The organism is Sphingomonas sp. BT-65 (assembly GCF_026107375.2).
Classification (GTDB): Bacteria; Pseudomonadota; Alphaproteobacteria; order Sphingomonadales; family Sphingomonadaceae; genus Sphingomonas.
The window spans coordinates 164,933-280,275 of the sequence record NZ_JAPCIA010000003.1 but is presented as its reverse complement, the minus strand read 5'-3'; the positions used below and the strand labels follow the sequence as shown (position 1 = coordinate 280,275).

Genomic DNA, 115,343 nt, shown 5'->3' with positions numbered 1-115,343 from the left:
GTCTCCTCGGCGGGCGGCGGCGCGTCCTGCGTATCCTGTGCCAGTGTCGGAGTCGCGGCCATCGCCAGAGTCGATACGCCAATCACCAGTCGCGAAATCGAGCGAGTCGTGCCCCGCATCCTCGTCCTCCCCTTTACGGCGCAGTGAATCTGCACTCGTTGAGAACGTTCACCTGAACCCTTTGTACAACGTTGTCAAGCATGCCCATTCCTCGCGGAGTTTCCACGAACGGCGGAAAACCGCTGTTGTGAACGTTCTCAAATTATGCTGTCTGTGCGCCACCAAGAAGGGCGGTCGCACCGCCGTCAGGAGAGGGAACAGGATGAGCCGGACCGTTGCCGCGCTGCTTGCAGCGACTGCGATCGCTACCATTGGCGCAAATGCGGGATTCGCGCAGGAAGCACCGGCTGCCGTCACCGACGCGCGTGCCCGAGCCGAATCGATCGTCACCCGCATGACGCTCGACGAGAAGATCGCGCTGGTCCACGGCCTCTTCCCCCCGCTCACCAAGGTGAAGCCCGCGAATGAACTGATTCCCTCGGCCGGCCATATCGAGGGCAACAACCGACTCGGCGTGCCGCTGGTGCGCGAAAGCGACGCTTCGCTCGGCGTCGCCAACCAGGTCGAACAGCGCAAGGGCGACGTCGCCACCGCCCTCCCCTCCAGTCTCGCCACCGCCGCGACCTTCGATCCCGAGATCGCCCGCGCCGGCGGCGCGATGATCGGCAGCGAGGCGCGCGCCAAGCGTTTCAACGTGCTGCTAGCGGGCGGCGTCAACCTGACGCGCGATCCGTGGGGCGGGCGCAACTTCGAGTATCTCGGCGAGGATCCGCTGCTCGCGGGCGAACTCGCCGGCGCGCATATCGCGGGCGTCCAGTCCAACCGCATCGTCTCGACGATCAAGCATTTCGCGCTCAATGCGCAGGAGACCGGCCGCATGGTGCTCGATGCGCGCATCGGCGAGGCCGCGCTGCGCGAGAGCGACCTGCTCGCCTTCCAGATCGCGATCGAGAAGGGCAAGCCCGCCTCGGTCATGTGCGCCTATAACAAGGTCAATGGCGACTGGGCGTGCGAGAACGACTTCCTGCTCAACCAGGTGCTCAAGCGCGATTGGGGTTATCGCGGCTGGGTGATGAGCGACTGGGGCGGCGTCCATTCGACCGAAAAGGCCGCGAAGGCGGGTCTCGACCAGCAATCGGGCCAGGAGCTCGACCGCGCGATGTATTTCGACGCGCCGCTCAAGGCCGCGGTCGAGAAGGGTGAGGTGCCGATGGCGCGGCTCGACGACATGGTCGTCCGCTATCTCACCGGCCTGATCGAGAGCGGCGCCTATGACACGCCGATGCCCGCCAAGGCGCAGACCCCCGACTATGCCCGCAACGCGCTCGTCGCGCAGCGCGCGGCCGAGGCAGGGATCGTGCTGCTCAAGAACCAGGGCGACCTCCTCCCCCTCGCCCGCACCGCGAAGAAGATCGTGGTGATTGGGGGCGGCGCCGACCTCGGCGTGCTCTCGGGCGGCGGATCGAGCCAGGTGCGCTCGGTCGGCGGCGCGCCGATCGAGATCGCGCTGTCGACTGGTGGTTCCGCATCGTTTGCGCGCATCACCTATCACGCCTCCTCGCCGCTCGCCGCGCTGCGCAAGGCGCTGCCGGGCGCGCAGGTGAGCTTCGTCGACGGCCGCAACCTCAACGCCACGGTCGATGCGGCAAAGGCAGCCGATCTCGCCATCGTCTTCGCGACGCAATGGACGACCGAGGCCGATGACGTGCCCGACCTCAGACTCCAGCATCACCAGGACGCGCTGGTCGCAGCGGTCGCCGCCGCGCAGCCGAAGACCATCGCCGCGCTCACCACGGGCGGCCCGGTGACGATGCCGTGGCTCGATCGCGTCCCCGCGGTGGTACAGGCCTGGTATCCCGGCCAGCGCGGCGGCGAGGCGATCGCCAATATCCTCACCGGCAAGGTCAATCCCTCGGGCCGTCTGCCAATCACCTTCCCGGCGCATGAGGGGCAGGCGCCGCGCCCGCAGCCGGTCGGCCTCGACACCTTCACCTCGCTCCAGGCGGCGGCCGCAGCCAACCCCGCGAATTCGGGCGCCTACGAGCTCAAGAGCTTCCCGGTGGAGTATGTCGAAGGCAGCGACGTCGGCTATCGCTGGTACGAGAAGAAGGGCCAAAAGCCGCTGTTCCCCTTCGGCCACGGGCTCAGCTACACGAGCTTCGCCTATCGCAACGCAAGCGCCAGCGGTGGCGCCCGGCTCACCGTCTCGTTCGACGTCACCAATACCGGCGCGCGCGCCGGTGCGGACGTGCCGCAAATCTATGTGACGCGCGAAGGCTCGGACAATCCGATGCGCCTCGCCGCCTTCCGCCGGATCGAGCTCAAGCCGGGAGAGACGCGCCGCGTCACACTCATCGCCGAGCCGCGCATTCTCGCCGATTACGACACAACTCTGCCTGGCTGGCGCATCCGCGGCGGCAGCTACCGCATCGCCATCGCGCGCGATGCGACCGACCGTTCGCTGCTGCTCACGACGAGCCTCGACCCGGCGACGATGAAGCCCTAGCGTCGAGCGCTACCCCGACGGCGCCTGTGGCCAACGCAGGCGCGACGACCGGGATGCGGGGGACGGTGTTGGGAAGCGAGTTTCAGACCGGGTATCCGGCGCGGCGGTCACTGCGCTTCATCCTGCTCGTCGCACTCGCCAATGCCGGCGGCGTGATCGGCTTCCTGCCGCTGCTCACTCTGCTCTTGCCGGTCAAGGTCGCCGGGATCGCGGGCGATGATCGCATCGCCGTGTTCACCGCCACCGTCATCGCCGGCGCGCTCGCGGCGAGCGCGTCGAACATCCTGTTCGGCTGGCTCAGCGATCGCTCGGTGGCGCGCGGACACGGGCGGCGCGGATGGATCATGTTCGGCCTGGCTGGCCTCGCGGCATCCTTCGCCGCCGTCACCCTGGCCGTCACGCCCGTGCAGATCATCCTCGCCGTCGCGCTGTTTCAGACCGCGGTGAATGCCGTGCTGGCACCGATGTTCGCGGTGATGGCGGACGAGGTGCCCGACGCTCAAAAAGGGTTGGCTGGCGGCCTCATCGCGCTCGGCGCGCCGCTCGCGTCGGCGGTGGCGGCGCTGATGGTCGCGATCGGCATCAGCAGCGAGTCCGCCCGGCTCGCTTTCGTCCTCGCCGCGGTGCTGCTCTGCGTCCTCCCGTTGCTGCTCGCGCCATCACGGATCGCGCCCGCCGCCGCCCCGCCACACGAAGCGCCGCTGCTGGGCCGCGATCTCGCCATCGCCTGGGCGTCCCGGCTGCTGGTGCAGGTCGCGGGCAACGTGCTGTGGCTCTACCTCGTCTATTATTTCGCGAGCATCGACCCGGCCACCCCCGCCTCCAAGCATGTCGGGGCCCTTGGGCAGCTGATGACGGTCGCCTATCTCGTGCCGCTTCCCATCGCGGTGCTGGCGGGGCGCTGGTCCGACCGGATCGGGCGCCGCAAGCCCTTCCTGATCGCCTTTGCCGCGCTCGCCGCGCTGGGTCTGACGGGGCTGGCCTTCGTGCGGGACTGGAATCTGGCGGCGCTTGCCTTCGCGCTTTATGCGCTGGGCTCGGCCGCGTTCCTCTCGCTCCATTCGGGCTTCGCGATGCAGCTACTGCCCGATCCGCGCCACCGCGGCCGCGATCTCGGGCTGATCAACCTCACCAACACGCTGCCCGCGCTGGCCGGTCCCGCGCTCACCTGGGCGCTGGCGACCCCGCATGATTTCGGCCCGGTGATGCTGGCGCTCGCCGGCCTCACTCTGCTGGGCGGGCTGCTGGTGCTGGCGATCCGGCATCGGCGCTAGGCGCCGCCGCCCAATAGCGCACATAATCGACATGCATGCGCTGCGGAAGCGCGGCATCGTCGATCCCGTGCTTCCCGCCCCAGTCGCCGCCGACCGCCAGGTTGAGGATCAACTCATAGGGCCGCACGAACGGCCATGCCGCCAAGCCGCCGGGCTGATCGTCCTTGACCTGCATATGCCCGCGCCCGTCGATGCCGATCGTGATCACGCCGGGCCGCCAGTCGAGCTGGTAGCGGTGATAGGCGGTGCATGCCGTCGGCACCTTTACCTGCGCCCCGCGCTGCGTGCCCTTGGCGTGGTTGTATGCGCCGGTGTGGAGCGTCGCGTGGATCACGTGCGCGTCCCAGCCGACCATCTCCATGATGTCGATCTCGCCCCCGTCGGGCCATTTCTCCCCAGTTGGCAACATCCAGATCGCCGGCCACATCCCGCGCCCGCACGGCAGCTTCGCGCGGATCTCATAGAAACCATAGCCATAGCGCTCGCGCGTCACGAGCTTGGCCGAGGTGTACTCCTGCCCGCCCCAGTCCGCGGCCTTGCCCTTGAGCGACTCGCGCCGCGCCTCGATCACCAGCGCGCCATCCTCGATCCGCGCATTCTCGGGCCGCCCGTCGGCATAATATTGGCGCTCGTTATTGTACCAGCCCTCGCGGTTCCGGTGCGTGTCGAACAGCCATTTGCCGGTGTCGATCTTCGGGCCGTCGAACTCGTCGGCAAAACTCGGTTTCGTAGCCGGCACCGTCATCGGCACATCGGCCTTGACGTTGGTCGCCCCCAGGGTCGCCGTCTGCATCGCGGCCACGATCGCAAACCACATCGGTCCTCTCCCATGATGATGGGAACGTTCTCATCCTGCACCCGCCGCGCGTCAACCGCTGCCCGCTTGCCGATGTCGTTTTCACGCTTCACCGACGCTGGCTTCACGCCTCCCGGTCGCCCCCTGCCCTAGGCCTGTCGTCGCCAATCCACAGAAAGGATTTTCGACATGGCCGAAGCCTGTGAAGCCGCAAGGCAATCGCTCCACGATCTCGTCAAGACGCTGGGCGGGGAGCTCTCCAGCTCGATCAAGGAAATCAGCGACCGCTACGAACCCGAGTTCGACCGCATCCGCGACGACGCGCCCGACGCCGGCGGGGTCGATGCTGCGCTGGGCATCGAGATCGATGTCGAATGGGAGACGATCGGCATCGCGCTCGACCTCCCCGAGGTGACGATGAAGACCCAGGAATGGTCGCTCGACCTTCCGCAAGTCACCATGAAGGACAAGCGGATCGTGTTCCACACACCGTCGATCCGCATGGTGCGCAAGAAGATCGGACAACGCCCCGAGGTCCATGGTTGGACCATCAAGTGGAAGAATATCCATATCGAGGTGCCCGAACCCTTCATGCAGAAGCATGAGATCGTGATGGGCATCCCCGATGTGCGGATGGACCGCACTTCGTTCAAGCTCGACGTGCCCGAATTCGCGATGCGCACGCAGGAGCTCAAGTTCGACGTGCCCCAGATCACCGTCAAGCGCATCAGCATCGAAGCGGAGGAGCTGAGGGAGAAAGCCGAAGCCAAAGCCGAGGCGATGCGCGACGAGATCGCGGCCAAGCGCGCCGAGCTGTTCGGCGGCGCGCGCGAACAGATCGTCGCAGCGTCCAGCACCTTCTTCACCTGCCTGCGCACGCAGATCCAGATGAAGCGCGACGAGACGGCCGCGGCGTTCGAGCCCGGCCTGGCCATGGTCCGGCAGGCGCTGAGCAAGCTCGAGGACGTCAAGGCCGGTGGCGAGGCGGACGCGATGCGCCAGCGCTTGGCCGATCTGACAGCCAAGCGCGACGCGGCGACGGTTCAATTCGACGAAGCGGTGCGCCGGATCGTCGAGCAGGAAAAGGCGACGGTCGACGCGCTGCTCAATGGACTGCGCGACGTCGCCTGAACGAGGCAGCCGGGCGCGAATAGCGACCCCGCGCCCGGCTCACCCAATCGAGAGAGGAAATGCGATGCGCTACAAGGTCACCGCGCACGGGCTCTTTCTGCGCAAGGAACCACGCAAGGAGCCCGGCAACGAGCGGGGCGTGCTGCCCGAGGGGTGCGAGGTCGAAGTGCTCGATCGCAGCGGCAGCTGGTGCCGCGTGCGCGGCAAGCTCGACGGCGTCGCGTTCGAGGGCTGGGCCTCGGCCCAATATCTGGCGCCCGCCAGCGATGTGAGCTTCGCCACCGCGTCGAAACTAGCGCCGGTGCACTGGCGCGAACACAATCCGAACTCGACTCGCAACAGCCCGGCCTCGGCAAGTCCGATCGGCGAACCGGGCATGCCGCGCAACACCCAACCCTCGGCCGCGCAACTCAATAAGGTGATCGCCTGGCTCGCGGTCGAGCAGAGCCGTCGCTATCAGCCCGGCGGCGGGCGCACCTATTGCAACATCTACGCCCATGACGTCGCCTATGCGGCGGACGTCTATCTGCCGCGTGTATGGTGGACCGACAAGGCGATCGCCGAGCTCAAGGCCGGGCGGCAAGTGGCGGCGCAATACGACGTCACGATCCGCGAGATGAACGCCAATGCGATCCACAATTGGCTGATCGACTATGGCGCGCACTTCGGCTGGAAGCGGACCTTTTCGCTGACCGACCTGCAGGAGTGCGCCAAGCGCGGCGGGATCGCCACGATCTGCGCGCGGCGCAAGGATCTCGCGCGTTCGGGGCATATCGTGATCATCGCGCCGGAAACCGCGGACGTGAAGGCGCGCCGCGACGCGAACGGCCGTGTCACCATGCCGGTGCAGTCGCAGGCCGGCAGCGTCAACTTCGAGCGCCGCGTGCCCGCTTCCGCCTGGTGGGCGGACACGCGCTTCAGCAGCTTCGTCCTGTTCACCAACGGCTGATCCGTCGGAAAGGAGACACATCATGGCAACCTTCGCCACGAATATGACCCGCGCCCTCGAGGAACGCCTGCCCGATCTTGCCGCAGCCGGCGACGCCGGTGCGGTGAAGACCATCGTCAACGAAGCCGAGCTCGAAGCTCGCCGCCGCACCAACGTCCCCGACACGTTCGTCTATCAGGCCACGGTCATCCTGCTCGGAATCAGCGTCCTCTCGGTGATCGTCGCCCAAATGTGGCTGGCGCTGGAAAAGACCCAGGCGGATATCCCCGACGGGCTGATCGCAATCGGCTCAGCCGCGATCGGCGCGCTCGCCGGCCTCCTCGCGCCGACCCCGGCGCGATAGCGAGTCACCCTCCGACATCCTCCCAGCCGCCGCCCAGCGCCTTGTAGAGCGTAGCGAGATGATTCCCTCGCGCGCTGCCCGCACGCGACGGCCTGCCGCCCGCCGGCGCCGAGATCATTCCCCTGCCCCGCCGCGCCGACCGGCGGATGGGACGGCGTAGCTTTCTCGCCGGCAGCGGCGCGATCGCGGCGGGGCTCGCGGGCGTCCTTGTCCTGCGCGATCCGCCCCTCGGGCTCTGGCCCTCCTTTGCCGAACTGCTCGCGGACTATCGTACAGGACCCGGTCAGCGTCAGAAGCTCGTCCCGATGGCGGGCATCGAACTCGAGCTCAACACTCGATCCAGCCTCTCGCTCGACGGCGGCGGCATCTTGCCGTGGTGCAGATCCAGCAGCTGATGAACCTTTCCGTCACGCGACTGCCGGGAGGCATCGTCGCGCTCGCCTGATGGCCAATAATGGCCGCTGACAGAGGATCTACCGTTCTCGCTCTGCGCCCCGCCTAGGCATTTCGAAGCCCTTTGACCGCATGATCGGCCGCCCGAACGGTGAGCGCCATGAAGGTGAGCGAAGGGTTCACGCAGGACACGGACGCCATCTGCGCGCCGTCGGTCACGTACAGGTTCGAGGCGTCGTGCGCCTGGCTCCAACCGTTGAGCACCGATGCACGTGGGTCGGTGCCCATGCGCGCGCCGCCCATTTCGTGGATGGCGTCGCCAGGCACATGCTCGCCTGCCCAGCTGGTGACGTTGCTCAGGCCCGCAGCCTTGAGCATGACCTCGCCTTGCGCTCGGGCGTCCGCCATCATCCGCAGCTCGTTTTCGCGGAAACGGACGTCGAAGCGCATCAGCGGAACGCCGAAGCGGTCGACCTTGTCCGCGTGCAGGGAGACATTGTTGTCGCGATAGGGGAGGCATTCGCCGAACGCGCCGATGTGGAACTTCCAGGGCGCGTATTTGCGCATGCCCTGCTTCATCGACGCGCCGAAACCGACCGGTGCCGCGGGGGGACGGTGGGCGCCGCCCTGATAACCATAGCCGCGCTTGAAGCCGACGTCCTCGTTGTCCCCGACGTTGCGGAAACGCGGGATGTAGATGCCGCCCGGCCGGCGGCCATATTCGATATATTCGGTCATCCCCGGGATTTCGCCCTCGATCCCGACGCGGAAGATGTGATCCATCACATATTTGCCGAGCGTCCCGCTCGAATCGAAATGACTGCGCCCGCTGCCCGCCGGGCGCGAGTTCATCAGGATCTGGGTCGAGGCCATCGCCGAGGCGCACAGGAAGACCAGGTCGGCGTTGACCACCTCTGCCTGGCGGGTCTTCGCATCGATGAAGCGCACCCCAGTCACGCGCTTCTTCACCGGATCATATTCAAGATTGGTGACGACCGCGTCGGCCCGCAGCGTCAGCCGCCCGGTCGCGCGTGCCGCCGGCAGCGTCACCGCCTGGGTCGAGAAATAGGCGCCGAACGCACAGCCATTGCCGCATTGGGCGCGGAACTGGCATTTCGTGCGGTTCTGCTCGGGCTTGTCTTCGGTGATGTTGGACAGGCGCGCGTTGATGAGTTTGCGGCCGGGGAATTGGGCTTCGAGCCGCTGCTTGACCCATTTTTCGGCGATGTTCATCGGCACTGGCGGCTGAAACTCGCTGTCGGGAAGCTCGGACAGATTCTCCCGCGAGCCGGAGACGCCGATATATTTCTCGACATAGCTGTACCACGGCGCGAGATCGTCATAGCGGATCGGCCAGTCGCCATCGATGCCGTCGCGCTTGTTCGCCTCGAAGTCCGCGGGGCTCCAGCGGAAGCTCCAGCGCCCCCAGATCAGCGATTTGCCGCCGACCGCACCGGGCCGGATCCAGTAGAATTTGCTGCCCTCGTCAAAGGCATAGGGGTTCAGCCGGTCGTCATTGTAAAAGCGCCGGTTGCTGGGCGCGACATAGCCGTGCTTGGCGATGAAATAGTCGCTCTCGATCAGCGGCTTGGGCATCATGTTGCGCGCCGGAACCTCATAGGCCAGCTTGCCGTCATAGGTGTAGTCCTCACCATGCTCGACCATCACGCCGCGATCGAGCATGAGGACGCGCAGGCCTTTCTCGGTAAGCTCTTTCGCAGCGAAGCCGCCGCTCACCCCGGACCCGATGACGATCGCATCAAACCTGTTGGTCGAAGCCATAACCTTACTCTCCTGTCCGGTCAGAACCGCAGCGCGCGCAGCGTCTGGAAACTCGTCGTGATATCGGGAAGATAGGGCGCTGGCGCCTGGTCATTCTCGACATAGAAATGGCGAACGCCGGCACTGCCCTTCCGCTTGAACAGCGCGGCGAAATCGATGGTGCCCGCCCCTACCGCGACCATGCCGCCATCGGCGCGCATGTCCTTGACGTGATAGCCGTAGAGCCGGCTCGACAACCGGTCGATCAGCGCGCCCGCATCCTCACCGGCCTTCACCGCCCAGAAGATATCCAGCTCGATCTTCACGAGCGAGGGATCGGTTTCCTTGAGCAGCTGGTCGAACAGGCTGACCCCGTCCGGCTTCTCGGTGAACTCGAAATCATGGTTGTGGTAGGCGAAGCCGAGTCCGGCCTTCTTTAGCTCCCCCGCGAAGCGGCTGATGTTTGGCAGCGCCGTCCGCCAAGCCGGGCCGGTGCGATGCTCCGCCGTCATGTACGGCAGGACGATCGTGTCGGCACCGAGCGCCTTGGCAAGGGTGACTTGCCGGTCGAACTGGTTGAGCAGCGCGTCATAGCCGACATGGATCGACGGCGCCTTGAGGCCCAGCCGGTCGAGCGTCCCGCGCAGCATGACGGGATCCATCGCGTCATAGCCGCCCCCGCCGAACTCGACCTCGCGATAGCCGATGGCGGCAACCTGCTCGAGCGTCTTCACCGGGTCCTTCGCGAAGATCTCGCGCAGGGTATAGAGCTGCAGGCCGATCGCCCGGCGTTGCGCGGCGGCCGCCGGGAAACAGGCAAGGGCGGCGGCGCCCGCAGCGCCTGCGAGCATCGTTCTGCGGCCGATCATGAGGAATACACCTTATTGACCTGCGAATAGAGAAATTCGCCGTTATACTCGCCCGGCACCGGGAGATATTCGCGCTCCTGCGTCATCCCGATCTCGGACGTGTAGTAGCCGGCGATGACGAGCTGCCGGAACGGCTCGAAGAAGCCGCTGGCTTCAGGCAATTGCTTGTTCATCGCCAGCGTCAGCAGCGCGTCCTGCTGCTCCGCGCTCGCCTTGGCCGCCGGCACGCCATAGTCGCGCATGCTGCGCGCCTCGATCGCGTCGAGCCCCGCAATGATCGGCACGCGATCGCCGGGCGAGGCCCAGTCGGCCAGCATCTTCTCGATGAAATCCGGCACCCCGGCGGCGATCGCGCCGGGCGTGTCGGTCGTCGGGATGACGCGGTCGCTCAGCGCGGTCATCGCCGCGCGCTGGGCGGGCGTGAACACTCGCACGCTGGGCGGCCCTTCCGATATGATGGGGATATCCCCACCCGGCCCAGCGCCGGCCGCGCGGGCGAGTGGCGCGAAGAGCGACGCGCCGAACATGCTCGCCACGCCCGCCAGGGCGGTTCTACGGTTGATCATTTGGCTTCTCCGGGAAGATCTTGCGGGATTGCGGCCTCGGGCAACGGACGCACCCAGATGTTGCGGAACGAGACCGGCGATCCGTGGTCCTGCAGTTGCAGCGGCGCCGCATCAGGGTGCGGCTGATAGGCGGCAACCTTGCGCCAGACCGTGGTGCCGAGCAGCGCCTGACGGTTCTGCACCAGCACGCCGTTGAGGAAGACCGTGACATGGGCCGGGCGCAGCAGCTTGCCGTCCGCCGCAAAGCGAGGCCGTTCGAATATGATGTCGTAGCTTTGCCACTCGCCGGGCTTGCGCGCGGCAATCACCAGCGGCGGTTTCCACCCATAGACGGCGCCAACCGTGCCGTCGGCATAGGTCGGATTCTGATAGGCGTCGAGGATCTGGACCTCATAGCGCTGCATGAACCAGATGCCGCTGTTGCCGCGATCCTGCGATGCATCCTTCGGCGGATTGGGCGAGCGGAATTCGAGGTGGAGCTGGACGTCCCCAAAGCTCTGGCGCGAGACGAGATTGTTGTCGCCCCCGCCCGGCGGACGGGTGGGAACCGTGATCGCGCCGTCGGCGACGGTCCATGGCACCAGCTGAGCCTGCCACGCGTCCGCGGACAGGACGATCGCGTCAGAAGGGGCACCGCCCGGCGCCGCTGCCGGCGTCACCACCGCAGGCGCCGGCCGGTCCGCGTCATGTACGCGCCACTTGCCGTCGGGCAGCATCGGCGTGTCCTTGAATCCCGGCTTCTCCTGCGCGGATGCGCTCGCGATCGCGATCCATCCGGCGATTACGCAACCGGCCATGCGCATGCGCGTCATGCCTCTCCTCCTTGTCGATCGATGATACGATAGGCGGCGATCAGGCGGTCCTCGCCAGCGCGGCCCGCGACCGAATTGCCGTGCTCCATGCCGATCACGCCAGTATAGCCCTTGGCGCGGAGCCAGCGGACGATCGTCGCATAATTGACCTCGCCGGTGCCTGGCTCCTTGCGGCCGGGATTGTCGCCGAACTGGAGATAGGCGATCTCGCTCCAGCAGGTCTCGAGCGCCGGGATCAAATTCCCCGACTGGATCTGCTCGTGATAGAGATCGGCAAGTATCTTCACCGCCGGGCTGTTGACGCCGCGCGCCACGGCATAGCCCTGCGCGATCGTCTGCATATATACTCCGGGGTGGTTGGTGCGCGTGTTCAGCGGCTCCATCACCATCGTCAGCTTGTGCGGCGCCATAATGTCGCCTGCGCGGCGCATGACGTCGATGACGCGCGCGGTCTGGATGTCGACCGGGACGCGCGGATCGAGGAACCCCGTCACCACCGTCATCTGCGTCGCGTTCAGCCGTTTGGAGACGTCGACCGCCTTGCGGATGTCGGCGAGGAAGGCCTCGCGCTCGGCATCGTCATTGCCGCCGAGCAGCGGCCGCGATTGCGACCAATTCGGCATGCTGGCGACGAACACGCCCATCCGCATGCCGCGCTGGGCAAGGGCCTTTGCCATCTGTTCCTGCTCGTCGACCGGGCGGGCGCCCGCCTCATTGTCTTCCCAGGCCCGGAAGCCCTGATCGGCAGCGAAGGCAATCTGCTCGATCCGACCGCCCCGGCTCGCGAAGCTGCCCTCGTGCGGCGCATAGGCGAGCGAGAAACGCGCGGCGTTGGACGTGGAACCCTGCGCGCGCGCCAGTCCGACGAGCGGCAGAGCCATGCTTCCCGCGAGCAAGCTTCGGCGTGCGATCGGCGGCATCACTTCGCGCTCTCGGCTTTCAGATAGGCGATGATCGCGGCGCGCTTGGCGGGATCGGGCGTGCCGATCGGCATTCGCGTGCCGGGGACCTTCTTGGAAGGATTGGCGAGGAACGCGTCCAGCGTCTTTTCATCCCATTTCAGCTTCGAGCTCTTGAGCGCCGCGGAGTAGCTGACGCCGGGCACCGATGCGGCGGGCCTTCCAATGATCCCATAGAGATTGGGACCGAGCCCGTTCTTGCCGCCCTTGTTGGTGGTATGACAGGCGCGGCACGCGGCAAAGGCCGGCGGTGATGCGGCCGGCTTGGTCTGGGCAAAGCTTGGCGCGAGCGCCGCGCCCAATCCTGTTAGCGCTACCGCTCCCGTTGCCAGACCCGCTACAAACTTCATCTCGTCTCTCCCAATCTCGTATCTCGTCCGGCGGATGGCCGCGTCATCCGCTCTCGATCGCGGTCCATTTTGCGTCCGATGCCGCATTGGCGGCAACCGTCTCGACGAAACGCATCGTGCGCAGCCCGTCGGCGAGACCGGGGAACCAGTCTTGCGTACCAGGCGCGATCTCCGATGCAAGTCCGCCGTGCCGAGCCGCAGCCGCGAACGCGCGGTAGATGTTGGCAAATGCCTCGAGATAGCCTTCCGGATGCCCCGCCGGGGTCCGGGTCAACGCAACGGTGTGCGGGTCGAGGCCGGGGCCGCCCGTCCGCACGATTTCCGCCGGCCGGTCGAGCCAGCGCAGGATCAGCGTGTTCGGCTCCATCTGCGACCATTCGAGCCCGCCAAGCTCGCCATAGACCCGCAGCTTGAGGCCATTCTCTTCGCCGGCCGCGACCTGGCTGGCCTTGAGCACGCCGCGTGCGCCGCCGCCGAAGCGCAGCAGCGCGCTCACATCGTCGTCCAGCAGCCGCCCCGGCACATGCGTCGTCAGCTCCGCGCACACCGCGTCCGTCCGCAGGCCGGAGACATGCTCGGCAAGCTGGAATGCATGGGTACCGATGTCGCCCAGGCATCCGCCGATCCCCGCCCGCGCGGGATCGGTGCGCCATTCGGCCTGCTTGTGCCCGTCCTGGTCGATCGGCCGGCTGAGCCAGCCCTGCAGATACTCCGCCTGCACCAGCCGGATCGCACCGAGATCACCGCGCGCGACGCGAATGCGCGCCTCCTCCACCAGCGGGTAGCCGGCATAAGTGAAGGCCAGCCCGAACAGCCGCCCGCTCGCCTTCGCCGACCGTGCGATGGCCTCGGCCTCCGCCACGCTCATCGCCATCGGCTTTTCGCACAGCACGTGAAAGCCCGCGTCGAGCGCGGCGATCGCCACCGGGGCATGGAGGTGGTTGGGCGTGACGATCGCGATCGCGTCGACCCGCGCCTCCGGCGGCAATGCGCGCTCGTGTTCCACCAATTGCTCGAACGTATCGTACACGCGCTGCGGATCGAGCCCGAGCGCCTCGCCGGTCCGCACATTGCGGCCGGCATCGGTGCTGAAGGCGCCGGCGGTCATCCGCCACTCCCCATCGATTGCAGCGGCAATGCGATGGACGGCGCCGATGAACGCGCCCTCGCCGCCCCCCACCATGCCAAGTCGAAGAGGCTGTCGCACCATTCTAGAGCCCCAGCAGCGCGCGGATCGCGTCCCGGTCGATCCCGCTGGCTGCGAAATCGTCGAAGGACCGCTCGGTCAGACGGATGATGTGGTCGCGGATGAACGGCGCGCCCTCGCGGGCGCCATCCTCCGGGTGCTTGAGCGCACACTCCCATTCGAGCACGGCCCAGCCGCCATAGCCATATTGCGCCAGCTTGCTGAAGATGCCGACGAAATCGACCTGCCCGTCGCCGAGCGAGCGGAAGCGGCCGGCACGATCCACCCAGTTCTCATAGCCGCCATAGACGCCGGTGCGTCCGGTCGGGTTGAACTCGGCGTCCTTCACATGGAAGCACGAAATGCGGTCATGATAGCGGTCGATGAAGTCGAGATAGTCGAGCTGCTGCAACACGTAATGCGACGGGTCGAACAAGATGCGCGCCCGCGGGTGATTGTTGACCGCGGCGAGGAAACGCTCCCAGGTCGCGCCGTCGTGGATATCCTCGCCCGGATGGATCTCGAAGGCGCAATCGACGCCCGCTTCCTCGAACACGTCGAGGATCGGAACCCAGCGCCGGGCGAGTTCGGCAAAGGCTTCCTCGACCAGCCCGGCCGGCCGCTGCGGCCAGGGATAGACATAGGGCCAGGCGAGCGCCCCGGAGAAGGTCGCATGCGCCTTGAGCCCGAGATTGGCGCTCGCCTTGGCGGCGAGCTTGACCTGCTCGACGGCCCAGACCTGGCGCTCCGCCGGCTTGCCGTGCAGCTCGGGCGGGGCGAACCCGTCGAAGAGCTGGTCATAGGCGGGATGCACCGCCACCAGCTGGCCTTGCAGATGAGTCGACAACTCGGTCGGCTCGACGCCATAGCCGACGAGCCGGCCACGCAGGTCGTCGCAATACGCCTTGCTCTCCGCAGCCAGCTTCAGGTCGATCAGGCGCGGATCGCACGGGATCTGGACACCAATATAGCCGAGGCCGGCGGCCCATTTGGCGAGCCCGTCGAGCGTATCGAATGGCGCGGTGTCACCCATGAACTGGGCGAGGAAGATCGCGGGGCCCTTCATCGCGCTCATGCGGCGGTTTCCTTCTTGCTGTCATCGCGGAACAGGAGCTGGAACAGCACGGTGATGACCGCGGCCGCGATCGCCGGATACCACCACATCTGCTGCCAGTCGGCAATCGTCGGCGCCGCGGGCAACTGCGCGTAGAGCAGGCCCCCGATCTGCGAGCCGAGCAGCATGCCCACGCCATAGGTGAACAGGGTCAGCATCCCCTGCGCCTGGGCGTTCACACCCTTGGGCGTGGCGATGGTGCCGGTGTAGATCGCGCCGGCGACGAAGAAGAAGTCGTAACAAACCCCGTGCAGCGCCACGCCGAGATAGATCGCCCACAGCGATCCACCACCGTCGCCGATCGCGAACAGCGCATAGCGCAGCGCCCACGCCGCCATGCCCACCAGCAGCAGCGGCTTCACGCCGAACCGGCGATACAGCCACGGCATCGAGAACATGAACGCCAGTTCGGACATCTGCCCAATCGACATCGTGCCGCCAACGTTGGTGATGCCCGCCGCACCGATATAGGCCGAGGCATAGGCGTAATACATGGCGAGCGGGATCGAGATCAGCGTCGCGCAGACCACGAAGATCAGGTAGGAGCGCTGCCGCATCAGGCCGAACGCCTCGACGCACAGCACCTGGCGCACCAGTGACTCCTCGCGCGGCGCATCGGGCGCAACGGCGGGAAGTGTCAGGCAATAGATGCCGAGCGCGATCGACACGATTGCCGCCACGCGGAAGATCTCGGGGCTGGCCGACAGCGCCGCCCAGCCGATGATCAGGCCGGCGACGATCCAGCCGAGCGTGCCGAAGGCCCGAACGAAGGGGAAGCGGTCATCACGCTCGCCCAGGCTCTTCAGCGCGATCGTATTCGCGAGGCCGACGGTCGGCATGTAGAGGATCATGTAGCCGAGCAGCACCCAGACGAAGGTGCTGCCCGTCTCCGGCGTCAGCAGCGCCGGCAGTGCCAGCAGGATCGCGCCGCCGGCCAGATGGAGGATCACCATCAGCGCCTTGGGGCTGAGATAGCGGGTCGCGGCCATGCCGAGCAGGAAGGACCCGGCAATCGAGGCGATCGGACCGACCGAAAAGGCGTTGGCGATGAGATTGCCGATCCCGACGGTCTGCATGACCAGTCCGAGCGTGACCGCCCATGCGCCCCACACGAAGAACTGCATGAACATGAGGGCGCTGAGCCGCCCCATCAGCATTCCCGATACCCGATGCGAGGCAGCATCCAGCGCTTCGTTGGCGGTGGCCATGCGATCCCCTTCCCTCACCCGTTTCGTTCTTTTCGCGACTCAGGCTAAGCAAGTCGAACGCCGGTGTAAAGGATTACATCGAATTTTGTCGACAGGCTGCGCGGCAAGCGACATGAAGCCACGATGCCAACGATTATCGACGTCGCCGCGGTCGCGGGCGTCTCCACTGCCACGGTTTCGCGCGTATTGAGTCAGCCCGAGCGGGTGGCGGAAGCGACGCGCCAGCGCGTCCTCGAGGTCGTTCAATCGCTGGGCTATTCCCCGAACGTCGCGGCGCGGACGCTGCGCACCTTGCGCGCCGCCAAGATCCTCCTGACGGTGCCCGACATCTCCAACCCGTTCTTCGCCAGCGTGATCCGCGGCGCAGAGGAAGCGGCACGCGACGCGGGCTATGCGGTCGTGGTCGGCGACACCCGGCACGACCCGCAGGTCGAGGATCAATATGCGGAGATGCTGTCGCGCCGCGAGGTGGATGGGCTCATCTTTCTCGGCCACCGGTTGCCGGAAAATCTCGGTCCGCTCCTCTCCCGGCCGGGCCTTGCGGCGCCGGTCGTCAACGGCTGCGAATACAGCCCGGAACTCGGCGTCCCGAGCGTGCATATCGACAATGCCGCGGCCAGCGGGGATGCCGTCGAGCACCTGATCGCACTCGGCCATCGCGATATCGGCATCATCACGGGGCCTTTGGTCAGCCCGATCAGCCACGACCGTCTTTCCGGCGCGATGGAGATCGCCACGCGCCACGGTCTGCAGGATCGTCTGCAGGTACGGACCGGCGACTATTCGGCGAAGCTGGCGTGCGAGCAGGCCGGCGACCTGCTCGCGCACAACGTCAGCGCGATCTTCTGCTTCAGTGACGAGATGGCGATGGGCGCGATCAGCGCGATCGGCGCGGCCGGACTTACCTGCCCCGGACATGTCTCGGTGGTCGGTTTCGACGATCTGCCTACGGCCCGTTTCTTTCAGCCCGCGCTCACCACCATTGCCCAGCCCAAGGGGATGATCGGCCGCCGGACCGTCGAGCTGCTCGTCGAGATCTTGCGCGATCCGGAAAGCCCGGTCCGGCAGATCACCTTGCCGCACGAGTTGGTTGTCCGCGACAGCACCCGGGCGGTCCGTCTCAGTTAGTCCTGGCCGCCGCGGCGATCTTCTCGAGACGTGCCTGGATTTCGCTCTCAGGCAACCAGCGTCCGCGCACCATCACTCCAGCGCGCCGCTCGACATTGGCCAGCTGTTCGAGCGGGTTCGCGGTCAGCAGGATCAGGTCGGCGCGCTGCCCCGGCGCGATCGTGCCGAAGCGCGCGTCCGGGCCGAAATAGCGTGCCGCCTCGCGCGTTCCGGTCGCGAGGACCTGATAGGGCGAGAGTCCCGCCGCCTGCATCATCCGCATCTCGTGATGGATCGAAAAGCCCGGCACGTTGAAGAATTGCGGTGCGTCCGAGCCGAGCGCGATCGGCGCCCCCGCGGCATGAAGCTCGCGCAGCAGACGGCGCCGTAGCTCCACCAGCCAGCGCGCCGCATCCGGCTGGAAATCGGGGCGCGCGGCGAACTCGCGCTTCGCCTTTGCCCAGCCATCCAGCAAGCGTTTGGGCATGTAGCGCATTTCCGGCCAGGCGATCATCGCCTCGGGCGTCTCGGACGAAGCCAGATGCTCGACCAGGCTCAATGTCGGCACATTCCAGGTGCCGGCGGTGATCGTGCGCCGCACGGCATCGGGGATACGGCGCGCATCGGCGAACTGCACCCAGCCGCTGCCGAAGAAACCGCTCGGCCGCCCCGCAGTATCGGTGCCTTCCGGAACCAGAAACTCGACATAGCGATCGAGGTGATCGATCGAGGTCTGCCGGCTGGCGAGCGCGTCGGTGAGCCGGACTTCTTCGGGAATATGGCCGCCGAACGGCATTTTGATCGCATTCGCGGCGTCGGCCATCGCGAGATACGCGTCGCGTGGCACGCTGCCGATCTTGATGAGGTCATATCCCGCCGCGCGATAATCCCGCACCGCTTGGCGCGCCTTGTCGGGCGTGCCGGCGGCCGCTGCGCTCAGCCAGGGACTCGCCGTATAGAGTGTCGGGCCAAGCAGCTCCCCCGCCGCGATGCGGTCGCGCAAAGCAAGATGCGACGCATTCCCGGCCATGTTGCGCACGGTCGTGACGCCATTCGCAAGGTAGAGGAACAGCATGTCGTCGCGATAGGCCGGTTCCTCCGGACCGGGCACATGCCCGTGCATCTCCGCCAGACCGGGCATCAGCCAGCGCCCCTTGCCTTCGATCCGGCGCGCGCCTGCCGGGATGCTCGCGGTGGACGCCGGCGCCATCGACACGATCCGCCCGCCCCGCACCACCACGGTCTGGTTTGCGAGCACGCGCTCGCGATCCATCGGCACCACATTGACGCCGACAAAGGCGATCGACTGGCCCGTTTCCTTCGCATCCGATGCCGTGCCTCGCAGCGCAACGAACGCGGCCGCGATCAGCAGCATGAGCGCAAAAAGGACGAGTGGGACGCGCGCATTGAGAGAGGCGAAGCGTGGCATGGGAACGCTCTCCTTCCGGTCGCGGATCGTTCGCGATCCGCGACCGGAAGCTAACATCCGCAGGACAGTTTGTCAGGTTCGCCGCTCGAGCAATCGCCAGCTCGGATGATCCTGAAACCCGCACTTCGTTCAGGCGATGGGCTGGTGGCCGCTATCGGCGGGTAATCAGTCCGATCGTCACAACGGCGTCACATCTCTTGCGCACCGGGCATTGCGAGCCGGATGGGGAAGCAATCAAGCTGAAAACGGCAATTCGCCGATCATCGGCGCTGTAAGGCGCGATGCATCGTGGAGGGGTTCGGGTGCGCGGCAACTTGCCGCAGCACGCGTGCCGAATCCGTCAGAAATGCCCATCCGGCTTGGGGAGATAACAGGCGCGCTGAGGCCGGCCGGTCGCTGAGCGCCACACGACGAGCACTCACGAGAGTTGCCGCAGCCCGCTCCCTCCAGAGGTCAGGGCCCGCAGCCGCTCGCCATCAAGAAACACCGGACGCCAATGTCCGCAAAATCAAAAAAGGGTTAGACATGCACGACAAATTCAGTCGGTTCGGGCGCGCGACGCATCTCCTCGCCGGAGTGGCGGTCGCAGCCCTGACGATCGTCCCGGCCATCGCACAGACCGACGCTCCGACCACGGCCAGCGAAGCCGATGCCGGCGAAGAGATCGTGGTTTCGGGCTATCGCCGCAGCCTGGAAGAGGCGATCGACATGAAACGCGAAACTGTCGGCTTCTCGGATTCGATCGTCGCCACCGACATTGCCGACTTCCCCGAGCAGAACCTGTCCGAAGCGCTCCAGCGTGTGCCCGGCGTGACGATCGAGCGGGAACGGGGCCTCGGCACGCGCGTCAACGTCCGCGGCCTGCCGAGCGAGTTCACCTTCGTCTCAATCAACAAGCTCGCCACCGCGTCGGGATCGGGCGGCCGCGATGTCGAGTTCGACATCTTCGCCTCCGAACTGATCCAGTCGGTCACCGTGCAGAAGTCGCCGACCGCGGCGGACGAGGAAGGCGGCATCGCCGGCTCGGTCTCGATCCGCACCGCGCGTCCGTTCGACAATCCCGGCCTGCGTCTCGTCGGCAGCGCGGAGGGCGCGTACAACTCGATCTCCGAAAAGATCGACCCGAACTTCTCGTTCCTCGCCAGCAACACCTTCGGCGATTTCGGCGTGCTGGTCTCGGTCGCCAAGCAGCAGCGCACCAACCGCACCGATTCGAATTCGGGCATCAACTTCCGCCCGATCGCGCGCTGGACCGATCGCGCCGGAAGCACCTATCGCAGCCAGGCGATCGCCGTGCTTCAGCGCGATGCCGGCGTCACCTTCACCGACGCGATGAAGAACAAGATCGTGTTCCTCGATAAGGTCGGCGACCGCGTCTATCAGAACGACCAGGACCGGCTCGGCCTGTCGGGCTCGATCCAGTACAAGCCAAGCGACAGCTTCAGCCTCGCCTTCGACGCCTTCATCGGCTCCTACGACACGGTCGAGGACGAATATGACGCCGCGGGCTATTCGGCATCGAGCAACTCGACGCTCGAGACCATCCACGAGGCGGACAAGACGACGCTGTCCGACGCCGGCATCATCGTGCTGCGCGACGTTTCCTACACCAACACTCAGCATGAATTCCTGAGCAAGGAATATATCAACGAGACCGACTATCGCCAGTTCGGCGGCGAGATGAACTGGGAAACCGGCAACTGGAAGATCAATGCGCTGGGCGGTTATTCTGGCGCCAGGAAGATCCTCGACTATGCCAATCTCAAGCACGTCGCCTATGCGCCGTCGCGTACCCGCTATACCGAGCATGGCGGCGAGACGATCCCGAGCGCCAATCCGCGCACGATCGACATGTACAATGCGCCGAACGCCTATCTGTTCGAGGCCTACGAGACCACGCGCGAGCAGATCAAGGACGACAAATATGCCGCCCAGCTCGATGTGAGCTACGGCTTCGATTCGTCGGTGCTCAAGCGCTTCAGCTTCGGCGGCCGCTACACCAACAAGACCAATGAGCGCCAATATGGCGAAGAGAAGATCCAGGGTCCGACGCGCGGCAGCATCGCCTATGTCAACACCCGCACGCTCGGCGCGAGCCCGCTGACCAATGTGATCGATATCGTCGGTGGCAAGGACTACCAGGCGCGCAACCTCAGCTGGGCACAGATCTCGAACGAATATGCCCGCGACTTCTTCCGTCCCGACGGGTTCGTGACGCCGTTCGGCAATGCCAACTATTATAAGGTCCAGGAAGAGACGCTGGCCGGCTATGCGATGGTCGATTTCGAGTTCGATATCGTGGTGCCGGTGTTCGTCAATCTGGGCGGCCGCTACCTGCGCACCACCATCCGTTCGGAGGGCTTTCACCAGGTCCAGAATCCGAATGGCACGACCGGTCTCACCCCGGAGCCGGTGGCGAGCGAGGGCCGCTACGAAAAGTTCCTGCCGTCGTTCAACGCGCACGCCGAGCTGACCGACACCCTGTATCTGCGCGCGGCCGCGTCGCAGACGCTGATCCGCCCGGCGCTGACCGACCTCGCCTACAAGCGCACCGCGAGCTACAGCAGCTTCCGGTACACCGACGGCAATCCTGGCCTGAAGCCCACCTATGCCGATCAATGGGAAGTCGGCGTCGAGAAGTATCTTGGCGGCGGCGGCATCCTGGCCGCGTCCTATTTCTGGAAGAAGATCAAGGGTGTGGTGCAGAGCCGTCTGACCGGCGAAGTGCCCAATGTGACGGTGTACAATGCCAACGGCACGGTCAACGGCGTGTACGACTTCGACGTCTATCAGCCGGTCAATGCCGAAGGTTCGTACGACGTGAGCGGCATCGAGCTCAACGCGGTGATCCCGTTCGGCATGTTCGCGGACTGGGCGGACGGTTTCGGCGTCAACGCCAACGTCACCTTCCTCGACAGCTCGCTGACCGGGCAGTCCGATCTCGGCGTGCCGACCTCGCCGATCGGACTGGCCGACAACACGTACAACGCCACCGTGTTCTACGATAAGGGCCCGCTGTCGCTGCGCGTGTCGTACAATCGCAAGGGCGCCTATGTGGAGCGGATCGAACGGAACATGTATCCGGTCTATCGCGACGCCTACGGCCAGTTTGACATTGCGGCCAGTTATCAGGTCACTCGCAACTTCCGCGTCGAGCTTCAGGGCATCAATGTGGGGAATGCGAAGACCACGGGCTATACGATGGATCCGTCCTTCCCGACCATGTACGAATTTTCGGGAAGCCGCATCAGCCTGGGCGTCCGGGCGCAGTTCTGACCCTTCTGGACCGGCGTGCCCGTGCGGCATGCCGGTCCACCTATTCGGAGGCCGTATGTTCTGGCTGCTCGCCCCGCTCGCCGTCGCCACTGCCGATGCCCCGATCCGCATCAACGACCTGGTGATGATCGGCACGCACAATAGCTATAAACTGGCGATGCCGGCCGAGCGCATGGAGATGCTGCGCAAGGCGTCAGCGGACAGCGCCAACGCGCTCGATTACACACACCGCCCGATCGTCGAGCAGCTCGACGCAGGCGCGCGGCAGCTCGAACTCGACATCTGGTACGATCCCAAGGGCGGGCTCTATGCCGACGGATCGACCGATCCCGCGATGCAGCGGCCGGGCTTCAAGGTCCAGCACATGGCCGGGTTCGACAACCGCTCGAACTGCGTCACGCTGGTCCAGTGCCTGACGATCATCCGCGCCTGGTCCGACGCGCATCCAGGGCACGTCCCGATCCTGCTGATGTTCAACACCAACGACAATGGCCGCTTCATCAAGGGCGAACCCTATAGCGAGGCCGCCTATGACGCGCTCGATGCCGAGGTCCGCTCGGTGCTTGCGCCGTCGAAACTGATCGTGCCCGACGATGTCCAGGGGAACTATCCGACGCTCCGCGAGGCGGTGCTCGCCAACAACTGGCCGACACTCGAAGGTTCGCGCGGCAAGTTCCTCTTCGCGCTGGATGAAACGCCAGCCAAGGTCGCACTCTATCGCGGCGCGCGCAAATCGCTCGAAGGGCGCGTGTTCTTCGTCAACACCGACGAGCAATCGCCGGCCGCTGCCTATCTGACGCTCAACGAGCCGGTGCGCGATGCCGATCGCATCGCCCGAGCGGTCAAGGCCAACTTCCTCGTCCGCACCCGCGCCGACGCCAATACCCGCGAAGCCCGGACCAACGACACCGGTCCGCGCGACGCGGCGTTCAAGAGCGGCGCGCAGTATATCTCGACCGACTATCTCTGGCCCGATCCGCGTTTCGCCGGTGGCTATCGCGTGACGATGCCTGGCGGCGCCGTGGCGCTGTGCAACCCGGTTCGCCGGCCGCAAGGATGCGGCGGCGCCATCACCGAACCGACCAACTGACCCTTCGGAGTATCATCGATGATCTCGCGCATCGCCCTGACCGCCCTGCTTGCCCTCACCAGCCAGTCCGCGTTCGCGCAGGAAGCCGGGCCCGATCTGGCGCGTGGCGCGCGCGGCGATGTGCGTGAGCCCGGTGGTGCGCGGCGGCTCGCCGGGGACATGCGCGAGACCTATCGCAAGCTGAGCGCCGAGGCGGAGGTGCGCAACGTCATCCTGCTGATCGGCGACGGTATGGGCGATTCGGAAATCACCGTCGCGCGCAATTATGCGGAAGGGGCTGGCGGCTATTTCAAGGGCATCGACGCGCTGCCCTTCACGGGCCAGTATACCCATTATTCGCTCGACCGGGAGACCGGCAAACCCGATTACGTGACGGACAGCGCCGCGTCGGCGACCGCATGGGCGTCAGGCGTCAAAAGCTATAACGGCGCGATCGGCGTCGACATCCGAGGCAAGCCGCACGCTACGCTGCTCGAGCGCGCCCGGGCGGCGGGGCTTGCCACCGGCAATGTCTCGACCGCCGAGATCCAGGACGCGACTCCCGCCGCGCTGATCGCCCATGTCGCCTTTCGCAGCTGCTATGCCCCTGCAGCGACCAGCAAGACCTGCCCGCAGAACGCGCTGGAGAATGGCGGCGCCGGATCGATCACCGAGCAGTTGCTCGACACGCGCGCCGACCTGGTGCTCGGCGGGGGCGCGGCAAGCTTCGCCGAGACCGCAAAGGCAGGCAAGTGGAAGGGCAAGACGCTGTTCCAGCAAGCGCAGGCGCGCGGGTATCGCGTCGTACGCAACGCTGCGGAGCTTGAGGCGGTGAGCCGCGCCGACGACAAGCAGCCGCTGATCGGCCTGTTCGCCGAAGGCAATATGCCGGTGCGCTGGACCGGACCCCGCGCCAGCCATCACGGCAATATCGACCAGCCCGCGATCACCTGCCAGCCCAATGCCGACCGCACCGCGGCCACGCCGACGCTGGCAGCGATGACCCGCAAGGCGATCGCGTTGCTGAAGGACAAGCCCAGGGGCTTCTTCCTCCAGGTCGAAGGCGCTTCGATCGACAAGCAGGACCATGCCGCCAATCCCTGCGGCCAGATCGGCGAGACGGTGGACCTCGACGAAGCGGTCCAGGTCGCGCTGGAGTTCGCCGAGGCCGACGGGCACACGCTGGTCATCGTCACCGCCGATCACGCACATACCAGCCAGATCGTCGGCAACGGCACCCGCGCACCCGGCCTGAGTGCCGCGCTGAACACGCGCGAAGGCGACGTGATGACGGTGACGTACGGCACGGCGGAAGAAGGATCGCAGGCCCATACGGGCACGCAATTGCGCATCGCCGCCTATGGTCCGCACGCTGTCAATGTCAGCGGCCTGCTCGATCAGACCGACCTGCACTACATCATCCGGGGCGCGCTCAAACTCGATTGAGCATCGCTGAGACATTTTGCGACACATGCGCGGTTGCATGCGACGAATCTCCAGATTTATAAGATATATAGATATATCGATCTGGGGGAGCCTTATGACCGCGCGCCGTACCCTCATGAAGACCATCGGCCTTGCGCTGGCGGGCTCGATGCTTTCGAGCATAAGCGGGATCGCCGACGCTGCGGCGGGTATGCGCCCGCAATCGGCGCAAGGGGGGCGTGCGCCCAACGTCGTCGTGATCCTGGTCGACGACATGGGGTTCTCCGACTTCGGCTGCTATGGCGGCGAGATCCCTACTCCCAATATCGACGCGCTCGCGAGCGGCGGACTGCGGTTCACCCAATTCTACAACAACGCGCGATGCAGCCCGACGCGCGCGGCGTTGCTAACGGGGCTCAACCCGCACCAGGCCGGGATGGGCTATCTGTCGGGCAAGATCGAGCCGGAGTCGCGCGGCACGTTCGGCCGGCTTCACGAGCGCAGCGTCACGATCGCGCAACTGCTGCAAGGTGCGGGATATATGACCGCCTTCACCGGCAAGTGGCATCTGGGCAACAAGCCCGGGACGACGCCTGAAACGCGCGGGTTCGACCGGTCGCTGTCGGCGGGGGCCGGCGGCATCTATTTTTCCGATCAGCGGTTCGGCAAGGCGGGGCGCGGCTCGCGCTTCCTGCTGCGCGACGGCAAGCGGGTCGAACTGAACGATCCGTCGCTCGGCAAGAACTGGTACGGCACCGATCTGTGGACCGACTGGGGCATCCGCTACATCGATGAGGCGCGCGAGAAGAAGAAGCCCTTCTTCCTCTACCTGGCGCATGTCGCGCCGCATTTCCCGCTGATGGCGCCGCAGGCCGATATCGAGAAGTTCGTCGGCAAATATCGCGCCGGGTGGGACAAGCTGCGCGCCGAGCGCTTCAAGCGGCAGCAGGCAATGGGGCTGATCGGCCCCAATACGGGCCTTGGCGAACTGTCGGACGATGGCGACGAATGGGATTCGCTCTCCGAAGCGGACAAGATCCGTTTCGACCGGATCATGGCGGTCTATGCGGCGGCGATCACGCGCATCGACGCCGCGGTCGGCCGGCTCACCGCGCACCTCAAGGCGACCGGTGAGCTCGACAACACGCTGATCTTGGTCATGTCCGACAATGGCGGCAACGCCGAATCCGGGCCGCGCGGCCGTACCGGTCAGGCGCCATGGGGCGGTCCGGCCAGCGACACCTGGACGGGCATGAACTGGGCCGGACTGCAGAACACGCCGTTCCGCACCTTCAAGCATTTCACGCATGAAGGCGGCATCGCCACCCCGCTGGTCGCGCACTGGCCCGCGGGGATTGCGGCCAATCGCCGCGGCCAGCTCGAGCGCACGCCCGGGCAGGTGATCGACATCATGCCGACGGTGCTGGAGCTGACCGGGGCGAGCTATCCCAAGACGTTCGGCGGGAACGCGATCCTGCCGATGGAAGGCACCAGCCTGGCCCCCTTGCTGAAAGGTCAATCGATCGCGCGCGGCAAGCCGCTCTTCTGGGCGCACGAGGGCAATCGCGCCGTGCGCGACGGGCGGTGGAAAGCAGTCAAGCGGCTCGGCTATCCGTGGCAGCTGTTCGATATGGACGCCGACCGTACCGAGCGCACGGATCTGGCCCAGGCGCAGGCGCCGCGGCTGGCCGCGATGGCCGCGACCTGGGACAAATGGGCCGAGCGCACCTTTGTCGACGAATGGACCGACGACGTCCGCCGCACCGACTGGGGCGCTCCGCTCAGGACGGCAGCGACCGAAGGTCCAAACCGGCCCGCTGGCAGAAAGCGGAGACGCAACCGCTAGGACGGGTGATGCCAGCGGCGATGGAGCAGAGGAGAGCAGCGTGACCCGGAAATGGCTAGGCGCGGCAATTTGGCTGATCGTCGCCTTCGGATGGAGTCACGCGGCCAGCGCGCAGGCGGGTGATCTTTCCGTTCTGGACCGGCCGCGCCACGCACTGCCCGGCGACGTGCGGCTGGTCCGTACCGGCGACGAAGTAACCCTCGACTGGCCATCGGGAGAGGGTGAGCGCGGCCAGCTGACGCTGTCGCTCGACCGCCACAAGGCCCTGATCCGCGGCATCGCCATCGCCGGCAGGACCGTGATCGCCGACATCGATCCGGCAGGCGTGGTCACCGTCGGCACGCGCGACCTCAAGCAAGGCTGGACCGTCTTCTTCGACAATCCGCGCGAGCGCGCGTTCGACAGCTTCCCGCTTACCCTGTCGCGCGACACCATCCGCATTCGCGCCGCGGGAGACTATACGACGGTAACCGTGACCGGCGCGACCGCCGGGCCGTTCTCCGGCAGCTATCAGTTCACCCTCTACCCTGGATCGCGCCTGATCCGCGCGGCGATGGCGATGTCGACACCGCGCCCGGCGACCGCCTACACGTTCGACGCGGGACTGACCGTCCCGGCATCCGCGCCGGCGCCATGGCGCGCGATCGCCTATACCGATACCGCCGACGCGATCGTGCGCCGCACCGGCGCCGCCATGCGCGGCCCGGCGGTTTCGCCCAAGGTGCGCGCGCGCATGATCGTGGCGGAGGGGAAATCGGGCGGCGCGCTCGGCATCGTGCCGCCGCCGCATCAATTCTACTACCCGCTCGACTATGCGAACAACGACAATTCGGCCTGGTACGGCAGCGATTATCGCAACCTCACCGGCCGCACCGGCTTCGGCGTGCGCCAGACGCTGGAGGGGGACGGGCGCTGGGTGCCATGGGTCAACGCGCCGCCCGGATCGGTGCAGGACATGGGCGTCTTCCTGCTGCCCGACGGCGGCGATGCGGGCAGCGCGACACGCGCCGCGCTCGCCTATACGCGGGGCGACCGGTTCAAGGCGCTCGACGGCTATCGTACCTTCACCAGCCATTATCATGTCGAGCACACCGAAGCGTATTTGAATGCGGCGCGGTTCCAGCAGGCGACGGGCGTGCCCGATGGCCTGGAATCGCCAGCCTTCGTCAAGCGCTTCAAGGACATGAACGTCGAGATCGTGCATCTCGCCGAGCTGCATCTGCCGCGCAAGGCGCTCGACCGGGCGGGCGACCGGCTGACTCTGCTCCGGACGATGCATGCGGAAACCGCGCGGCTTTCCGACGACCGGCTGCTGCTGCTGCCCGGCGAGGAACCCAACGTCCATCTCGGCGGGCACTGGATCAGCTTCTTCCCCCGGCCCGTCTACTGGACGCTCGACCGCAAGCAAGGCCAGCCGTTCGTCGAGAATGATCCCCAGCTGGGCAAGGTCTATCATGTCGGCTCGCCCGAGGATGTGCTCAAGCTGATGGAGGCCGAGCGCGGGCTGATGTGGACCGCGCATCCGCGGATCAAGGGCTCGTTCGGCTTTCCGGACAAGCATCGGGACACGCCCTTCTTCCGCAGCGACCGCTTCCTCGGCGGCGCGTGGAAGGCGATGCCGGCGGACTATGCCGAGCCGCGGCTAGGCCGGCGCGTGCTCGACACGCTCGACGACATGAACAATTGGGCAGCGGCGGCATCCGAACGCAAATTCGCACCGGGCGAAGTGGACGTGTTCCAGCTCACGGACGAGAGCGAGTTCTATGCCCATATGAACGTCAACTATCTCCGGCTCGACGGCCCGCTGCCCCGTTATGCCGATGGCTGGGCGCCGGTGCTCGATGCGCTGCGGGGCGGCCGGTTCTTCACCACCACCGGCGAAGTGCTGATCCCGGACTTTACGATCGACGGCGCGGCGAGCGGCGGCGAGGCGACGTTCGGCAGGAACACGCTGGTGCGCGCCCGCGTCGAATGGACCTTCCCGCCCGCCTTCGCCGAGATCGTCAGCGGCGACGGCGCACGAATCCATCGCGAGCGCATCGAACTGAACGGCGCGCCATTCGGCAGCCGCGCGATCGAGCGGCGGGTGGACCTGCGTGGCCGTAAATGGGCGCGCATCGAAGTGTGGGACATTGCCGGAAACGGCGCCTACACCCCGCCCGTTTTCCTGAAATCGAGATGAACGACGCCCAACCGGGGCGACACGCCGGATTTCGACAATCGGATCGCGTTGCGCAGCTTCAAATAGCTACCGCGCGACCGCAGGCCCCGGCTTCGGCAGGCTGCCGATCCACCGCGCAAGCTTGCCCGAGAGCTGATTCACGACCTGGGGCTGGTCGGCCTTGCGGTTGCGCGTCTCGCCCGAATCATCGACGACATTGTAGAGTTCGACGCCCGCCCCATCGGCGTTCATCAGCAGCTTCCACGGGCCCGAGCGGACCGAATAGAGCGGGCCGAAGCTGTTCTCCGCGTTCGGGCGCGCGATATGCGTGTAGAGGTCGGGCCGGCTCGCGATCGGCTCGCCGCGCCAGGCCGAGGCGACGTCCACGCCGTCCACCCCGCGCGGCTGGCGCGCACCGGCGATCTTCGCCAGCGTCGGGAACAGGTCCACCGCCTGCACCACGCTCGTCGCATCGCGGCTGCCCGCGCGGACCGCGCCGGGCCAGCGGACGATCAGCGGCTGGCGGACGCCGCCCTCGTACAGGCTCGCCTTGCGGCCGCGATAGGGGCCGGAGGAGCCCGGCGTCTCGGCGCCGACCGTCGGGCCATTGTCCGAGGTGAACACGATCAGCGTGTCGTCGAGCTCGCCGGCCTTGCGCAGGCCCTCGACCAGCCGCCCGATCTCGGCATCCATCGCGACCAGCACCGCGAGGAAGCGATCCTCGCGCGCGTTCTTGCCCTTCCCCTTGACCGCCGCGATCTGTTCCGCGCTCGGCTCCCAGGGGGTGTGCACGTCGTCCAGCCACAACTGCGCGAACCACGGACCCGCCTTGCTGCGCCACACGAAGTCGAGCGTTTTGTCGACATAGCGTCCGGTCACCTGTGCGCGCGGCAGCCACTCGATCGGCCCCTTGCCCAGCGCCGCGCTCTGCTGCGCGAGTTTTCCGCCAAGGTCGCTCGGCAGCACACGCGGGCCAAGCCCCTCAAACTGGGTGTAGCTCTCGTCGAAGCCATAGGCCGCGGGCAGCGGCGCATCGCCGACGTCGCGGCCGCCGCCCAGATGCCATTTGCCGAAATGGCCGGTCGCATAGCCGGCCTGCTTCAGCGCGCGTGCCAGGTTGGGCAGCTTGGGATCGAGCCAGTCGGCCTGGCCGAAATTGGCGTTGCGCTTGCGATCGGAAATATAGGTGACGAAGCGGTTCCGCGCCGGAAACTGGCCGGTCAGGAAGCCCGCGCGCGAGGGCGAGCAGATCGGCGCCGCGTCATAGAATTGAGTCATCAGCATGCCGTCGCGCGCCAGCGCGTCGATGTTCGGGGTCTGCACCAGCTTGTTGCCGCTGATCGACAGGTCGCCAAACCCCATGTCGTCGGCCAGCACGAACAGGATGTTGGGCTGGCGCGCGACCCGCTGCGCAGGCGCCGGCACCGGCTGCGGCGCGGCGAGTCCCGGCCCGGCGATCGAAGAGCCGGTGCCGATCCCGGCGACGAGCCCCGCCGCGGTCAGCCCCAGCGCAATCCTCCGCGAAATGCGTAGCGGGTCATGGCGCGCATCCTTTCCGTCCAGCCTCAGTTGCCGGGGCGTTCGACGCGCGGCACGCCGATCGACGCGGGATCACCGATATCGATCGGGACGAGACCGAACTGCATGCGCCACGGCGCGGTCGGGTCGTTGCCGAACATCGTGTACCAATAGCGGCCCTGCTTGTCCTTGAACGCGGTGCCGTGGCCGCCATGCGGCGCGCCCATGCGGCGCTGCGTGTAGGGCCCGAACAGCGACTTCGAGGTGCCGTACATCATGTCATAGGTGCCGTGCGTGCGCAGCGGTCCGTGCCATTCGGCGCCGGTCAGGAAATAGACGCCGTTCACCTTGATCAGGCCGTTGCCCTCATAGCCGACATGGTCGCCATCGACGTCGCCAAGCTGGCGCACCGGCCCCTCGAACCCGCCGCGCCTGGCATTGAGCTTGGCGATGCTCCCGCCGCCCCACAGGAAATAGAGCCCGTCGTCATCCTCGAACGGGAAACCGTCGATGCCGTTCACGAAGAAGCTCTTGGTGACGTTCTCATAGGGGCCGCCGGCCCTGCCGCTGGTCGAACGGTAGAGCCAGGTCTTGCCCCCGACCCCGCGCTCCATCACCGAAAAGGCGAGGTAATAGGTCTTGTCGCGTGCCGACCACATGATCTCGGGCGCCCATAATTCGGCGATGTTCGTGCCGAAATCGTAGCCCAGCCCTTCCCAGCGCCAGATGAAGCCGACCTCGTCCCACTTCTCCAGATCCGCCGAGCGCCACAATTTCACCCCGCCCTCGGGCCGGTGATAGCCATAGCCGTCGAGCGTCCCGACCAGATAGTAATAGCCGTCGCCGCCGAGCGTGACCGAGGGGTCGCGCATCGATTCGGTGACGACCAGCGCCTTGCGCCCGGCGACCGCGCTGTCCTCGGTGATCACCGATGCTGCCTGGCGCAGCCGCCCGTCGGGTGCGCGCTCGAGCGGGACGAGACCGACCTGCTCGCAGAACAGTGCGAAACCATCATCGCATTTGGGGTTGTAACCCGCTGCCAGCTTGCCGTCGTCGAGCCGCACCAGCGATCCGCGCCCGGCATGCGGCACGGCCAGCGCGCGCATGCTGAAGGGGCCATAAGGCGTCGGCGCCTCCGCGACGAACAGATCCTCGGTCGCAGTACGCATCCGCCCGGTCACCTCGCTCGCGGCGAGGATGTACTTGCCGCCGTCGCGCGCCAGCGTGGCGCCGCGCGTGCCGACGCGGGTCCGCACCGGCCAGTCCTTGCCCACCGGCGGATGCTTGGCGAACAGCTTCTGGTCGGGCTTGAGGAAGCGCGGTGCCTCGGCCAGCTTCTGGAACTCGTCCTCCAGCCGAGCGATCATCCCGCCGCTCCAGACCAGATAGCCCTTGCCATCCGCATCGACGAACAGCGAGACGTCCGCCGCATCCTCGACCAAGCAGGGCGAGGCCGCAAACGCGCCGCCGGGGGCCGCTGCGCTGCCGGTCGCGATCCGCGCGCAACCAGTCTTGTCGGAAAAGGCGAGAAAGAGCCGCTCGCCCGCCACCGTCACCGACGGCGCGAGATAGCGTTCGGACACGTCGCCCGCCGCGATCCCATTGCCGGAAATCTTCGCCGGACCGACCCGAGTCCATTTCTTCGCATCCGGCGACGTCCACAGCTCGACCCCGTGGCGCGGACCGTTGCGCAACGTGGTCCCGGTCAGGACCCAGCCTCCACCGGGCAGCCGCGCGACCGATGCGTCGCCGATCGGACGCTCGGAGAAGATCGCCGCCACCGGCTTTGCGTCCGCCGCAGGCATCACCGTCGCATTCTTGTCCATCGACGGGTGGTCGGCAAAGATATCGTCGGCCACCGCCTTCTTGAGCGGCTGCACCTGCGCCGCCGCGGGGACAGCGCCGAGTGCCGCCAGCGCGATCAGGATCTGGGTCTTCATGGCCATCAGTTCTTCTGCAGCCGCTTGAAATCATCGATCCAGGCATAGTTGAACGCCGCGCTGCCATCCGGATTCTTGCGGATCGTCGCGCCCGCGAAGACGCTGTTGAACAGCCACGGCGTCTTCTCCGGCCCCCATTTCGCGGACATCGAGCTGCCCTGCTTGAAGCCATAGGTCGCCACCGCCAGCCGGCCGGTGTCGCGGAAGATCTTCATCTGGTTGGCCAGGTAATGTTTCCGGCCCTCGAACCACGGACTCATGCGCAGGAAATCGTCCCATTGTTCCTTGGGAAACGGGATCTCCAGCGCCGCTTTCACGATCTGCCAGTTCTGCGCGGTACGCGGCGCCTGATATTTGTCAGCGAAGGCCGGGTTCACCGGCTGCGTCATCTGCGCCTTCCACCACCAGATCAGCGAGAATTCGGTGACGAGGAACTTCTGCTCGGGGCGCATGCGCGGCAGGATATAGCCGACGAACGCCTTGGACTGCTCGATCGCACGGATGTGCGGGTGGATGGTCACGCCGTCCAGCTCGGGCGTTTCCTTGACGAACGCCATCCAGCGGTCGGTCGTGGCATTGCGCCACACCGGGTTCTCCAGCTGGTTCATCGCGCCCATGTAGAGCCGCGTCTTGCAGTTCGGGCCGCAATGCTTCGCGCGATAGGCGATCACACGCTTCGCCAGCTTCTCGTAGAAGGCGTTGAAATTGGGATTCCAGTCCTGCTTGCGGCTCTCGATGAAAGGCTCGTTGCCGATCATCAGGATGTCGACCTTGCCCATCACTAGCGGCAGCACCGCGTCGGTCCGCGCGAGCTGGCGCTCCATCTCGGCGCTGTCGGCCTTGGGAAAGGGCACGCGGTTATAGGGATATTTGAGCGTCAGGATCGTCTGGTAGCCACGCTCGCCGACCTCGAGGATCTTCTTCACCGCGCCATGCTCCGCGGCGGGGCCGCGGTCGAGCTGCGGCATCGGCAGGAAGATGCGGACCCATTTAGTCCCGGCCTTCTCAAGGTCTCGATAGTCGACATCCTCGAAATGCTCGTTGTAGTTCGCGCCGAGCGCGCCTTGCGCGAGCGCCGAACCGCTCGTGCAGATCATCGCGGCAGCCGCCGCCAGAAATATGCGCATCGTCTCTCCCCTGTGAGATCGTTGGTCTAGTTGCGCCCCTGCGCCGCGCGTTGCGCCTTCAGCGCGACCGGGACGGGCTTGGGCTGCGCGTCGAGATAGGCTTCGAGTTCGGCACGCACCTTGGGCAGCGCATCGGCCATGTTGCGCGTCTCGCCCGGATCGGCCTGCATGTCGTAGAGCTCATAGGCGCGCGCGCCGCTCGCCTCCTGCGTCCAGCGGACGAGCCGGTAGCGTTCGGTGCGGATCGCCTGGCCGATGCGGCCCGGGCGGTTGAAGGCGTGATAGGCATAGGGCCGCACCCGCTTCGCCGGATCGTGCAGCACCGGCGTCAGGTCCGCGCCGTCGATCGGCTGAGTCCTCGCCGGCAGCGTGATCCCCGCGAGCTTCACCAGCGTTGGATAGACGTCCACCGTCTCGGCGATTTGCCCCGGCGCGCTTCCCGGGCGCCCTGTGCCGGGCCCGGCGAAGATCAGCGGCAGATGCACCGCCTGCTCGAAATTGGTGTGCTTGGTCCAGATGCCGTGGTCGCCGAGATGGAAGCCGTGATCGCCCCACAGCACCACGATCGTGTTGTCCGCCAGGCCCTCGCGCTCCAGCGCGTCGAGCACCTTGCCGATCTGCGCGTCGACATAGCTGACGCCGGCGTAATAGCCGTGGATCAGCTTGCGCTTGAGCGCCTCGGGATAGTCCTTGCCGGCCACCTTCTCGGGCACCGGCTCATAGGCGATGATCTCGCCGCCGACCTTGCCGGCAAAGACCGGCGCGCCCTCGGGCAGCTGCTCGAACTTCGGCATCGGCAGCTTCGCGGGATCGTACAGGTCCCAATAGCGCTTGGGCACCGAGAAGGGCAGATGCGGCCGCGCGAAGCCGACCGCGAGGAAGAAGGGCGACGCCGACGATTTGAGTTCGGCCAGCCGTTTGGCGGCGCGGTTCGCGGTGCGCCCGTCGGCATAGGCGTCGTCGGCGACGTCGGGGCTTTCCCACGCTGCGCCGCGCGTCAGCGTCGAGGCGTATTTGAAGATATCCTGGTCGGCCGGCACCGGGATCTCGTTGAACAGCGCCTCTTCGCGCGTCGATTTGCCGGCGTTCGCGGGATCGACATATTCGATCACATAGTCCTTGATCGGCGGCGCCGACCAGCTCGCGTCATCGCCCTGCGTGCCATGGCCGACATGGTACACCTTGCCCATGCTCTCCGCCTGATAGCCGGCGCGCATGAACGCCTGCGGCAGGGTCACCGCGTCGGGCATGTAGTCGCGCAGGTTCTGGCCGAAATTATAGATGCCGGTCGAGGTCGAGCGCCGGCTGGTCATCAGGTTGATACGGCTCGGCGCGCACACCGCCTGATTGGCATAGGCATGCTCGAACCGCGTGCCGCGCGCCACCAGCCGGTCGATATTGGGACTGATCGCGGTGCGGTCGCCGAACGAGCGCAGCGTCGGCTTGAGGTCGTCGACCAGGATCAGCAGGACGTTGGGGCGCTGGGCGGTGGGCACGGATGCCGATTTGGGCGCCGCCGCCTGGCGCGGCGCATCGATACCGCCGGTCTGCGCGCATCCGGCCACCGCCGTTGCGGCCATCAGGGCCAGCGCCCGCTTGGCGATCCGGGACAAACGCATCGAAACAATCCCCCCCACTTCTTTTCCTATAAATCTTATAATTATCGTGAGCGAAGGCAAGCGCTAGTTGCGCACCGCCCGGCATTTGTACATTAGGGCCGGCTGCGGCCGTCGCGTTCGATCTTGTCGAGCCGGGCGGCCATCGCCTTGGTCCGGTCGGGCAGCCTGGCCGCGAGATCGCTGCGCTCGCCGGGGTCATTCGCCAGGTCGTAGAGCTGATGCCGCAGCACGGTGCCGATCGGGTTGCCGTGGAATTCGTGCGGCGCCACGCTGCCGCGGATGAATTTCCAGTCTCCGGCGCGAAGCGCGAGAATGCGCGCGCCGCTGCTCGCGACCGTCGTGCCGCTCGTGACCATCAGCTTGGTGTCCTGCACGACATGGTCGCGCCCGCGCTCGCTCTGCCCGAGCAGCGCGGGCAACAGGTCGAAGCTGTCCACCGCCTGATCGGCCGGCAACGACTGTCCGACCAGCGCCGCAAGCGTGGCGATCAGATCGACATGGCTGATCACCGCGCGCGACACATGCCCCGCGCGGACCTGCCCCGGCCAGCTGACGATCATCGGTACGCGCGTGCCGCCCTCGAAGATGCTGTACTTGCCGCTGCGATACGGCCCCGACATGCGGTGATCGCCGGCCAGCTCGACCGCCCGGTCCGCATAGCCATCGAACAGGATCGGGCCGTTGTCGCTGCTGAACACGACCAGCGTATCGTCCGCGATGCCCAGCTCCTCGAGCCGGCGCATCAGCTCGCCCACCGTCCAGTCGAGCTGGAGGATGGTGTCGCCGCGCGGCCCCATGCCGGACTTGCCCGCGAAGCGCGGATGCGGCGCGCGCGGCACATGCGGCTCGTTCATCGCGAAATAGAGGAAGAACGGACCGTCCTTGCGCGCCGTCACGTACTCGACCGCCTTGCCGAGCAGCAAATCGGTCAGCTCCTCGTCCTTCCAGCGCGCCGCATTGCCCCCGGCCATATAGCCGATGCGGCTGATGCCGTTGACGATCGTGTTCGAATGTTCGGGATCGGCGCCGAACTTGAGTTGGTCCGGATGCTCGGCGCCGATCGGCTCGTCGCCGACCTTGGCCTTGTAGTCGACCTTGATCGGGTCGGCCGGATCGAGGTTCATGACGCGGCGATTCTCGATCAGCACCGTCGGCACGCGATCGAGCGTCGCGGGCATGAAGAAGCCATAGTCGAAGCCGATATCGAGCGGGCCCGGCGCGATCTCGCCGTTCCAGTCGACCTTGCCGTCGCCGAGGCCCAGATGCCATTTGCCGACCACGCCCGTCGCATAGCCCGCCTGCTTGAGCATCGCGGACAGCGTGAACCGGCCGGGCCGGATGATCGCAGGCGCGTCGCCCGGCAGGATCTGCGTGCCCGAGGCGCGCCACGCATAATCGCCGGTCAGCAAGGCGTAGCGCGAGGGCGTGCAGGTCGCCGAGGGCGAATGCGCGTTGACGAAGCGCGTGCCGCGCGCCGCCAAGCGGTCGAGATGCGGCGTACGGATCGTTTTGGATCCGTAGCAGCTGAGATCGCCGTAACCGAGATCGTCGGCATAGATCACGATGACATTGGGCTTGCGCGAGGGCGCGGCGGCCAGCGCGGGCGCCGCGAGTATGGCGGTACCCGCGAGAAGAACGAAGCGCCGCGTCATCCCACCCGTCACAACCGCCCCCTCATCATTGATATGATAATAAATACAAGTCATACACTCCATGCACCGGCGCACGATGTTCCGCAATCGATTTTGGAGAGGATTGGCATGCACGCTGAAGGCCGCTCGGGTTCCAACATCAGGCGCACCGCCGCTCGCATCGCCGCCGCATTCGCCCTGCTCGCGCTCTCCACACCGCCAGCCGTTGCCCGTGACCCGCAGGCCGCGGACGCGACCTTCACCAATCCGATCCTGCAATCAGGCCCCGACCCCTGGGTGATCGCGCATGACGGCATCTATTATTACACCCACACGCTCGGGAACCGCATCGCGCTGTGGCGCACCGCCGACATCACGAACCTCGCTGATGCCGAGCATCGCGTGGTGTGGACGCCCCCTGCCTCCGGGCCCAATGCCCATTCGATCTGGGCGCCCGAGCTGCACCGCATCGACGGCAAATGGTATCTCTACTATTCAGCGACCGCCGCGGGCTTCAAGGACGATGCCCATCGCGCGATCTTCGTGCTGGAGAATGACATGGCCAACCCGCTCGAAGGCGAATGGGTTGACCGCGGCCGGGTCAACACCGCACGCGCCGGGATTGACGGCACCGTCTTCGAGCGGGACGGCACATGGTATTTCGCCTACTCCCCCTATATCGGCAAGGTCAGCGGCCTCGCCATCGCCCGCATGGCGAACCCGTGGACCCTGACTGGCCCCGAGCGCGTGATCGCCCGGCCCGACAAGCCGTGGGAAGACCGCGGCGGCCGCAAGATTCTCGAAGGCCCCCAATTCCTCGAGAGCGCAACCGGCCGCCTCTTCATGAGCTATTCGGCGGGCGCCTGCTGGTCGGACGATTACGCGCTCGGCCTGCTCGCGGCGAAACGCGGGGGCGACCTGCTCGATCCGGCGACCTGGACCAAGCATCCGCAGCCCGTGCTGCGCAGCGGCAACGGCGTCTTCGCGACCGGCCATAACGGCTTCTTCACCTCGCCCGACCGGCGCGAGCAGTGGATCGTCTATCACGCCAACCCGCGTGCCGGCATGGGCTGCACCGCCAGGCGCGCGCCGCACATGCAGCGGATCGAGTGGACCGCCGCGGGCGAGCCGCGCATCGGGCCGCCGGCGCCGATGACGCAACGACTGCGCAAGCCCTCCGGAACCCGCCCGTGAACCCTGACGTCATGCTGGAGACGGCGACGATCCGCCGCATTTTCTGGCGGCTGATGCCGTTCCTCTGCCTGCTCTACATGGTCGCCTATATCGACCGGCAGAACGTCTCTTTCGCCAAGCTGCAAATGGTCGGCGACCTCGGCATGAGCGAGGCGGCCTATGGGCTCGGCGCCGGGCTGTTCTTCATCGGCTATTGCCTGTTCGAAATACCGAGCAACCTGATCCTCGCGCGCGTCGGCGTGCGGCTGTGGTTCGCGCGCATCATCGGCGCCTGGGGCCTGGTGACGATCGCGCTCGGCTTCGCCTGGTCGCTGGAGAGCTTCTACGTCCTGCGCTTCCTGCTCGGCGTGGCCGAGGCCGGGTTCTTTCCCGGCGTGCTCTATGCGCTGACCCTGTGGTTCCCGCAGCGGCACCGCGCCCGGGCGATCGGCATCTTCCTGATCGCCAGCGCGTTCGCCAACGCGGTCGGCGCGGCGATCGGCGGGCTGCTGCTCGAGCTCGACGGGCTTGGCGGCCTGCGCGGCTGGCAATGGGTGTTCATCGTCACCGGCATCCCCGCGGTCGCCCTCGTTCCCGCCGTGCTGCGCTGGCTGCCCGACGGGCCGGCGGCCGCGCGCTGGCTCCCCGATGCCGGGAAGCAATGGCTGGCGCGCGAGCTCGCCAGCGAGCAGCGGCCCGACCTGCACGCCAATCCGCTGCGCGCACTGCGCGATCCGCGCGTGCTCGCGCTCTGCGCCGCATTCGCCGGGTTCCCGCTGGCCGCTTACGGGTTGAGCTACTGGCTGCCTACGATCGTGCGCGGCTTCGGGGTGAGCAACGGCGCGAACGGGCTGCTCAACGTCATTCCGTGGATCTGCGTCGCCGCTGCCTTGTGGTGGCTGCCGCGCCGGGCCGCAGGGAAACCGGGACAACGCTGGTATATTGCGATCCCCGCGCTCGTGGCCGCCGCCGCCCTGGTCGCGGCCACGCTGTTGCCCGGGGCGCCGCTCAAGTTCGCCGCCCTGTGCATCGCCGCGGCGGCGATCTTCGCCGGGCAGCCGATCTTCTGGACGCTTCCGTCGCGGGTATTGACCGGCGCCGGGGCGGCGGCCGGCTTCGCGGCGATCAACTCGGTCGGCAATCTCGGCGGCTTCGTCGCCCAGACGATCGTGCCGCGGATCGGCGAGGCCACCGGCAGCGCGCTCGCACCGATGCTGTTCCTCGCGCTGTGCATCACCGCATCGGCGCTCGGCGTGCTGGCGATCGACCGCCTGCTGCCCCGCACCGATGCCGCGTAGCCGGCTGCGCTCTATTCCTTCAGGCCGTCGATCGGTCCTTCGGTGCGGTGCGGCGTGTGCTTGTGCGGCCGGTCATCCTTCTGCGACTCGCGCCAGCCCGCCAGCTTGAGGCGCAGCTCGCTGATCACCGAACGATATTTGGGATCGGCGGCGAGGTTACGCGTCTCGCCGGGATCGGACTCGAGGTCATAGAGCTCTTCGGCCGGCCGGTGATAATATTGGTCGACGATCTTGCGCGCCTTCGGGTCGGTCTGCGCCGCGCGCCGCCACGCCGGGAAATAGCCGCCCGCATCCTTGCGCGGCTGCAGGTCGATATGCGTGGTGAAGACATATTCGGGGTGGAGGTTCGCGATATATTTCCACTTCGCCGTGCGCACGCTGCGCATCGGATAGACGTTCATCTTCAGGTCGCTGTTGTGCGTCGTGTAGATTTCAGAACGCCCCTTGAACGATGCCGCATCGGGTCCGAACGCGCCCGCGAACGAGCGCCCGTCAATCTCCATCGGCGCCTCGCCGCCGCCGACCTCGACCAGCGTGGGCAGGATGTCCACCCAGCTCACCATCGTACCGGTCTTCGTGCCCGGCCGCACCTTGCCCGCCCAGCGCACCACCATCGGCACGCGCGTGCCGGTGTCGTAGAGGTTCCACTTGCCGAACGGCCATTGCGCGCCGTGATCCGCGGAGAACAGCACGAAGCTGTTCTTGCCGAGCTTGCGGTCGACCAGGTCGAGCGTCTCGCCCAGTTCCTTGTCCATCCGTGAGACCGCCGCATAGTAACGCGTGCGCGCGTCGCGGGTGATCGGCAGGTCGACCGACTTGGCCGGGAGGGTCACCTTGTCGGGCGCATAGCCTTCGCTGGTCTCGGGCCACGGGACGTGCGGCCAGTTGCTGCCGACGAAGATCGCCAGCGGCCGCTTGTCGGTGCGACCCTTCAGCCATTTGAGTGCCGAGGTCACCGCGTCGGGATCGTGGAACGTGTCGTGCTCGAACCGGTCGAAGCCGTACATGCCGGTGGTCTGGTAGTGCGCGACCTTGCCGAACGCGACGACCTGATAGCCGAGCGAGCGCAGATATGCGGGCAGCTTGGGCACGCCCGTGGTCGGAATCTCGTGATTGCCCTCGGCGCCGTTGCGCGAGGGCATGTAGCCGGTGAGCAGCGCCGCGCGGCTCGGCGCGCAGCTCGGCGATGCGACGAAGGCGCGATCGAAGCTCAGCCCCTCTGCCGCCAGCTTGTCGAGATTGGGCGTGCGGACATTGCGGTCGCCCGCCGCGCCGAAATCCTGATAGCCCATGTCGTCGGCTAGAAAGACGACGATGTTCGGCCGCGCCTGGGCCTCGGCCTGCTGCGCCGAGGCGACCGACAGCGCCCCCGCTGAGGCGGCAGCGATCACCGCCGCCCTGAATACCCGCTTCATCGTCATCTCGCCTTCCCCGCTCGCTAGCAGCCGGTGCTCGTCAGAACTTGATCCGCGCGCCGACCGTATAGACCGTCTCGTCCCCCTGCAGCCCCAGCACCACTCGCTCGTCACCCCAATAGGTCGAGGTCTTGTTGCGCAGGATGTTGGTGCCGCCGATATCGATGCGCAGCGCCTCGGTCACGTCATAGCCGATACTGAAGTCCAGACGCCCGGCGGGCCGGACATAGGACAGGAATACCGGCACATAGGCTTCGTTCACCCGATCCGGATCGAACGGCCGCAGTGCCACGCCGCCAGTATTGTCGGCGTTGAGATATTTGGAGCGATAGGTCCAGATCAGGCGGCCGCTGAGACCGCCTTTGTCATAGAGCAGACCGGCCGTGTAATTGTATTTCGATACGCCCACCAGCGGAGTGCCGGCCAGCGTATCGTCGCCCCCAATCTCCGAATCCGCGAGGGTGAACGCGCCCTGGACGCCGAACCCGGACAGCGCGCCCGGCAGGAAATCGAAGAAATATTGCGCGCTGGCCTCGATTCCCTTGAGAGTCACCGAGCCGACGTTGCGCGGGGTGGAGATCAGATAGTCGAGCCCGTCGATCGTCTCCTGGGCGTTGGAAGTGACGACGCGATCCTTGATCGAGCGGTAGTAGCCGGTCACCGCGATATAGCCGCTGCCGAAATAATATTCTGCGGTCAGGTCGATGCTGTCGGACTTTTGCGGCCGCAGATCGGGGTTCCCGCGCGTGCCGGTGTTGAGCAGGAACACGTTGCCCACCAGCGTCAGCGACTCCGCCGGGTTGAGCGACGCGAAATCGGGCCGCCGCATCGAGCGTGAATAGGTGAGACGCGTCTGGAAGCCGCCCGGGATCTTGAGCCGCGCGGTCGCGGCGGGCAGGAAGTCGGTATCCGAAGTCTCGGCCGCCACCGGGCTTATGGTGCCGCCGGTCCGCTGGAAGCCCGCGATCGAGCGCTCGGTCTTGACGACCCGCGCGCCGACCACGCCGTCGAGCGTGAGCGATCCCAGCGGAATCTCGTAGCTGCCCTCGACATAGGCGGCATAGGTCGTCTCGTCGGCGTTGAATTCCTTGGTCGGGTCGTAATCGGGCTGCCGCAGCGGAAGGTTGAACAGCGCGCGCAGCTCGTTGCGGCCCTGCTCCGACCGCAGATATTCGGGATTGACGCCGAGGAACGGCACGCCGCCGTTGAGTCGCGGTGCCACCCCGATCACGCCGAGAAAGTCGGGCGACAGCGGCAGGCTCGAGATCAGCCGCGCATTGGCCTCGGTGGGGGTGCCGATATTGCCGAACCCGATCGACTGCACCGTGTTGGTCTGCCGCACTTCCTGGAAGCGCGCCTCGCGCTTGGCGTAGCGCAGGCCAGCCTTCACCTTGGGCAGGATGCCACCGACCTCATACTCGCCGTCGAGCCGTGCCTGGAACAGCTCGCCCTGCCCCAGCGTGAAATTCTGGTTGATCGAGTTGCGCAGCGACAGGTTGGTCGCGCGCAGCGGAATCGACGGATCGACCGTGAAGGACGGGCCATTGTCGTCGTCCAGCACGACGAAGATCGTCGGGATGCGCTGGCCGACTTCGGCGTTGAAATTCTCGTTGAAGGAGCGCGAGGTCTGGTAGGCGACGTCGAGCACCAGCTTGGCCCGATCCTGCTCGAAGTTGAGGCCGCCGGCGATCATCTTGTTGCGCTGGGTGATCTGCTCGGACGAGGAGTTCTGGTTGATCACGACATTGTCGAAGCGCGCGCTTTTGAGCTCGCACACGCGCTGAACGGTGAAAGGCTGGAGTGAGACCGTGCCGTCGGCATTGTTGATCAGCTGGGGATTGGTGCCGCCCGCATTGACCCGTGCATCGAAGCAATAGTCGCTGGCCGTGATCTCCGAGATCCGCGAATTGTTGGTGAAGGGCTGCGGATTGAACCCGGCAAAACCGGTGGTGCTGCGGAAATAGGTGTAGAGGCCGTCGGCATAGACCTGAAGCGACGGCGTCGCCTGCCATTGCACCGCCGCGTTGACCTGCGCGCGATCGATCTCGCCGACATCGGGCATGTTGCGCAGCACCTGCGGCACGAGCAGCCCGGGCGCGTTGAGCGGCGCGCCACCGCCATAGCGGCGCTCGCTCAGGTTGGTGACGCTGCGGATGTTCTTGGCATGCGAATAGGTCGCGTTGACCAGTGCGCCGATCTCGCCGATCGGGCTATCCGTCTTGCCTGCGGCGAGCACGCCGAACTGCGGATTGCTCGTATCGCCGATGGTCGCGTAGTTCTGGCGCGCCGTCAGCACCAGCGTCGGCTTGCGAAAGTTGAAGGGACGGTTGAGGCGCAGGTCGAGCGCGCCGGCGACGCCGCCCTCGATCTGGTCTGCGGTCTGCGACTTGAAGGCATCGATTCGCGCCAGCGCTTCGGCCGGCACGTCCTGGAGGTCGAAGCCGCGCCCCGTCGTGGTGATGACCTCCCGCCCGTTCACCGTGGTCAGGATGTCCGTGAGGCCGCGAATGCGCACGCTCGTCAATTCGTTGTTGCGGTCGTTCTGCACCTGGATGCCGGGCACGCGCTGCAGCGCGGCGGCCACGGTGGGATCGGGCAGCTTGCCGATATCGGTGGCGACGATCGAGTCGACCACCTGCACGGCATTGCGCTTCACCTCGGCGGCGCGCTCGAGCGACTGGCGCACGCCGGTGATAACGATCGCCTCGCCATCCCCCTCGGCGGGCTGAGCCTGCGTTGATGCGGCATTGTCTTGAGCAGCCGCATCCTGCGCGGTTGCGGGCGTAGCGGTGACGAGCGCGGCAAGCGATGCCGTCAGCAGAAATTCCAGTCGCATGTGTTCCTCCCCCTTTGATCCGAACGAATCCGGGGCCGTTTGCGCGGCACCTCTCTGGGTTCGTTTGGGCTATCAAAGGTGTAATAAGAGATCAATCATATAAATCGAATAAAGCTGTGCTCTTGCCGCTTGGCTGAAGCTTGGACTCGACCCGACCTCACCGCCCTGCGGCCCGCCCGACATCCATTGTTTCAGCGGGATTAAGCGACAAAGGTTTCCACTCCCACTGTTTAGATATGATTTAAATTCGGCGTCTCGTAAAAGGATAAATCAGATAATTTACTTCCAACTTCGCACTGAGTCCGTTAGGCTGCCGTTCGGGGCGCTCGCTCGAAGGCGCCCGATGCCCAGGGAAGCGAAGCAATGCGATCTCGCGAAACTTGCCCGCCGCCACATCCCGGCGCGCTCCCCGGCAGCCCAAGCTCAACTCTGGATCAGGACAATCCCGCATGAAGAATCTGCTGCTGCTCGCAGGCGCCGCCGCCCTGGCCGTCTGCGCCGCCCTCCCCGCTGATGCGCGGGAGATGTGGTCGAAGGAACAGGCGAATGGCTGGTACGCCAAGCAGCCCTGGATGGTCGGCGCCAACTACAACAACCGCAGCGCAATCAACCAGTTCGAGATGTGGCAGGCCGACACCTTCAACCCCAAGGAGATCGACGAGGAACTCGGCTGGGCCTCGGCGATGGGCATGAACGTGATGCGCGTCTACCTCCACAACCTGCTGTGGGAGGAGGATGCCGCCGGCCTCAAGCAGCGGATGGAGACGTTCCTGCAGATCGCGGACAAGCACAAGATCCGCATCATGTTCGTGCTGTTCGACAGCTGCTGGGATCCCGATCCGGTGTCGGGGCGTCAGCGCCCGCCGATTCCGGGCGTCCACAATTCGGGCTGGATGCAGGCGCCGGGCGCCGCGCGCCTCGCCGACAAGAGCCAGTACAACAAGCTCGAAGCCTATGTGAAGGACGTGGTCGGCCACTTCGCCAACGACAAGCGCATCGTCGTGTGGGACGTGTGGAACGAGCCCAACAACCAGGGCGGCGGCGGCGGCGCCTACAAGGCGACGCCGAACAAGGTCGCGCTGGTCGCTAGCCTGCTCGGCCCGGTGTTCGAATGGGCGCGCAGCGCCGACCCATCCCAGCCGCTGACCAGCGGCCTGTGGATCGGCAATCATTGGGATCAGGCGGACAAGCTCGACGCGGTCGAGAAGATCCAGGTCGCACAGTCCGACGTGATGAGCTTCCACGACTATAACTGGCCGGAGAAGTTCGAGGAGCGGGCCAAGCAGATGCTGGGCTATGGCCGCCCGGTGCTCGCCACCGAATATATGGCGCGCGGCAACGGCTCGACTTTCGACGGCTCGCTCCCGCTCGGCAAGAAATACAAGATCGCGATGATCAACTGGGGCTTCGTCGACGGCAAGTCGCAGACCCGTCTGCCGTGGGACAGCTGGAAGAAGCCCTACACGATGGACGAGCCGACGATCTGGTTCCACGAAGTGCTGCGCGCCAACGGCAAGCCCTATCGCCAGGCCGAAGTCGACCTGATCAAGAAGCTCACCACCGAAGCCAACGGCCCGCGCCGCTGACCGCTTGCCGCCGCGGCCCGCATCCCGGGTCGCGGCGGCCAATCATCCCGACAGGACGCCCATGCGCGACACCGCCCGATCGACGATCGCCCCGCACTGTACCGTATCGCGCCGCCAGCTGGCGCACGGCGACCGGCACCGAACCGAAGCTGCGGAAGCCGCACGCTTGCAGCGCCAATTCGAGCACATCTGCGCACGCGAATTGCGCGGCGACACCGACTGAGCGCCGGCCGGCGCCCGGTTCAGAACTCGAACGCTTCGGTCGTCCGCCGATCCGCCACCAGGAACGCGTCCGCGACGAGCTGGATCGGCCGCAAGTCGACATCGCTGCGGCCGTCACGCACCAGCTTGGCAAAGCCGGCATAGAGGCGCGGATACTCCTCGTTCGGCCCGCTGATCGGTTCCCGGCCGGGCAGTTCGAGCTTGCACCCACCGTCGGTCAGACGAAGCAGCCCGCCATCGGTCTCCACCTCGATATGCCAGGTCTGCAGACCGGTCTGGAGGAAGTCGAACTGCGCATCGACCTCGGCGTCCCCGCTGCGGAACCTGATCGCCGACGCGATCGGACAGGCGCGATTGGCCGGCACGTCCATCGTCGCGCTCAGCACCGTCAGCGGCTGCGGCAGGATGCGCGTCGCGATCGACAGCGCGTTGATCCCCGGATCGAACACGCCGAAACCGCCGGGCGCCAGGATCCAGTCCTGCCCCGGATGCCATTGGCGGATATTCTCCATCCAGCGGATGCGCACCGCCCCGATTCGCTTGTCCGCCAGCCAGTCGCGCGCGGCATCCACCTCGGCCGCTTCGCGCGAATGCCAGGTCGCGAACAACGTCACGCCCTGTTCCCGCGCCAGAGCGGCGAGCGCTTCCGCTTCCGACACGGTTGCCGTGGGCGGCTTCTCGAGCATCAGGTGCTTGCCGGCGCGGATCGCGGTGACCGCCTGCTCGAAACGTCCCTCGGGTGGCGTGCACAGCGATACCGCCGTAATCTCCGGTTCGCCCGCCAGCATCTCGGCGATCGACGAATAGCCGCGCACGCCATCGACGCGGCCATGCCGACTCGCCGTAGCGGCAAGCTCGAAATCCGGCAACGCGGCTAGCGCCGGCAGATGCTGATCGCGCGCGATCTTTCCGATTCCGACGAGCCCAATCCTGATCCTGTCCACACGCTACCTCTTTTATACGATATATATGCTTCCTATCCTCGTTGAACCACGATATCAACGCGCTTGGTAGCGGCAAGCGCCGACGGCTCGAATGGTCGGCCGGAAGCGAAGAGGTGACGACGTTGGGGCACGGCAAGAACGAACCGCGTAATTTGCGCTCGCGCGCATGGTTCGACAATCCGGACAATCCGGACATGACAGCGCTGTATGTCGAGCGTTACCTGAATTACGGCATCAGCCTGGAAGAGTTGCAGTCCAATCGCCCGATCATCGGCATCGCGCAGACCGGCAGCGATCTCGTGCCGTGCAACCGCCACCATCTCGAACTGGCCAAGCGCGTGCGCGAGGGCATTCGCGAGGCGGGCGGCATCGCGATCGAATTTCCGGTGCATCCCATCCAGGAGACCGGCAAGCGCCCCACCGCAGGGCTCGACCGCAACCTCTCCTATTTGAGCCTGGTCGAATCGATCTACGGCTACCCGATGGACGGCGTTGTGCTGACGATCGGCTGCGACAAGACGACGCCGGCCTGTCTGATGGCCGCCGCCACGGTGAACATCCCGGCGATCGCGCTGTCGGTCGGCCCAATGCTCAATGGCTGGTTCAAGGGGGAGCGCACTGGATCCGGCACGATCGTTTGGAAGGCGCGCGAGATGCTCGCGGCGGGCGAGATCGACTATAAGGGCTTCGTCGAGCTGGTGGCGTCCTCCGCCCCCTCGACTGGCTGGTGCAACACGATGGGCACCGCGACGACGATGAATTCGCTGTGCGAAGCGCTCGGCATGTCGCTGCCCGGCTCGGCCGCGATCCCCGCGCCCTATCGCGACCGGCAGGAAAACGCCTATCGCACCGGCCTGCAGATCGTCGAGATGGTCAATGCCGATCGCAAGCCGTCGGACATCATGACGCGGGAAGCCTTCCTCAACGCGATCCGCGTCAATTCGGCGATCGGCGGATCGACCAACGCGCCGATCCATCTCAATGCGATCGCCCGCCATATCGGCGTCGAGCTGACCCTGGAGGATTGGGAGTCGCACGGCGCCGAGGTGCCGCTGATCGTCAACCTCCAGCCCGCCGGCAGTTATCTTGGCGAGGATTTCTACCGCGCCGGCGGCGTGCCCGCGGTGATGGGCCAACTCTACCGCGCCGGCCTCATCGACGGCGACGCGCCGAGCGCCAATGGGCGGACCCTGGCCGAGAATATTGGCGCCGCCGACACGCTCGACGCCGACGTGATCCGTCCACTCGCCGATCCGCTGAAGCCCGCCGCCGGCCTCACCGTACTGTCGGGCAACCTGTTCGATCATGCGGTGATGAAGCTCAGCGTGATCTCGCCCGAATTCCGCGCGCGCTATCTCTCCAATCCGGACGATCCGGAGGCGTTCGAGGGCACCGCGATCGTGTTCGACGGGCCGGAGGATTATCATGCGCGGATCGACGATCCCGCGCTCGGCGCGGACGACCGCTCGATCCTGATCATGCGCGGTGCCGGGCCGATCGGCTATCCGGGCGGCGCGGAGGTGGTGAACATGCGTCCGCCCGCGACCCTGATCCGCGCCGGCGTCAACGCCCTGCCCTGCCTTGGCGACGGGCGCCAGTCGGGGACGAGCGGCAGCCCGTCGATCCTCAACGCCGCGCCCGAGGCGGCGGTCGGCGGCGGCCTCGCGCTGGTGCGGACCGGCGACCGCATCCGCATCGATCTCGGCAAGCGCACCGCCGACATGCTCGTCGATATGGAGGAACTCGATCGCCGCCGCGCCGCGCTCGCCGACACGCCGGACTATGTGCCGCCGTCGCAGACGCCGTGGCAGGAAATCCATCGCAACGTCACCGGCCAGTTCGAGGGCGGCGCGGTGATCGAGCTCGCGGTCAAATATCAGCGGATCGCGCAGACCCGCGGCCTGCCGCGCGACAGCCATTGATGACGGACGCGCATCATCGATCCCGGCTGCCGCGGCCGGGCGCTGGAAAGGTATCGCGGATAACAGGAGAGATGTTCGACATGGCACGCAAAAGCGCACTTCTTCTCGCCGCCGCGGCGACGGCTTGCCTCGCGGCGGGCAGCGCCGAGGCCGCGACGGCCAAGCGCGGCACCTTCGGCAAGCTGGCCGATGGGCGCGACGTCGCTTCGGTCACGCTCACCAACGGACGCGGCGTCTCGGTGACGCTGATCGCCTATGGTGCTACGATCCAGTCGGTGGTGCTGCCCGACCGCAACGGCAAGAAGGCCGATGTCGCGCTCGGCTATGACAATATCGGTCTCTACGAGACGAAGCCGCAATATTTCGGCGGGATCGTCGGCCGGTTCGGCAACCGCCTTGCCGAAGGCCGCTTCAAGATCGACGGCAAGACCTATCAGACTCCCGTCAACAACGGGAAGAATGCCCTGCACGGCGGAACCCAGGGTTTCGACAAGGTGCTGTGGGATGTCGTCTCGGTGAAGAGCGGCCCGACCGCGTCGGTGACCTTCCGTTATGTCAGCCGCGACGGCGAGATGGGCTATCCCGGCACGCTGACCGTCGACGCGATCCACTCGCTCGACGAGAAGAACCAGCTGACGATCGAATATGTCGCGACCACCGACAAGTCGACCGTCGTCAACCTGACCAACCACGCCTATTGGAATCTGTCGGGCGAGGGCGCGTCGAACGGTGCGATGGGGCATCTGCTGACCATCCCCGCCCAGACCTATCTGCCTACCGATGACGGCGCGATCCCGACCGGCGAGTTCCGTTCGGTGGCGGGTACCGTGTTCGACTTCCGCACGCCCCGCGCGGTCGGCGATCGCGTGCGCGACGCGCGCGACCAGCAGATCGTGTTCGGCCGCGGTTACGATCACAACTGGGTGGTCGGCCGCAAGGTGATCCCCGGCCAGCAGCTGATGGCGAAGGTCCATGACCCGGCGTCCGGCCGGGGGTTCGAGCTTTGGTCGAACCAGCCGGGCATCCAGTTCTATTCGGGCAATTTCTTCGACGCGACCAGCTACGGCAAGTCGAGGAAAATCTACCGGATGGGCGACGCTATCGTGCTCGAGCCGCAGAATTTCCCCGACGCTCCCAACCAGAAGGGCTTCCCGAGCGCGCGGCTGGATCCGGGCCAGACCTATCGCAACGTCATGACCTATCGTTTCAGCTCGGGCGCCACGCCCGGCCGCAAGCGCTGATCCGGTCATGACGGTCAAGCGGACCGTCTTCGCACTCACCGCCGCCGCGCTGCTCGCCGGCGCGGCGGCGGCGCCCGAGCAGGCGCGGTCGTTCGCCGGTGCCGATCCCGATATCGAGGCGGCCGGCGGGCGCTACTGGATCTATCCGACCAACAGCGGCGATGGGGGTGCAACACGTCTCTACGCCTGGACCAGCGATGATCTGAAAAGCTGGCAGCGCGGCCCCGAATTGCTGCGCCTCGACGCGATCCGCTGGATCGGCGACGATGGCGCGCCAAGCCATTCGCTGTGGGCGCCCGACATGGTCGCGGCCAATGGGCGCCACTATCTCTTCTATTCGGTCGGGCCGCAGAACCCGACGCCGAGCCGGATCGGCGTCGCCGTCTGCGCGGGGCCAGGCGGTCCCTGCGTCGACAGCGGCGAGCCGCTCGTGACCGGGGGCGACGGCTTCGAGGCGATCGACCCGGCCGTGTTCATCGATCGCCGCAGCGGCAAACGCTATCTCTATGCCGGCGGCAGCGCGGGCGCGACGCTGCGGCTATGGCTGCTCAAGCCGGACATGGTGACGATCGACCGCGAGATCCCGGTCAAGACGCCGCCGCAGTTCACTGAAGGCGCTTTCATGCATGAGCGCGACGGCGTTTATTATCTGTCCTACTCGCACGGCTCCTGGCGCCACGCATCCTATTCGGTCCATTATGCGACCGCCCCCTCGCCCACCGGCCCCTGGCGCTACCACGGCGCGATCCTGACGAGCGACGCGCGCTTCAAGGGACCCGGGCATCACGCGTTCCTGCACGATGCCAACGGCCGCTGGTACATCGCCTATCATCGCTGGGAGGGGCAGAGCGGCAACGGGCCCTATCGCGGGCAGCGCAGGACCGTCGTGCAGCCGATCACCTACGGGCGCGACCACAGGATCGCGCCGGTCACGATGGGCTGAAGCGGGTCAGCCCGGCAGCGCCTTGCCCTCGGCCTTGTCGATCAGTTCGAGCACGTCGCCGATCAGATCGCGCATCGCGATCCGCGCCCTGTCCGGATCACGCGCTACGATCGCGTCGCGCACCGCGGCGTGGTCCGTCACGCTTGCGGTGCGGCCCTTGATCCGGTTGGTGAAGCGGATCGACGTGCGCAGCGCGGTGGTCACGACATCGCGGAACTGCGCATAGAACGGATTGCCCGATCCGCGCAGGATCGCGACGTGAAAGGCGATATCGGCCTCGAGCGTATCGTCGAGCCCACGCTCGGCCGCCTTCATGCGTTCCAGGCCCTCGCTGATTCGTTGCACGTCGTTCTCGTCCGCGAACCGCGCGGCAAGCGCCGCCGCCTCGGGCTCGATCGCGACGCGCAACTGGTTGAACTGCTTCAGCAGCTCGACCGAGAATTGCCGTTCGAGCAGCCAGCGCAGCACGTCGGTGTCGAAGAGATTCCATGACGTGGTCGGCTGCACCACCGTGCCCTGGCGCGGACGCGCGCTGAGCAGGCCCTTGGCGGTGAGCATCTTGACCGCCTCGCGCGTGACCGAACGGCTGACGCCATGCTGCTTGGCCAGTTCCGCCTCGGTCGGGAACGCCTCCTGCTCGAACCGCCCGGTGACGATCGCGCGGCCGAGATTGTCGAGCAGACCATAGGTCAGGTTGCGGCCGAGTTCGGGCCGCTCCTCGCCACGCGTCAGCGATGATAGCTCCGTAGCCAAAAGAACCCGCCTTCCCCGTCGTCGTCCGCGATTGGACGATGGATATGTTTACGCCGAACGAGGCGCTAGACAAGCCCAATTAATCAGATAAATGTACCACGATGCCGCAGCAACTGGCTGCGCAAGGAGGGGATATCGCGTGACGAGTCTATCGCAAATCGATCTGATCGTGGTGATCGTCTACGCCATCGGCATTTTCGGCCTGGCGCAATGGGTCAGCCGCGAGAAGGCCGGGCACGCCAAGGACACCTCCGACTACTTCCTCGCGTCGAAATCGCTTCCCTGGTGGGCGATCGGCGCGTCGCTCATCGCCGCGAACATCTCGGCCGAGCAGATCGTCGGCATGTCGGGCTCGGGCTATGCGATCGGCCTCGCCATTGCCTCTTATGAATGGATGGCGGCGCTCACGCTGCTGATTGTCGGCAAATATTTCCTGCCGATCTTCCTCAAGAACGAAATCTACACGATGCCGCAGTTCCTGGAGCAGCGGTTCGGGCCGACCATCCGCACCGTGATGGCGGTGTTCTGGCTGGCGCTCTACATCTTCGTCAACCTGACCTCGATCCTGTGGCTCGGCTCGATCGCGGTGACTCAAGTCGCCGGCATCAACCAGGACGTCGCGCTGTTCGGGCTCGGCGCTTTCGCGCTGATCTATCAGCTGCGTGGCGGGCTCAAGGCAGTCGCGCTGACCGACATCGTCCAGGTAACCCTGCTGGTGCTCGGCGGACTCGTCATCTCCTACCTGACGCTGAGCAAGATCGGCGGCGATGCGGGCGTGATCGGCGGCTTCTCGCGCCTCACCACCGAATTGCCCGAGAAGTTCGACATGATCCTCTCGCCCGACAATCCCTTCTACAAGGACCTGCCGGGCCTGTCGGTGCTGATCGGCGGCATGTGGATCGCCAATCTCAGCTATTGGGGCTTCAACCAGTACATCATCCAGCGCGCGCTCGCCGCGAAGAGCCTGTCCGAGGCGCAGAAGGGCGTGGTGTTCGCCGCCTTCCTCAAGCTGCTGATGCCGGTGATCATCGTGCTGCCGGGCATCGCCGCGGTGATCCTGGCGCCCGATCTCGCCAAGCCCGACCAGGCCTATCCGACGATGATGGGGCTGTTGCCGGTCGGCCTGCTCGGCCTTGTCTTCGCGGCGCTGGTCGCGGCGATCATCGCCTCGACCGCATCGAAGATCAATTCGATCGCAACGATCTTCACGCTCGATCTCTACGCCAAGGCGATGGGCGTGCAGAGCCGCGCGCAAGACGCCGGCGGCAACGCCGATCTCACCACGGCGCATGAAAAGCAGCTGGTGCTGGTCGGCCGCATCACCGCCGTCGTCGCGACCCTGCTCGCGATCTTCACCGCGCGCCCGCTGCTCGGCAGCCTCGACCAGGCATTCCAGTATATCCAGGAATTCTCGGGCTTCGTGACCCCAGGCATCACCGTCATCTTCCTGCTCGGCCTGTTCTGGCCGCGCGCGACCGAGGCGGGCGCGCTGACCGGCGCGGTCGCATCGGTGCTGCTGAGCTTCCTGTTCTGGTTCCCTGCCGACCAGGGCGGCATCGCCGCGCTCAACGCCGTGCCGTTCATGAACCGCATGCTGATCGTGTTCTTCATCAGCCTCGCCCTCGCGGTGGTCGTCTCGCTCGCCCGCCCGGCGCGCGCCGACAGCAACCGCATCACGATGCAAGGCGTGTCGTTCGGCACGACCACCGGCTTCAACGTCGCCGGCGTGATCGTCATCCTGATCCTGATCGCGCTCTACGCGACATGGTGGTGAGGCAAGGCCAGCCCTTCCTCGCGGTCGACTGGGGTACCACCAACCGCCGAGTGTACAGGCTCGAGAACGGCGTGGTCGTGCGCACCGAGCGCGACGACCGCGGCGTCACCGCCGTCTCCGACTTCGCCGGCGAGGCGGTGGCGATCCGCGAGCGGTTCGGCGATCTGCCGATGCTGCTCGCCGGAATGGTCGGATCGAATATCGGCTGGCAGACGGCGCCCTACGTCCCGGCCCCCGCCGGGATCGCCGAGCTGGCAGCGAATCTGCTGCGCATCGACGAACGCACCGCGATCGTTCCCGGTGTCTCCACCCTGGCGAACGGCCGTCCCGATGTGATGCGCGGCGAGGAAGTGCAGCTGCTCGGCGCGGTCGCCGCCGGGCTGGTCCCGCCCGACGCGCTGCTCGCCCAGCCCGGCACGCATTGCAAATGGGCCGAGATGCAGGGCGGCCGCGTCGCCGGATTCACCACCGCGATGACCGGCGAACTCTTTGCCTTGCTGCGCGGTCACGGCCTGCTCGCCGCGCAGCTTCATGGCGAGGTGACCGCCAACGCTGCGTTCCGTGACGGCGTCGAAGAGGGCAAGCGCCGTGACCTCGCCGCATCGCTATTCGGCATCCGCGCCGCCAAGATGCTCGGCACACGCGACGATGCCGACGCCGCCGCCTTCGCCAGCGGCCTGCTGATCGGCAGCGACGTCGCCGCACGGCTCGCGGAGTCGCTCCACGCCGAAATCTTCATCCTGTCGGGTCCGGAACTCGGCAACCTCTACATCGCCGCGATCGAGACGAACGGCCGCGCCGCGCGCCTGATCGACAGTCACGCCGCCTTCGTCGCCGGCATCCTCGCAATCGGGAACGCATGTTCATGAGCCACCTCGCCGCCTTCGACGCCGCCTTCGCAAAATGCCCGCTGATCGCGATCCTGCGCGGCGTGAAGCCGGACGAGGTCGAGGCGATCGGCGATGCACTGGTCGATGCCGGCTTCACGCTGATCGAGGTGCCGCTGAACTCGCCGAATCCGCTGGAGAGCATCGGACGGCTGACGAAACGGCTGCGCGATCGCGCGATGGTCGGCGCGGGAACCGTGCTGCGCGAAGCCGATGTCGCCGCCGTGGCGGACATGGACGGCACGCTGATCATCTCGCCCAACGCCAACTCCCGCGTCATCGCCGCCAGCGCCGCGCGCGGCCTCGTCTCGCTACCCGGGATCGCCACGCCGACCGAGGCGTTCGCCGCACTCGACGCCGGCGCGACCGCGCTCAAGCTCTTCCCCGCCGAGGCCGCGTCGCCTGTCGTGCTCAAGGCGATGCGCGCGGTGCTGCCGCCGGCGGTCCGCGTGCTGCCCGTCGGCGGGATCGCGCCCGACAACATGCAGCCCTGGCGCGATGCCGGCGCCGCGGGCTTCGGGTTGGGTTCCGCGCTCTACAAGCCGGGCTTCAGCGCGGAGCAGGTCGCCGAACGCGCCATGGCGTTCGTCAGCGCCCTGCAAGTCTAGCGTGACTCTGCTAGACCCGGCCGCATGAATACAGCGCTTGCAGCATCCGACATGTCGCCCGGGGCTATGGTGCAGATTCCCGGCGGCACCTTCACCATGGGATCGGAGCAATTCTATCCCGAGGAACGCCCGCTGCGCCGGGTCAAGGTCGACCCGTTCCGCATCGACGCGACGCCGGTGACCAACGCGCAGTTTGCGGCGTTCATCGCCGCCACCGGCTATCGCACGCTGGCCGAGATCGCGCCGGATCCGCGGCTGTACCCCGGGCTCGATCCGGCGCTCGCCATGGCCGGATCATCGGTCTTCACCAAGCCCACCATGCCCGTCCCGCTCGACGATCACACCAATTGGTGGGCGTTCGTGCCCGGTGCCGACTGGCGGCACCCGACCGGACCGGACAGCACGATCGACGGTCTGATGGACCACCCCGTGGTCCATGTCGCGTTCGAGGACGCGGAGGCCTATGCGAAATGGGCCGGCAAGGCGCTGCCGACCGAGGCGGAGTGGGAATTTGCCGCGCGCGGCGGGCTGGAGGGCAGCGAATATGCCTGGGGGGACGAGCTGGCGCCGGGCGGCGCGATCCTCGCCAACCATTGGCACGGCCTGTTTCCCTTCGCCTCGACCAAGGCGGACGGCAATTATCGCACCACCGCGGTCGGCGCCTTCCCGCCCAATGGCTACGGGCTGTCCGACATGATCGGCAATGTGTGGGAATGGACTCGCGACTGGTATGGCACCGGCACGCCGGCCAAGCCCAAGGGCAGCTGCTGCGTCGCCGCCAACCCGCGCGGCGCGACGCTGCGCGAAAGCCTCGACCCGGCAGCGCTCGAAGTGCCGATCGGACGCAAGGTGCTCAAGGGTGGGTCACATCTTTGCGCGGTCAATTATTGCCAGCGCTATCGACCGGCGGCGCGGCACCCGCAGCCGGTCGACACCGCGACGAGTCATATCGGCTTCCGCTGCATCGTCCGGGGCGGGTGACGCGTCCGAAGGCGCGCACAACGAGCAACAACAGGATCGCGCCGCAGCTGTGATGCGTCGTCCACGCATCGCGCGCGTCCCCTCCCGGGACCGCCCTCTCTCCGCCATCGCTTGATTCATCTGATAATTCTTATATATCTCTCAAGCGATAAATGGGGGAGGAAAATCATAATGCGAAATCGAGCGATCCTGGCGTGCACGACGCCCGCGCTGGGACTGATTGCGATGCCGTCGGTCGCCTTGGCGCAGGACGCGCCCGTAACCGTCGAGAGTGCGCCAGAAGATCCCGCCGTCCAGGAGGAGATCGTCGTCACGGCCATCCAGCGCAGCCTGGAAACCTCGCAAGCAATCAAGCAGGATTCCGATCAGATCGTCGACTCGATCGTCGCGGAGGACATCGGCAAGCTGCCCGACGTGACGGCGACTGAATCGCTCGCCCGCATCACCGGCGTGCAAGTGGAATTCGCGAACGGCACCGCGGCGGGAACGCGCGTTCGCGGGCTTCCCGACATCACAACCACCTATAACGGTCGTCAGCTCTTCACCGGCCAGGGCCGCGCCGTCGCGCTCCAGGATTTCCCGTCGAGCAGCATCGCCCGGCTGGACGTCTACAAGTCGGGCAGCGCCAACCTGCTCGAGCCCGGCATCGCCGGCCTGATTGACGTCCGCGCGCGCAAGCCGCTCGACTTCAAGGGCGATCGCATCGCCGGCGGCGTCAGCGGCGTGCACTGGCGCCAGTCGCAAAAGCTGGGCGTCGACGCCAATCTGCTGGTCAGCAAGCGCTGGGACACTGGCATTGGCGACATCGGCTTCCTCATCGAGGGCTCCTACACCGACATCAAGTTCATCGATTCCGCGCGCAACGTCGCCCAATCGATCCTCCGCCGCACCGATGTTCCAGGCTATGTCGGGACGGCGCTCCGCTACCCGTCGTTCGTCAACGTCAACTACAATTCGGCGGACCGGTTCCGGCCCTCGGTCGCAACCGCGCTGCAATGGCGCCCGAGCACCGAACTCGAGCTTTATGCCGATTTTCTGTTCCAGGGATATCGCAGCACGGGTAACGGCCGCAACTTCCAGGTCAATTCCGGGCAGGCGTCGACGCTGACGGACATCACGCTGATTCCGGGGACCAACCAGATCGACACGGCCACCGCCCGCGCGGGCGGCTTCGTGACCGGCGGTCAGAATGTCGTCGAGGGCAAGACCGACACCTATCAGGGCGGCGGCGGCTTCATCTGGAAGCGCGACGGGCTGCGCATCACCGGCGATATCGCGCTCACGGATTCGACCTTCACGCGCGACACGCTGGTGTTCAACTACAGCACCACGGCCCCCCAGCCCACGCGCGTCTATGATTTCGTCACCGACGAGGGGCCGGGCGGCGGCTCGGTCGTCGTGTCGGACATCAACCTCAACGATCCGGCGCGCTACCGCATGACCGGGCTCGGCGAGAATGGCGATCGCAGCCATGGCCGCGACGTCCAGGCCCGGCTCGATCTCGACTATCGCTTCGGTCAGCGCGGCCTCACGAACCTGCAGACAGGTGTCCGGTTCAACACCCGCGATTTCGACTTCGAAAACTACTCGGTCAGCGGTAACGCACCGGCCGGTCAGCTCTACACGCTGCTTCCGCTCCAATATTCTAGCGTTGCGCCCGGCTTCCGCGGTGACACCGTGCCGCTGACTCGCGTCTTCCTGACGCCGACGGTCGACAGCCTCACGGACAATGTCGTGGCGCTGCGCACCTTGGTCGGCTTCGCCAACCCTGGCGAACGCACGCCTTCGCAGCGGGTCTATTTCGGGAACGAGAAAGCCTATGCCGGCTATCTCCAGGGCCGCTACGCCATCGACTTGGGCGGCATGCTGATCGACGGTCTTGTCGGCGTCCGCGCGGTGCGGACCGAGAACCAGATCAATGGCTTCAATCGGGTAACAACCGGCGGCGTCACCACCGTGACCCCTGTGACGCAAACCAACAGCTATACCGATGTCCTGCCCAATTTCAGCGCCCGCCTGCACCTGACGCCAAAGCTGCAGCTGCGCCTGGCCTATACCGAGACGCGTACGCGTCCCGGCTTCGGCGATCTCAATCCATCGCTGACGATCGGCGCACCCTCGACGACCTGCAGCACCGATCCGAACGATCCCGAGTGCGTGCGGGTATCCTCGGGCGGCAATGCCGATCTCGAACCGATCCGGTCGCAGAATTACGACGCGTCGCTCGAATGGTATTTCTCGCGTAGCGGATCGCTGACCTTCGGTGCGTTCAACCGCGACGTCACGGGCTTCATCTCCGACTTCACCCAGGATGTCGAGGATGCCGAATTCGGCCGCCTGCGCGTGACCCGCCCGTTCAATGGCGGCGCAGGGCGCCTGCAGGGTTTCGAAGCCGCCTTCCGTACCTTCCTGCACTTCCCGGGGATTCCGGGCTGGGCGCGCAACTTCGGCGTGCTGGCGAACTACACCTATATCGATCACGAGTCCGAACTGCCCGAGGCGCTGGCGGCGACCTTGCCGGGCAAGCAACGGATTGCCGGCGTATCGAGCCACATCGCCAACGCATCGATCTTCTACGACAGCCGCTGGTTTTCCACCCGCCTCTCGTACAACTACCGGTCGGAGTTCGTGGTCGAGTATAACCGCGTGGCCGATCCGGCGCTCGGCACCAACGTGCTGGGTCCGACGCTGCCAGTGGTCGAAGACGGCCGCGGCACGATCGATCTCAACGGGACGATCGATCCGACCGAGAACATCACGCTCTCGTTCAGCGTCAACAACCTGCTCGGCTCGGCGGCGACCAATCATCGCCAGTTCAATGCCGAAGGTCAGATCTATCCCTGGCAGACACGCTTCCTCGAGACCATCTACCGCCTCGGCGTGCGTTTCCGCTTCTGACACGAGGTTCGGGAGCGGGCTGACTCCGCTTCCCCGTCATTCCGGGCCCGCGATCATCGCATGATCGCGGGCCCGACGGATTCGAATGGCCGATGCGCGGCCGTCGTTTCGATTTCGAGACGCGCAAGAACGGCTAAGGTGTGAGGTGCGGTGTCGCTGCCGAGCGTGAATAGGGGCGCGCGACCGGCGCCTTGCCCCAAGCGGCGTCAGGTTTTGCCTGCATGGTAAAGCGCAGCGTGCCGCCGCTGCGGATCTCGGCGTCCGATATCCAACTACGGGCCAGCGGCCTGCCGTTCAGCTCGACCTTGCCGACATAGGGGTTGGCATCGGAAAGGCCCGCCGTCTCGATCGTGAAGCGCTTTCCGCCGGGCAGCTTGAGCACCGCGCGATCGACGAACGGCCGGCCGATCACATATTGGTTCGATCCCGGCGCGACCGGGTAGAAGCCAAGCCCGGTGAAGACGAGCCACGCCGACATCTGCCCCAGATCGTCATTGCCCGAAAGGCCATCGGGGGTCGGCTTGTACTGGCTGTCGACGATCTGCTTCAGCCGCTCCTGTGTGCGCCACGGCGCGCCGGCATAAACGTAGAGATAGGCGACGTGATGGCTCGGCTCGTTGCCGTGGATATATTGGCCAATGAGCCCGGCGATATCCTCGGCATGGCTGTAATCGAGTTTCGAGATGTCATAGTCGAACATCGCGTCGAGCTTGGCGATCGCCTTCGCATCGCCGCCGAGGATGCGGAAGAGCGCAGCCTGATCCTGCGGCACGAACCAGCTATATTGCCAGGCATTGCCCTCGGTATAGTCCGAGCCATAGTTGATCGCGGTGGGGTCGAACGGCGTGCGGAAGCTGCCGTCCGCCTTGCGCGCACGCAGCCAGCCGGTCTTGGCGTCGAAGCTGTTCCGCCAGTAACCGGCGCGCTTGTAGAAGCGGGCGGCGACGTCCTTGCGCCCCATCTTCTCGGCCATCCGCGCGATGGTCCAGTCGTCATAGGCGTATTCGACGGTTTTCGACGCCGCTTCGGGCTCGCGGTCGATCGCGACATAGCCGAGCTTCATATAGTCGCCGAGCCCACCATAGGGGGCATATTCGGCGCTCGCGACCATTGCCTCCAACGCCTCTTCGGCATCGAAATCGCCCACGCCCTTGAGATAAGCATCCGCGATCACCGGAACCGCATGATAGCCGATCATCGTCCAGGTCTCGCGGCCGTGGAATTGCCACACGGGCAGGATGCCATGCGGGCTGTGCCTGCGGCTCGCAAGAAGCGATTTGACGATATCGGTGTTGGTCTTGTCCGGCTGAACGAGCGTCAGCAACGGGTGCTGCGCACGGAACGTATCCCATAGCGAAAAGGTCGAGCGGAAGGTGAAGTCCTTCGCGGTGTGCACCTGATCGTCGGGCCCGCGATAGCGCCCGTCGACATCGCTCCATACGCTCGGCGCGAGCAGGCTGTGGTAGAGCGCGGTGTAGAGGTTCCTGCGCATCGGGGCGGGCGCCTCGATTTCGAGCGCGCCGAGCGCCTTGCGCCATTCACCCTCGGTACGCGCGCGAACGCTGTCGAAGTCAGCGCTTTCGGCATCGAGATTGGCGATCGCCCCCGCCTCGTCGACGCCCGACAGCGCGAGACGAACTTCGAGCGGGCCGCCCAACGCACCGAAATCGAGCCGCGCCTCGAGCGCCTTGCCGAGCTTTTCGGCGAGCGCATCGCTGCCGCGGCCGGGCGCCTGGAAACCCTTATAGGCGACCTTGTCATCGCGATCGAGAAAGGCATGGCTCTTGAGCGGCGCCGAGAAGCGCATCGCGAAGAAGAGCTTGCGCCCCGGTGCCCAGCCGCGCGTCTCGCGAAAGCCGGTGAGCGTGCCGTCGGGGCGCAGGTGCAACCCCGACCACAGGATCTTGCCCGGATAGTCGTAGAGCGACGAGCGGAGGTCGAGCAGCAGATGCGCCTCCTTGCCCGCAGGGAAGGTGTAGCGATGAACACCGACGCGCGTGCCCGCGGTGAGCTCGGCGCGGACGCCGCTGTCCGCCAGCGTGACGGCATAATAGCCGGGGCTCGCCTTTTCGGTCGCGTGATCGAAGCGCTGGCGATACCCCGAACCGGGCTGCTTGGGATCGCCCGGATCGAGCTTCACCTCACCCACCTGCGGCATGACGAGGATGTCGCCGAGGTCCGAATGGCCGGCGCCCGAGAAATGCGTGTGGCTGAACCCCTGGATCGTCGGGTCGTGATAGCTGTAGCCTGCGGCATGGTCGTAGCATTCGCGGATCTGGCAGGTCGCATCGGTGTCGGGCGATAGCTGCACCATGCCGAACGGCGCCGTGGCGCCGGGGAAGGTATGACCTTCCGGACCGGTCCCGATCATCGGATCGACGAAGCGCAACGGGTCCGGTGCCGATGACTGGGCAAGCGACTGAACCGGCAGGAGCGCGAGCAGCGCAGCGGCGGTCAGGCGTTTCATCGCATCCTTGTGCCGTCCGGTGCCGACGCTGTCCAACGGCGATGGGAAGGGCTTCGGCATCAGCGGCATGTCCCTTTCAAGCAGCGTCGACGCAATCCATCGCCAGCGCGATTGCACCAAGCGGCCCCGCCATCGTCCCGAGTTCCGGCGCGATGACATAGGCGCCGTCGCCGGGAACCCGCATATAGCCGGCAAGACTGGCCTCGAGCTTGGCGTTGATGCGCGGCAGCAGTTGCGGCTGGCCCGCAAGCACGCCACCGCCCATCGCGACGCGCATCGGCCCGGTGGTGCAGGCGAGCGCGTGAACCATCGACGCCAGCGTGTGCACGATCGGCTCCCAGACGGGATCGTCGGTCGCGACGTCCGCCAGGGGCCGGCCATTGAGTCGCGCGTTGAGCGCCGTGCCTGACGCCAGCCCCTCGACGCAATCCTCATGGAACCGGCAGACACTCGGCGTGCCGTCGCCCGCCAGGCGTGGCACCAGGATATGGCCGATCTCGCTATGGCTGAAGCCGCGGGTCGGTCTGCCATGGACGATCAGCCCGACACCGACGCCGGTGCCTACGGTGACATAAGCGAAATCGTCGAGGCCGCGGCCGCTGCCCCAGCGAATTTCGGCAAGCGCCGCGCCGTTGACGTCGGTGTCGAAACCGGTCGGCACCGGGAATGCCGATTTCAGCGGGCCGAGCAGATCGGCGCCCTCCCAGTCGGATTTGTTCGTCGCGCCGACCCGGCCATAGTCGGCTGCGCGGGGATCGACCGTGATCGGGCCGAAGGATGCGATGCCGAGACCGCGGAACCCATGCGCCCTGGTCCAGTCTTCGAGCACCCGCTGGATCGCCGGCAGTGTTTCCCACGGTGTGGTCGTGGGGATGACTTCCCGGTCGCGGATATCGTCCGGGCCCGTCGCAAGGATACAAACACATTTGGTGCCGCCGAGTTCGACGCCGGCGAACAGGCGCGGCGCGCCACGATAGTCAGCCATCAGGACCGTCCCCGCGAGGAACGGAGACGGGATCGGCAAGGCGGCGTTGGTACGCGACGATTCACGAGGGGCATCCAATCTTTTCTGACACTGTTGACGGCTCTAGCGGGGCGTTATGCCGAACGAGGGCGGCCGATCGGCCTTTGCGGTGCCGAACGGCGACGGGTTGGACCCCATCTCGAAGACGAGCTCGCCGCCGCGGATCAGGTCGGCATGGGCAATCCAGTTGCGGCTCCATGGCTTGCCGTTCCAGCGCACCGACTGGACATAGGGCCGGTCGGGGCCATTGCCTTCGGCGCGGATGGTGAGGGTCCTGCCCTTCCCCACCGTCACCTCGGCCAAATCGAACAGCGGCGATCCCAAGACATAGACGGCGCTCACCGGATCGACCGGGTAGAAGCCGAGCGCCGAGAGGATGAACCACGCGCTCATCTGGCCGCAATCGTCATTGCCGATCACGCCGTCGGGTTCGTTCTTGTACATCTCGGTGAGCAGGCGCCGGACCATCGCCTGCGTCTTCGCCGGTGCGCCGCAATAGGCGTACAGATAGGCGACGTGGTGGTTGGGCTCGTTGCCATGCGCATATTGCCCGACCAGCCCCGAAATGTCGGGCGGCGCATTGGCGGGCAGCGTCGACGGGGCATTGAACAACGCGTCGAGCTGTTTCTCGAACGCCGCATCGCCGCCGAAATGCTCGATCAGGCCATAGATGTCGTGCTGGTTGAGGAAGGTCGCCTGCCAGCCATTCGCCTCGGTATAGTCGCGCCATTTCTTGACGTTGTGGCCGATCTGGATCGGATCATAGTCCTTCCACCAACTGCCGTCCTTGAAGCGCGGGCGGGCGAAGCGCGTTTCGGGATCGATGACGCCGCGATAGTTCTGCGCACGCTTGCGCAAGGCTGCGGCATCGTCCTTCGCGCCGACCGCGTCGGCGAGGTGCGCCATCGCCCAGTCGTCATAGGCATATTCCTGCGTCCGGCTGACCGACTCCCACACTTCGTCGCACGGGATGTAGCCGAGGTCGTAGTAGAAGCCGCGGCCAAGCGTGCTGTCGATATCCTTGAAATCGCGGTCGAAAGCGCGGCGGCGGATATTGGGCCAGGCGGCGGCATAATCGGCCTTGATCCCCTTGGCGTGCGCCTCGGCCAGCACCGAAACGGCGTGCCAGCCGATCATGCATGCGGTCTCGACGCCCTGCAGCGGCCAGACCAGCGGGCCGGCGGGGCTTTGCGCGGTCTGGCGGCAGAGGTCGCGCGTCAGCAGCGCCGCGCGGTCGGGATCGATCAGCGTCAGCAGCGGGTGGAGGGCACGGTAAGTGTCCCACAGCGAATAGGTGCTGAACGCCTCCTCGCCCTTCGCGGCATGGTGCACCTGCCGGTCCAGCCCGACATAGCGGCCGTCGCGATCGGTGAAGAGCGTCGGCGCGAGTTGCGCATGATAGAGCGCGCTCGCCATGATCACGCGCTGCGCCTCGGTTCCGCCCGACACGCGGATGCCGCCGAGCGCCTTTGCCCATGTGCCGCGCGCGGCCTTGACTACGGCGTCGAAGTCCCAGCCCTTCGCCTCCTGCGCCAGCGCGTCGCGCGCGCCCTGGACATCGACCGCCGAGAGTCCGGTCTTGATGAGAATGGGATCGCCACCGGCGTCATCGAAGAAGAACGCGGCCTTCAGCCGGTTGCCCTTGATCGATGTCGCGCCATCAGGCGCGGGCTTGCCGTCGTCGCCGAAGAATTGCACGCGGTCGGGCCGCCGCGACAGCTGCATCGCGAAATGGATATGCCGCCCTTTGGCCCAGCGGTTGACCTGGCGGCTGCCGGTCAGCGTGCCGTCGCCACCCAGATCGAGTGACGCATTCTCGACGACGATGCCCTTGTCCCAGTCATCCTCGATCGCGTGCGCGAAATCGATCAGGATATGCCCCGGCCCCTCCCCGAAGCGGTAGCGGTGCAGCCCGCAGCGTTCGGTGACGGTCAGCTCGGCAAGCACCCCGGTCTCGAGCTTCACACGGTAATAGCCGGGCTCGGCATGCTCGTCCGAGTAACGCTGGCGATAGCCCTCCTCCGGCTTCTCGATCGTTCCGGGCTGAAGCTTCAGCTCGCGCCGGGTCGGCACCACCAATATGTCGAGCATGTCGCCGATGCCGGTGCCCGACAAATGCGTATGGCTGAACCCCATGATCGAGCCATCCTTCTGGTGATAGCCCGAGCAGGCATCCCAGCCATGGGTGTTCGTGTCGGGGCTGAGCTGCGCCATCCCGAACGGCAGCGACGCGCCGGGGAAGGTATGACCGTGCCCCCCGGTGCCGATGAAGAGGTTGGGCCGGGCGGCCACAGTCCTGCCCGCCGATCGCGCAGAGCTGGCCGGAAACGTACCGGAGAGCGCGAGCAGGCCGGTGGTCGCGAGAAGCTGGCGGCGGCCGGTCCTGATCATCGAATCCCTCTTCACAGCGGCCGCGCCAGCAATGCCGGGCGCTTGTCGGCAATCTCGACGATCAACTGGCCGAACAGCGCATTGGCCCAGGCAAACCAACTGCGCGTGAAGTTGGCCGGATCGTCCTTGTGGAAGCTCTCATGCATGAAGCCGGTGCCGCCATGCGTCGTCTTCAGCCAGCGCAGGCACTGGAGGATCGTCGCATCATCGTCGGCATTCATTGCTCGCGTAATGATCGACATCGGCCAGATCATGTCGAGGCCGATATGCGGACCGCCGATCCCCTCGGCTGCCCTGCCCTTGAAGAAATAGGGGTTGCGCTCCGACCAGGCGAGCGCCTCGGTACGGCGGAAGAGCGGATCGTTGCGGTCGACCACATCGATCAGCGGCAGGCCCGACAGGCTCGGCACATTGGCGTCGTCCATGAACACCCAATTGCCGAAGCCGTCGATCTCATAGGCCCAGACTTGGCCGCCCTTGCCGTCGGGAACCAGCGCATGCGCCTTGAGCGCGGCCTCGACCTCATTCGCCAACGCCTCGGCATCGCTCGCCGCCGCCGTGTCGCCGCGCGCCTCACGGTGGACGACCGCGATCTTGCGCAGCACCGACACCGCGAACAGGTTCGACGGGATCAGGAAGGGATAGAGGCACGCATCGTCCGACGGACGGAACATTGAGTGGATCAGCCCGATCTTCTTCGTCGGCGAACCATAGCCGCTCAGCATCACGCTGTCGGTGGGCTGGAGTGCCGGTCGCTGGAAACGATAGGGCCCCGGCCCGTCCTTACGCTGCTGGACGCGGAAGGTGTCGACCGCGAGCTTCATCGCGCGCGACCAAGTCTCGTCGAACGGCGCCTTGTCGCGCGTGCGCGTCCAATATTCGTGGCTGAGCCGCATCGGATAGCAGAGCGAGTCGATCTCCCATTTCCGCTCGGCGACACCGGGCTTCATCTCGGTCTTGTCGGTCTTCGACCATTCGAGCTTCGACGGCGCGGTCGGATCCTTGTCGAACGCATTGGCGTACGGGTCGATCAGGATGTAGCGCGCCTGCCGCTGGATCAGCCCCTGGAACAGCCGCTTGAGCTTCGCGTCCTTGGCGACGAGATGGATATAGGGCTGCACCTGCGCCGAGCTGTCGCGCAGCCACATCGCCTCGATGTCGCCGGTGATGACGAAGGTGTCGGGGCGGCCATTGAGCGTCCCGGTCTGCACCGTCGTGTCGAGCGTGTTCGGGTAGCAATTCTCGAACAGCCAGGCGAGCTCGGGATCTGCGATCTTCGCCTTGACCCGCGTAATCTCCGCCTCGATCGCCGGGCTGGTGAAGGCGCGCTGCGCGGGTGCGGGCCGCTTGCTGGCGAAGGCGGCACGCGCGGCGGCAGGCAAGGCAGCGGCCAGCGTGAGCGCGCCGGCGCTGGCCATGATCTCGCGGCGATTCATGCGCATCTCCCGGATCACTTCGATGGCACGCTGATCGAGAAGGGCGCATCGGCGGGCGCGCTGCCCCATTGCCTGTTGGGCTTGGCGCCCATCACGAAATCGACCGTTCCTCCCTGCGACAGCGCGCGATGCGTGAAATAGGTCTTCGCATGCGGCTTCCCGCCGAGCGTCACCGATTGGAGGTAGACGTTCGCGGCGCTGTTGTTCGCGGCGTTGATCGTCAGCGTCTTGTCGTTGGGCAGCGTCAGCACCGCCTTCCGGAACAGCGGGCTGCCGATCGCATATTCGCCCGTCGCCGACGTCACCGGATAGAAGCCGAGCGCCGAGAAAACATACCAGGCCGAGGTCTGGCCATTGTCCTCGTCGCCCGGATAGCCGTCGGGCGCCGACGAATAGAGCTTGGCCATAATGTCGCGCACATGATGCTGCGTCTTCCACGGCGCACCCGCCCAATTATAGAGATAGGGCATGTGCTGAATCGGCTGGTTGCCATGGGCATATTGCCCCATGTCGACGATCTGCATTTCGCGGATCTCGTGGATCACCTGCCCGTAATAGCTTTCGTCGAAGATCGGCGGCGTGGTGAAGATCGCGTCGAGCCGCTCGACGAATTTCTGCCGTCCGCCCATCAGCTCCATCAGCCCGTGGACGTCCTGCATCACCGCCCAGCTATAGTGGAGCGCATTGCCCTCGGTGAACGCATCGCCCCATTTGTAGGGGTTGAACGGCGTCGCCCAGCTTCCGTCCTGATTGCGGCCGCGGATCCAGCCGCTCTCCTTGTCATAGAGCTTGCGGTAATTCAGCGCCTGCGTGCCATATTTCTTCGCATCGGCCTCCTTGCCGAGCGCCTTGGCAAGCTGAGCAATCGAGAAGTCGGCGGTCGCATATTCGAGCGTGCGCGCGGCATTCTCGTTGATGCCCACGTCATAGGGGACGTAGCCGAGCCGGTTATAATATTCGACACCCTCGCGCCCGACCGCGCCGATGACCTTGCCCGCCTTGTCTTTCGGCCGGCCCTGGCTGGTCGTCGCATTCTTGATCATCGCTTCGTACAGCGTCTCGACATCGAAGCCGCGCACGCCGTTGAAATATGCGTCGGCGATCAGGTTCGCCGAGTTCGACCCGATCATCACGTCGCGATAGCCGGGGCTCGCCCATTCGGGCAGCCAGCCGCCCTGCTTGTAGGTGTTGACCAGCCCCTGCATGATCTGGCTGTCGAGCTCGGGATACATCAGCGCGAAGAAGGGGAAGACCGCGCGCCACGTGTCCCAGAAGCCGTTGTCGGTGAACATGTAGCCGTCATGCATCTTGCCGTCATACGGGCTGTAGTGGACGATCTTTCCGGCCGCGTCCTTCTCGCAGAAGATGCGCGGGAATTGCAGCATCCGGTACAGCGCCGAATAGAAGGTGCGGACCTTTTCAGGGTCGGGATCGGTCACGCGGATGCGCGACAATTCCTTTTCCCATGCGGCCTTCGCCTTGGCCTGCGTGGTGTCGAAGCTGTCGTTCCCGATCTCGGTGCGCAGGTTGCGCAGCGCCTGCTCGGGGCTGATGAACGACGAGGCGACGCGGACATGAACCTTGTCGCCCTTCTTGGTCTTGAAGCTCAGCACTGCGCCGACGTGGTCGCCCTCGCGCGCCAGTTCGTTCGTCGGCTGGTTGTCGCCCGCCCAGGTGCGTGCGACCTCGAAATCGCGGTCGAACTCGGCGACGAAATAGCTGTGGAAATTGTCGGGCACACCGCCGCGATTGTTGCGGACATAGCCGGTGACCCGGCGGTTCTGCGCATCGACCTTGACCATCGACCCGCCTGCGAGACCGTCGAGCAGGATGTGCGCGGCGTCGCTCTCGGGAAAGGTGAAGCGGAACTGCGCGGCGCGCGTGGTGGGGGTAACCTCCGCGGTCACGTCATAGTCGGCGAGATAGACCTTGTAGGAGTAGGGACGCGCCACCTCGGCCTTGTGGCTGAACCAGCTGCCGCGCTCCTGCTGCTTGACCTTGACCGGTCCGGTTTCCGCCATCAGCGCGAAGGCGGCATAGTCGTTCATCCACGGGCTCGGCTGGTGGGTCTGCTTGATGCCGCTGATCTTCTCGCCGTCATAGGTATAGCCCCAGCCATTCCCCGGCTCGCCCGTCACCGGGGTCCAGCTGTTCATGCCGAACGGCACCGCGACCGCGGGATAGGTGTTGCCGTAGGAGAGGCGAAAGCTTGAATCGGTACCCATCAGCGGATTGACCAGATCGGCGAGGGCAACCTGCCCGCTTCCTTGCGAGGACTGTGCGAGCGCTGCCGGCGTGCCCAGGCTGGTCAGCACGAGCGCGTTCGCGGCCGCGGCCAGCGCCGCTTTCCGGATTGTCTTCACTTCGCCCTTCCCCCCTTTTCCGGACGCGCCGGCAGCGGGCGCGCTTCAACGCCCTTATTGGTCATTCTCACCGGCGCGATCGTCCCGTCGGCGTTGAAGATCATGCGGTCGATCGCAAGCTGGCGCCGCTCGCCACGCGTCTCGCCAAGTGGTCGGCGGTGATAGGCGATATACCAGTCGTCGGTGCCCGGCACATTGACCACCGAATGATGCCCTGCCCCGCGCGCGATCTTGAAATCCTGCTGAAGAACCTTGCCCATCGGCTTGAACGGGCCGGTCGGGGACGATCCCATCGCATAGGCGACCGAATAATCGGGGCCGGTCCAGCCGCCCTCCGACCACATCAGATAATAGACGCCCTTGCGCTTCAGCATGAAAGCGCCCTCGACATAGCCCTTCGGCGTGATTTCCTTGAACCTGCTACCGTCCGGAAAGGGCTGAAGCGAGGTCAGGTCGTCGCCGAGGCGCACGACGTTGCAATGGCCCCAGCCGCCATAAAAGAGGTAATGCTGCCCATCGTCGTCGCGGAAGACGAACTGGTCGATCGGCTGCGCGCCGTTGTGGAACGCACTGATCAGCGGCTTGCCGATCGCATCCTTGAACGGCCCGTCCGGGCGGTCGCTGATCGCGACCCCGATGCCGCCGAGCTGATCGTCCGACTGGATGTCGTTGGCGCCGAAGAAGAGATAATATTTGCCGTCCTTCTCGATCGCCGACGGCGCCCAAACGGCATAGGCGGCCCAGGCGACATTCGCGACATCGAGCACATGGTCGTGCCTGGTCCAGTGGATGAGGTCAGGCGACGAGAAGGCGTTGAAGAAGGTCTGGAAATGATAGGAAGGCCGCACCGCCTTCCGGTTCCGCAATTCCTTCTGCTTCTCGCTGAAATGCGGCGAGACATCGGGCGTTTCGGCATGGTCCGAATAGGTCGGATAGATCCAGTAGCGATCGCCGAAGACACGGATTTCCGGGTCGGCATACCAGCCAGGAACGATCGGGTTCTGCGCGCAAGCCGTGCCGCTCGCCAATAGCGCCACGCCAAAAGCCAGTGATTTCAGACCGAACCGCACGCTACGCCGCTCCCCTTGTTCCCCATCACGCGGACATCTTGCCGCATCGAAATTTGCATCCCTTCCCCGGTGAAAGGGGTGGGTGGCTCCTTTCGGAGCCACCCGGGGGGAGAGCCAGGGGCATGTGCCCCATCAGAATTTGTAGGACAGTCCCACATAAGCACGTCGCCCGAAATAGTTGCTCCGGACGAAGCGGGCGTCGGTGTCGTTGCCGAGATGCTGGCGCTCAACCTCCCTGGTCAGGTTGATGACCGAGGCGGACAGCATCAGGCCGTCCATCAGTTCGTAGGACGCATTGAGGTCGATCTGCTGATAGGGCGCATCATAGATGTTCAGCCCCGAAGAGAGCCCCTGCACCCGCTCCCCGCGGCGGTTGTAGGATGCGCGCAGCAGCAGCTTGTCATTCTCGTAGAACACCGACGCGTTGATCTGGGTCTTGGCGCTGCCGACCAGCGGGGACTCGCCGACCACTTGACCATCGAGCGTGATCTGGGCGACCGAGGTGTCGTTATAGGTGAAGTTCACCTGCGCACCCAGGCCGAACGACAGCGTGTGCTGGGCATAGAGCTCGATGCCCTGCGACACCGCATTCGATCCGTTCGCGTTCGTCGAATAGGGCTGGATCAGCACTTGCTCGCCGGCCACTTCGCGAGTCACGTCGAGCACCAGCGGCACGATGAAGTCGGATACATCCTTGCGGAACAGCGTCGCGCCGATCACCGAACCGCGCTGGAAATACCATTCGATACCGACGTCGTATTGCCACGCGGAGAACGGTTTCAATTCGGCATTGCCGCCTTCGCCCGACCAGCCTTCGAACTCGCCGAACTGACCCCGGTCAAAGGCCCATGCCGCCGAACGATAGGTGAGCGAGCGCTGTCTCCCGAGTTCGTGGATCGCAGGGCGAGCGATCACCTTCGCGACCGCACCACGCACCAGCAGATTGCTGGTGATCTCATAGGAAACGTTCAGGCTCGGAAGCCAGTCGGTATAGCTCTTGGACTGGTCGACGGGGGTGTTGACGAGCCTGCGGCGCTGCTCGAGCGGGATGATCAGGCAATTGCCGTCCGGCCCGAGCGGCTTGTTGGGGTCGAAGTCTCCCCCCGGACCGTCGACGCAATAGTCGTCGAGATACTCCAGCCGGTCCGTGCTGACGCCTGATTGCTTGGTATTGGCGACCCGCAAGCCGATATTGCCGCGGAAACCACCGCTTTCGAAATTCGCCTGCACATAGCCGGCCCAGACGCGCTCAGTCAGACTGTACACGTTCTCCTCTTCGAGCACGCGTACCGACGGGCCGTAGGTCGAGTTTATATGGGCGAGATACCGCTCGAAATCGATGCCCGGGAAGGAGCTCGCACCGAACCCTCGGGTAATGTTGCCGATCGGGTTGTCATAGAAATATTCCGGACGCGCAATCGCCCCCTCGGGCGTATCCTGATAGCGCAGCTCGGTTGCCGGATCGGCATACCATTCGTTGCGGCCGCGTTCGCGGTGGACGTCCAATTCGCGCCACTTGGCGCCGACCTGGATCGACTTCAGGAAGCCGTCGAAGCGCCGGATCAGGTCGAGCTGCGCGTAACGCTGTTCCATCTCGCTGTTGGTGAAGCCCGAGCCGGTCGACCCGATGTCGATCTGCGCGATGCCGTTCTTCAGATTCTCCTGCAGTTCGGGCGAGAACTCCATGTTGAGATCGCCGCCGGTGAAGTCCCAGGCGCTGAGGAAATTGCCGTTCCGCTCGGCACCGGTGGTGGTCAGCCGCGGCTTCGCCGCAACGTTGAACCGCATCGACGGGCCGCCAGTCGCCCGTGTCTTGCCAAACTTCGCGACCGCGTCGAAGCGGTCGCCTTCATATTTGACCTCGGTCTCGAACGTGTTGGAGACCTGCTTTTCACGGCTGTAGCTGCCGGCAAGCTGGGGCGTTTCCATGGTACATGGCGGGGTATTGGCGAGGCATTCGGTTCCCGCCGCCGGGACCTCGAACCGCGCCGACTGGAAAATGGTGCCGCTGGGATCGAAGGTCGGCCCGGTGAAGAAATTCCCATAACCCCATTCGGGAATCTTCAGCACGTTGCTGGTGAAATTGCTGCTATACTCGAACCGGAAATAATTGGAGGTCACAGTCACGTTCTCGAACGGCTTGACCTGCACCGTCGCCTGGATGCCCCAGCGCTCGCGCTCCTGATTGAACACTTCCGTGTTCACCGATTGCGGCGCCCAATATCCCGTATAATGCGTCCCGTCGCGGGCGGTGACTCCCTCGCCCGGCCAATAGGAGATGGCGTCGTCATTGGCGTAGGGATTGCCGTTGATGTCGGTCGCGGGCGTCAGGACGTTGCCGTCCGCGTCGCGGTCGCTCCACCAGCGCCAGGTTTCGGTCGTGCCGCGTAGCTCGCGGTTGGAACGCTTCTGATAAACGCCGCCGACCAGAATGCCGAAAGTCTCGGCCTCGTTCTTCCAGGAGACTTGCCCGGAGAGTTGCGGTTCGAACTTCTCGGTGGTGTCCGAATAGGTGCCTTCGACCGAGGCGAAGCCCGACCAGGCCGGCAAATCGAGCGGCCGCCGGGTGTTGAGGATGATCGTGCCGCCGACGCCGCCTTCCTCGAGCCGCGCCTCGGGCGACTTGTAAACCTCGGTGCTGGCGATGAAGTCGGACGGCAGCAGCACATAGTTGAACGATCGCTGCGGATCGCCGCTATCCGCGCCCGCAAGGAAGTTGCCGTTGAGCAACGTCAGCGTGAGCCCTTCCTGCAGGCCGCGAATGCTCACGCGGCTGCCCTCGCCGCCATCGCGCGAGATGATCACACCCGGCACACGCTGCAGCGCGTCGGCGACGTTCTTGTCAGGGAACTTGCCGATATCCTCGGCGGTGATGACATCGACGAACGCGTTTGCTTCGCGCTTCTGCTCGAGGCTCGCCTCGATCGACCGGCGATAGCCGGTGACGACGATTGCTTCGTCATCCTGCGCGGCATCGCCCGCCTGAGGTTGCGCGCCGGCAGGTGGCGGCTGGTCCTGAGCGTATGCGGGGACGACGGATAGGCCGACCACGACGCCCGCGGTCAGCATCAGGTCGCGCACCAGCCGCTCGCGGCCGCGCACCTCTGGCGAACGGATTTGCCCTGCCTTCATGTGATCACTCTCCCTGTTGGAGGGGCTCTTTGCCCCGCTCATTATCCGGCTCCGCAGGAACCGGGCTCCGACCCTGTCCAGTCCACGCAGCTTCAATTCAGAATATAAAAAACAATTTGTCAAATAAATCTTTCCGGCATGCGGGGAGGTGCGATGAGACGAGCCTAAATCGCTATGAAATTGCGGTTTCTGGAGGATCGGAATGGTTTCGGGCGAGAGCCGCAATCACCCTTCTCGCGACGGCCCGTGTGCCGGCGAGCTTTGGAAACGGTGGCGCGTTCCGCCTGCGGCGAGTCAGTCCCGCGTTTCGACTCGCCAGAGCGGAGCGGCGATGTTCGACAGGCTCTCTGGAGGCGCTTTCGGCACCGCCCGATCATAGGTCAAAAGGCCGTTGATCTCGTCTTCGACATCGGTGGTCTGGGTATAGACCGATGCGCTGAGCCCGGCCTCCCTGGCCTGCCGGATTACCTCTTCCATCTTGCGCCGGTACCGCGCGAGATAGTCGTTCTCGTCCCGTGCGACCTGATAGCTCCAATTGCCCTTGCCCGGCCGCCAGATATGCCCTGCGACCGGAAAGCCGACGCCGCCATATTCGCCGAGCACGATTGCGCGGTTCGCTTGAAGCGGCGGCGTCTTCGGCACGTCTTCATAGGTGTGGATGTCGAGCACATCGGATACATCGGGCGCGACGTCGAGCCAGCCCGAATTGGCGTTCACCAGCCGCGTCGGATCGAGGCCCTTCACGAAACGCGACAGGGTGGCCGAGTCATACTGGCCCCACCCCTCGTTGTTGACGACCCACATCACGATCGACGGGAAGGCGCGAAGCTCGCCGATCATCTCGGACAATTGCTTCTGCTGTTCGGCCATCGTCTCCGACGAAAAGACCGCCTGATACCGGCTCGTGCCGGCGAGATACTGATCCTCGCCGCCGCCCGACGGCATGTCCTGCCAGATCAGCATGCCCAGACGGTCGGCGTCGTAATAATAGCGCGCCGGCTCGACCTTGATGTGCTTGCGCAGCATGTTGAAGCCCGCCTTCTTGAGGAAGACGATGTCGCTCTTCATCGCCGCTTCCGACGGCGGGGTGTAGAGCCCGTCGGGCCACCAGCCCTGGTCGAGCGTGCCGTTCTGGAAAACGGGCTTGTTGTTGAGCAGGATCACCGGCTGCCCCTGCACCGGGCCTGCTCCGATCGAGATCTTGCGCATCGCGAAATAGGCGGCGACGCTGTCGCGCGGCGCGCCGCTGATCTGCGCGCCCGCATAGGCCTGCCGTTCATGGCCGGTGAAGCGCGAATCATAGGCCTTGCGATCGCGCTCCTTCTCGCCGGCATAGGGATCGCGCACCGTCACCAATTCGGCCTTGAGATCGTAGAGATACGGATCGTCGGGCGACCACAGGCGCGCGCCGGGGACGACGAGCGTCGCCCGCCGGTTGGCGCGGATGATCGTCGAGGCGATGGTCTTGCCGCCCGCGCTCGCGGTCAGCCGGACCGCATCGGTGTCGTTCGCCCAGCCGCTCAGCGCGACCGCCACGTCGACGGTACCGCGGTCGATATCGGGGATCGCGCGGACCTCGGCGATATGGAGCTTGGGCACTGGCTCGAGCCATACCGTCTGCCAGATGCCGCTGACCGCGGTGTACCAGATGCCCGAGGGGTCGAGGATTTGCTTGCCGCGCGGTTGCGTGCCGGCGCTGGTCGGATCGGTCACTTCGACGACAAGCTCGTTCGCGTCGGGCTTCAGATAGGGCGTGATGTCGAACCCGAAGGCGTCGAACCCGCCCCGGTGCGAGCCGACGAGCGACCCGTTGACGCGCACCGTCGCCTCGTAATCGACCGCGCCGAAATTGAGCATGACGTGCTCGCCGCGCCAATCGGCGGGAACGGTGAAGCTGCGGCGATACCAGATGCGGTCGTCGGGCGTAACCTTGCGCGCGACGCGTGAGAGCTTCGACTCCACAGGGAACGGCACGAGGATCTCCCCGTCCATCGCCGCCGGCCGCTCGGCCGCCTTGGGCGCGATGGCATAATCCCACAGGCCGTTGAGATTGATCCAGCGCTCGCGCACCATTTGCGGGCGCGGATAGAGGCGCCAGGCATTCTCAGGCGTCACCTCCCTGCCCCAGCGTGTCATCAGGTCGCTGGTATAGACGGCGTCACGCGGTTGGGCCTGAGCCTGAGCCCCCATCGGCGTGAGGGCCAAAAATGACGTCATGATCATCAGGCTACGCACGGATCTTCTCCTGTTCCGGTCGGCTCATATGGTGGAGCCCAGGACCCGCCTGAGGGGGAGGGGTACGGGTCCTGGGCTCCTGCCCCGCGCAATGGCGGGGCCGGGGTATTGCACCGGTCAGCGTCCCGGCGACATCGACGGCGGCGCGGCGGCGGGCGCGGCACCCCATTGCTTGTTCGGTCTGGGTCCCATGGTGAAGATGAAGGTCGCGCCGCCCTTCACATCGTCATGGCGAAACCATGGCTTGTTCCACGGCCTGCCATTCAGCGTCGCCGACTGGATGTAGACATTCGCGGCCGAATTGTTGCGCGCGACGATGCGCAGCATCTTGCCGTTGCCCATCTCGAGGCTGGCATCGTCGAACAGGGGGCTGCCGATGATGTAATCCTGGCTCGACGGATCGACCGGGTAGAAGCCGAGCGCGCTCAGCGCATACCAGGACGAGGTCGCGCCCTGATCGTCCATCCCAGGATAGCCATAGCCCGCGGCATCGCTGGCATAGGTCCTTTCGAGGATCTGCCGCACCAGCGCCTGGGTTTTCCAAGGCTGGCCGCTCCAGTTGTAATAATAGGGCGCCTGCTGGTCGGGCTGGTTGCCATGGACATATTGCCCGATCACGCCGGTGCAGTCGCGGCAGATGCCCTTGGGATTATATGGCTTGGTGAAGAATTCATCGAGCTTGGCGTTGAACGCGTCGCGCCCGCCGAGCAGACCGATCAGCCCCTGCACATCGTGCGGCACCAGCCACAGCGTCGACCAGCCCGACGCCTCCTTCATCATGAAGTTGTAATAAGGCTCCTGCGGATCGAACGGCGCGATCCACTTGCCGTCGGCGGTGCGCCCGCGGATGAAGCCGATCGATTTGTCGAAGACGTTGGCATAGTTGCTCGCGCGCTTCAGGAACATCCGATAGTCGGCATCCTTGCCGAGCTTCTTCGCGTAGACCGCGAGCGCATAATCGTCCCACGCATATTCGAGCGTCTTGTCCGCACCCGCCTTGCCGCCGGCATAGGGCGGGCTGGGGTTGTGATCGGGCACGATGTCCGAGATCCACCCTTGCTGCATATATTCGGCGAGATAGCCGCGCGGCCCCTTGGGGTCGGTCGCGTTCTTGCGCAGATATTCATAGGCTGCGGCGTAATCGAACTCGATGCCGCGCTGCCACGCGCCGAGGAACAGGAACACCGCATTGTCGCCGTGGAACGAGGTGTTCATGAAGCCCTTCTCGCGCGCCATCGCGAGTTCGGACGCCATGATGTTCTTGACCGCCTCGGACTCCATCAGTTCGAGCAGCACGATCTGGTTGCGCCCGGTATCCCAGAAGGGAACCGGACCGTAGCGGTCGTGCGTCGCGACCTGGACCCTGCCGCCCAAGTCGGCGAATTTCTCGCCCTTCGCCGCGATCAGCCGCGGTGAGGCGAAGGACTGGAACAAGGTCGAGTAGAAGAGCTTGCGCTGTTTTTCGGTGCCGCCCGACACGCGGACGCGATTGAGGAGCTGCGCCCAGGTATCGCGCGCCGCGGCATGGACCCCATCAAAATTCCAGCCCGGAATTTCCGCGGCGAGCCGCTGCGCCGCCTGCTCGTAGCTGGTGCCGTGCGCGATCTTCACCAGCACCTGCTCGCCGGCATTTGTCCTGAAGGTTACGTAGCCGCCGGCGTAGCTGCCCGTCATGTCGCGCCCGCCGGGCTTCACGTCGCTGTTGCCGATGCCCCAGCCGATATTGTCGCCTGGCGCCTTGCGAAAGGTGCCGAGCGCGGCGAAGGGCTTGGAGAATTCGGCGACGAAATAGGCACCGTCGGTGCTGTCCTTGTCGTTCGACAGGCCACGCACGATGCGGTCGCCGACGACCTCGATCGTCCCGCCGTGGCGCGGCAGGTTGACGATGACGTTCGATCGTTCGCTCTTGGGAAAGGTGAAGCGCATCACGCTCGCCCAGCGCGTCGCGGTCAGCTCGACCTGGGTGCGGAAGGTATCGAGATAGACCGAGTAATAGCCCGGCGATGCCTTCTCGCGCGACTTGTCGTAATAGGACTGGCTGTAGGCAGGCGGCGGCGACCAGTCGCCCACCACGGGCATGATGATCGGTTTCGCGCCGCCGCCATAGGTCGATCCGCCGCCGCCGGTGAAGCCGATCATCGTCGGGTTGGTGTAATAATAGGGAACGGGGACGCCGTTGGGGTAGAGCAGCTCGATATTGTTGTTGACCGGCGCCGCCTCGACCGCGCCATGCGGCAGCCGCGCGCCGGGCGAGGTCTGCCCCGAATAGACCGGCTCCCCCGGCGGCGGGGCATTGCCGATCACCGCCGGATCGTCGAGCGGCGCGGTGCCGACGAGCGGGTCGGCGAGATCGACCGGCGACTGGCGCGCGGTGGGCGCTTGTTGCGCGGTCGCGGAGGAAGCAGCCAGGATCGTCGCGGACGACACCATCGCGATGCCAACCGTGCGAAAGCGATGTTGCAAATGTGTCCTTTTCATCGCGCCCCTTCTCGAAAACGGGTTTCGTTGCGTGTGCTTCAGTGCGGAGAAACGTCCGGCGCCCCCGCCCCTGCCACCCGCGCCGCACGCCAGCCGAACAGTGCGATGACGAGGTAGCAGGCCACCGGCACCAGAAAGGCGAGGAAACGGCTGCCGCTGGCGTCGGCGACGTACGCAAACAGCAGCGGAACGAACGCCCCGCCGACGATCGCCATGCACAGCAGCCCCGATGTCGCCGATGCCGGTGCGGTCGAGCGCTCGATCGTCAGCGAGAAGATCACCGGGAACATGATCGAATTGAACAGCCCGACCGAGATCGCGAGCACCCCCGCCGCCGGCCCGCTGATCTGGCTCACGGTCAGGCACAGCAGCGCCGCGGCGATGGCGGCCGCCGCGAGCAGCGGCCCCGCGGGCAGCCGGTAGAGCAGGCCCGACCCCACGAACCGGCCGATCATCGCGCCCAGCCAGTAGAGGCTGACAAGGCTGCCCGCCTCCACCGCGCTGATCGCGAACACGTCGGGCTGCTCGAGGAAGTTCACCATCGCGCTGCCGATCGCGACTTCGGCGCCGACATAGAGGAAGATCGACAGCGCCCCCGCGAGCGCCCAGGGCGAGGCGAAGGCGCTGGCGACGCCGGCGCTCTTTTCGGGCGGCGGCGCGGCGGCCGTGATCTCGTGGCGGACGCGATAGAGGAACATCGCGAGCACGCCGATCACCACCGCGATGAAGACATAGGCGACGTCGATCCGGCCGAGCGAATAGGCGATCTTCGCCTCGGTCACCGGCCCTGCTTCGAACAATCCGCCCTGCAGCAGCGTCCGCGCGGCCAGATACGGCGCGACGACCGTGCCGAGCGAGTTGAACGCCTGGCTCAGTACCAGCCGGAAATGCGACCGCTCGGGGCGCCCGAGCGACGCCGACAGCGGATTGGCCGCGACCTGCAGCAAAGTGATGCCCGATGCGATCACGAACAGGCCGACCAGCACCATCGGATAGGCGCGCACCACGGTCGCGAGCGGCATGATCAGGCAGCCGACGATCATCGTCGCCAGCGCGAGGATGATCGAATTGGCCGCGCCCACCCGCCCCATGATCGCCGCTGCCGGCAGCGAGACGACACCATAGGCCATGAAGAAGGCGAACTGGGTCAGGAAGCTTTCGGTATCGCTGAGCGCAAAGATCGCCTTCACCGCGGGGATCAGAATGTCGTTGACCGCGGTCACCGCGCCCCAGACGAAGAACAGCATCGTGACGTAGGCGAACGTCCAGGCAGTGCCCGATCGGCTATCGGTCATTCGATTGTCCTTCCAGGGGGTAGGCAAGCAGCAGGTCCGCATCGGCATCGGCGGCGATCTGCGCGGTACCGGTCAGCGCGAGGCATTCGCCTGCCTTGAAGGCGACGCCATCGGCCAGCCCCTCGCCCGCGACCGGGATCAGCCACGCGGTACCGTCAGCGGGGACCGCAATCGTCCAATCGCCGCCGGGAAACCGCTCGAGCGCGAACTTCGGCCCGTCGACAAGGATCGCGCTGCCGTCATCGACGCGGGCGGGCGACCGGTAGGGCGTGTAGGGCCGCGCATCAGCAACGGCGACGCCATCGTCGAGATGCAGCTCGCGCGGGCGCCCATAGTCATAGAGCCGGTAGGTCGTCTCGCTATTCTGCTGCACCTCGATCAGTGTCAGCCCAGCGCCGAGCGCATGCACCGTGCCCGAGGGGACGTAGAAGAAGTCGCCCGCCTTGACCGGCTTCCAGTCGAGCAACTGTTCGATGCTGCCGTCGAGCGCCGCTGCGCGCAGCGCCGTCTTGTCGACCGGCGTCTTGGTACCGAGCGCGATCGTCGCGCCGGGTCCGGCATCGAGGATCAGCCAGCATTCATCCTTGCCGCGCGGCAGGCCGCGGACGTGCGCGTGTTCGTCATTGGGATGCACCTGCACCGACAGCTTTTCGCTGGTGAACAGATATTTGATGAGGAGGTCGGGCGCCGTGTCGCCGGGCGCCTGAAACCAGATCTCGCCGACCGGCTCGCCATCCGCCGCCGAATCGCCGAACGGGGCCCGCAATTGCCGCCGCCCCCACGGTTTTTCGACGCGATGGGTCGCAAGCAATGTCGCTGGCACCAGCCCCTCCTTACGCTTCCCGCCCGCCATTGCGGGTCAGGCGATGCCGGAAGCACCCGCGCAGCGCGATGCACCCGATGTTTGCAGCCTGCCTCGCCCGCACCGTCGGCGTCAAGATAATAACTAAAATTAATTTATTTGATCGAAATCGCGTTTGTGGCATGCCCCGTGGAAGACGAGGACGGGCACCGATGCTCGATCCCGCGGGAGAGGTAGGATGACAGGCACGCCCGAGCGCGCAGCTTCTTCTGGCGCCGAGGCGCGCGGCAGCGCACGCCGCGGCGTCCTCGCCGCCGCGATCGGAACGGCGGCACTTGCCGGCTTGTTGTTCGGTTTCGACACCGCGGTCATCGCCGGCGTGACCGGCGACCTGACCGCCCTGTTCGCGCTCACGCCCGAAACCCTCGGTATCACCGTCTCGGCGGCGTTGTGGGGTACGCTGGCCGGCGCGCTGTTCGCAGGCAAGCCAGGCGACGCGTTCGGCAGCCGCGACAGCCTGCGCGTGCTCGCCATCCTCTATTTCGTCTCGGGCCTCGGCTGCGCACTGGCGCCGAGCTGGCCTTCGTTCCTCCTCTTCCGGTTCATTTGCGGGCTCGCGATCGGCGGCTCCTCGGTCCTTGCGCCAGTCTATATCGCCGAGATCGCGCCGCCGCAGCATCGCGGATTCCTCGTCGGCCTGTTCCAGCTGATGATCGTCACCGGCATCCTCGCCGCCTATCTCAGCAACGCGGCGATCGCCGGGCTTATTGACGGCGAGACCGCCTGGCGATGGAAGCTCGGCGTCACCGCCGCCCCTGCCCTGCTGTTCTTCGGGCTGCTGTTCGCGATCCCCAACAGCCCAAGGTGGCTTGTGACCAAAGGCCGCCGCGGCGAAGCGAGCGAGGCGCTCGCCCGGATCGGCGAGTCCCCCGCGGCCGAGCTCCACCACATCGAGCAGGCACTCGAGCGCGATCCGCCTGGCGAGAAACTGTCGTGGCGCCGCCATCGCCGGCCGATCCTGCTCGCGATCCTTGTCGCGATGTTCAACCAGCTCGCCGGGATCAACGCAGTCCTTTATTATCTGAACGACATTTTCGCGCGCGCCGGTTCGCTGTCGCCCGATCGCCAGGCGGTGTTGATCGGTGCCGCCAATCTGGTCTTCACGCTCGTGGGCATGGCGCTGATCGACCGGCTGGGGCGCAAGACGCTGCTTCTGATCGGTGCCGCCGGCATGACTCTGTGCCTCGCCCTCGCGGCGGGCGTGCTGTTCGGCGCGGTCGATGCGCGCCTGATGCTGCCGGCGCTGATCGGCTTCATCGCCTTCTTCGCCACCAGCCAGGGCGCAGTCATCTGGGTCTATATTTCGGAGATCTTCCCGACGCCGGTCCGCGCGCGGGGCAGCGCGCTCGGCGCCGGCACGCACTGGCTGATGAACGCGCTGGTCGCAGGGATCTTCCCGATCATGGTGGCATGGTCGCCCGGAGCGCCCTTCGTCATCTTCGCCGGGGCAATGGTTCTGCAGTTCATCGTGGTGGCGGCGGTCTTCCCCGAAACGCGGGGCGTCGACCTCGACGAGATGGATCGCCAGATCAAGGAGCGCTAGGCGCGCCTAGCGCCCCGCCTGCATCAGGATCGATTCCGACGGCAGGACATGGTCGAGAAAGGGAATGATCGCCGCGCCGATCGCCGACGCATCGTCGGATGCGCCCGCACGTTGCACCGGCGCCACCACGGGAAGCTTGTGCCCCGCCATCCGTGCATTGAGCCGCTCGACGAGTCCGTCGACCAATTTGCCCGGCAGCCGCCCGCCAATCAGAATGGCGGCGGGGTTGATCAGGCAGTTCACCGCGATCAGCGGCTGAACGAGCGCATCGGTCGCATCGTCGAGCCATTGGAGGATCACCGCCTCCTGCCCGGCCGGGCCGTCGATCAGCGCTTCGGGCCGGTTCACCTCATACCCTTGCGCCTCCAGCCGCGCGTAGAGCGCCGATAGCGAAACCGTATCCTGCACATTCACGCCTTCGCCCCGTTCGGGATCGGGCATTGCCCAGATCTCCCCCGATCGGGAATTCGCGCCGCGAACATAGCTTCGATCGATGACCAGACCACCCCCCAGCCCCGCGCTGATCAGCAGGTAGAAGAAGCTGGGATGCGCGATGCCATTGCCAAGATGCACTTCACCGAGCGCTGCCGATGCGGCGTCATTGTCGGCATGAAGCGGCCAGGGGAGCACTTCGCGGAGCAACGCGCCAAGGTCGATATCGTCCCAGGCATCATATTCCTTCGGCCGGTGCGGCAGCGAAATGCGCCCGAGATCGTCAGGGAGCGCGACCCCGACACCGAGGATGCGGTCCCGGTCGATCCCGCCTTCATCGAGCAGTCCGGGCAGCATCTCTCGCACATAATCGACGACCGTTTCCGGCAGCGCGAAGGCGATCTCGCGCGTATGGCGGCTGCGGATCTTCCCCGCGAGATCGAGCGTCACCAGCGTGATGTGATCGCGGTCGATGTTGAGCCCGATCGCGAAGGCGCCATCCGGATCGATGACGATCCGCATCGCCGGCTGGCCCCGCTTGCCTTGCAGCCGCCCGGCCGGCTTGACGAGGCCCAGATCGATCAGCCGCTTCGTGATGTTGACGATCGTCGGCGGCGTTAACCCGGTTACGCGCGCCAGATCGCTTCGCGTCGTCTCGTCGGTCAGGCGAATGGCCTGGAGTACGATCCGCTGGTTATAGTCACCCGCCCGTTCGAGATTCGTACCCGAAAGACTGAGGGTCAGCCGGGCATCTCGCGCCTCGATTCCACCCTTTGTCGTCTGCCGCTGATCAAAAGCTGGAAGATTGGGCGGCATCGGTGGATGTTCTCCGAGTTGTCCATATGCCCGAGGACTGTGAACGGACTGAAGCCCATAAAGATGAGCGCTTTAATAAAGCGATTTTCGATAAAGCGGAGTGGAGTCTTCGAGTCAATGGCGAGCGGCGTGAGCGACGGTCTTCACGCGGCACATGACGCTTGGCGTCGCTGATCGGCCGCCTTAGATTGATGCTCGCAGGGACGGCCCACAAGCGCTTGGTCCGGAAGCCCCGGCAAAAAATCCTAAACACTTCGCCGATTCCCCCGATCTCTAGCTCAGACGGCTGGTTGCAGCCTGACGACATGGGGGATCTCCAATGGTTGCGATTTTCACCGGAGCAGGCACGGGCTTCGAGCGTGGATCGGGGAGCGTGCTCGGCGCGGCCGGGCTGCTCGGCGCGGCGGCGCAGGGGCGCGGCGGCGACAACATCTTCCTCAACGCGGCCAACGGCAATCTGATGATCAGCCGCCAGGACGAGTTTCTGGCCGGCCGCGGCCCCGATGTCGGGATCAACCGCGTCTACAACAGTCTCGGCAACATGTCGGACGACAATGGCGACAACTGGCGCCAGAGCATGGATCGCGCGATCAACCCGCACGGGCCGGTCAACGACTGGGGCGGCACGGTCGTCCGTCGCGGCGGGGATGGGTCGGAGGTCACCTATAGCTGGAACGGCTCGGCCTATGTCGCGACCGACGGCGCGGGTGGCTACGACACGATCACGTTCGATGGCTCGACGTGGCTGTGGCGGGACGGCGACAGCCGCGTCACCGAGACCTATGAGTTCGCGCCGTTCGGCAGCTGGCGCCGCATCCTCGGGCAGACCGACACCAGCGGCAACAGCCTGACCTTCACCTATAGCGGCGCGAATCTGACGCGGGTGACCACCGCGAACGGGGAATATACCGACTATGGCTGGTCGGGCAGCAACATCACCCAGATCGCCACCGGCTATGTCGACGGCGGCGTGGCGAAGACCCTCACCCGCACGCGCTACGGCTATGACGGCTACAACCGGCTGACCAGCGTCACGGTGGACGAGTCCCCGAACGACAACGACATCGCCGACGGCAACAGCTATGTCACCAGCTACACCTATCACGGCGCGTCGAAGCTGGTGGCGACGATCACGCAGAGCGACGGGTCGAGCATCGCGTTCACCTATGACGGGTCGAACCGCGTCACCTCGATCGCCCAGACCGTGGTCGATGGCGTCACGCGCACCACCACGATCGCCTATGGCTCGGGCATCACGACGGTCACCGATCCGCAGAACCAGACGGTCACGCTGCACTATGACGCCAACGGCCAGTTGATCCGCGTCACCGCGCCGCCGGCGAACGCTGGAGCGCCCGCGCAGACGGTCGAGTTCGGCTACAACGCCAATGGCGATCTGATCCGCACCACCGATGCCGGCGGCAAGACCACCAGCTACACCTATGACGCATCCGGCAACATGCTCACCCGCAGCGATGCGGTCAGCGTGGCGATCCAGAGCGGCACCAACGGCACCGCGACGCTCCAGCCCGACGGCAGCTACCGCATCACCAAGACCGGCGGCAACTACGGCTCTTACGACGCGCAGGTGCAATCCTCACAGGGCATCTCGGGCGACTTCGTGTTCCGGATCCGGCCGCTGCAGGCCAACCAGTATCTGATGGCGGGGGTATCGCAGAACCCCAACGCCTCGACTCACTACAACAACCTCGATTTTGCGATTGAGGCGGCCAGCAACGGCCAGATCTATTATTGGGAAAATGGCAGCGGCGGGGCACTGACCAGCTATGCGCCGGGCGATAACCTATGGATGGTGCGCACTGGCAGCACGATCAAATATTATAAAGGGGCGACGCTCGAGGCGGCTAAGGCAGCCGGCTCGCTTCGTTCGGTTTCCGGCGTGTCGGGCACCTTCTATGCCGATGCCGCCTTCTACCAGCCGGAGGCGATGGCCGATGTCTCGCTGACGCCGACCTCGCTTGCGGAATCGTTCAACGTCGTCACCAGCACCTATAACGACGCCAACCAGGTGCTGACCGAGACGCGCACCGGCTCGGACCGGGATTCCGCCGCCGCCAGCCACACGACGCGCTACGTCTATGACAGCAGCAACCGCCTCGTCTATGTGGTCAGCGCCGAGGGGCATGTCACCCGCAACTGGTATGACGGCAGCGGGCAGCTCTATTGGACCAACAACTTCCCCGATCATCTTTACGATGTCAGCGGGCTGTCGCCGGCCACCGACATCTCGCAGGCGACCCTGGACAATTGGAGCGCCACGCGCGGCGACACCTCAAGCGCCCAGATCAGCTACATGACCTTCGATAACCGCGGGAATCTGACCGCGCTCCGGCAGGCAACGCAGAATCTCCGCTATGATTCGATGGGCTATGCGGAGGGCTACCACGACGAATATTTCACCTATGATCAGGCCGGACAGCTGCTGAGCCGTCGCACGGGTTCGCAGAACAGCGAATTTGTCGCCTATGACGGCCTCGGGCGCGTCACCTCCTCGACCGACATCAACGGCGGCACGACCAGCATCCTCTTCTATGACGAGCTCAGGCAGACCACCGTCGTCACGCTGGCCAACGGGCTCGTGCAGACCTCGACCTACAACAAGGCGGGCGAGCTCATCAGCTTCCAGGAAGGCGGCTCCTACACCATCGGCGGCACGGCGACCTATGCCTATGACCAGAATGGCCGCCTGCGCATCGCGACCGACGCCACCGGCGTCACACACTATTATCTCTACGATCAACTCGGACGGAAGACCGCCGAGGTCAACGAATTTGGCGATCTCATCGAGTATCGCTACGATTCGCGTAATCGCCTGGTCGCCACCGCGCGCTATGCCCTAACGCTTACCACGGCGCAGATCGCGCTGATCGGCGATACCAGTTCGACGATCGACGTGGCAGCCATCCGACCGGCCGACCACGGCTACGATATCTGGACCTGGCACGTCTACGATGCAGACGGCCGGGTGCTTCAGGCGATCGATGGCGATGGGTCAACCACCAGCTACGAATATGATGCCTCGGGCCAGTTGGTGCGGAGCACCGAATACTTCAACAAGCTGTCGGCCGGGCAGCTCGCGGCGTTCCGGGCTGCGTCGCCGACGACCGGCGTTCTTCCCGCGGCGGATCCGAAGGACGCCGTCTCGCGCATCTTCTACGACAAGGATGGGCGCACGCTCGGCACGCTCGATGGCGCGGGCTATCTGACGCGCATCGCCTATGATCGTGCGGGCCAAAAGGTGAAGGAGGTCGCCTATGCCAAGGCGACCGATCCCGCGCTGCGTGCGAATGGCACCTTCCAGCAGCTGAGGGAAAGCACCAACCCCAATCCCAACCCGGCCAATCGCGAGACCAACTATGTCTATGACGGCCAGGGCCTGCTGCGTTACGAGATCGACGGGCTCGGCTACGTCACCGAATATGGTTATGAATCCGACCTCGACTGGGGCTCGATCGGCCTGGTTCGCAAGGTAACTACCTACGCGGCGCCGCTCACCGCCTCGGTCTTTCGTTATGCAGATGTGAAGGCGGCAATCGCGTCAGCGGGCCTCGCCAGCAACGCCGCCAACCGCACGAGCTGGGCGGTCTACGACACCGCCGGGCGGGTCGCCTATGCGATCGACGCGGGCGGCGCGGTCACCGGCTACAGCTACGATAATCTCGGCCAGGTCACCAAGCAGATCCAGTATGCGACCACCCGCACGACCAGCTCGCTGCCGACCCAGGCCGACATGGACAGCTGGGCGGCCGCCAACCCGGCGCTTACCGACCGGGTCACGCGCTATTATTACGACGCGCGCGGCCAGCTTCGCTTCACGATCGATGCCGAAGGTTACATCACCCGTACCGACTATGACGCCGAAGGGCGGGTTGCGTTGCAAGCGCGCTATGACGCCGCGGTGTCGGCTACCGATAGCTGGGCGATCGCCGACGTATTCAACGCGCTCGGTACTTCCGCTTCGATCCGTCATTTCTACTACAGCTCCGCCGGCCAGCTTATCCAGGAGTATAACGGCGAGGGCGAGCGGAAAGACTACACCTACTGGGCGACCGGCAAGCTCGCCCAGGAGGTCATCGACTATGGTGGCGCGGACGAGGCGCGCGTCCTCCACGTGTATGACGCTGCGGGACGGGAGTCGCAGCGCTACGACGCCTATTTTTCGGCCGACCAAGTGCTCACTCAGTTCGCCTATGACGGCCTTGGCAACCTCACCTCGGTCACCGATCCCAACAACCGCACCACCACCTACACCCACGACAAGCTCGGCCGCGTCCTGACGCAGATCAATGCCGCATCGGGCACGGTCAGCTATCAGTATGACGCCTTCGGCAATGTCGTGCGCACCACCGACGAGCGCGGCAACTCAAGCTACAATTACTACGACAGCTATGGCCGCGTGATCGCTTCGCGCGATGCCGAGGATTATGTCACCGAGACCAGCTACACCGCGTTCGGCGAGATCGCCACGGTCACCCGGCGCTACAACAAGGCGAATAACACGGCCTCCGTCGATGTGCTGCCGACCTATGTCGCGGTCACGGCGGATGCCACCACCGCGTTCACTTATGACAAGCTCGGCCGCGTCACCAGCACTACCGATGCCGAGGAGAAGACCGAATACAGCGCATATGATGCGTTCGGGAACCTAGTGCGCCGTGAGAACAAGCTCGGCGGCGTGGTGCACTACAGCTACAGCCGGCGGGGAGAGCTGACGCATGAATATGTCGTCGCCCCGGTTTACGATAGCGCGGGCAACCAGACCGCATCGACCTTCTATCGCTACGTCAATTACTACGACGCGCGTGGCAATCTAACTTATCAGATCGAGGGTTATAACCTGCCCGAACAGCGCGACACCGCGTTCGCCTACGACAAGGCCGACCGGCTGATCTCCAAGTCGGGCGGGCAAGTGGAAACGGGCCTCTCCGGTGTGCCCGTGATCCCGGTCGAGACCTATGCCTATGACAATCGCGGCAACCTGATCGAGACCGTCGATCCGACCGGCGCACGCATGCTGTTCTATTATGACGATCTCGACCGCAAGGTGGCGCAGATCGACCCAACTGGGGCGGTGATCGCGTACACCTATGACGCCGCCGGCAACCTCACGCGCACCCGCGCCTATGACACGCAGGTCACGCTGCCGGTCGCGGCGGGCGGGGCCGTCGCCCTGCCCGGCGGCACGTGGCGCGAGACCAACTATGTCTACGACAACCTGCACCGCCTGACGTCGAGCTACGTGGAGGTGGGCGCGACCGGTCATTGGGACGGGTCGGTGTTCGTCACCCAGACCGGCGCGGCGTTCACCTATTACGAGTACAACGCGGCCGGGAACGTCATCAAGACGACCGATCCCAACGGCGCGACCGTCTTCTCCTATTACGACAAGCTCGGCCGCAAGACCGCGCAGGTCGACCAGGAAGGCTATCAGACGAGCTGGCTGCTCGATGCCGAAGGCAATGTGCTCCTCGAGCGGCGCTTCGTGACGCAGGCTGGAAGCGTCACGACGAGTGCGCCGCCATTCGCGATCGGCGCCACTGCAGTTGCGGGCGATCGCATCACCAGCTTCACCTATGACGAGCTTGGCCGCCGCCTCACCGAGACCCGTGCCGGGGTCGAAGCCTGGTCGATCGATCCCGCGACCGGCGTGCTCACCGCGGCCAATGGCAACGCCACCGTCACCTATACCTACAACGCGCTCGGCCAGGTCGAGACCAAGATCGAGGCCAATGGCGACACTACCACATACACCTATGACAATGCAGGACGGCTGACCAAGGAGCAGCGCGCGTCCTACATCGATCACACCGGCGCGCCCCCCGTCACCCCCGAGCTGCGCTATTACTACAACGGGCTCGACCAGCTCACTGCTACCCGGCAGATCGGCAAGGGCGGCGTAAACGGCGACCGCCTCACGTCCAGCACCTATGCCGATGGCAGGCTCACCTCCTCGACCGATGCCGCCGGGTCCACGCGCTATTACCACTACGACGCCGCCGGTCGACTTGTTGCCGAGCGCTACGCGCGCCTTCTGTCGAACGGCAGCTCGATCGCCGAGGCGGTGTTCTACGAATATGACGCCGCCGGCCGGGTAATCACCCAGACCCATGCCCGCCACGACGGCACCGGCTGGACCCACACCGAACCCTCGGGCCAGGCCTATGACGCCACGCGCCTGCGTTACAACGCCCATGGCGAGCTCACCGGCCGCGGCATCACCGCCGGACACACCACCGCCGCAGTCTATCAGGAGACCTATTTCTACGATTCAGACGGCCATCTGCGGCGCAGCAACGCCGGGGACGGCGTGGACAAATACTTCCTCTACGACAAGGCCGGCAACCAGACGCTGACGCTGGTCTCCGAAGGCACCGAAAACCTCACCGGCATCAACTTTACCGATCTGGTCGATTCGGTCGCCTACGGCATCGACACCAACATCCCGGGCATCGCCGCGACCTTCACCGTCTACGACAAGCGCGGCATGATCACACAGACCCGCGAACCCGGCCGCCAGCTCTCCGCCGGCGGCGCGGAGGTCACCATCACCCGTGCCCGCGCCTACAATGCGTTCGGCGAAGCGATCTCGGAGACCGACGCGCGCGGCTACACCACCACCTTCGCTTACAATAATATCGGCCGGCTGATCACCAAGACCTCGCCCCAGGTCAGCGTCACCGCCGAGAACGGCGCCGTCTCGACGGTCAACCCGATCGAACATTACCGCTACGACATCGCCGGCCGCCTGATCGGCACAGTCGACGCCAATGGCAACACGCGTGCCCAGGCGCTCCTCGCCGGCACCGGTCACGGCGGCACCGAGGCGCTGGTCACGCACGCGTTCAATGCCGACAGTGCGGACGGCGACGCGCTGCCGGACGATAACGGCGTCTTCAAGACCTTCTACGATGTGTTCGGCGACGCCCGCATCCTGCGCAACCAGCTCGGGCTGGACGAAACGCGCACCTACGACGCCATGGGCCGAGCGATCTACGTCACCCGCCGCGGCGGCGCGCTCACCGAGTCTTTCCTCTATGACGGTTTCGGCCAGCTCATTGCCCACGCCAACCCCCTTCAGGGCTGGGCGACGACCGACTATGACGCCCAAGGCCGCGTCGTTTCCTCCACCGCTTTCGGCGGCGAGACGACCATCACCAGCTATGTCTGGAACGACAGCCTTGCCACCACCGGCCTCGGCACCTTCGGCGGGTGGATCCAAACCACCAGCGTCGACGCGGATCGTGCCTCGGGCAGCGACTATATCTACGCCGCGGTCCAGCACACCGACATGTTCGGCCACACCATCGCGCGCACCGACAAGGGCGGCCAAGCCTATAGCTATCAGTTCGACCGCGCCGGGCGTGCTATCACTGAAACGAGCACGTGGGGACGCAACACTACCTACAGCTACTATAACACCGGCCAGATCCGTGAGATTGCCTCGGGCGACACGCCGGTGATGAACACCGACTGGTCGCGCAAGGTGGCGAGCTACGAATATGACGCGCTCGGCCAGCTGACGCGCGAGAAGTTGGTGAGCGAGGTCGCAGACTATCAGGAAGAAAGATATGTCTGGATTCGAGATCCCGGCACCTCGCCCGATACGCCCGATGGCGAAGGTCCAGGCTATTGGGATTGGGTGCCCGAAAGTTACAATGTCCAGACGCAGACATTGCAGGATGGACGCGCCGAATACGACTCGCTGGGCCGCATAACCCGCTATCGCGACGTGGCGTCCTATGGCGGCGCCGACAATGTCGACAAGAACTGGACTTACGACGCGGTCGGCAACGTCCGCTCGATCACCACCACATATCTGCCGATACTGGCCAACGGCGGGATCTCGGGCACCGCGACCACGCAAGCCTATTGGTATCGCTATGACAGCATGAACCGCCAGGTCACGACCAAGGGGACGTTCGTCGGCACCGCGGGATCCGGGACCATTCAGCGCGGCGGCACGGGCACCGACATCACCTATGGCGCCGCGGGCCAGCGGGCGACCGCGGAGACTGGTTGGAACGCGCAGGAGAGCTACGGCTACAACGCCACGGGCCAGCTGACCTCGGTGGTGATCAGTGGGGTGACCCGCGCGCAGACCAGCTATGACGCAGTGGGGCGGGTCTCCAGCTATGCGGAGTACAACGCCTCGGGCGTCGCGGTGCATAGCCGCCACGGCATCGTCTACGATCCGCGCGGGCTGGTGCTGGCGGAGAAGACGGCAACCCGGCAGGGATCGGACACGATCTACACCCACACCGTCAACTATTACAGCGCCACCGGCTCCGGTCCGGGCCATGCGACGATCACCTGGTCGGGCCAGACGGGCAGCGCGAGCGGCAACCTGCTCTATTACAGCGAGACCAAGAACTGGAAGAACGGCAGCGCTTCGCCGGTCTATGGTACGCCCGGTAACTACTCGCAGGCCGATCTCGATTTTGCGGACGCCTACACCAGCCAGTCCTATGAGTGGCGCGACGGGGCGATGCAGACGAGCGTCACGCTGGTCAATCGGGACGGCACCAGCACCTCGGCCTATGACTATGATCGCGACGGGGCACTTGAGTCCGTCAATATCACCGGCGGCACGCGCCCGCGCATTATCAACTACTCGACCAACCTGCAGGGCCAGATCATCAACCGCAGCGAGTGGGACTACAACTACAACCAGAGCGACCCGCGCAGCCGCACCTACATGTTCGGCGGCCGCCAGATGGGCGTGGTGGGCAACGACGGCACCGGCAATGTCGACTATGCCGCATCGATCGCCGAGCGCACGGCAACGCCGGGCAACGGCGCGTTCCGCAATGGCGCCACGACCGGCACGATCCACGCCGATTTCGACGCCAACTTCACCGCGTTCAACGGCGGCACGGTCAGCGAGGGCCCCTCAAGCTACACCGCCAGCGCGGGCGAGACGCTGCAGTCGATCGCGGCGCAGCTGTGGGGCGATGCTTCGCTGTGGTATAAGCTGGCGGAGGCCAACCCCGGCCTCGGCGCCGGCGCGCTCGCCGCAGGCACCCCGCTCACCATCCCCGGCGGCGTCATCGGCAACCACCACAACGCCGACACCTTCAAACCCTACGACCCCGCCGAGGCCATCGGGAATACGTCGCCCAACACCCCCAAGCCGCCCAAGAAGAACAATTGCGGTGTGGTCGGACAGATCATCATTGCGGTGGTGGCGATCGCGGTGACGGCGATCGCCACCGGCGGCATCCTGGCGGCCGCCACGGGCAAGGCGTTCGGCGCAGGAATCGGCGCGGTGCTCGGCACCTCGGCAGGGGCCGGCGTCTCGGTCGGGTTTGGCACCGGCCTCGCGGCGGTAACGGCCGGCGCGGCGATCGGCTCGGCGGTCAGCCAGGGCGTCGGCATCGCCACGGGCATCCAGGACAAGTTCAACTGGGGGGCGGTCGGGATGGCAGCGCTCACCGCATTCCTGGGACCGGTGCCGGTCGGCAACATCGCGGGCAGCCAGTTCCTCGGCAATGTCGTCGGCGGCGCGCTCACCAGCGCGGCCACGCAAGGCGTCGCGCGGCTGGTAGGCCTGCAGAGCAAGTTCGACTTCGCCGGTGTCGCCGCGGCCGGGATCGGTGCGGGCATCGCCGGCGCGGTCAGCGGCGGGTTCAAGCCGGCGCGCAGCGCGCTGGCGGCCAGCGGCCAGCAGCTCGCCGCCGGCACCGCCCGCAGCCTCGCCAGCGCCGCCACCCGCTCCCTCGCCACCGGCACCAGCTTCGGCGACAACATCATCGCCACACTACCCGATGTCATCGGACAGACCATCGGCGGGATGATCGCACGGAGGATGGCGGGAGTAAGGGACGGCACGGGGCGTCTCTCCGGTGGAAAAGCTCAAGAATCGACAGCAGACGCGATCGCTACGGAGGCCGCAAAGCTGGATGCTATGGGGATTCCGTATGCAATCGAAGGCGAAGGAGCCAATGCGCGCATTAGGGTCGCCAAGGGGACCGTCAATGAGGTGCTTAGCACATCAGGAGCTGGCTATAATTCTGGATATGATGTCGAAAATGTCACGCATGCAGCCTCTGTGCAAACGGCGAACTCCAAAGGCCTGTCCGGGTTCGTCAGCTATGCTGAAGACGGCGGCACCTACGGCGCGTTCTCCAGCGTTTGGGTGGGGAATCCTGCCGATGGCGCAATCAGGATCGTCTTCCGGCAAGGGGGAGATGGCTATGTGTATCACGGGGGGGTTGATAATATAACTCAACTCAGTTTGACTGTTGCCTATGGAGAATCCGGCCTTGCAAGTAAGATCGTAGCAGAGAGTATTGCGCAAAGGCTTTCAGGATATTCGCCTACGCAGTTCGTCAATTCCTACACGCCTTCAGTGTGGAGCGACTACAGGAATGCGGTGTTAGGCAGGCAGCACGATGCGTACAATCTTTGGAATGCGGGTGGCTTGGGGTACGTAGCCGCTGTCCCGACTTGGCTCACTTCGGCCGCTACCGGTGCATCTGATTTGGCGTCCTCCTACTATCGAGGACGAAATGGTTGGGTCGCACCGTTCGATAAGCAGACCACCGACATTACAGGATTTGTCGTTGGCGCTGGCGGAACAATGGCAACGAAGCTTGGCCGCGTAAGTAACGCCGCAGAGGCGGTAACGGCTCATTCGTTGCCTGGCGAACTCGGCCACGCTGGCGAGGTCGTAAGTGCTGAGGTAACAGGGCTTCCCAAAAATACCTTACGGATTCCATCGGCCTCGGGAGCCAAAGGTTATCGTATTCCGGACCACATGGAGCCTCTGGATCAGCTATACATTGCGGAAACAAAGAACGTTAAATATCAAACTCTTACATCTCAGATTCTGGATGATGTGGCGCATGTGAATCGAAGCGGGTATCCCGGTCGAGTGGATGTGATTATCGATAGCAGAACAACCATCAGTGGGCCGTTGCTTCGAGAACATCTGAATCCAGGAAGTCCGATTAAGATTAGAACTATGGACCTTAATCGCCGTTAACAAGGTGAGGCATATGAGCCGTCAAGATATGGATTTGGTTCTCAGCGATGGGATTAACACTGCTGTTCATTTTATCGAGAAGAGCGGGGAGTTTTTTCCTTTTGGGGTGGTTAAGACGAACAAGGGCGAGATTCGTCATATTCAGGCTATGCTGGAAGACCCTCGCCCTACGTCGGATAGCGTGTGCGAAGTTCTGAAAGTTTCGCTGAGGGAGGGCGGAATCGCAGGCGACTACAATACCGTAGCAATTGTATCGCATGTTGAACTTACGGATAAAGAAACGGGACATATGGTGGATGCGATAAGCATATCTATCGATGACAAAAGTTCTAGTCCGATTTTGTGCTATGTTCCTTACGAACTTAATCATGGTGTACCTATCATTGGTGATATTAAGGCGGGTGCCGGCTCTAGAATAGCCTTTATGAATTAGTTGCCGCAGAAGGTAGGTTGCGATTACGGTGACAGTGCACTCAATTGCGCACTCAATTGCCCACTCAATTGCCCACTTTGGGTGACGGCCACATCGCATCTTCACGGGTGCACATTGGTACCCTTGCAATGTAGGATTCCGCCTGCTTCACTCCCACCACCGGAGCGCCGCATAGCGTTCCGCCGCTCTTTGATCTCGTCGATCCCCACCGCCTGACACGCGCGTCAGAACCCGTCACTTCTGTCAACTTCGTCAACCGAAGTTGACACGATCCGCGCCGTTGCGCGCAACTCCGTCAACTTCCGCCGCCCACGCGCGGGCGACCTTCGCCACGTTCCGCCCACGACAGCGCGACGCTGCGCTGGGAATCCGGAACGGTCGGAGGGACTGACCTGCTGCGCGCACGCTCGGTCTATAACTATGGCGCAGGCGCGGCTTACGCGCTGGGCAGCGCGGTGAGCGTCGCGACCCAGAACTGGAAGGACGGGAGCGACGGCGCCGCGCCCGACACGCTCACCACCACCGCCTATGGCTGGTATGACGGCGCGGTGCAGGCGAGCGTCACGTTCGACGGCGACACCGGCTCGGGCTCCAACGCGCCCGGGGTCACCACCTATTATTACGACACGCGCGGCCTGCTCGCCAGCGTGCATGTCGCGGACGGGCGCACCCGCGATGTCGTGTTCACCAACGACGTGGGCGGCCAGGCGGTGCGCCGCGACGAGGCGGACACCAACACCGCGCAGGGCGACCCGCACGAGATCTGGTACCGCTTCGCCGGGCGCCAGATGGGCTATACCGGCAACAACGGCACGCGCGAGATGGACTATGGCAGCTCGATCACCGAGCGCATGAGCCGCCCGCCGGCCTATACCGGCCCATTCCGCGACGGCACCGCGACCAGCGTCGCTTATGCCGACTTCACCGGCAGCTATGATGCGATCAACAGCTATGGCCAGGCGAGCGCCTATGGCGGCTACACCGCGCGCGGCGGCGAGACGCTGGCGAGCATCGCCGCCGCGCTGTGGGGCGATGCGGCGCTGTGGTACACGCTCGCCGAGGCCAATCCCGGCCTCGCCGCCGACGCCCCGCTCGCCGAGGGCCAGACGCTCACCCTCCCCGCCGGCATCATCCGCTCCACCCACAACGCCCAAACGTTCAAGCCCTACGACCCCGCCGACATCATCGGCGACACCATGCCCACCACCCCCAAACCGCCTAAGGGCAACAAGTGTGGGGTGGTCGGCGCGGTCCTCATCGCCGTGGTCGCGGTCACGGTGACGATCGCGTCGGCGGGCGCCGCGCTATCGGCGGTGGGCGCGGTCAAGGGCGGCTTCATGGCCGCCACCAAGGCGTTCCTGGGCGTGGCCGGCGCAGCCAATGTCGGCGCCGGCGCCACGATCGCGGCGGACGCATTCGGCGGCGCTGTTGGCAGCATCGCCAGCCAGGGCGCCGGCATCGCGATGGGGATGCAGGACAAGATCAACTGGGGCGGCGTCGCGCTCGGCGGCATCTCCGGCGCGATCGGCGGGGCGCTGGGGCCGAACGGGATCGCGGGAGCCGACGGGTTGTTCGGCGGCGGCGTCGTTCAAGTCGCCCTGCGCGGCGTGGTGAGCAACGCCCTGACGCAGGGCGTCGGGGTCGCCACGGGCCTCCAGAGCAAGTTCGACTTCGTCGGTGTCGCCGCGGCGGGCGTGGGCGCGCTCGCGGGCGGTGCGCTGGGCAGCCGGCTTGGCATCCCGGGCTCAGCCGGCGCCGCGATCGGCCAGCGCCTGCTGACCGGCACCGCGGGCGGCCTCGCCAACGCCGCCGCGCGCAGCCTGCTCACCGGCACCAGCTTCGGCGACAACCTCATCGCCGCACTTCCCGACATCATCGCGCAGACCGTGGGCGGGGCGATCGAGCTCGCAGCGTCGAGGCAGTGGAGCGGTACACAAACTGCGGCCTTGGGCTCGATGCCATTCGGGCAGGACGTCCAGTCGGACGTCCCGGAATACGTCATCACCCACGAACCGTGGTCTGCATGGGATGAATTCAGCTACCGGTGGTCGCAGTTGGGGGACTCTCTGCGGTTCCAGGTCCCGGTCATCGGTGATCCCGCCAACCATCGGACGATGGAGCAATATCGGCGAGCCGAGCTCAACGCACGCCCACGTGGATCAATCCTTGACGGTGCGTCCGCGGCGCTCAAGCCAATTGCCGATGCAGGCAAGGCATTGGTGGCGATGCGGAGCGGCATGCCTTATCAGGTCAGCGCCGCATTCCCCGAGATCAATGCGACCGGTCAGCGCCTCCTGACGGCCGGTCAGGGGACGCTGCAGCTTGGGCAAGATGTGAGCGCAGCCTACAGAGGTGATCTCGCCGCCTCCGCTCGCCTGGGCGACGTCGCGGTTCAATCCGCCAAGGCACTCGGCCGAACGGGCGAGCAAGTCTTTGTCCACGGCGTCATGGGCGGCGATAACTACGCGCTCGGCAATGGCGCAGGCAAAGCCCTCATCATCGGCGGAGAAATCGCTCTCACCAAACGCATCGGCTCCATCACAACCTCACCCCTTGTCGCAGAAGGGGCGGCGCCCTTGGCGCGCACTTACCGTGGCGGTGCATACGGGAGACTTTCTTCTGAGGCAGGTGTAATCGAGCGCCATCACGCGCCACCAAAAAGTCTCGATTTCACAACTGAATACAGTGGCCCCGCGATCCAAATGGACTATGCTGATCACCTTTTGACTTCAAGCCACACCAGAATGGGTGCACAAGGCGCACTCTATCGAAGTGAGTTAAAAGACTTAATTGACGCCGGTAATGTGCGCGGGGCAATGGCTCGTGAGGTTTGGGATATCCGTCGCGCTGCGGTTCAAGGAGGCGGATCAGCGAGCAAGTATAATCGCGCTGTTCAAGAAATGCTGGATTACTCGTATGGGAAGGGCTGGTTGAAAAATGACCCTGATAATTGAACCATATAAGGCAGTTGGCTCGATGTATTTTGGCATGAGCCAAGACGAGGTTATTACCTCGATGGGAGATCCGCAGCGGATTACAAAAAGCCGGAACGGGCATCCCATACTCTGGTATGACGGCTTTAACGTCATGATGGAGGACGAAGCTCTTGTAGAGGTTGGATTTGATCCGAAGGCGTCGGTTTCAATTTGCGATATTGACCCTTTTTCATCCTCGGATGCTTTTGCGAAATTGTGTAAGCTCGATGGGAATCCTTGCGAAGTCCTCGGCACCATTGTTCTGAGAGACCTTGGGGTCAGTCTAGGGGGCTTTCACGATAATGATGAATCTCAAAAGGCCATTACAGCCTTTGCTCATGGCCGTTGGGATATTCTCGAAGCAAAGATGAAACCCTTTCCGCTGCCCTTTTAGGGCGTTGGTTTCGTCGGAAGCTCTGTTGCCGCAGAGAGGGTAATCGACCCTTGCAATGTTGGATTTCGCCTGCTTCACTCGGGTAGCCGAAGCGCCGCACAGCGCTCCGCCGCTCTTTGATCCGGTTGGTTCCGCTGCTTGATATCCGCGCGCAGAGCCCCTCGATTCTGTCAACTTCGTCAACCGAAGTTGACACGATCGGCGCCGTTCCGCGCAACTCCGTCAACTTCCGGCTCGCACGCGCGGCAGTGTGACTTTTGGGACTTTCCGCGCCTTCACCGCCGATTTCCCTTGCTCCACCCTTGTCCCATTTTAGGATGGCCCGCGGCGAATCAGGCGGATTCGCCGATTGACTTGCGTCATCGGGGGACAGGCGTGGAAGCGGACCGCGCGCTCAATCTGCTCAACGACATGTTATGGAACTGTATGGTCGTCGGCGGACCGGTGCTGATCGCGACGCTGCTGATCGGCCTCGCCGTCAGCGTGCTCCAGGTCGCGACCCAGCTTCAGGAAGTGACGCTGAGCTATGTGCCCAAGCTGCTCGGCGCCGCGCTGCTGCTGATCCTGCTCGGCCCGTGGATGATCGCCCGCGTCACCGATTTCGCGCGGTCGCTCTATCTGTCCATCCCCTCGCTGGCCGCCTGAGCCGGACCGCCGCGGCAGCATGGGCGACTTCACCGATCAGATCGTCGCCACGCTGCTCGTCAGCCTGCGCATCGCCCCCACCCTCGCCTTCGCCCAGCCCTTCACCTTGCTCCGCATCCCCGCCAGCATCCGGCTGATGCTGTCGATCAGCCTCGCCGCCTGGCTGGTGGCGGGCAATCCCGTCGCGACCTGGCAGACGGATTTCTGGGGCGCCGGACTGCCCATCGTCGTCGCGAATGAGCTGCTGCTCGGCATCTCGCTGGCGCTGGCGCTTCAACTCGCCTTCGCCGCGCTGCTGGTCGCCGGCCGCGCGATCGACATCCAGGCGGGCTTCGGCCTTGCCGTGCTGGTCGATCCCGCCACGCGGGCCGCGATGCCGCTGGTCGGCACCGTCTTCGCCTATCTCGGCGCCGCGATCTTCTTCGCGATCGGCGGGCCGGCGGACCTGCTGGCGATCTGGGCCGCGTCGGTCGATCGCGTGCCGCTCGGCGCAGCGGCGCTGGCGGGCGCCGATCCCGGCGTGCTGATCGACTATATGGGCGCGGTGTTCCTGCTCGCGATCGGGCTTGCCGGCCTCGTGCTGCTGGTGCTGTTCCTGCTCGATCTCGCCATCGCCTTCCTCTCGCGCACCATGCCGCAGATGAACGTGCTGCTGCTCGGCTTCCAGGTGAAGGCGATCGCGACGCTGGCGGTGTTGCCGCTCGCGCTACCGCTCTCGGGCGCACTGTTCGTGCGGTTGCTGCGCCTCGCCCTCGAAACCACACCGCGGATGCTCTGACATGGCGGGCGAGCAGCAGGACCAGGACCGCAGCGAAGCGCCGACGCCCTACAAGCTGCGCCGCGCCCGCGAACGCGGCATGGTAGCGCGCAGCGTCGAGCTTGGGTTCCTCGGCAGTCTGATCGCGCTCGCCGCGTTCATCGCCATCGCCGGCGAGGGCTTCGCCGCCCGCATCGCCGACATCAGCCGCCTCACTTTCGCCGCCGGCATCGACCGCGCCAGCGATCCGGAGCAGGCAGGCGAGCTGATCGGCATGACCTATTGGTCGATGCTCCAGCCGCTGCTGCTGCTCGGCGGCACGGTGATGGCAGTGGTGCTGCTGCTCGAGCTGATCCAGCTGCGCGGCTTCATCTTCAGCGCCCATTCGTTGAAGCCCGACTTCACCCGGCTCAATCCGGCACAGGGCCTCAAGCGCCTATTCTCGATGCGCCTGCTCAAGGAGACGCTGAAGACGCTGCTCAAGGCCGCGGTCTATGGCGTCGCGCTGTGGCTGATCATCGCCGACGCGATCGACCGCTTCGCCATTGCGTCAAGCGAGGGCGAGCGGCTGGCCGGCGTGCTGGCGGCCGCGGGCATGCGGCTCGCGCTGGTGTTCATCGTGATCGCGGTCTGCTTTGCGATCCTCGACCAGGTTCTGGTCCGCAGCGAGTTCCTGAAGCAGATGCGAATGAGCCACCGCGAGATGACGCGCGAGCACAAGGAGCGCGAGGGCGATCCGCGCATCCGCCAGAAGCGCAAGCAACTCCACAAGGAGTATGCGAGCCAGAGCCAGGGCACCGGAAACCTGCCCGGATCGGACATGCTGGTCGTCAATCCCGAGCATTTCGCGGTGGCGCTGCGCTACGATGCAGACGCGATGACGGCGCCCACCGTCTCGGCCAAGGGCCGCAATCGGCTGGCGCTCGCGCTCAAGGTCGAAGCCGCACGGCTCGGCATTCCGGTGCTGCGCCGGCCGGAACTTGCCCGTGAGCTCTACCGGAGATGCTCGTCCGGCCGCGAGATTCCGCCCGTCAATTATGAGGCGGTCGCCGAACTCTATATCCAGCTGCGGCGCGAAGCGGCCGCCCCTCCTCCTGAAGGCCCGGCCGACTGATGTTCCAGCGAATCTTCGACAACAACAAGGATCTTGCACTGGTCGGCGCGACGATCGCGATCCTCGTAATCCTGTTCGCGCCGATCCCTCCAGCGCTGCTCGATCTCGCGATCATCCTCAATTTCGGCCTCGGCCTCTCGATCATGCTGCTCACTTTCTATGTAGCGAAGCCAGTCGAGTTCTCGACCTTCCCCTCGCTCCTGTTGGTCGCAACGCTGTTTCGTCTCTCGCTCAATGTCGCGGCGACCCGCCTCATCCTGACCGGCGCGGACGCCGGCGAGGTGATTGGCTCGATCGGCGAGTTCGCGGTGCAGGGCAATTTCGTGATCGGCCTCGTCGTCTTCGCGATCCTGGTGGTCGTGCAATATGTCGTGGTGACGAGCGGTGCGCAGCGCGTCTCTGAAGTCGCCGCGCGCTTTACGCTCGATTCGATGCCCGGCCAGCAGATGAGCATCGATGCCGATCTCAACATGGGCCTGATCGACCAGAAGGAAGCGATCCGGCGCCGCGAGGAACTCGAGAAGGAAGCGAGCTTCTACGGCGCGATGGATGGCGCGTCGAAGTTCGTGAAGGGCGACGCAATCGCAGGGATCATCATCCTGCTGATCAACATCATCGCTGGCTGGATCGTCGGCGTGACCCAGATGGGCATGGAATGGGGCGAAGCGCTGCACCGCTTCACGCTGCTGACCATCGGCGACGGTATCGCGACCCAGCTTCCCGCGCTCATCATCTCGATCGCGACCGGCATCATCGTCACGCGCTCGGCCGCCGACAACAAGCTCAGCACCGAGGTGTTCCGTCAGCTCTCGTCCGAGCCGCGCATCCCGCTGATCGTGGCCGCGGTGCTGCTTGCCCTGTTGCTGCTCCCCGGCATGCCCAAATGGCCGATCGCGCTCATCGCGTTTGCCGCCTTCGGCATCTGGTGGCGCGGCCGACGGCGGCGCGCAGCGGGCGCTGGCATGGCCGATGCCGAGTTGGTTGACGCCGCCGCATCCGCTCCGGCGATCGCGCCGCTCGAGATTCGCTTGGGCGCGACGCTGCGCGAGGCGTGGCACAACCAGGAGCCGCTGATCCTCGAGCGGATCGCGGGCGTCCGGCGCGGCCACGAGCAGGAGTTCGGGATGCAGCTTCCCCTCGTCCAACTGCTTGAAGGCGACGGGCTGGGAAGCGACGAGTATGAGATCCGCTTGTTCGGATCGCGCTATGGCGCGGCGGAAATCCATCCCGATCGCATGCTCGCCATCTCATCGAAGGAGAGCCGCGACACGCTGGAGGGCATCAAGGCGCAGGACCCCGCATTCGGCCTGCCGGCGACCTGGATCACGGCGGGCGACGCGGAAACCGCGCGCACCGGCGGCTTTACGATCGTCGATCCCATCACCGTGCTGATGACCCATTTCACCGACATCGTGCGTACCGAATCGAGTTCACTCCTAACGCGTTCGGTCGTTGCCACGCTGCTCGACGGCGTCCGCTCGCGCCAGCCGGGGCTGGTCGAGGAATTGCTCCCCACCACACTCACCATTTCGGACGTGCAGCGGGTTCTCCAGAACCTTGTCGGGGAAGGCATCTCGATCGCGAACATCGACCTCATCGTCGAACATCTCGCCGATCTCGCCCGCACGCAAAAGGATCCAACCGAGCTGACCGAGCTCGTCCGGCAGCGTATGAGCTATACGATCTGCAACCAACTACGCGGCCGGCATAACGACCTTGCCGTGCTGAGCCTCGATCCGCGCGTCGAAAATCAGATCGCGACCAGCATTAGCGCAGGCAGCGGCCGCGCCGGCATCGCTGTCGAGCCCAAGCTCGCCGAGCAGGTGATCCGCAAGCTGGTCCCGCTGTCGGAGGAGATGTTCCGCCAAGGCCGTGCCCCGGTCCTGCTTTGCGGCGGCGAGACCCGCCGCCACTTGCGGACGCTCACGCGCCGGAGCATTCCCAAACTGTCGATCCTGTCAGTCAGCGAGATACCGATGCGGATTAACTTGAAGTCATTCGACGTCGTCCGTCTGGAAGGATAATCCGATGCAATCAACCGACGGGCTGCCCACGAGCCGGTTCGACCGCCTGACCGAATTTCTCGAACAGGATCCCCACAATCAAACGCTCGCGACCGACGCGGTCGAAGCGGCAATCAGCGAAAATCGACCCGACGAGGCCGAAGCCTTGCTCGCCCGCCACCGGCTCGATGCAGTTCGCACCGCATATTTGAGCGGCCTAATTGCGATGCACCGCAGGAGGTGGTCGCACGCAGCGGCGCAGTTTCGCGGACTGTTCGCGGCGGGCGAAACCGCGCCAGCGATCCGCTTCAATCTCGCCTGGTCGCTGGCGATGGAAAAACAACCCGCGGACGCCCTTTCCGTCCTCGACAACGTCACGGCGCAAACGCTTCCGCAGGCAGCCGAACTGGAAGTCCGGCTGCGGCATGAACTCGACGACTTCGAGGGGGCCGAGGCGCGCGCGCGCGCGCTTTTGGAAGTCCATCCCGATCATCGTGGTCTCAACGCTGCGGTCGCGACGCTCGCGATCGATATCGAGGACGTTGCGCTTGCCGCGCACTGCGCGCAGCGTGCAGGAGACCATCCCGAGGCGCTCGCGACACTCGGAACACTCGCACTTGAGGCCGAAGACAGCATGCAGGCGCGCAAGCTGTTCGAGCAGGCGCTCGAGCGCGACCCCAACTCGCCCCGCGCCCTGATCGGCCGCGGGCTGTCGCGCCTGATCGAGGCCGATCATGCTGGCGCCGCAGCCGAGCTCGACCGTGGCGCCGAGCTGTTCGGGACGCATCTCGGCTCGTGGATCGCGGCCGGCTGGGCGCATTTCACCGCCGGTGACATGAAGACGGCCCGGTCCCGGTTCGAGCACGCACTTGCACTCGATGACAGCTTCGCTGAATCGCATGGCTCGCTCGCCGTGCTCGACCTTCTCGAAGGCAAGCTCGATCAGGCTAGCCGGCGCGTGGCAATCGCAAAGCGCCTCGATCGCGCCAGCTTCTCCGCCGCACTTGCAGAGATGCTGCTGGCCGCGGGGTCGGGCGATGCCGAGAAGTCACGCCGCATCTTTGAGGCCGCTCTGGCCACGCCCTTCGATGCAAGCGGCCGCACCCTCGCCCAATCCTTCGCACGCCTCGGCGCGCGAGCGGGCTAGTCCTGTCCGCCCAATTGGCGGACGGCGCGGTCGATCAGCTCATCGCCGCCTGGGACATCGCGCACCATTGCCAGCACCTGGTCGGCCAAGGCCGCGAAGGCGGGATCAGCGCCTGCCGTCTCATCCAACTCCTCAAGCAGAAGCGTTCGGACAATCAATCGGCGGCGTTCCTCAGGATCAATCGCGCCGAGCGATGCGAGCGTGCGCGCCCGGTCCAGCGGCCGCTGCTCCGCGCGATCTCCCGCCCTGGTCTGTGAGGCCCCCGACCTCGCGCGTCCCTCGCCAGCGCGCTGCAATTGCTCGCGTAGCAAAAGCAGAATCTGGTCGACATTTCCGATGCGGGTCAATGGCGGTTCCTAGTGCATCGTGCCGTGCGTGGCGAACTGACCGAGCAGTAACGATGTCGCGGACGCTTCTCCCGTTTCCTGGGAAGGATTGAGTTGCTTGCGGCACTCCGCGACAATCAGCTCCATATCGCCATTCAATGGCAGATTCTCGTCATTGACAGCGATCCCCGCCTCCAGTTCCGCAATCGCGCTCTCGAAACGATCCTCGATCAGGTGCCGCAATCCATTGGCGAATCGAACGAGGTAATGATCGGGCGCAAGCTGCGCATCGAGCGGTTCCCAGGTTCGACGCGCACGAGCCGGCTCACCGGATGTCAGCTCGAAGAAACCAAGCTGGAACCGGGCAAGCGCGTAGTCAGGGGCAAGGGCCACCGCTTCGCTCAGCGCGGCGTGCGCCTCAATGGCGCGGCCGGCGCCAATGAGAAGCGAGCCGCGAAGGAAATGCAGCCGCGCCTCCTGGGGATATTGCACGACCAGGGCTTCGAGCTGCGCGAACGCATCGTCAGCGCCCCCGGCCAAGGCGGACATCAGCTTTTCGATTTCGGCATCGGGAGAGGTGCCTGTCATGTCGAGTTCCTAATGCGTCGCTTAAGCTTGAGTAGTGCCGCCCCATGAAGTTGGGAGACCCTGCCCTTGGAGAGATCAAGGAGCTCGGCAATATGGGTGAAGCTCACCCCATCTTCATAGTGAAGACGAATGATCATGGCTTCACGATGCGGAAGGCGAGCGACTTCGCCCCGAAGCACCGCCGCAAGCTCGCGCATCGCGAGCGCATCATAGGCACTCGGACGAGTATCCGCGCCGCCATCCGGCGCGACCAGTCCTGAATCTTCGAGCAGCAGTCCAATCGCCAACCCGGATACGAGCGAAGAAAGCGCGCTAAGCCCATCGGACTCCTCGGCAGCCGTCCTACCCAGCAGTTCGAGCCGCTCACGCTGTACCTTGCCACGCTGGCGCGATTGCGCGGCCACCTCGCTTTGCCGTGCGACGCCATCCGCGATGCTGCCGGCAATCCTGCGTCTTGCAAAAGCACCGAACGGAATCCCGCGCAGCGGATCGAACCGGTCGATGGCCTGAAGCAGTCCTTCATAGGCGAAGTGCTCGGCATCCTCCGCTTCGGTACCCTGAATCGCCCGACCGCGCTTCCGCTTCGCGAGGGCGCGCGCGAGCCCCCGGTAGCGCATGAAGATCTTCTCACGGCAGCCAGGCTCGGCCTCGAACCGCAGCCGGCGCCATAGTGACGCCTCTACACGGGGCGGCACTTCGACGAGTGCTAGACCGGTAAGGCGCCGAGGCTTCATTTGAAGCTGCCAAGGACGCCACGAAGTATCAGCCCCCAACCGTCGATCAGGACGAACATCAAGATCTTGATCGGCAGCGCGATCGTCGCGGGCGGAACCATCATCATGCCGAGCGCCAGGAGAATGCTCGCGACTACCAGATCGATCAACAGGAAGGGCAGAAGGATCACGAACCCGATGGTGAAGGCAACGCGCAGCTCGTTGAGAATGAATGCCGGGGCGAGCTTCAGCAGCTCAACCTGGTCGGGCCGGTCGGGGAGCGGCGCCCTGGCGATGGCGTAGATCGCTTCGATATCCTCGTCGCGGGTCTGTGCCAGCATGAAGTCGCGGAGCGGCGCACTGCCGCGCTCCATTGCCTGTTCGACGCTGATCGCTCCAGCCATCAACGGCTGGAGCGCGCGCGTGTTCAAGGCGGTGAGCGTCGGCGACATGGTGAAGGCGGTGAGGAACAGCGCCAGCGCAACGAGCACCGGATTGGGCGGCGTTTCGGGCATACCGAAGGCATGACGCACCATCGACAGCACGATGACGATCCGGATGAAGCTCGTCATGCTGACGACGATCGCCGGCACCACCGCCAGCATCGTCAGGATCAGCATGGTGCGTACCGCGTCCGTCCCGATCCCCATGTGCGCCGGCGCCGCGGCAGCCGGGCTGGACACGACCAGCAAGATGCCTGCGAGCGCCAGGCCAAGAACCCGCATTACGCGTCGCCCCTTCCCGCCGCGGGTTGTTCGCGAAGCAGTTTCTGCTCCCTGGTAGAGCTGAGGATGACATATTCGACGTCATCGCAGCGCACCAGGCAGAAATCCGCATGCGCGCTGATCCGCCTCGACTCGATCACGCGGACGCGTTGATCGGTCCGAATCCCCTTGAGCAGGCCGCGTAGCGCGGCCGCGTTCATCCGCCCGCCGTTGCGCTTGAGAAGAAGGATCACCGATAACGCGATGCCCAGGCACAGCAGCAACGACAGCACGATCCGGGTCAGCGAGAGATCAAGCCCCCCGCCCCCGCCAAGTCGCGCTGTATCTGCCCAGGCGCTGCCGCTCCAGAGCATAGCTGCTCCAAAGCCGGGAGCACCATAGCATCGCGTCATTCGGGCCATTGCGCAATTTCGGTCAGACGGACGCCGAACTTTTCACCGACCGCGACGAGCTCGCCGCGCGCGACAATCGCCTCACCCAGCCGAAGCTCAACCGCCTCATTCAAGGCGGTTCCAAGCGTCACGGCGTCGCCGGGCTGAAGCGCGGAAAGCTCCGCCACGGTAAGACGCGCCTTGCCGAGCAGCGCTTGGAGCTCGACGCCGACATTCTCGATGATCTTCGCGCTGACCCGCCTTGGCTGATCTGCCGCTACGCTTGACGCTGCATCTTTGGTCACGATTTTCTTCCAATAATCGGTTCGATGATTTCGAGGACGAGCATGTCGGCGTCGCGCGAAACCGTGCAGGTTCCTCTGGGCGTTGGTTCCCCATTGACGGCGAGCGGGGAAGGCGCGGAAAGTTCGCGATCGAGCACCAGCACGTCACCCGGCGACAGCGACTTGAGCTCCAGGACCGTAACACCGCAAGCGCCAAGCTTCGTCGCCAGCTCGATCTCGAGCGGCGCCAGAGCGAGCCCGGGTGAAATCAGTTCCGGTCCGGGAGTCGGGGGCGGCAGGAGCCGCAGCAAGAGCTCGACCCGCTCGGCTTCCGACAGCACGAAGCCAAGGTGGACGGGCACGCGCCTGGACGCGATGTTCCAGGTCGTACCGACCGCAAACGCCGGCGTATCCTCGATGGCACCGGCACTGCTCGCGCCGGCCAGATCGAACTCGCGGACAAGGGTTTCACGCAAGGCCGAAAGGCAGGCCTCGCCAACGGTGTCGAACACCGTCTGGTCGGGCGCCGTTTCGTTTGCGCCGGCCTCGATCTGCAGTGCACATCTCCCCAGCGCCGCCACCGTCTCCTCGGATGTGACGAGCCACGCGCCACGCGCGCATCGAAGCGGCTTGGCTGCGCGCCAGCGCGCGGCGCCGTCTGCGGCGATCTCGACGTCGTCGTCGCCGAACCACGTGCGCGACCATTCGCGCACGATGCCGACGATGCGCCGATCCACCATCGCGAAGCAAGTGTTCGCGGGTAACCATGATCGTGCTTCGGTCATCCCTGGCCGCGAATCCCGAACAGCTGCTGGATCATGTCATTAGAGACGCTCACGATCTGGGAGGATGCCTGGAATCCGCGCTGGATCAGGATGAGGTCGCCGAACTGGCGCGAAAGATCGACATTCGAGGCCTCCAGGCGACGTCCGACCACCTGGCCGACGCGCGGATCGGCGCTGGTCATGATCTCGGGCTGGCCGTTGCCGATCACGCCGAACAGGCTGGCGCCCCGGGATTCAAGCACCTGCGGTTCGCGAAAATCGGCGATCGCGACGGCACCGAGCTGAGTCTTCTGCTCGTTCGAATAGCCGAGCTCAACCTCTCCATCGGCATTGATGCCGACCGAGGTCAGCGAGCCCAGGCCATAGCCGTCCACGGAAGACGTGCTCAGCTGGCTTATCGCACCGCCGGACTGGGAGGTTACGCCCGCAGCAAAGTCCAGCTTGACCGTGAGACTCACGTCCGAGTTAGTAGCGTCGAAGCGAGCCGTGGTTTGATCGATGATACCATTCACGAACTTGAGCGTTTTATCTTCAACGATCGTCTTGCCAGTGCTGTCCGTAACATCGACGTCCCAGAACGTGGCGCCCGGGTTGGTCGTGGTATCGGGATTGGGCTTCTTCGTGAACGTCGCAGTCCATGTGTGCATTTTCCCGGTCGAGTCGTAGACCTTGATATTGCTGACGCTGTGCGGATCTTTCGCATCGGCCGAGAGGTTGTTGGTGAACTTGACGGTCGTCGTCGCCTTGGGCGGATTCGTTCGCGAGAGGTCGATCGACAGCGCGACGGGCTGGTTCGACGCATCGAGCGTCGCGAGACGATAGTTGGTGCCCGTCAGGACGATATACCCTTCCTTATCGATGCTGAAGCTGCCGGTCGTCGTGTAGAGCATCTCGCTGCCGTCGAAGAGCACCAGGAAACCGGTGCCATCGACCGTCAAGTCGAGGTCGCGATCGGTCTGGCGAAGCTCGCCCTGGCGCAGGTCGAGCTGCGACTTGCCGGTCTCGACGCCGCCGCCGGTCCCTTGCCCCTCGAGCGAGAAGGAAAGCCCGCCCAGATCGCTTCGTCCGGCATAATTTTCGAAGGTGACCGTCTGTCCCTTGAACCCCGAGGTGTTGAGGTTGGTGACGTTGTTGCTGACCTGCTTCAATCCGTTCGAATAGGCATTCAGCCCGCTCAGCCCGATATAGATTGCGCCGAACATCTATTCCTCCTCCCTCACCTGGGTGATACTGCCGATGGCGAGCCCGCTGATGGTCCGCCCGTCGCTGGTTTCGATCGTCACAGTCGGGGCGCCGCTCTGGAACGACACCGCAGTGACCTTGCCCGACAGCGTGGCGCTGCCCGCGGGCAGGTCGACCTCGCGCCCGAGAAGCCCGGTCGCCTGATTGGTGGCCTGCGCCGATACCAGCGCTTCCAGACGATCGTTCATCGTCTGAGCTTGCTGGATCTGCGAGAACTGGGCGAGCTGCGAGACGAACTCGAAATTGTCCATGGGCTTCAGCGGATCCTGATAGGTCAACTGAGTCAGGATGATCTTGAGCAGCGCGTCGAAGCTTAGCCCGAACGCGCTCGTCGCTGCGTCATTTCCGTTCGCGGCCGGTTGCTGAGTTTGGGGATCGATGGGGCCAACCTGCATGCTCATTTCTTCCCTGAATTGCGGTTCGCAATCGGCGCCGCGATCAACACTTCATGCGGCGTGAGACCATGCCGAGAGAGAAGCGCCGCGATCTTGTTTGCTAGCCGCTCCCGCTCGTCCCGGCTCAGCGCCTGTGCGGTGACGCGAACCTGCAATCCGCGCTCGATATCGCGGAGGGCGACGCTGAGAAGCGACTGTGCCCGCGCAATACGCGAGCGCCGGTCCGGCAGCTCAGCCGAGAAATTCTCCACGTCGGCAAGAGCCGGCGGTTCGACCGGATGCTCGATCGACGGTGCGACCCGATGTTCGCTCGACGGACGTGGCGCAGCGCCCCGCGCCACAGAAAGCGGCGCCGTCCCGGGACCATCGAGTCTTGCCAGTGTGCGAGAGACGCCTCTGTATCCGGATGCAATCGGCAATACGCCCTCAGCGCGTGGGTCGCTCGCAACCGGATCGACGGGCCGCATGCCATCAACCGGGCACGCTGTCTGCATGTTTCGGTGCGGGCCAGGCCCAGCAGTTTGCATCGTCCGCGTCTCAGCGAAGAAGCCGTCTTCGTTGAAGACCTGCGCCTGCGCCGGGAGCGGATGCGCGCTCACGCCGAGCGGCGGTTCGTCCGGCAGCACGGGGAGGCGTGGCACGGCGATGACCCGCGCCATCAACGCCTCAAAGCTTCCCAAATGCTCCCCGGCCTTGCGCTCGACGCGCGACGGCAAGACGGGTTCCGCAACCGATGATACCGGCGGGCGATCGATCATGCCCGCCTCCAGTGATACGCAACGCGGTCCTCGATCGCCGCAAGTTGTCGTTCCTCATGCTTACGGCGCAGCAGTTGGTCCCGGCGGGCAACGACCGTTTCGGCCTGGCGGAGACGCACGTCCGCCTCGCGCCGAGCAGCCTCGCACGCCGCCAGCGCAATCCGGGCGCCATCTTCACGATCAATCGAATTCGCCAGCACGCGCGCTCGCTCCACCAGCACATCTCCAGCGACGGCGGCGATTTCCGGGCCCAGAACCGCGGATTGCATGATCCGCTGCCAGCCTTGCTGTGCTTGCGTCACAGCGGACTCGCTTGCGATCCTCTCGCGCGCCGCATGCTCGGCGTCGTGCGTCGCCTGAGCTTGCGCCTGCACGGCAAGGCGATGCCGGGCGTCGCACAACGATGTGAGCCGCTTGAGACTGGCGAGGTCGCTCGAACCCGCCACCTTATGCTGCCCTGACCGCGGCGCGCAGGCCGGCGACCGTGTCGGCAAAGCCGGCCTGCTCATCGCGTCCCTGCCGGAGCCAGCCGAGCAAACGATCGCGGCAGCCGATCGCCTGATCGACCTCACGGCTCGCGCCGCTCTTGTACATACCGCTCTCGATCAGGATTCGTGCCTCGTCATAAATGCCGAGCGCCGCAACGGCGTTGCGAGCAGCCGCGCCATGTTCCGTCGCCATGAACCGGTCAGCCAGCCGGCTGATGCTCCGCCCGACGTCGATCGCGGGAAAATGGCCACGCTCCGCGAGTGTCCGCGAAAGCACGATATGACCGTCGAGCAGCGACTTCATCGCCTCCACGATCGGATCGTCAACATCGTCGGTTTCGCTGAGCACGGTCATGATCGCGGTGATCGACCCGCCCGCAGCGCTCGCTCCGCACCGCTCGACGATTCTCGGCAACGCCGCGAACACGCCGGGAGTGTAGGCGCGCACCGTGGGGGGCTCGCCTGCGGCGAGGCCGATCTCGCGCAGCGCCATGGCGTAGCGGGTCGCCGAATCGATGATCAGCAACACATCGCGCCCCTGATCGCGCCAAGCTTCTGCCAGGCACAGCGCGGTATCGACCGCGCGTGCGCGAAGGCTCGGGCTTTCGTCGGAGGTCGCCGCGATCAGCGTCACGGGCAGCGCATCGGCGCGTTCGGACATCGTGCGCCACATGCCCTCGACCTCGCGGCCGCGCTCGCCGACCAGACACAGGATGCAATGGTCGCAGGCGGCCTGGGCGGCGATCTGCTCGATCAGGCTGGTCTTGCCGACGCCGCTGGCCGCGAAAATCCCGATCCGCTGTCCCCATCCGAGGGTAAGCAAGCCATCGATCGCGCGAACGCCCGTCGGCAACAGCCGCGTGGGCGTCGCGCGGTGGAGCGTCGCCAACAGCGTCCCGCCCGGTTGCACGAACCGGTCCGGCTTGATCGGTTCCCCGCCGTCGAGCGGCCGCCCGACGGCATCGATTGCGCGTCCGGCATAGGCCTCGCCTACCCCGACATGCGCCCCGCCACAGCGGCCTCGCACCTTGGCACCGAGGCGGATGGCGTTGCCATGCTCGAGCGGCATAAGCGTGAGGCCCGCGCCGTCTATGGCGGCTACTTGCGCGAGCACGCGCCAATCGCCGTCATAGTCGTCAAGCTCGCACAGATCGCCGAGCACGCAGGCGGGGCCGGTCGCACGAACGTGAGTCGAGGCGATCGCCGTGACATAGCCATAGGGGGCGACGAGCTCAGCTTCGCGCAGGCGCGTCAGGAAGGGATGCTCCATGGCTATATGCTCGCCATGTCGCGAAGCACTGCCGCCAGCGATTGCCATTGGCATGTCAGGTCAAGATCTGCTTGACCCAGCATGCAGTCGAGCGTGGCTTGCCCTCCCGCCAGCGTCGCCTCGCGAACGACCTCGATCGAGCTGCCCGCCCCGCGCAGCCGCCCGGTGAGCTCGACCAGGCTCGCCTCGTCCGCGAAATCGGCCATGCTGACCCGCACGCGAACCACGCCCGTGGCCCTGAGCTCGGCAACCTGACACGCAATGAACGAAGCGCTCAGCCGCGCCGGCGCGGCGGGATCGTCGAGCAATCGGGCCAGCGCGACCTCGGCGAGTTCGGCCGCCAGTCGATCAAGGCCAGCCAGCTTCTGATCGAAAATTCGCGCCGCACCGGTCAGCGCCTCCTCCAACGCCGCCAGCCTAGCGGCCTCGCGGCTCTCTGCCTGCGCGAGCCCGTCGCGCCGGCCACGTTCGACTGCCTCCTCGACCGCACGCGCATGCTCGCGGCGCAGATCGTCGATCGCGGCCTCGGCCTCGCCAAGCTGACCGCGGAGCGCCGCGCACTCCGCTTCCAACGGATGCGCGACAGGCGCCGCAGGCGGCCGTTCGCCGGCGAAGGTCCGCACCTCATCAGCGTTGCACGGCGACAGCAACGCCATCACGCGCTTCCCCGCTTCCTGAACAGGCCCCCGGCGACGTCTGCCAGCGATGCGCCACGCGCCGTTTCGGGGACAGACCGAGGGGCTCCGTCCTTAGCCGCTCGCCGCAACGCTCCTTGCACAGTCGGGGTCAGCGGCGACGTGCCGGCATCGAGCTCGGCGATCCGCTCGAGGAGTGCCGGCGAATAGCGATCCGGCGCGGGGGCGCGCTGTCCCGTACGCAACCGCTCGAGGCGCTGGCGCTGCTGAGGCGACAATCGCTTGAGGATCGCCGCCCGGTCCGGGGTGGCCAGTGCATCCAGCTTTTCGATGAGCAGCGTGATCGGCTCATCCGTGCTGAGCATCGCCCGGCTCCTCAGTTAGTGCGAGCTGCCGCTGCAGCCTGGCGGCGAAGGCGTCATGCTCGTCGCCGGTCATTCGCGAGCGCCGGCGCGCGACGACCGCGACACCCAAGACGGCGGCCACGGCAGCGAGCAGGATCCAGGGCCAAATCGACATCGCCGGCGCCGGCCAGACCGCAGGGGCGCCTGGAGCCTCCTGCTGCGGAACGTCCGCAACCTGGGGCGCCCTCGCCGCGACCGGCGGAGCGACCGGCCCGGATGCGATCGCGAGCGGCCCGATCTCCAACTCGATGCTATCCCCCCGGCCGGGGTCGGCCTTGATCGACCGGACCACCGCGTCCCGCACCACCGCCTGATCCTCGCCGGGGATGGCGGCCGGGGTGACGAGCAGAATCCGCAGCGCAAAGTTGCGGGTATCGCTCTCGCCCGGTGCCATCGGCAGGGCGCCGGTCGCGGCGCCGGTCTGGACCAGCGCCCGCACGCTGAATTTGCCGGGCCCGAGGATCGGCTCGACGGCAGTGCGTACCCGGGCCGCGTAATAGGCCTGGATCGCGCCCCGCTCGTCGAGGTCGCTTGTGATCTGGGACGGCACGGCTGCGCTGATTACTCGGCCATGGCCATCCAGCAGGACAACCTTTGCCTCGGTCAGGTCAGGCACCGCCGCGGCGACGAGACGCTGGATACCGGCCACCCGCGCCGGATCGAGGAGCCGGCCTTGCTTCATCGTCACGGTGACCGCTGCCGAAGGCTCGGTTCGTTCACCGCGGAACAGGCTCCGCTCGGGCAGGCCGAGATGCACGCGCGCCGTCTCCACGCCTTCCATGGCCGTGATCGTGCGCACGAGCTCCCCCTGCAGCGCGCGCTGGTAGTTGATCTTCTGCGCGAAGTTGGTCAGCCCCATGTCCGACTTGTTGAACAGCTCGAACCCAATCTGACCGCGCGCCGCGGCATCCGATCCCGCGATCGCGACCCGGGTCGCATCAGCCTCGCTCGCCGGCACCCGGATCGTGCCGCCGCCGTCCTCGATGCGATAGGAGACGGCGCGCTTGTCGAGCTCGGCGACGATTGCCGACGCCTCTTCCGCCCGAAGCCCGCTTGCCAACACGGCGTAATCCGCGCGCAAGAACAGGAAATAGCCCAGCGCCAGCGCGGCGAAGATCGCCGCGAGGACGCCGCCAAAGACCAGATACTGCCTGCGCGATGCGAAGTCCGACATGGCGTCGTTCACAGCTGCATGTTCATGAGTTCGCGGTAGCCTTCGACGAGGCGCGTACGCACCTGCATCGCGAGCTCGACCGACAGCCGGGCCTGCTCGAGCGCGATCGTGACCTGGTGCACCGGGATCGAATCATCGACCGCGAACCGCTGAACCAGCTGCTCGGCCGTTTCGAGCTTGGCGTCGACCGCCCGCAGCCCGGACATAAGTACCTCGCCAAAGCCTTTATGCGGCAATTGGGCGGCCGACACCGAGAAGCCGGGATCGAGCCCTTCAATCGCTGGCGCGGAAAGACTAAGCGCCGCCACCGGATCGACCGCGCTCATGCCTTGTTGCCTAGGTCAAGGGCGCGCGCGTACATCTGCTGCGCGATCGAGAATGCCGTGAGATTAGCCTCGTAAGCGCGCGACGTCTTGATGAGCAGCGTCATCTCTCCAGCGTGATCGATCGCCGGATAGGTCACATATCCTTCCGCATCGGCATGTGGATGGCGGGGTTCGTGCACGCGACGGTCGGCACCGCCCGTCGCGACCATGCCTTGGACCGCAACGCCCTTGGGTGCGCCGCGGACGATGGTCGAGAATTCGGCCTGAGGTCCGGAAAGCAGGCGTTGCGGACGATAGGCGCCGCCCGCCGCATCCCGCGTCGTGTTCATGTTGGCGAGGTTCTGCGCGATCACCTGCAGGCGCTGCCACTCGACGTCGAGCCCGGTGCGGCTGATCTCCATGGCGTCCATGGCTTATCTCCCGCCCGAGACGACGGCGCGATGCAATGCCATCTGACGGCCGAGCAGATCGATCAGCGCGCCATAGCGCATGCTGGTCTGCGCCGCGGTCGCGATCTCGAGATCGAGCCGCAGTTCGCCTGGGATCGGCGCATCGGCAGCGAGATAGGTCCGCGGCTCGACCGCCGCGATCGCGGCGGCATCCTTCCCGGCGGCGGCCCTGAGATTTGCCTCGAAGCTGACGGCGAGTGGCCGATAACCAGGCGTCCCGGCATTGGCGATATTCTCCGCGGTCACCTTCTGCCGGGCGTGCAGCCCGTCGAGCGCCTTGGCGATCAAGATGGACGTAATGGGATCCATGTGTCCTGGGTCCTATTGAACGATGATATCGGCGTGCAGCGCGCCGGCTGCCTTGATCGCCTGGAGGATCGAGATGATCCGCCGCGTATCGACGCGCGCGGCGGTCAGTGCCTGGACGAGGTCGGCGACGCTGGTGTTCGGGAAGCGAAACGTCCGATCGCCCTCGCCCTGACTGACCTCCAGCTTGGTGTTGGTGACGACGAGGCTGCGCACATCGCTCGCGAAGCCCGAGATGAAGCTCGGCTGCGACGCATAATTCTCCGCCGTGACGGTGACCTTGATGTCGCCTTGCGCAATCGCGACGCTGCTGATCATCACCTCGCTGCCGGCGACCACCGTTCCGGTCCGCTCGTTGATCACGACACGCCGCGCGCTGTCGGGCTCGACCAGCACGTTCTCAAGATTGGCGACGAACGCGGTGAGCTCGCTCGCGCCACCGGCGTAGCGGATGCGAACCTCGTCGGCGTTGCGGGCGAGCGCCGTTCCAGCACCGAGGCGGCCGGAGATGCGCTCGGCGATCCGCTGCGCAGTCGAGAAGCTCGGATTGGCGAGCAGGAACGAAAGCTCGCCATCCGTCACCGAGACCGCCGACTGAACCGAGGTCTCGATCGTCGCGCCGCCCGGAAGCACCGCGCTGGTCGGATAGTTGCGCTGCTGCTGGTTGAGCTCGCTCTCGAACCTGTAGCCGCCGGCGAGCAGCGGCCCTTGCGCAAGCGCATAGGGGCGCTGGTCGGGGCCCAGGAGCGGGGTCATGATGAGCGTGCCTCCCGCGAGGCTGCGCGCATCACCGATCGAGGAGACGATGACGTCGATCCGGTCGCCGACATTCGCCGAGGGCGGCAGCACCGCGGTCACCATGACCACCGCGACGTTGCGGCTGCTGATGTCATCTTCGCTGACGCTCGTGCCGAGCCGGCTCAGTACATTGCGCAGCGCCTGGCGCGTGACGACGCTGCGTCGCGTATCGCCCGATCCCGAGAGACCCGTGACCAGGCCATAGCCGACCAGCGCATTCTCGCGCCAGCCGGCGAACCGGCCGAGATTCTTGAGGGGCACCTGTTGCGCGAGCGCCGGCCAGGGCGCCACCAGGCACAGGGCTACAACCACGGAAAGGAAGTGACGCATCAGCCCAGTCCCAGCAGGCTGAACAGCCGATTGATCAGGCCCGGCTTCGCGCTGCGCGAGACGAAGCCCTTGCCGTTATAGTCGATCTCGGCGTCGGCGATCCGGCTCGACAGCACGGCATTGTCCCCGGATATGTCGGCCGCACGGATACGGCCCCGCACCGCGATCAACGTCGTCTCGCCATTCACCCGGATCTGCTGCCGGCCGACGATCCGATAGTCGCCATTGGGCAGGATCTGCTCGATCGAGACGCTGAGCTGGGCCAACAGCCGCTCGCTCCGCCGCGCTTCCCCGCGCCCGGAATAGCCCCCGCCAAAGCTCAGCGCGCCGCCCTCGTCGATCCCGCCGGCGCGCAGGCTGGCACCGGTGTCGGTGGTCTTGCGGGTGGTATTCTGGGTCGTGTTCGAGGCCTCGGCGACCTGATGCACGATCACCGTGATCGAGTCGCCCACCTGGGTCGCGCGGCGGTCGGCCGCCATCGCTGCCCAGTTGCTGCCCTGGAACAAGTCCTGCCCGGCCGCGCCCGCCGCCAGTAGCGTCAAGGATAACGCGAGGCTCATCGGATCGCTGGCGCCGCGTTCGGTACCGCGATCGCGGCGGCGAAGACGTTGCCGTCCGCATCGCGGACAAACACGCGCTGGCCGGCACGGGCGGGCTGAAGCGTCGTGACCTCACGTTCGACGATCGCGGGACCCGCGCTCGCCCGAAGCGTCACGCGCGCGCCTTTGGGAAGCAGCGGGGCGGCCGCTGCCGGCAACCGGCCAAGATAGGCCCCGGCAGGCAGCGCTTCCCTCGCCGTCAGCGATCCGCTCATGCGATCGAAACGTGCCCATCGCGTGCCGCGGGGCTGCTTGCGGCAGTCGACCGGCACGAGCAGCTCGGCCGAGATCTGCTCGCCCGCGGCAATGTCACGCACGGTCGCGACGCAGGCCGCTCGCGGCGCGTCCTCCGCGGCCATCGCCAGCACCGCGATCGCCAGAAACATCAGCGGCGCAGCCCGTTGACGATGCCCATGAGCTGGTCTGCCGCCTGAACCACCTGCGCGCTGGCGGC

At 65.6% G+C, this 115,343-nt stretch carries 89 protein-coding genes (2 of these 89 running past the window's edge); 34 read left to right on the top strand and 55 right to left on the bottom strand.

Translation table 11 applies throughout. The features are described 5' to 3' along the window. On the bottom strand, window positions 1–119 hold the 5' end (the start) of the coding sequence (locus OK349_RS19370; RefSeq protein WP_265119560.1) for a TonB-dependent receptor. The gene continues 2,884 nt to the left of window position 1, outside the view; 119 of the gene's 3,003 nt are visible here — the first part of the coding sequence; its start codon is at window positions 117–119; its stop codon lies beyond the left edge, outside the window. A gap of 203 nt (window positions 120–322) precedes the next feature. Here OK349_RS19370 and OK349_RS19365 point away from each other — a divergent pair, with 203 nt between their 5' ends. Continuing rightward, window positions 323–2,566: a beta-glucosidase gene (locus tag OK349_RS19365; protein ID WP_265119559.1), complete on the top strand. Its 2,244-nt coding sequence runs from the start codon at window positions 323–325 to the stop codon at window positions 2,564–2,566. 26 nt (window positions 2,567–2,592) lie between these two features. Then, window positions 2,593–3,840 carry an MFS transporter gene (locus tag OK349_RS19360; protein WP_265119558.1) on the top strand — a complete coding sequence of 416 codons (1,248 nt, stop codon included), beginning with the start codon at window positions 2,593–2,595 and terminating at the stop codon, window positions 3,838–3,840. On the opposite strand, the gene OK349_RS19355 is transcribed toward OK349_RS19360, so the two are convergent. Then, complete coding sequence (locus OK349_RS19355; RefSeq protein WP_265119557.1) at window positions 3,791–4,657, bottom strand: glycoside hydrolase family 16 protein; 867 nt, start codon at window positions 4,655–4,657, stop codon at window positions 3,791–3,793. The genes OK349_RS19360 and OK349_RS19355 overlap by 50 nt on opposite strands. Window positions 4,658–4,825: 168 nt before the next feature. Here OK349_RS19355 and OK349_RS19350 point away from each other — a divergent pair, with 168 nt between their 5' ends. The 4 genes from OK349_RS19350 (at window position 4,826) to OK349_RS19335 (ending at window position 7,454) form a co-directional block, all read left to right on the top strand. After that, on the top strand, window positions 4,826–5,767 hold the full coding sequence (locus tag OK349_RS19350; protein WP_265119556.1) for a hypothetical protein: 942 nt from the start codon (window positions 4,826–4,828) through the stop codon (window positions 5,765–5,767). 64 nt (window positions 5,768–5,831) lie between these two features. Beyond that, a complete protein-coding gene (locus tag OK349_RS19345; RefSeq protein WP_265119555.1) occupies window positions 5,832–6,716 on the top strand; it encodes an SH3 domain-containing protein in 885 nt (294 codons plus the stop codon). A gap of 22 nt (window positions 6,717–6,738) precedes the next feature. Continuing rightward, window positions 6,739–7,059 carry a hypothetical protein gene (locus tag OK349_RS19340; RefSeq protein ID WP_265119554.1) on the top strand — a complete coding sequence of 107 codons (321 nt, stop codon included), beginning with the start codon at window positions 6,739–6,741 and terminating at the stop codon, window positions 7,057–7,059. 146 nt (window positions 7,060–7,205) lie between these two features. Next, window positions 7,206–7,454, top strand: a complete 249-nt coding sequence (locus OK349_RS19335) for a twin-arginine translocation signal domain-containing protein (protein ID WP_265119553.1) — start codon at window positions 7,206–7,208, stop codon at window positions 7,452–7,454. A 103-nt stretch (window positions 7,455–7,557) separates the two neighbouring features. On the opposite strand, the gene OK349_RS19330 is transcribed toward OK349_RS19335, so the two are convergent. Genes OK349_RS19330 through OK349_RS19290 form a run of 9 tightly spaced genes read right to left on the bottom strand, consistent with a single transcriptional unit; the run spans window position 7,558 to window position 16,277 of the window. Continuing rightward, complete coding sequence (locus tag OK349_RS19330) at window positions 7,558–9,234, bottom strand: GMC family oxidoreductase (RefSeq protein WP_265119552.1); 1,677 nt, start codon at window positions 9,232–9,234, stop codon at window positions 7,558–7,560. A gap of 20 nt (window positions 9,235–9,254) precedes the next feature. Beyond that, a complete protein-coding gene (locus tag OK349_RS19325) occupies window positions 9,255–10,082 on the bottom strand; it encodes a sugar phosphate isomerase/epimerase family protein (RefSeq protein ID WP_265119551.1) in 828 nt (275 codons plus the stop codon). Beyond that, complete coding sequence (locus tag OK349_RS19320; protein ID WP_265119550.1) at window positions 10,079–10,648, bottom strand: gluconate 2-dehydrogenase subunit 3 family protein; 570 nt, start codon at window positions 10,646–10,648, stop codon at window positions 10,079–10,081. The genes OK349_RS19325 and OK349_RS19320 overlap by 4 nt, the downstream gene beginning before the upstream one ends. Further along, window positions 10,645–11,460, bottom strand: a complete 816-nt coding sequence (locus tag OK349_RS19315; RefSeq protein ID WP_265119549.1) for a 3-keto-disaccharide hydrolase — start codon at window positions 11,458–11,460, stop codon at window positions 10,645–10,647. Before OK349_RS19315 ends, OK349_RS19320 begins: the two co-directional genes overlap by 4 nt. After that, window positions 11,457–12,341: a hydroxypyruvate isomerase family protein gene (locus OK349_RS19310; protein ID WP_265119548.1), complete on the bottom strand. Its 885-nt coding sequence runs from the start codon at window positions 12,339–12,341 to the stop codon at window positions 11,457–11,459. The genes OK349_RS19315 and OK349_RS19310 overlap by 4 nt, the downstream gene beginning before the upstream one ends. 38 nt (window positions 12,342–12,379) lie before the next feature. Then, window positions 12,380–12,769, bottom strand: a complete 390-nt coding sequence (locus OK349_RS19305; protein WP_265119547.1) for a c-type cytochrome — start codon at window positions 12,767–12,769, stop codon at window positions 12,380–12,382. A 43-nt stretch (window positions 12,770–12,812) separates the two neighbouring features. Continuing rightward, window positions 12,813–13,979: a Gfo/Idh/MocA family protein gene (locus tag OK349_RS19300; protein ID WP_265119546.1), complete on the bottom strand. Its 1,167-nt coding sequence runs from the start codon at window positions 13,977–13,979 to the stop codon at window positions 12,813–12,815. 1 nt (window position 13,980) lies between these two features. Continuing rightward, complete coding sequence (locus OK349_RS19295) at window positions 13,981–15,030, bottom strand: sugar phosphate isomerase/epimerase family protein (protein ID WP_265119545.1); 1,050 nt, start codon at window positions 15,028–15,030, stop codon at window positions 13,981–13,983. Next, window positions 15,027–16,277 (bottom strand): MFS transporter, encoded by a 1,251-nt coding sequence (locus tag OK349_RS19290; protein ID WP_265119544.1) that lies wholly within the window; start codon window positions 16,275–16,277, stop codon window positions 15,027–15,029. The genes OK349_RS19295 and OK349_RS19290 overlap by 4 nt, the downstream gene beginning before the upstream one ends. Before the next feature lie 123 nt (window positions 16,278–16,400). On the opposite strand from OK349_RS19290, the gene OK349_RS19285 reads away from it, so the two are divergent. Beyond that, the gene (locus OK349_RS19285) at window positions 16,401–17,405 is read left to right on the top strand and encodes a LacI family DNA-binding transcriptional regulator (RefSeq protein ID WP_265119543.1); all 1,005 of its coding nucleotides are present in this window, start codon (window positions 16,401–16,403) and stop codon (window positions 17,403–17,405) included. Here OK349_RS19285 and OK349_RS19280 read toward each other — a convergent pair. Beyond that, complete coding sequence (locus OK349_RS19280) at window positions 17,398–18,759, bottom strand: amidohydrolase family protein (RefSeq protein WP_265119542.1); 1,362 nt, start codon at window positions 18,757–18,759, stop codon at window positions 17,398–17,400. The genes OK349_RS19285 and OK349_RS19280 overlap by 8 nt on opposite strands. A gap of 579 nt (window positions 18,760–19,338) precedes the next feature. Here OK349_RS19280 and OK349_RS19275 point away from each other — a divergent pair. The 5 genes from OK349_RS19275 to OK349_RS19255 all read left to right on the top strand — a co-directional run bounded on the left by OK349_RS19275 (window position 19,339) and on the right by OK349_RS19255 (window position 28,611). Next, window positions 19,339–22,089, top strand: a complete 2,751-nt coding sequence (locus OK349_RS19275) for a TonB-dependent receptor (RefSeq protein WP_265119541.1) — start codon at window positions 19,339–19,341, stop codon at window positions 22,087–22,089. 55 nt (window positions 22,090–22,144) lie between these two features. Beyond that, window positions 22,145–23,179, top strand: coding sequence for a phosphatidylinositol-specific phospholipase C1-like protein (locus OK349_RS19270; RefSeq protein ID WP_265119540.1), 1,035 nt, complete (start codon window positions 22,145–22,147; stop codon window positions 23,177–23,179). An 18-nt stretch (window positions 23,180–23,197) separates the two neighbouring features. Next, the gene (gene phoA, locus OK349_RS19265) at window positions 23,198–24,604 is read left to right on the top strand and encodes an alkaline phosphatase (protein ID WP_265119539.1); all 1,407 of its coding nucleotides are present in this window, start codon (window positions 23,198–23,200) and stop codon (window positions 24,602–24,604) included. A 94-nt stretch (window positions 24,605–24,698) separates the two neighbouring features. Then, window positions 24,699–26,429 (top strand): arylsulfatase, encoded by a 1,731-nt coding sequence (locus OK349_RS19260; RefSeq protein WP_265119538.1) that lies wholly within the window; start codon window positions 24,699–24,701, stop codon window positions 26,427–26,429. Between the two features lie 40 nt (window positions 26,430–26,469). Next, the gene (locus OK349_RS19255; protein ID WP_265119537.1) at window positions 26,470–28,611 is read left to right on the top strand and encodes a CehA/McbA family metallohydrolase domain-containing protein; all 2,142 of its coding nucleotides are present in this window, start codon (window positions 26,470–26,472) and stop codon (window positions 28,609–28,611) included. Window positions 28,612–28,677: 66 nt separating this feature from the next. Here the strand turns inward: OK349_RS19255 and OK349_RS19250 are convergent, their stop codons facing one another. From OK349_RS19250 to OK349_RS19230, 5 genes are all read right to left on the bottom strand, one after another. Next, window positions 28,678–30,015, bottom strand: coding sequence for a sulfatase-like hydrolase/transferase (locus OK349_RS19250; protein WP_265119536.1), 1,338 nt, complete (start codon window positions 30,013–30,015; stop codon window positions 28,678–28,680). 140 nt (window positions 30,016–30,155) lie between these two features. Further along, a complete protein-coding gene (locus OK349_RS19245) occupies window positions 30,156–32,048 on the bottom strand; it encodes a family 43 glycosylhydrolase (RefSeq protein ID WP_265119535.1) in 1,893 nt (630 codons plus the stop codon). 5 nt (window positions 32,049–32,053) lie between these two features. Further along, window positions 32,054–33,175 carry a hypothetical protein gene (locus OK349_RS19240; RefSeq protein WP_265119534.1) on the bottom strand — a complete coding sequence of 374 codons (1,122 nt, stop codon included), beginning with the start codon at window positions 33,173–33,175 and terminating at the stop codon, window positions 32,054–32,056. A gap of 26 nt (window positions 33,176–33,201) precedes the next feature. Beyond that, window positions 33,202–34,794 carry a sulfatase gene (locus OK349_RS19235; RefSeq protein WP_265119533.1) on the bottom strand — a complete coding sequence of 531 codons (1,593 nt, stop codon included), beginning with the start codon at window positions 34,792–34,794 and terminating at the stop codon, window positions 33,202–33,204. A 92-nt stretch (window positions 34,795–34,886) separates the two neighbouring features. Continuing rightward, window positions 34,887–36,458 (bottom strand): sulfatase family protein, encoded by a 1,572-nt coding sequence (locus tag OK349_RS19230; RefSeq protein ID WP_265119532.1) that lies wholly within the window; start codon window positions 36,456–36,458, stop codon window positions 34,887–34,889. A 96-nt stretch (window positions 36,459–36,554) separates the two neighbouring features. Between OK349_RS19230 and OK349_RS19225 the strand changes: the two genes are divergently transcribed. Next, complete coding sequence (locus tag OK349_RS19225) at window positions 36,555–37,619, top strand: glycoside hydrolase family 43 protein (protein WP_265119531.1); 1,065 nt, start codon at window positions 36,555–36,557, stop codon at window positions 37,617–37,619. Continuing rightward, window positions 37,616–38,896 (top strand): MFS transporter, encoded by a 1,281-nt coding sequence (locus OK349_RS19220; protein WP_265119530.1) that lies wholly within the window; start codon window positions 37,616–37,618, stop codon window positions 38,894–38,896. The genes OK349_RS19225 and OK349_RS19220 overlap by 4 nt, the downstream gene beginning before the upstream one ends. An 11-nt stretch (window positions 38,897–38,907) precedes the next feature. On the opposite strand, the gene OK349_RS19215 is transcribed toward OK349_RS19220, so the two are convergent. Together OK349_RS19215 and OK349_RS19210 are read right to left on the bottom strand one after the other, a co-directional pair. Continuing rightward, window positions 38,908–40,311: a sulfatase-like hydrolase/transferase gene (locus tag OK349_RS19215; protein WP_265119529.1), complete on the bottom strand. Its 1,404-nt coding sequence runs from the start codon at window positions 40,309–40,311 to the stop codon at window positions 38,908–38,910. A 40-nt stretch (window positions 40,312–40,351) separates the two neighbouring features. Beyond that, window positions 40,352–43,147 (bottom strand): TonB-dependent receptor, encoded by a 2,796-nt coding sequence (locus tag OK349_RS19210; RefSeq protein ID WP_265119528.1) that lies wholly within the window; start codon window positions 43,145–43,147, stop codon window positions 40,352–40,354. Window positions 43,148–43,596: 449 nt separating this feature from the next. On the opposite strand from OK349_RS19210, the gene OK349_RS19205 reads away from it, so the two are divergent. Continuing rightward, on the top strand, window positions 43,597–44,733 hold the full coding sequence (locus OK349_RS19205) for an endo-1,4-beta-xylanase (RefSeq protein WP_265119527.1): 1,137 nt from the start codon (window positions 43,597–43,599) through the stop codon (window positions 44,731–44,733). Between the two features lie 61 nt (window positions 44,734–44,794). Continuing rightward, on the top strand, window positions 44,795–44,956 hold the full coding sequence (locus OK349_RS19200) for a hypothetical protein (protein ID WP_265119526.1): 162 nt from the start codon (window positions 44,795–44,797) through the stop codon (window positions 44,954–44,956). A 19-nt stretch (window positions 44,957–44,975) separates the two neighbouring features. Here the strand turns inward: OK349_RS19200 and OK349_RS19195 are convergent, their stop codons facing one another. Beyond that, on the bottom strand, window positions 44,976–45,899 hold the full coding sequence (locus OK349_RS19195) for a Gfo/Idh/MocA family protein (RefSeq protein ID WP_265119525.1): 924 nt from the start codon (window positions 45,897–45,899) through the stop codon (window positions 44,976–44,978). A gap of 194 nt (window positions 45,900–46,093) precedes the next feature. On the opposite strand from OK349_RS19195, the gene OK349_RS19190 reads away from it, so the two are divergent. From OK349_RS19190 to OK349_RS19180, 3 genes are all read left to right on the top strand, one after another. After that, window positions 46,094–47,821: an IlvD/Edd family dehydratase gene (locus OK349_RS19190; RefSeq protein WP_372340591.1), complete on the top strand. Its 1,728-nt coding sequence runs from the start codon at window positions 46,094–46,096 to the stop codon at window positions 47,819–47,821. An 80-nt stretch (window positions 47,822–47,901) separates the two neighbouring features. Then, window positions 47,902–49,062 (top strand): aldose epimerase family protein, encoded by a 1,161-nt coding sequence (locus OK349_RS19185; RefSeq protein WP_265119524.1) that lies wholly within the window; start codon window positions 47,902–47,904, stop codon window positions 49,060–49,062. A gap of 7 nt (window positions 49,063–49,069) precedes the next feature. Further along, window positions 49,070–50,005 carry a family 43 glycosylhydrolase gene (locus tag OK349_RS19180; protein ID WP_265119523.1) on the top strand — a complete coding sequence of 312 codons (936 nt, stop codon included), beginning with the start codon at window positions 49,070–49,072 and terminating at the stop codon, window positions 50,003–50,005. Between the two features lie 6 nt (window positions 50,006–50,011). On the opposite strand, the gene OK349_RS19175 is transcribed toward OK349_RS19180, so the two are convergent. Beyond that, on the bottom strand, window positions 50,012–50,758 hold the full coding sequence (locus OK349_RS19175) for a FadR/GntR family transcriptional regulator (RefSeq protein WP_265119522.1): 747 nt from the start codon (window positions 50,756–50,758) through the stop codon (window positions 50,012–50,014). Window positions 50,759–50,897: 139 nt separating this feature from the next. Here OK349_RS19175 and OK349_RS19170 point away from each other — a divergent pair, with 139 nt between their 5' ends. From OK349_RS19170 to OK349_RS19150, 5 genes are all read left to right on the top strand, one after another. Further along, window positions 50,898–52,532, top strand: coding sequence for a sodium/sugar symporter (locus tag OK349_RS19170; RefSeq protein WP_265119521.1), 1,635 nt, complete (start codon window positions 50,898–50,900; stop codon window positions 52,530–52,532). Then, complete coding sequence (locus tag OK349_RS19165; protein ID WP_265119520.1) at window positions 52,523–53,401, top strand: 2-dehydro-3-deoxygalactonokinase; 879 nt, start codon at window positions 52,523–52,525, stop codon at window positions 53,399–53,401. Before OK349_RS19170 ends, OK349_RS19165 begins: the two co-directional genes overlap by 10 nt. Beyond that, window positions 53,398–54,027 carry a 2-dehydro-3-deoxy-6-phosphogalactonate aldolase gene (locus OK349_RS19160; protein WP_265119579.1) on the top strand — a complete coding sequence of 210 codons (630 nt, stop codon included), beginning with the start codon at window positions 53,398–53,400 and terminating at the stop codon, window positions 54,025–54,027. The genes OK349_RS19165 and OK349_RS19160 overlap by 4 nt, the downstream gene beginning before the upstream one ends. 24 nt (window positions 54,028–54,051) lie before the next feature. After that, window positions 54,052–55,008 carry a formylglycine-generating enzyme family protein gene (locus tag OK349_RS19155; protein ID WP_372340587.1) on the top strand — a complete coding sequence of 319 codons (957 nt, stop codon included), beginning with the start codon at window positions 54,052–54,054 and terminating at the stop codon, window positions 55,006–55,008. Window positions 55,009–55,179: 171 nt separating this feature from the next. After that, window positions 55,180–57,906, top strand: a complete 2,727-nt coding sequence (locus OK349_RS19150; RefSeq protein ID WP_265119519.1) for a TonB-dependent receptor — start codon at window positions 55,180–55,182, stop codon at window positions 57,904–57,906. A gap of 133 nt (window positions 57,907–58,039) precedes the next feature. Here the strand turns inward: OK349_RS19150 and OK349_RS19145 are convergent, their stop codons facing one another. The 11 genes from OK349_RS19145 to OK349_RS19095 all read right to left on the bottom strand — a co-directional run bounded on the left by OK349_RS19145 (window position 58,040) and on the right by OK349_RS19095 (window position 78,620). Beyond that, window positions 58,040–60,373 (bottom strand): GH92 family glycosyl hydrolase, encoded by a 2,334-nt coding sequence (locus OK349_RS19145; RefSeq protein ID WP_372340590.1) that lies wholly within the window; start codon window positions 60,371–60,373, stop codon window positions 58,040–58,042. 76 nt (window positions 60,374–60,449) lie between these two features. Next, window positions 60,450–61,358: an ROK family protein gene (locus OK349_RS19140; RefSeq protein WP_265119517.1), complete on the bottom strand. Its 909-nt coding sequence runs from the start codon at window positions 61,356–61,358 to the stop codon at window positions 60,450–60,452. 102 nt (window positions 61,359–61,460) lie between these two features. Beyond that, entirely contained in the window at window positions 61,461–63,788 is a 2,328-nt protein-coding gene (locus OK349_RS19135) for a GH92 family glycosyl hydrolase (RefSeq protein ID WP_265119516.1), read from the bottom strand. 11 nt (window positions 63,789–63,799) lie between these two features. Beyond that, window positions 63,800–65,230, bottom strand: a complete 1,431-nt coding sequence (locus OK349_RS19130) for a glycoside hydrolase family 125 protein (RefSeq protein ID WP_265119515.1) — start codon at window positions 65,228–65,230, stop codon at window positions 63,800–63,802. An 8-nt stretch (window positions 65,231–65,238) separates the two neighbouring features. Further along, a complete protein-coding gene (locus OK349_RS19125) occupies window positions 65,239–67,587 on the bottom strand; it encodes a GH92 family glycosyl hydrolase (RefSeq protein WP_265119514.1) in 2,349 nt (782 codons plus the stop codon). After that, window positions 67,584–68,657, bottom strand: a complete 1,074-nt coding sequence (locus tag OK349_RS19120) for a glycoside hydrolase family 43 protein (protein ID WP_265119513.1) — start codon at window positions 68,655–68,657, stop codon at window positions 67,584–67,586. Before OK349_RS19120 ends, OK349_RS19125 begins: the two co-directional genes overlap by 4 nt. 132 nt (window positions 68,658–68,789) lie before the next feature. Continuing rightward, window positions 68,790–71,789, bottom strand: coding sequence for a TonB-dependent receptor (locus OK349_RS19115; RefSeq protein ID WP_265119512.1), 3,000 nt, complete (start codon window positions 71,787–71,789; stop codon window positions 68,790–68,792). Between the two features lie 294 nt (window positions 71,790–72,083). Then, window positions 72,084–73,925, bottom strand: a complete 1,842-nt coding sequence (locus tag OK349_RS19110) for a glycoside hydrolase family 2 protein (RefSeq protein ID WP_265119511.1) — start codon at window positions 73,923–73,925, stop codon at window positions 72,084–72,086. Between the two features lie 216 nt (window positions 73,926–74,141). Then, window positions 74,142–76,487: a GH92 family glycosyl hydrolase gene (locus OK349_RS19105; RefSeq protein ID WP_265119510.1), complete on the bottom strand. Its 2,346-nt coding sequence runs from the start codon at window positions 76,485–76,487 to the stop codon at window positions 74,142–74,144. Between the two features lie 53 nt (window positions 76,488–76,540). After that, entirely contained in the window at window positions 76,541–77,797 is a 1,257-nt protein-coding gene (locus tag OK349_RS19100) for a sugar MFS transporter (RefSeq protein WP_265119509.1), read from the bottom strand. Continuing rightward, window positions 77,787–78,620 carry a class I mannose-6-phosphate isomerase gene (locus OK349_RS19095; RefSeq protein WP_265119508.1) on the bottom strand — a complete coding sequence of 278 codons (834 nt, stop codon included), beginning with the start codon at window positions 78,618–78,620 and terminating at the stop codon, window positions 77,787–77,789. Before OK349_RS19095 ends, OK349_RS19100 begins: the two co-directional genes overlap by 11 nt. Window positions 78,621–78,837: 217 nt before the next feature. Between OK349_RS19095 and OK349_RS19090 the strand changes: the two genes are divergently transcribed. Further along, window positions 78,838–80,202 (top strand): sugar porter family MFS transporter, encoded by a 1,365-nt coding sequence (locus tag OK349_RS19090; protein WP_265119507.1) that lies wholly within the window; start codon window positions 78,838–78,840, stop codon window positions 80,200–80,202. 6 nt (window positions 80,203–80,208) lie between these two features. On the opposite strand, the gene OK349_RS19085 is transcribed toward OK349_RS19090, so the two are convergent. After that, entirely contained in the window at window positions 80,209–81,450 is a 1,242-nt protein-coding gene (locus tag OK349_RS19085; RefSeq protein WP_265119506.1) for an ROK family transcriptional regulator, read from the bottom strand. A gap of 319 nt (window positions 81,451–81,769) precedes the next feature. Between OK349_RS19085 and OK349_RS19080 the strand changes: the two genes are divergently transcribed. From OK349_RS19080 to OK349_RS19040, 9 genes are all read left to right on the top strand, one after another. After that, on the top strand, window positions 81,770–92,455 hold the full coding sequence (locus OK349_RS19080; protein WP_265119505.1) for a putative toxin: 10,686 nt from the start codon (window positions 81,770–81,772) through the stop codon (window positions 92,453–92,455). Between the two features lie 13 nt (window positions 92,456–92,468). After that, entirely contained in the window at window positions 92,469–92,888 is a 420-nt protein-coding gene (locus OK349_RS19075; protein WP_265119504.1) for a hypothetical protein, read from the top strand. Between the two features lie 455 nt (window positions 92,889–93,343). Further along, complete coding sequence (locus OK349_RS19070) at window positions 93,344–95,842, top strand: LysM peptidoglycan-binding domain-containing protein (RefSeq protein ID WP_265119503.1); 2,499 nt, start codon at window positions 93,344–93,346, stop codon at window positions 95,840–95,842. Window positions 95,843–95,876: 34 nt separating this feature from the next. Next, entirely contained in the window at window positions 95,877–96,257 is a 381-nt protein-coding gene (locus OK349_RS19065) for a hypothetical protein (RefSeq protein WP_265119502.1), read from the top strand. Between the two features lie 375 nt (window positions 96,258–96,632). Further along, window positions 96,633–96,902 carry a flagellar biosynthetic protein FliQ gene (locus OK349_RS19060; protein ID WP_265119501.1) on the top strand — a complete coding sequence of 90 codons (270 nt, stop codon included), beginning with the start codon at window positions 96,633–96,635 and terminating at the stop codon, window positions 96,900–96,902. A 19-nt stretch (window positions 96,903–96,921) separates the two neighbouring features. Beyond that, window positions 96,922–97,680 carry a flagellar biosynthetic protein FliR gene (locus OK349_RS19055; RefSeq protein ID WP_265119500.1) on the top strand — a complete coding sequence of 253 codons (759 nt, stop codon included), beginning with the start codon at window positions 96,922–96,924 and terminating at the stop codon, window positions 97,678–97,680. Between the two features lies 1 nt (window position 97,681). Next, window positions 97,682–98,773: an EscU/YscU/HrcU family type III secretion system export apparatus switch protein gene (locus tag OK349_RS19050; protein WP_265119499.1), complete on the top strand. Its 1,092-nt coding sequence runs from the start codon at window positions 97,682–97,684 to the stop codon at window positions 98,771–98,773. Further along, complete coding sequence (locus tag OK349_RS19045; RefSeq protein ID WP_265119498.1) at window positions 98,773–100,797, top strand: flagellar biosynthesis protein FlhA; 2,025 nt, start codon at window positions 98,773–98,775, stop codon at window positions 100,795–100,797. The genes OK349_RS19050 and OK349_RS19045 overlap by 1 nt, the downstream gene beginning before the upstream one ends. A gap of 4 nt (window positions 100,798–100,801) precedes the next feature. After that, window positions 100,802–101,923: a tetratricopeptide repeat protein gene (locus OK349_RS19040; protein WP_265119497.1), complete on the top strand. Its 1,122-nt coding sequence runs from the start codon at window positions 100,802–100,804 to the stop codon at window positions 101,921–101,923. On the opposite strand, the gene OK349_RS19035 is transcribed toward OK349_RS19040, so the two are convergent. The 22 genes in view from OK349_RS19035 to OK349_RS18930 are tightly spaced (at most 35 nt apart) and all read right to left on the bottom strand, a layout consistent with a single transcriptional unit that may run on beyond the window. Then, window positions 101,920–102,270, bottom strand: a complete 351-nt coding sequence (locus OK349_RS19035) for a hypothetical protein (RefSeq protein ID WP_265119496.1) — start codon at window positions 102,268–102,270, stop codon at window positions 101,920–101,922. The genes OK349_RS19040 and OK349_RS19035 overlap by 4 nt on opposite strands. Window positions 102,271–102,279: 9 nt before the next feature. Further along, complete coding sequence (locus tag OK349_RS19030) at window positions 102,280–102,837, bottom strand: tetratricopeptide repeat protein (protein ID WP_265119495.1); 558 nt, start codon at window positions 102,835–102,837, stop codon at window positions 102,280–102,282. Further along, window positions 102,834–103,571 (bottom strand): sigma-70 family RNA polymerase sigma factor, encoded by a 738-nt coding sequence (locus tag OK349_RS19025; protein ID WP_265119494.1) that lies wholly within the window; start codon window positions 103,569–103,571, stop codon window positions 102,834–102,836. The genes OK349_RS19030 and OK349_RS19025 overlap by 4 nt, the downstream gene beginning before the upstream one ends. After that, a complete protein-coding gene (gene fliP / locus OK349_RS19020) occupies window positions 103,568–104,275 on the bottom strand; it encodes a flagellar type III secretion system pore protein FliP (protein WP_265119493.1) in 708 nt (235 codons plus the stop codon). Before fliP ends, OK349_RS19025 begins: the two co-directional genes overlap by 4 nt. Further along, the gene (locus tag OK349_RS19015) at window positions 104,275–104,628 is read right to left on the bottom strand and encodes a hypothetical protein (protein ID WP_265119492.1); all 354 of its coding nucleotides are present in this window, start codon (window positions 104,626–104,628) and stop codon (window positions 104,275–104,277) included. The genes fliP and OK349_RS19015 overlap by 1 nt, the downstream gene beginning before the upstream one ends. 35 nt (window positions 104,629–104,663) lie before the next feature. Further along, window positions 104,664–104,951: a FliM/FliN family flagellar motor switch protein gene (locus OK349_RS19010; protein ID WP_265119491.1), complete on the bottom strand. Its 288-nt coding sequence runs from the start codon at window positions 104,949–104,951 to the stop codon at window positions 104,664–104,666. After that, window positions 104,948–105,715 carry a FliM/FliN family flagellar motor switch protein gene (locus OK349_RS19005; protein ID WP_265119490.1) on the bottom strand — a complete coding sequence of 256 codons (768 nt, stop codon included), beginning with the start codon at window positions 105,713–105,715 and terminating at the stop codon, window positions 104,948–104,950. The genes OK349_RS19010 and OK349_RS19005 overlap by 4 nt, the downstream gene beginning before the upstream one ends. After that, window positions 105,712–106,917 carry a flagellar hook-basal body complex protein gene (locus OK349_RS19000; RefSeq protein WP_265119489.1) on the bottom strand — a complete coding sequence of 402 codons (1,206 nt, stop codon included), beginning with the start codon at window positions 106,915–106,917 and terminating at the stop codon, window positions 105,712–105,714. The genes OK349_RS19005 and OK349_RS19000 overlap by 4 nt, the downstream gene beginning before the upstream one ends. Then, window positions 106,918–107,358: a flagellar hook assembly protein FlgD gene (locus tag OK349_RS18995; RefSeq protein ID WP_265119488.1), complete on the bottom strand. Its 441-nt coding sequence runs from the start codon at window positions 107,356–107,358 to the stop codon at window positions 106,918–106,920. Continuing rightward, window positions 107,355–108,110: a hypothetical protein gene (locus OK349_RS18990; protein WP_265119487.1), complete on the bottom strand. Its 756-nt coding sequence runs from the start codon at window positions 108,108–108,110 to the stop codon at window positions 107,355–107,357. The genes OK349_RS18995 and OK349_RS18990 overlap by 4 nt, the downstream gene beginning before the upstream one ends. After that, window positions 108,107–108,556, bottom strand: a complete 450-nt coding sequence (locus OK349_RS18985; protein WP_265119486.1) for a hypothetical protein — start codon at window positions 108,554–108,556, stop codon at window positions 108,107–108,109. Before OK349_RS18985 ends, OK349_RS18990 begins: the two co-directional genes overlap by 4 nt. Window position 108,557: 1 nt before the next feature. Next, window positions 108,558–109,868: a FliI/YscN family ATPase gene (locus OK349_RS18980; protein ID WP_265119485.1), complete on the bottom strand. Its 1,311-nt coding sequence runs from the start codon at window positions 109,866–109,868 to the stop codon at window positions 108,558–108,560. A 2-nt stretch (window positions 109,869–109,870) separates the two neighbouring features. Next, complete coding sequence (locus OK349_RS18975) at window positions 109,871–110,524, bottom strand: hypothetical protein (protein ID WP_265119484.1); 654 nt, start codon at window positions 110,522–110,524, stop codon at window positions 109,871–109,873. Continuing rightward, window positions 110,524–110,868, bottom strand: coding sequence for a hypothetical protein (locus OK349_RS18970; RefSeq protein WP_265119483.1), 345 nt, complete (start codon window positions 110,866–110,868; stop codon window positions 110,524–110,526). The genes OK349_RS18975 and OK349_RS18970 overlap by 1 nt, the downstream gene beginning before the upstream one ends. Then, entirely contained in the window at window positions 110,852–112,093 is a 1,242-nt protein-coding gene (gene fliF / locus OK349_RS18965) for a flagellar basal-body MS-ring/collar protein FliF (protein ID WP_265119482.1), read from the bottom strand. The genes OK349_RS18970 and fliF overlap by 17 nt, the downstream gene beginning before the upstream one ends. Continuing rightward, window positions 112,090–112,407 carry a flagellar hook-basal body complex protein FliE gene (locus tag OK349_RS18960; protein ID WP_265119481.1) on the bottom strand — a complete coding sequence of 106 codons (318 nt, stop codon included), beginning with the start codon at window positions 112,405–112,407 and terminating at the stop codon, window positions 112,090–112,092. The genes fliF and OK349_RS18960 overlap by 4 nt, the downstream gene beginning before the upstream one ends. Continuing rightward, the gene (gene flgC, locus OK349_RS18955) at window positions 112,404–112,808 is read right to left on the bottom strand and encodes a flagellar basal body rod protein FlgC (protein WP_265119480.1); all 405 of its coding nucleotides are present in this window, start codon (window positions 112,806–112,808) and stop codon (window positions 112,404–112,406) included. Before flgC ends, OK349_RS18960 begins: the two co-directional genes overlap by 4 nt. Window positions 112,809–112,820: 12 nt before the next feature. Next, window positions 112,821–113,144, bottom strand: a complete 324-nt coding sequence (locus OK349_RS18950) for a flagellar basal body rod protein FlgB (protein ID WP_265119479.1) — start codon at window positions 113,142–113,144, stop codon at window positions 112,821–112,823. 33 nt (window positions 113,145–113,177) lie between these two features. Next, a complete protein-coding gene (gene flgI, locus OK349_RS18945) occupies window positions 113,178–114,290 on the bottom strand; it encodes a flagellar basal body P-ring protein FlgI (protein WP_265119478.1) in 1,113 nt (370 codons plus the stop codon). Continuing rightward, window positions 114,290–114,850, bottom strand: coding sequence for a flagellar basal body L-ring protein FlgH (locus tag OK349_RS18940; protein WP_265119477.1), 561 nt, complete (start codon window positions 114,848–114,850; stop codon window positions 114,290–114,292). Before OK349_RS18940 ends, flgI begins: the two co-directional genes overlap by 1 nt. Then, window positions 114,847–115,275: a hypothetical protein gene (locus OK349_RS18935; RefSeq protein ID WP_265119476.1), complete on the bottom strand. Its 429-nt coding sequence runs from the start codon at window positions 115,273–115,275 to the stop codon at window positions 114,847–114,849. The genes OK349_RS18940 and OK349_RS18935 overlap by 4 nt, the downstream gene beginning before the upstream one ends. Continuing rightward, window positions 115,275–115,343, bottom strand: the 3' portion of a protein-coding gene (locus OK349_RS18930) for a flagellar hook-basal body protein (RefSeq protein ID WP_265119475.1). Its footprint extends 702 nt past the window's final position; 69 of the gene's 771 nt are visible here — the last part of the coding sequence; its start codon lies beyond the right edge, outside the window; it ends in the stop codon at window positions 115,275–115,277. The genes OK349_RS18935 and OK349_RS18930 overlap by 1 nt, the downstream gene beginning before the upstream one ends.

Excerpts from the sequence above, each read along its gene's own strand:
- OK349_RS19280 (WP_265119542.1), bottom strand. The coding sequence starts at position 18,759 with ATGCTGCTGATCGCGGCCGCGTTCGTTGCGCTGCGAGGCACGGCATCG.
- OK349_RS19215 (WP_265119529.1), bottom strand. The coding sequence starts at position 40,311 with ATGAAGCGGGTATTCAGGGCGGCGGTGATCGCTGCCGCCTCAGCGGGG.
- OK349_RS18940 (WP_265119477.1), bottom strand. The coding sequence starts at position 114,850 with ATGAGCCTCGCGTTATCCTTGACGCTACTGGCGGCGGGCGCGGCCGGG.
- OK349_RS19270 (WP_265119540.1), top strand. The coding sequence starts at position 22,145 with ATGTTCTGGCTGCTCGCCCCGCTCGCCGTCGCCACTGCCGATGCCCCG.
- OK349_RS19300 (WP_265119546.1), bottom strand. The coding sequence starts at position 13,979 with ATGGTGCGACAGCCTCTTCGACTTGGCATGGTGGGGGGCGGCGAGGGC.
- OK349_RS19065 (WP_265119502.1), top strand. The coding sequence starts at position 95,877 with ATGAGCCAAGACGAGGTTATTACCTCGATGGGAGATCCGCAGCGGATT.
- OK349_RS19210 (WP_265119528.1), bottom strand. The coding sequence starts at position 43,147 with ATGCGACTGGAATTTCTGCTGACGGCATCGCTTGCCGCGCTCGTCACC.
- OK349_RS19295 (WP_265119545.1), bottom strand. The coding sequence starts at position 15,030 with ATGAGCGCGATGAAGGGCCCCGCGATCTTCCTCGCCCAGTTCATGGGT.
- OK349_RS19150 (WP_265119519.1), top strand. The coding sequence starts at position 55,180 with ATGCGAAATCGAGCGATCCTGGCGTGCACGACGCCCGCGCTGGGACTG.
- OK349_RS19115 (WP_265119512.1), bottom strand. The coding sequence starts at position 71,789 with ATGAAGGCAGGGCAAATCCGTTCGCCAGAGGTGCGCGGCCGCGAGCGG.
- OK349_RS19305 (WP_265119547.1), bottom strand. The coding sequence starts at position 12,769 with ATGAAGTTTGTAGCGGGTCTGGCAACGGGAGCGGTAGCGCTAACAGGA.
- fliP (WP_265119493.1), bottom strand. The coding sequence starts at position 104,275 with ATGCGGGTTCTTGGCCTGGCGCTCGCAGGCATCTTGCTGGTCGTGTCC.
- OK349_RS19225 (WP_265119531.1), top strand. The coding sequence starts at position 36,555 with ATGCACGCTGAAGGCCGCTCGGGTTCCAACATCAGGCGCACCGCCGCT.
- OK349_RS19335 (WP_265119553.1), top strand. The coding sequence starts at position 7,206 with ATGGGACGGCGTAGCTTTCTCGCCGGCAGCGGCGCGATCGCGGCGGGG.
- OK349_RS19135 (WP_265119516.1), bottom strand. The coding sequence starts at position 63,788 with ATGATCAGGACCGGCCGCCGCCAGCTTCTCGCGACCACCGGCCTGCTC.
- OK349_RS19205 (WP_265119527.1), top strand. The coding sequence starts at position 43,597 with ATGAAGAATCTGCTGCTGCTCGCAGGCGCCGCCGCCCTGGCCGTCTGC.
- OK349_RS18970 (WP_265119483.1), bottom strand. The coding sequence starts at position 110,868 with ATGCTCAGCACGGATGAGCCGATCACGCTGCTCATCGAAAAGCTGGAT.
- OK349_RS19000 (WP_265119489.1), bottom strand. The coding sequence starts at position 106,917 with ATGTTCGGCGCAATCTATATCGGGCTGAGCGGGCTGAATGCCTATTCG.
- OK349_RS19040 (WP_265119497.1), top strand. The coding sequence starts at position 100,802 with ATGCAATCAACCGACGGGCTGCCCACGAGCCGGTTCGACCGCCTGACC.
- OK349_RS19110 (WP_265119511.1), bottom strand. The coding sequence starts at position 73,925 with ATGACACGCTGGGGCAGGGAGGTGACGCCTGAGAATGCCTGGCGCCTC.
- OK349_RS19340 (WP_265119554.1), top strand. The coding sequence starts at position 6,739 with ATGGCAACCTTCGCCACGAATATGACCCGCGCCCTCGAGGAACGCCTG.
- OK349_RS19130 (WP_265119515.1), bottom strand. The coding sequence starts at position 65,230 with ATGCGCATGAATCGCCGCGAGATCATGGCCAGCGCCGGCGCGCTCACG.
- OK349_RS18980 (WP_265119485.1), bottom strand. The coding sequence starts at position 109,868 with ATGGAGCATCCCTTCCTGACGCGCCTGCGCGAAGCTGAGCTCGTCGCC.
- OK349_RS19320 (WP_265119550.1), bottom strand. The coding sequence starts at position 10,648 with ATGATCAACCGTAGAACCGCCCTGGCGGGCGTGGCGAGCATGTTCGGC.
- OK349_RS19075 (WP_265119504.1), top strand. The coding sequence starts at position 92,469 with ATGAGCCGTCAAGATATGGATTTGGTTCTCAGCGATGGGATTAACACT.
- OK349_RS18935 (WP_265119476.1), bottom strand. The coding sequence starts at position 115,275 with ATGTTTCTGGCGATCGCGGTGCTGGCGATGGCCGCGGAGGACGCGCCG.
- OK349_RS19350 (WP_265119556.1), top strand. The coding sequence starts at position 4,826 with ATGGCCGAAGCCTGTGAAGCCGCAAGGCAATCGCTCCACGATCTCGTC.
- OK349_RS19005 (WP_265119490.1), bottom strand. The coding sequence starts at position 105,715 with ATGACCGAAGCACGATCATGGTTACCCGCGAACACTTGCTTCGCGATG.
- OK349_RS19160 (WP_265119579.1), top strand. The coding sequence starts at position 53,398 with ATGAGCCACCTCGCCGCCTTCGACGCCGCCTTCGCAAAATGCCCGCTG.
- OK349_RS18960 (WP_265119481.1), bottom strand. The coding sequence starts at position 112,407 with ATGAGCGCGGTCGATCCGGTGGCGGCGCTTAGTCTTTCCGCGCCAGCG.
- phoA (WP_265119539.1), top strand. The coding sequence starts at position 23,198 with ATGATCTCGCGCATCGCCCTGACCGCCCTGCTTGCCCTCACCAGCCAG.
- OK349_RS19085 (WP_265119506.1), bottom strand. The coding sequence starts at position 81,450 with ATGCCGCCCAATCTTCCAGCTTTTGATCAGCGGCAGACGACAAAGGGT.
- OK349_RS19245 (WP_265119535.1), bottom strand. The coding sequence starts at position 32,048 with ATGAAGACCCAGATCCTGATCGCGCTGGCGGCACTCGGCGCTGTCCCC.
- OK349_RS19260 (WP_265119538.1), top strand. The coding sequence starts at position 24,699 with ATGACCGCGCGCCGTACCCTCATGAAGACCATCGGCCTTGCGCTGGCG.
- OK349_RS19080 (WP_265119505.1), top strand. The coding sequence starts at position 81,770 with ATGGTTGCGATTTTCACCGGAGCAGGCACGGGCTTCGAGCGTGGATCG.
- OK349_RS19145 (WP_372340590.1), bottom strand. The coding sequence starts at position 60,373 with ATGAAACGCCTGACCGCCGCTGCGCTGCTCGCGCTCCTGCCGGTTCAG.
- OK349_RS19345 (WP_265119555.1), top strand. The coding sequence starts at position 5,832 with ATGCGCTACAAGGTCACCGCGCACGGGCTCTTTCTGCGCAAGGAACCA.
- OK349_RS19100 (WP_265119509.1), bottom strand. The coding sequence starts at position 77,797 with ATGACCGATAGCCGATCGGGCACTGCCTGGACGTTCGCCTACGTCACG.
- OK349_RS19025 (WP_265119494.1), bottom strand. The coding sequence starts at position 103,571 with ATGAAGCCTCGGCGCCTTACCGGTCTAGCACTCGTCGAAGTGCCGCCC.
- OK349_RS19090 (WP_265119507.1), top strand. The coding sequence starts at position 78,838 with ATGACAGGCACGCCCGAGCGCGCAGCTTCTTCTGGCGCCGAGGCGCGC.
- OK349_RS19355 (WP_265119557.1), bottom strand. The coding sequence starts at position 4,657 with ATGTGGTTTGCGATCGTGGCCGCGATGCAGACGGCGACCCTGGGGGCG.
- OK349_RS19050 (WP_265119499.1), top strand. The coding sequence starts at position 97,682 with ATGGCGGGCGAGCAGCAGGACCAGGACCGCAGCGAAGCGCCGACGCCC.
- OK349_RS19315 (WP_265119549.1), bottom strand. The coding sequence starts at position 11,460 with ATGACGCGCATGCGCATGGCCGGTTGCGTAATCGCCGGATGGATCGCG.
- OK349_RS19240 (WP_265119534.1), bottom strand. The coding sequence starts at position 33,175 with ATGCGCATATTTCTGGCGGCGGCTGCCGCGATGATCTGCACGAGCGGT.
- OK349_RS19235 (WP_265119533.1), bottom strand. The coding sequence starts at position 34,794 with ATGCGTTTGTCCCGGATCGCCAAGCGGGCGCTGGCCCTGATGGCCGCA.
- OK349_RS19180 (WP_265119523.1), top strand. The coding sequence starts at position 49,070 with ATGACGGTCAAGCGGACCGTCTTCGCACTCACCGCCGCCGCGCTGCTC.
- OK349_RS19285 (WP_265119543.1), top strand. The coding sequence starts at position 16,401 with ATGCCAACGATTATCGACGTCGCCGCGGTCGCGGGCGTCTCCACTGCC.
- OK349_RS19015 (WP_265119492.1), bottom strand. The coding sequence starts at position 104,628 with ATGCTCTGGAGCGGCAGCGCCTGGGCAGATACAGCGCGACTTGGCGGG.
- OK349_RS18975 (WP_265119484.1), bottom strand. The coding sequence starts at position 110,524 with ATGGCGTTGCTGTCGCCGTGCAACGCTGATGAGGTGCGGACCTTCGCC.
- flgI (WP_265119478.1), bottom strand. The coding sequence starts at position 114,290 with ATGCGTCACTTCCTTTCCGTGGTTGTAGCCCTGTGCCTGGTGGCGCCC.
- OK349_RS19155 (WP_372340587.1), top strand. The coding sequence starts at position 54,052 with ATGAATACAGCGCTTGCAGCATCCGACATGTCGCCCGGGGCTATGGTG.
- OK349_RS19200 (WP_265119526.1), top strand. The coding sequence starts at position 44,795 with ATGCGCGACACCGCCCGATCGACGATCGCCCCGCACTGTACCGTATCG.
- OK349_RS19330 (WP_265119552.1), bottom strand. The coding sequence starts at position 9,234 with ATGGCTTCGACCAACAGGTTTGATGCGATCGTCATCGGGTCCGGGGTG.
- OK349_RS19190 (WP_372340591.1), top strand. The coding sequence starts at position 46,094 with ATGACAGCGCTGTATGTCGAGCGTTACCTGAATTACGGCATCAGCCTG.
- OK349_RS19310 (WP_265119548.1), bottom strand. The coding sequence starts at position 12,341 with ATGGCTCTGCCGCTCGTCGGACTGGCGCGCGCGCAGGGTTCCACGTCC.
- OK349_RS18995 (WP_265119488.1), bottom strand. The coding sequence starts at position 107,358 with ATGAGCATGCAGGTTGGCCCCATCGATCCCCAAACTCAGCAACCGGCC.
- OK349_RS19055 (WP_265119500.1), top strand. The coding sequence starts at position 96,922 with ATGGGCGACTTCACCGATCAGATCGTCGCCACGCTGCTCGTCAGCCTG.
- OK349_RS19325 (WP_265119551.1), bottom strand. The coding sequence starts at position 10,082 with ATGATCGGCCGCAGAACGATGCTCGCAGGCGCTGCGGGCGCCGCCGCC.
- OK349_RS19290 (WP_265119544.1), bottom strand. The coding sequence starts at position 16,277 with ATGGCCACCGCCAACGAAGCGCTGGATGCTGCCTCGCATCGGGTATCG.
- OK349_RS19165 (WP_265119520.1), top strand. The coding sequence starts at position 52,523 with ATGGTGGTGAGGCAAGGCCAGCCCTTCCTCGCGGTCGACTGGGGTACC.
- OK349_RS19140 (WP_265119517.1), bottom strand. The coding sequence starts at position 61,358 with ATGGCTGACTATCGTGGCGCGCCGCGCCTGTTCGCCGGCGTCGAACTC.
- OK349_RS19045 (WP_265119498.1), top strand. The coding sequence starts at position 98,773 with ATGTTCCAGCGAATCTTCGACAACAACAAGGATCTTGCACTGGTCGGC.
- OK349_RS19275 (WP_265119541.1), top strand. The coding sequence starts at position 19,339 with ATGCACGACAAATTCAGTCGGTTCGGGCGCGCGACGCATCTCCTCGCC.
- OK349_RS19030 (WP_265119495.1), bottom strand. The coding sequence starts at position 102,837 with ATGACAGGCACCTCTCCCGATGCCGAAATCGAAAAGCTGATGTCCGCC.
- OK349_RS19365 (WP_265119559.1), top strand. The coding sequence starts at position 323 with ATGAGCCGGACCGTTGCCGCGCTGCTTGCAGCGACTGCGATCGCTACC.
- flgC (WP_265119480.1), bottom strand. The coding sequence starts at position 112,808 with ATGGAGATCAGCCGCACCGGGCTCGACGTCGAGTGGCAGCGCCTGCAG.
- OK349_RS18990 (WP_265119487.1), bottom strand. The coding sequence starts at position 108,110 with ATGATCGATCGCCCGCCGGTATCATCGGTTGCGGAACCCGTCTTGCCG.
- OK349_RS19185 (WP_265119524.1), top strand. The coding sequence starts at position 47,902 with ATGGCACGCAAAAGCGCACTTCTTCTCGCCGCCGCGGCGACGGCTTGC.